Source organism: Streptomyces deccanensis (assembly GCF_022385335.1).
Taxonomy (GTDB): Bacteria; Actinomycetota; Actinomycetes; order Streptomycetales; family Streptomycetaceae; genus Streptomyces; species Streptomyces deccanensis.
The window spans coordinates 9,164,875-9,278,752 of record NZ_CP092431.1 but is presented as its reverse complement, the minus strand read 5'-3'; the positions used below and the strand labels follow the sequence as shown (position 1 = coordinate 9,278,752).

General features: G+C 70.4%; 97 protein-coding genes, 10 pseudogenes and 1 riboswitch (2 of these 108 running past the window's edge). Of the genes and pseudogenes, 63 read left to right on the top strand and 44 right to left on the bottom strand.

The window, feature by feature from the left end:
• A protein-coding gene (locus L3078_RS40830) for an L-idonate 5-dehydrogenase (protein WP_239759259.1) crosses the window boundary here: on the top strand, positions 1–973 show its 3' portion. Its footprint begins 68 nt before the window's first position; 973 of the gene's 1,041 nt are visible here — the last part of the coding sequence; its start codon lies off the left edge, out of view; its stop codon occupies positions 971–973.
• Between the two features lie 117 nt (positions 974–1,090).
• Here L3078_RS40830 and L3078_RS40825 read toward each other — a convergent pair whose 3' ends face one another.
• Positions 1,091–2,110, bottom strand: coding sequence for a Gfo/Idh/MocA family protein (locus L3078_RS40825; RefSeq protein ID WP_239759258.1), 1,020 nt, complete (start codon positions 2,108–2,110; stop codon positions 1,091–1,093).
• 310 nt (positions 2,111–2,420) lie between these two features.
• On the opposite strand from L3078_RS40825, the gene L3078_RS40820 reads away from it, so the two are divergent.
• Positions 2,421–3,086: a DUF6215 domain-containing protein gene (locus tag L3078_RS40820; RefSeq protein WP_239759257.1), complete on the top strand. Its 666-nt coding sequence runs from the start codon at positions 2,421–2,423 to the stop codon at positions 3,084–3,086.
• A 111-nt stretch (positions 3,087–3,197) separates the two neighbouring features.
• On the opposite strand, the pseudogene L3078_RS40815 reads toward L3078_RS40820, so the two are convergent.
• The 3 genes and pseudogenes from L3078_RS40815 to L3078_RS40805 all read right to left on the bottom strand — a co-directional run.
• Positions 3,198–3,401 (bottom strand): annotated as a pseudogene (locus L3078_RS40815) (cation:dicarboxylate symporter family transporter); the annotation flags it as partial.
• Between the two features lie 41 nt (positions 3,402–3,442).
• On the bottom strand, positions 3,443–4,618 hold the full coding sequence (locus L3078_RS40810; protein ID WP_239759256.1) for an FAD-dependent monooxygenase: 1,176 nt from the start codon (positions 4,616–4,618) through the stop codon (positions 3,443–3,445).
• Between the two features lie 326 nt (positions 4,619–4,944).
• The gene (locus tag L3078_RS40805; RefSeq protein ID WP_239760684.1) at positions 4,945–5,805 is read right to left on the bottom strand and encodes an AraC family transcriptional regulator; all 861 of its coding nucleotides are present in this window, start codon (positions 5,803–5,805) and stop codon (positions 4,945–4,947) included.
• 256 nt (positions 5,806–6,061) lie between these two features.
• Here L3078_RS40805 and L3078_RS40800 point away from each other — a divergent pair, with 256 nt between their 5' ends.
• On the top strand, positions 6,062–7,066 hold the full coding sequence (locus tag L3078_RS40800; protein ID WP_239759255.1) for a sugar ABC transporter substrate-binding protein: 1,005 nt from the start codon (positions 6,062–6,064) through the stop codon (positions 7,064–7,066).
• Between the two features lie 88 nt (positions 7,067–7,154).
• Here L3078_RS40800 and L3078_RS40795 read toward each other — a convergent pair whose 3' ends face one another.
• On the bottom strand, positions 7,155–8,150 hold the full coding sequence (locus L3078_RS40795) for a LacI family DNA-binding transcriptional regulator (RefSeq protein WP_239760682.1): 996 nt from the start codon (positions 8,148–8,150) through the stop codon (positions 7,155–7,157).
• Positions 8,151–8,435: 285 nt separating this feature from the next.
• Here L3078_RS40795 and L3078_RS40790 point away from each other — a divergent pair, with 285 nt between their 5' ends.
• From L3078_RS40790 to L3078_RS40780, 3 genes are read left to right on the top strand one after another with little or no spacing between them, the layout of a single operon-like run.
• The gene (locus L3078_RS40790; RefSeq protein WP_239759254.1) at positions 8,436–9,872 is read left to right on the top strand and encodes a sugar porter family MFS transporter; all 1,437 of its coding nucleotides are present in this window, start codon (positions 8,436–8,438) and stop codon (positions 9,870–9,872) included.
• A 25-nt stretch (positions 9,873–9,897) separates the two neighbouring features.
• Complete coding sequence (locus L3078_RS40785) at positions 9,898–10,914, top strand: Gfo/Idh/MocA family oxidoreductase (RefSeq protein WP_239759253.1); 1,017 nt, start codon at positions 9,898–9,900, stop codon at positions 10,912–10,914.
• Positions 10,911–11,783 (top strand): sugar phosphate isomerase/epimerase family protein, encoded by an 873-nt coding sequence (locus tag L3078_RS40780; protein WP_239759252.1) that lies wholly within the window; start codon positions 10,911–10,913, stop codon positions 11,781–11,783. Before L3078_RS40785 ends, L3078_RS40780 begins: the two co-directional genes overlap by 4 nt.
• 3 nt (positions 11,784–11,786) lie before the next feature.
• Here L3078_RS40780 and L3078_RS40775 read toward each other — a convergent pair whose 3' ends face one another.
• Both L3078_RS40775 and L3078_RS40770 read right to left on the bottom strand, forming a co-directional pair.
• The gene (locus L3078_RS40775) at positions 11,787–13,085 is read right to left on the bottom strand and encodes a cytochrome P450 (RefSeq protein WP_239759251.1); all 1,299 of its coding nucleotides are present in this window, start codon (positions 13,083–13,085) and stop codon (positions 11,787–11,789) included.
• A 20-nt stretch (positions 13,086–13,105) separates the two neighbouring features.
• A complete protein-coding gene (locus L3078_RS40770; RefSeq protein ID WP_239759250.1) occupies positions 13,106–14,461 on the bottom strand; it encodes a glutamine synthetase family protein in 1,356 nt (451 codons plus the stop codon).
• 174 nt (positions 14,462–14,635) lie between these two features.
• Between L3078_RS40770 and L3078_RS40765 the strand changes: the two genes are divergently transcribed.
• From L3078_RS40765 to L3078_RS40725, 9 genes are all read left to right on the top strand, one after another.
• Entirely contained in the window at positions 14,636–14,824 is a 189-nt protein-coding gene (locus tag L3078_RS40765; protein WP_239759249.1) for a ferredoxin, read from the top strand.
• Between the two features lie 71 nt (positions 14,825–14,895).
• Positions 14,896–16,074: an NAD(P)/FAD-dependent oxidoreductase gene (locus L3078_RS40760; protein WP_275593236.1), complete on the top strand. Its 1,179-nt coding sequence runs from the start codon at positions 14,896–14,898 to the stop codon at positions 16,072–16,074.
• Between the two features lie 13 nt (positions 16,075–16,087).
• Positions 16,088–16,900 carry an acetoacetate decarboxylase family protein gene (locus L3078_RS40755; protein WP_239759248.1) on the top strand — a complete coding sequence of 271 codons (813 nt, stop codon included), beginning with the start codon at positions 16,088–16,090 and terminating at the stop codon, positions 16,898–16,900.
• A gap of 122 nt (positions 16,901–17,022) precedes the next feature.
• A complete protein-coding gene (locus tag L3078_RS40750) occupies positions 17,023–18,483 on the top strand; it encodes an aldehyde dehydrogenase (RefSeq protein ID WP_239759247.1) in 1,461 nt (486 codons plus the stop codon).
• Positions 18,476–19,399, top strand: coding sequence for a 3,4-dihydroxyphenylacetate 2,3-dioxygenase (locus L3078_RS40745; protein ID WP_239759246.1), 924 nt, complete (start codon positions 18,476–18,478; stop codon positions 19,397–19,399). Before L3078_RS40750 ends, L3078_RS40745 begins: the two co-directional genes overlap by 8 nt.
• Positions 19,392–20,237 (top strand): fumarylacetoacetate hydrolase family protein, encoded by an 846-nt coding sequence (locus L3078_RS40740; RefSeq protein ID WP_239759245.1) that lies wholly within the window; start codon positions 19,392–19,394, stop codon positions 20,235–20,237. The genes L3078_RS40745 and L3078_RS40740 overlap by 8 nt, the downstream gene beginning before the upstream one ends.
• 277 nt (positions 20,238–20,514) lie before the next feature.
• The gene (locus L3078_RS40735) at positions 20,515–21,972 is read left to right on the top strand and encodes an APC family permease (RefSeq protein WP_239759244.1); all 1,458 of its coding nucleotides are present in this window, start codon (positions 20,515–20,517) and stop codon (positions 21,970–21,972) included.
• A 50-nt stretch (positions 21,973–22,022) separates the two neighbouring features.
• Positions 22,023–23,513: an aldehyde dehydrogenase gene (locus L3078_RS40730; protein WP_239759243.1), complete on the top strand. Its 1,491-nt coding sequence runs from the start codon at positions 22,023–22,025 to the stop codon at positions 23,511–23,513.
• A complete protein-coding gene (locus tag L3078_RS40725) occupies positions 23,510–24,232 on the top strand; it encodes a gamma-glutamyl-gamma-aminobutyrate hydrolase family protein (RefSeq protein WP_239759242.1) in 723 nt (240 codons plus the stop codon). The genes L3078_RS40730 and L3078_RS40725 overlap by 4 nt, the downstream gene beginning before the upstream one ends.
• Positions 24,233–24,286: 54 nt before the next feature.
• Here the strand turns inward: L3078_RS40725 and cobN are convergent, their stop codons facing one another.
• Positions 24,287–27,943, bottom strand: a complete 3,657-nt coding sequence (cobN, locus tag L3078_RS40720; RefSeq protein ID WP_239759241.1) for a cobaltochelatase subunit CobN — start codon at positions 27,941–27,943, stop codon at positions 24,287–24,289.
• A gap of 75 nt (positions 27,944–28,018) precedes the next feature.
• Positions 28,019–28,149: riboswitch (cobalamin riboswitch) on the bottom strand.
• 80 nt (positions 28,150–28,229) lie between these two features.
• Here cobN and cobG point away from each other — a divergent pair.
• From cobG to L3078_RS40705, 3 genes are all read left to right on the top strand, one after another.
• Positions 28,230–29,591 (top strand): precorrin-3B synthase, encoded by a 1,362-nt coding sequence (cobG, locus tag L3078_RS40715; protein WP_239760680.1) that lies wholly within the window; start codon positions 28,230–28,232, stop codon positions 29,589–29,591.
• 95 nt (positions 29,592–29,686) lie between these two features.
• Positions 29,687–30,319: a precorrin-8X methylmutase gene (locus tag L3078_RS40710; RefSeq protein WP_239760679.1), complete on the top strand. Its 633-nt coding sequence runs from the start codon at positions 29,687–29,689 to the stop codon at positions 30,317–30,319.
• A complete protein-coding gene (locus L3078_RS40705; RefSeq protein WP_239759240.1) occupies positions 30,316–31,806 on the top strand; it encodes a precorrin-2 C(20)-methyltransferase in 1,491 nt (496 codons plus the stop codon). Before L3078_RS40710 ends, L3078_RS40705 begins: the two co-directional genes overlap by 4 nt.
• Before the next feature lie 130 nt (positions 31,807–31,936).
• Here the strand turns inward: L3078_RS40705 and L3078_RS40700 are convergent, their stop codons facing one another.
• Complete coding sequence (locus tag L3078_RS40700) at positions 31,937–32,683, bottom strand: cobalt-precorrin-6A reductase (RefSeq protein WP_239759239.1); 747 nt, start codon at positions 32,681–32,683, stop codon at positions 31,937–31,939.
• An 18-nt stretch (positions 32,684–32,701) separates the two neighbouring features.
• Here L3078_RS40700 and L3078_RS40695 point away from each other — a divergent pair, with 18 nt between their 5' ends.
• Positions 32,702–33,853, top strand: coding sequence for a cobalt-precorrin-5B (C(1))-methyltransferase (locus L3078_RS40695; RefSeq protein ID WP_239759238.1), 1,152 nt, complete (start codon positions 32,702–32,704; stop codon positions 33,851–33,853).
• Here L3078_RS40695 and L3078_RS40690 read toward each other — a convergent pair.
• From L3078_RS40690 to L3078_RS40665, 6 genes are all read right to left on the bottom strand, one after another.
• Positions 33,850–34,860, bottom strand: a complete 1,011-nt coding sequence (locus L3078_RS40690) for an ABC transporter substrate-binding protein (protein WP_239759237.1) — start codon at positions 34,858–34,860, stop codon at positions 33,850–33,852. The two genes, L3078_RS40695 and L3078_RS40690, sit on opposite strands and share 4 nt — an antisense overlap.
• 13 nt (positions 34,861–34,873) lie before the next feature.
• Positions 34,874–35,668: an ABC transporter ATP-binding protein gene (locus L3078_RS40685; RefSeq protein ID WP_239759236.1), complete on the bottom strand. Its 795-nt coding sequence runs from the start codon at positions 35,666–35,668 to the stop codon at positions 34,874–34,876.
• Positions 35,669–35,670: 2 nt separating this feature from the next.
• Positions 35,671–36,750 (bottom strand): FecCD family ABC transporter permease, encoded by a 1,080-nt coding sequence (locus L3078_RS40680; protein ID WP_468165439.1) that lies wholly within the window; start codon positions 36,748–36,750, stop codon positions 35,671–35,673.
• A 443-nt stretch (positions 36,751–37,193) separates the two neighbouring features.
• Positions 37,194–37,943, bottom strand: coding sequence for a precorrin-4 C(11)-methyltransferase (cobM, locus tag L3078_RS40675; protein WP_239759235.1), 750 nt, complete (start codon positions 37,941–37,943; stop codon positions 37,194–37,196).
• Complete coding sequence (gene cbiE, locus L3078_RS40670) at positions 37,940–39,256, bottom strand: precorrin-6y C5,15-methyltransferase (decarboxylating) subunit CbiE (protein WP_239759234.1); 1,317 nt, start codon at positions 39,254–39,256, stop codon at positions 37,940–37,942. Before cbiE ends, cobM begins: the two co-directional genes overlap by 4 nt.
• Before the next feature lie 179 nt (positions 39,257–39,435).
• Positions 39,436–40,089: a polysaccharide lyase family 7 protein gene (locus L3078_RS40665; RefSeq protein WP_239759233.1), complete on the bottom strand. Its 654-nt coding sequence runs from the start codon at positions 40,087–40,089 to the stop codon at positions 39,436–39,438.
• Positions 40,090–40,314: 225 nt separating this feature from the next.
• Here L3078_RS40665 and L3078_RS40660 point away from each other — a divergent pair, with 225 nt between their 5' ends.
• Entirely contained in the window at positions 40,315–42,651 is a 2,337-nt protein-coding gene (locus L3078_RS40660; RefSeq protein WP_239759232.1) for a glycosyl hydrolase family 95 catalytic domain-containing protein, read from the top strand.
• A 52-nt stretch (positions 42,652–42,703) separates the two neighbouring features.
• Positions 42,704–44,599 (top strand): glycoside hydrolase family 97 protein, encoded by a 1,896-nt coding sequence (locus tag L3078_RS40655; RefSeq protein WP_239759231.1) that lies wholly within the window; start codon positions 42,704–42,706, stop codon positions 44,597–44,599.
• Between the two features lie 48 nt (positions 44,600–44,647).
• On the opposite strand, the gene L3078_RS40650 is transcribed toward L3078_RS40655, so the two are convergent.
• Both L3078_RS40650 and L3078_RS40645 read right to left on the bottom strand, forming a co-directional pair.
• Complete coding sequence (locus L3078_RS40650; protein ID WP_239759230.1) at positions 44,648–46,729, bottom strand: SpoIIE family protein phosphatase; 2,082 nt, start codon at positions 46,727–46,729, stop codon at positions 44,648–44,650.
• A gap of 137 nt (positions 46,730–46,866) precedes the next feature.
• On the bottom strand, positions 46,867–48,606 hold the full coding sequence (locus tag L3078_RS40645; RefSeq protein ID WP_239759229.1) for a VanW family protein: 1,740 nt from the start codon (positions 48,604–48,606) through the stop codon (positions 46,867–46,869).
• 370 nt (positions 48,607–48,976) lie between these two features.
• Here L3078_RS40645 and L3078_RS40640 point away from each other — a divergent pair, with 370 nt between their 5' ends.
• The 3 genes from L3078_RS40640 (at position 48,977) to L3078_RS40630 (ending at position 52,873) form a co-directional block, all read left to right on the top strand.
• A complete protein-coding gene (locus L3078_RS40640; protein WP_239759228.1) occupies positions 48,977–50,401 on the top strand; it encodes a family 2B encapsulin nanocompartment shell protein in 1,425 nt (474 codons plus the stop codon).
• Positions 50,402–50,589: 188 nt separating this feature from the next.
• Complete coding sequence (locus L3078_RS40635) at positions 50,590–51,963, top strand: family 2 encapsulin nanocompartment cargo protein terpene cyclase (RefSeq protein WP_239759227.1); 1,374 nt, start codon at positions 50,590–50,592, stop codon at positions 51,961–51,963.
• A gap of 16 nt (positions 51,964–51,979) precedes the next feature.
• The gene (locus L3078_RS40630) at positions 51,980–52,873 is read left to right on the top strand and encodes a geranyl diphosphate 2-C-methyltransferase (protein WP_239759226.1); all 894 of its coding nucleotides are present in this window, start codon (positions 51,980–51,982) and stop codon (positions 52,871–52,873) included.
• 59 nt (positions 52,874–52,932) lie between these two features.
• On the opposite strand, the gene L3078_RS40625 is transcribed toward L3078_RS40630, so the two are convergent.
• A complete protein-coding gene (locus L3078_RS40625) occupies positions 52,933–53,319 on the bottom strand; it encodes a winged helix-turn-helix transcriptional regulator (protein WP_239759225.1) in 387 nt (128 codons plus the stop codon).
• A 99-nt stretch (positions 53,320–53,418) separates the two neighbouring features.
• On the opposite strand from L3078_RS40625, the gene L3078_RS40620 reads away from it, so the two are divergent.
• Positions 53,419–53,826: a RidA family protein gene (locus L3078_RS40620; RefSeq protein WP_239759224.1), complete on the top strand. Its 408-nt coding sequence runs from the start codon at positions 53,419–53,421 to the stop codon at positions 53,824–53,826.
• A gap of 318 nt (positions 53,827–54,144) precedes the next feature.
• Here the strand turns inward: L3078_RS40620 and L3078_RS40615 are convergent, their stop codons facing one another.
• The gene (locus tag L3078_RS40615; RefSeq protein WP_239759223.1) at positions 54,145–54,642 is read right to left on the bottom strand and encodes a hypothetical protein; all 498 of its coding nucleotides are present in this window, start codon (positions 54,640–54,642) and stop codon (positions 54,145–54,147) included.
• 258 nt (positions 54,643–54,900) lie between these two features.
• Positions 54,901–55,176, bottom strand: a pseudogene (locus tag L3078_RS40610) (thioredoxin domain-containing protein); the annotation flags it as partial.
• Between the two features lie 245 nt (positions 55,177–55,421).
• On the opposite strand from L3078_RS40610, the gene L3078_RS40605 reads away from it, so the two are divergent.
• On the top strand, positions 55,422–55,829 hold the full coding sequence (locus L3078_RS40605) for a CTP synthase (protein ID WP_239759222.1): 408 nt from the start codon (positions 55,422–55,424) through the stop codon (positions 55,827–55,829).
• A 4-nt stretch (positions 55,830–55,833) separates the two neighbouring features.
• Positions 55,834–56,636 (top strand): annotated as a pseudogene (locus tag L3078_RS40600) (PLP-dependent cysteine synthase family protein).
• Positions 56,637–56,669: 33 nt separating this feature from the next.
• Here the strand turns inward: L3078_RS40600 and L3078_RS40595 are convergent.
• The 6 genes from L3078_RS40595 to L3078_RS40570 all read right to left on the bottom strand — a co-directional run bounded on the left by L3078_RS40595 (position 56,670) and on the right by L3078_RS40570 (position 62,150).
• Positions 56,670–57,656 (bottom strand): aldo/keto reductase, encoded by a 987-nt coding sequence (locus L3078_RS40595; RefSeq protein WP_239759221.1) that lies wholly within the window; start codon positions 57,654–57,656, stop codon positions 56,670–56,672.
• 21 nt (positions 57,657–57,677) lie between these two features.
• Positions 57,678–58,640, bottom strand: coding sequence for an amidohydrolase family protein (locus tag L3078_RS40590; RefSeq protein ID WP_239759220.1), 963 nt, complete (start codon positions 58,638–58,640; stop codon positions 57,678–57,680).
• A gap of 56 nt (positions 58,641–58,696) precedes the next feature.
• Positions 58,697–60,283, bottom strand: coding sequence for a Na+/H+ antiporter (locus tag L3078_RS40585; RefSeq protein WP_239759219.1), 1,587 nt, complete (start codon positions 60,281–60,283; stop codon positions 58,697–58,699).
• A 67-nt stretch (positions 60,284–60,350) separates the two neighbouring features.
• Positions 60,351–60,722, bottom strand: coding sequence for a DUF2255 family protein (locus L3078_RS40580; RefSeq protein WP_239759218.1), 372 nt, complete (start codon positions 60,720–60,722; stop codon positions 60,351–60,353).
• 10 nt (positions 60,723–60,732) lie between these two features.
• Positions 60,733–61,749, bottom strand: a complete 1,017-nt coding sequence (locus L3078_RS40575) for a zinc-dependent alcohol dehydrogenase family protein (protein ID WP_239759217.1) — start codon at positions 61,747–61,749, stop codon at positions 60,733–60,735.
• Between the two features lie 68 nt (positions 61,750–61,817).
• Complete coding sequence (locus L3078_RS40570; RefSeq protein ID WP_239759216.1) at positions 61,818–62,150, bottom strand: carboxymuconolactone decarboxylase family protein; 333 nt, start codon at positions 62,148–62,150, stop codon at positions 61,818–61,820.
• A 163-nt stretch (positions 62,151–62,313) separates the two neighbouring features.
• On the opposite strand from L3078_RS40570, the gene L3078_RS40565 reads away from it, so the two are divergent.
• Positions 62,314–63,180, top strand: coding sequence for a helix-turn-helix domain-containing protein (locus tag L3078_RS40565; protein WP_239759215.1), 867 nt, complete (start codon positions 62,314–62,316; stop codon positions 63,178–63,180).
• A gap of 55 nt (positions 63,181–63,235) precedes the next feature.
• Here L3078_RS40565 and L3078_RS40560 read toward each other — a convergent pair whose 3' ends face one another.
• Complete coding sequence (locus tag L3078_RS40560) at positions 63,236–64,105, bottom strand: helix-turn-helix domain-containing protein (RefSeq protein ID WP_239759214.1); 870 nt, start codon at positions 64,103–64,105, stop codon at positions 63,236–63,238.
• Positions 64,106–64,354: 249 nt separating this feature from the next.
• On the opposite strand from L3078_RS40560, the gene L3078_RS40555 reads away from it, so the two are divergent.
• Positions 64,355–64,510, top strand: a complete 156-nt coding sequence (locus L3078_RS40555; RefSeq protein ID WP_239759213.1) for a hypothetical protein — start codon at positions 64,355–64,357, stop codon at positions 64,508–64,510.
• Here the strand turns inward: L3078_RS40555 and L3078_RS40550 are convergent.
• The 7 genes from L3078_RS40550 to L3078_RS40520 all read right to left on the bottom strand — a co-directional run bounded on the left by L3078_RS40550 (position 64,503) and on the right by L3078_RS40520 (position 70,201).
• Positions 64,503–65,201, bottom strand: coding sequence for a type 1 glutamine amidotransferase domain-containing protein (locus L3078_RS40550; RefSeq protein WP_239759212.1), 699 nt, complete (start codon positions 65,199–65,201; stop codon positions 64,503–64,505). The genes L3078_RS40555 and L3078_RS40550 overlap by 8 nt on opposite strands.
• 24 nt (positions 65,202–65,225) lie before the next feature.
• Positions 65,226–65,618 (bottom strand): nuclear transport factor 2 family protein, encoded by a 393-nt coding sequence (locus L3078_RS40545; RefSeq protein ID WP_239759211.1) that lies wholly within the window; start codon positions 65,616–65,618, stop codon positions 65,226–65,228.
• Positions 65,619–65,672: 54 nt separating this feature from the next.
• Positions 65,673–66,272: a flavodoxin family protein gene (locus tag L3078_RS40540; RefSeq protein WP_239759210.1), complete on the bottom strand. Its 600-nt coding sequence runs from the start codon at positions 66,270–66,272 to the stop codon at positions 65,673–65,675.
• Positions 66,273–66,308: 36 nt separating this feature from the next.
• Complete coding sequence (locus L3078_RS40535; protein WP_239759209.1) at positions 66,309–67,220, bottom strand: alpha/beta hydrolase; 912 nt, start codon at positions 67,218–67,220, stop codon at positions 66,309–66,311.
• A gap of 309 nt (positions 67,221–67,529) precedes the next feature.
• Entirely contained in the window at positions 67,530–68,474 is a 945-nt protein-coding gene (locus tag L3078_RS40530) for an RNA-binding protein (RefSeq protein WP_239759208.1), read from the bottom strand.
• Positions 68,475–68,636: 162 nt separating this feature from the next.
• Positions 68,637–69,056, bottom strand: coding sequence for a hypothetical protein (locus tag L3078_RS40525; protein ID WP_239759207.1), 420 nt, complete (start codon positions 69,054–69,056; stop codon positions 68,637–68,639).
• A 317-nt stretch (positions 69,057–69,373) separates the two neighbouring features.
• Positions 69,374–70,201, bottom strand: coding sequence for an SDR family oxidoreductase (locus tag L3078_RS40520; protein ID WP_239759206.1), 828 nt, complete (start codon positions 70,199–70,201; stop codon positions 69,374–69,376).
• Positions 70,202–70,264: 63 nt separating this feature from the next.
• On the opposite strand from L3078_RS40520, the gene L3078_RS40515 reads away from it, so the two are divergent.
• The 3 genes from L3078_RS40515 to L3078_RS40505 all read left to right on the top strand — a co-directional run bounded on the left by L3078_RS40515 (position 70,265) and on the right by L3078_RS40505 (position 73,117).
• Positions 70,265–71,491 carry an acyl-CoA dehydrogenase family protein gene (locus L3078_RS40515; RefSeq protein WP_239759205.1) on the top strand — a complete coding sequence of 409 codons (1,227 nt, stop codon included), beginning with the start codon at positions 70,265–70,267 and terminating at the stop codon, positions 71,489–71,491.
• 144 nt (positions 71,492–71,635) lie between these two features.
• Complete coding sequence (locus tag L3078_RS40510) at positions 71,636–72,130, top strand: MarR family winged helix-turn-helix transcriptional regulator (RefSeq protein ID WP_239759204.1); 495 nt, start codon at positions 71,636–71,638, stop codon at positions 72,128–72,130.
• Positions 72,131–72,220: 90 nt separating this feature from the next.
• Complete coding sequence (locus L3078_RS40505; RefSeq protein ID WP_239759203.1) at positions 72,221–73,117, top strand: short-chain dehydrogenase/reductase; 897 nt, start codon at positions 72,221–72,223, stop codon at positions 73,115–73,117.
• Positions 73,118–73,150: 33 nt separating this feature from the next.
• Here the strand turns inward: L3078_RS40505 and L3078_RS40500 are convergent, their stop codons facing one another.
• Positions 73,151–73,834 (bottom strand): TetR/AcrR family transcriptional regulator, encoded by a 684-nt coding sequence (locus L3078_RS40500; RefSeq protein ID WP_239759202.1) that lies wholly within the window; start codon positions 73,832–73,834, stop codon positions 73,151–73,153.
• Between the two features lie 262 nt (positions 73,835–74,096).
• Here L3078_RS40500 and L3078_RS40495 point away from each other — a divergent pair, with 262 nt between their 5' ends.
• The 3 genes from L3078_RS40495 to L3078_RS40485 all read left to right on the top strand — a co-directional run bounded on the left by L3078_RS40495 (position 74,097) and on the right by L3078_RS40485 (position 77,544).
• Positions 74,097–75,065, top strand: coding sequence for an enoyl-CoA hydratase/isomerase family protein (locus tag L3078_RS40495; RefSeq protein WP_239759201.1), 969 nt, complete (start codon positions 74,097–74,099; stop codon positions 75,063–75,065).
• 7 nt (positions 75,066–75,072) lie between these two features.
• Positions 75,073–75,996, top strand: a complete 924-nt coding sequence (locus tag L3078_RS40490) for an alpha/beta hydrolase (protein WP_239759200.1) — start codon at positions 75,073–75,075, stop codon at positions 75,994–75,996.
• Positions 75,997–76,068: 72 nt separating this feature from the next.
• Positions 76,069–77,544: a class I adenylate-forming enzyme family protein gene (locus tag L3078_RS40485; RefSeq protein ID WP_239759199.1), complete on the top strand. Its 1,476-nt coding sequence runs from the start codon at positions 76,069–76,071 to the stop codon at positions 77,542–77,544.
• An 86-nt stretch (positions 77,545–77,630) separates the two neighbouring features.
• On the opposite strand, the gene L3078_RS40480 is transcribed toward L3078_RS40485, so the two are convergent.
• A complete protein-coding gene (locus tag L3078_RS40480) occupies positions 77,631–78,572 on the bottom strand; it encodes an alpha/beta hydrolase family protein (RefSeq protein WP_239760675.1) in 942 nt (313 codons plus the stop codon).
• A gap of 237 nt (positions 78,573–78,809) precedes the next feature.
• Here L3078_RS40480 and L3078_RS40475 point away from each other — a divergent pair, with 237 nt between their 5' ends.
• A complete protein-coding gene (locus L3078_RS40475) occupies positions 78,810–79,211 on the top strand; it encodes a MerR family transcriptional regulator (protein WP_239759198.1) in 402 nt (133 codons plus the stop codon).
• 163 nt (positions 79,212–79,374) lie between these two features.
• Here L3078_RS40475 and L3078_RS40470 read toward each other — a convergent pair.
• Positions 79,375–79,536, bottom strand: a pseudogene (locus L3078_RS40470) (pirin family protein); the annotation flags it as partial.
• 1,257 nt (positions 79,537–80,793) lie between these two features.
• Between L3078_RS40470 and L3078_RS40460 the strand changes: the two are divergent.
• From L3078_RS40460 to L3078_RS40430, 7 genes and pseudogenes are all read left to right on the top strand, one after another.
• Positions 80,794–80,919: pseudogene (locus tag L3078_RS40460) on the top strand (IS5/IS1182 family transposase); the annotation flags it as partial.
• A gap of 27 nt (positions 80,920–80,946) precedes the next feature.
• Complete coding sequence (locus L3078_RS40455) at positions 80,947–81,174, top strand: hypothetical protein (RefSeq protein ID WP_239759197.1); 228 nt, start codon at positions 80,947–80,949, stop codon at positions 81,172–81,174.
• Between the two features lie 156 nt (positions 81,175–81,330).
• Positions 81,331–81,804 (top strand): annotated as a pseudogene (locus L3078_RS40450) (adenine nucleotide alpha hydrolase family protein); the annotation flags it as partial.
• 43 nt (positions 81,805–81,847) lie between these two features.
• Positions 81,848–82,618 carry a transposase family protein gene (locus L3078_RS40445; RefSeq protein WP_239759196.1) on the top strand — a complete coding sequence of 257 codons (771 nt, stop codon included), beginning with the start codon at positions 81,848–81,850 and terminating at the stop codon, positions 82,616–82,618.
• Between the two features lie 102 nt (positions 82,619–82,720).
• Positions 82,721–83,529 (top strand): IS5 family transposase gene (locus L3078_RS40440; protein ID WP_239759195.1). Its coding sequence is split into 2 segments (ribosomal slippage): positions 82,721–83,068 and positions 83,071–83,529, totalling 807 coding nucleotides; the frame shifts between segments, so codons are not numbered across the junction.
• 1,200 nt (positions 83,530–84,729) lie between these two features.
• Positions 84,730–85,029 carry a hypothetical protein gene (locus L3078_RS40435; protein ID WP_239759194.1) on the top strand — a complete coding sequence of 100 codons (300 nt, stop codon included), beginning with the start codon at positions 84,730–84,732 and terminating at the stop codon, positions 85,027–85,029.
• A gap of 107 nt (positions 85,030–85,136) precedes the next feature.
• A pseudogene (locus L3078_RS40430) lies at positions 85,137–85,229 on the top strand (IS5/IS1182 family transposase); the annotation flags it as partial.
• An 11-nt stretch (positions 85,230–85,240) separates the two neighbouring features.
• Here the strand turns inward: L3078_RS40430 and L3078_RS40425 are convergent.
• A pseudogene (locus tag L3078_RS40425) lies at positions 85,241–85,504 on the bottom strand (transposase); the annotation flags it as partial.
• 261 nt (positions 85,505–85,765) lie between these two features.
• Here L3078_RS40425 and L3078_RS40420 point away from each other — a divergent pair.
• Positions 85,766–86,179 (top strand): annotated as a pseudogene (locus tag L3078_RS40420) (ATP-binding protein); the annotation flags it as partial.
• 67 nt (positions 86,180–86,246) lie between these two features.
• Here the strand turns inward: L3078_RS40420 and L3078_RS40415 are convergent.
• Positions 86,247–88,199, bottom strand: coding sequence for an RICIN domain-containing protein (locus tag L3078_RS40415; protein ID WP_239759193.1), 1,953 nt, complete (start codon positions 88,197–88,199; stop codon positions 86,247–86,249).
• Positions 88,200–88,434: 235 nt separating this feature from the next.
• Between L3078_RS40415 and L3078_RS40410 the strand changes: the two genes are divergently transcribed.
• Positions 88,435–89,013: a hypothetical protein gene (locus L3078_RS40410; RefSeq protein ID WP_239759192.1), complete on the top strand. Its 579-nt coding sequence runs from the start codon at positions 88,435–88,437 to the stop codon at positions 89,011–89,013.
• Positions 89,014–89,086: 73 nt separating this feature from the next.
• Here L3078_RS40410 and L3078_RS40405 read toward each other — a convergent pair whose 3' ends face one another.
• Entirely contained in the window at positions 89,087–89,488 is a 402-nt protein-coding gene (locus tag L3078_RS40405) for a hypothetical protein (RefSeq protein WP_239760772.1), read from the bottom strand.
• On the opposite strand from L3078_RS40405, the gene L3078_RS40400 reads away from it, so the two are divergent.
• The 13 genes from L3078_RS40400 (at position 89,421) to L3078_RS40340 (ending at position 101,537) form a co-directional block, all read left to right on the top strand.
• On the top strand, positions 89,421–89,699 hold the full coding sequence (locus L3078_RS40400) for an RICIN domain-containing protein (RefSeq protein ID WP_239759191.1): 279 nt from the start codon (positions 89,421–89,423) through the stop codon (positions 89,697–89,699). The two genes, L3078_RS40405 and L3078_RS40400, sit on opposite strands and share 68 nt — an antisense overlap.
• A gap of 196 nt (positions 89,700–89,895) precedes the next feature.
• Positions 89,896–90,960, top strand: coding sequence for a sugar ABC transporter substrate-binding protein (locus L3078_RS40395; protein ID WP_239759190.1), 1,065 nt, complete (start codon positions 89,896–89,898; stop codon positions 90,958–90,960).
• 46 nt (positions 90,961–91,006) lie between these two features.
• Positions 91,007–92,572 (top strand): sugar ABC transporter ATP-binding protein, encoded by a 1,566-nt coding sequence (locus L3078_RS40390; protein ID WP_239759189.1) that lies wholly within the window; start codon positions 91,007–91,009, stop codon positions 92,570–92,572.
• Positions 92,565–93,602: an ABC transporter permease gene (locus L3078_RS40385; protein ID WP_239759188.1), complete on the top strand. Its 1,038-nt coding sequence runs from the start codon at positions 92,565–92,567 to the stop codon at positions 93,600–93,602. The genes L3078_RS40390 and L3078_RS40385 overlap by 8 nt, the downstream gene beginning before the upstream one ends.
• A gap of 91 nt (positions 93,603–93,693) precedes the next feature.
• Positions 93,694–95,007, top strand: a complete 1,314-nt coding sequence (locus tag L3078_RS40380; protein ID WP_239759187.1) for an L-fuconate dehydratase — start codon at positions 93,694–93,696, stop codon at positions 95,005–95,007.
• On the top strand, positions 95,000–95,875 hold the full coding sequence (locus tag L3078_RS40375; protein WP_239759186.1) for an amidohydrolase family protein: 876 nt from the start codon (positions 95,000–95,002) through the stop codon (positions 95,873–95,875). Before L3078_RS40380 ends, L3078_RS40375 begins: the two co-directional genes overlap by 8 nt.
• Positions 95,876–95,886: 11 nt before the next feature.
• Positions 95,887–96,324 (top strand): RbsD/FucU family protein, encoded by a 438-nt coding sequence (locus L3078_RS40370; RefSeq protein WP_239759185.1) that lies wholly within the window; start codon positions 95,887–95,889, stop codon positions 96,322–96,324.
• Positions 96,321–97,373: a zinc-dependent alcohol dehydrogenase gene (locus L3078_RS40365; protein WP_239759184.1), complete on the top strand. Its 1,053-nt coding sequence runs from the start codon at positions 96,321–96,323 to the stop codon at positions 97,371–97,373. Before L3078_RS40370 ends, L3078_RS40365 begins: the two co-directional genes overlap by 4 nt.
• Positions 97,370–98,131, top strand: a complete 762-nt coding sequence (locus tag L3078_RS40360) for an SDR family oxidoreductase (RefSeq protein WP_239759183.1) — start codon at positions 97,370–97,372, stop codon at positions 98,129–98,131. The genes L3078_RS40365 and L3078_RS40360 overlap by 4 nt, the downstream gene beginning before the upstream one ends.
• Complete coding sequence (locus L3078_RS40355) at positions 98,128–98,760, top strand: bifunctional 4-hydroxy-2-oxoglutarate aldolase/2-dehydro-3-deoxy-phosphogluconate aldolase (protein WP_239759182.1); 633 nt, start codon at positions 98,128–98,130, stop codon at positions 98,758–98,760. Before L3078_RS40360 ends, L3078_RS40355 begins: the two co-directional genes overlap by 4 nt.
• Complete coding sequence (locus tag L3078_RS40350; protein WP_239759181.1) at positions 98,757–99,794, top strand: sugar kinase; 1,038 nt, start codon at positions 98,757–98,759, stop codon at positions 99,792–99,794. Before L3078_RS40355 ends, L3078_RS40350 begins: the two co-directional genes overlap by 4 nt.
• Before the next feature lie 34 nt (positions 99,795–99,828).
• A complete protein-coding gene (locus L3078_RS40345; protein WP_239759180.1) occupies positions 99,829–100,857 on the top strand; it encodes an aldo/keto reductase in 1,029 nt (342 codons plus the stop codon).
• The gene (locus L3078_RS40340) at positions 100,848–101,537 is read left to right on the top strand and encodes a FadR/GntR family transcriptional regulator (RefSeq protein ID WP_239759179.1); all 690 of its coding nucleotides are present in this window, start codon (positions 100,848–100,850) and stop codon (positions 101,535–101,537) included. Before L3078_RS40345 ends, L3078_RS40340 begins: the two co-directional genes overlap by 10 nt.
• Before the next feature lie 897 nt (positions 101,538–102,434).
• On the opposite strand, the gene L3078_RS40330 is transcribed toward L3078_RS40340, so the two are convergent.
• On the bottom strand, positions 102,435–102,521 hold the full coding sequence (locus tag L3078_RS40330) for a hypothetical protein (protein WP_239760674.1): 87 nt from the start codon (positions 102,519–102,521) through the stop codon (positions 102,435–102,437).
• Positions 102,522–102,596: 75 nt separating this feature from the next.
• The gene (locus L3078_RS40325; RefSeq protein ID WP_239760770.1) at positions 102,597–105,401 is read right to left on the bottom strand and encodes a hypothetical protein; all 2,805 of its coding nucleotides are present in this window, start codon (positions 105,399–105,401) and stop codon (positions 102,597–102,599) included.
• Positions 105,402–105,829: 428 nt separating this feature from the next.
• Between L3078_RS40325 and L3078_RS40320 the strand changes: the two genes are divergently transcribed.
• From L3078_RS40320 to L3078_RS40300, 5 genes are all read left to right on the top strand, one after another.
• On the top strand, positions 105,830–106,837 hold the full coding sequence (locus tag L3078_RS40320) for a LacI family DNA-binding transcriptional regulator (protein ID WP_239759178.1): 1,008 nt from the start codon (positions 105,830–105,832) through the stop codon (positions 106,835–106,837).
• Positions 106,838–107,070: 233 nt separating this feature from the next.
• Complete coding sequence (locus L3078_RS40315) at positions 107,071–107,379, top strand: transposase (RefSeq protein WP_053756971.1); 309 nt, start codon at positions 107,071–107,073, stop codon at positions 107,377–107,379.
• Positions 107,376–108,296 (top strand): IS3 family transposase, encoded by a 921-nt coding sequence (locus L3078_RS40310; RefSeq protein WP_239748969.1) that lies wholly within the window; start codon positions 107,376–107,378, stop codon positions 108,294–108,296. The genes L3078_RS40315 and L3078_RS40310 overlap by 4 nt, the downstream gene beginning before the upstream one ends.
• Positions 108,297–109,486: 1,190 nt before the next feature.
• Positions 109,487–109,786, top strand: coding sequence for an RICIN domain-containing protein (locus L3078_RS40305; RefSeq protein ID WP_239759177.1), 300 nt, complete (start codon positions 109,487–109,489; stop codon positions 109,784–109,786).
• An 88-nt stretch (positions 109,787–109,874) separates the two neighbouring features.
• Positions 109,875–112,763 carry a glycosyl hydrolase family 95 catalytic domain-containing protein gene (locus L3078_RS40300; protein ID WP_239759176.1) on the top strand — a complete coding sequence of 963 codons (2,889 nt, stop codon included), beginning with the start codon at positions 109,875–109,877 and terminating at the stop codon, positions 112,761–112,763.
• A 346-nt stretch (positions 112,764–113,109) separates the two neighbouring features.
• Here L3078_RS40300 and L3078_RS45025 read toward each other — a convergent pair.
• Together L3078_RS45025 and L3078_RS40295 are read right to left on the bottom strand one after the other, a co-directional pair.
• Positions 113,110–113,218, bottom strand: a pseudogene (locus L3078_RS45025) (ATP-binding protein); the annotation flags it as partial.
• 132 nt (positions 113,219–113,350) lie between these two features.
• On the bottom strand, positions 113,351–113,878 hold the 3' portion of the coding sequence (locus L3078_RS40295; RefSeq protein WP_239759175.1) for an AraC family transcriptional regulator. Its footprint extends 381 nt past the window's final position; only the last 528 of its 909 coding nucleotides appear in the window; its start codon lies off the right edge, out of view — the gene reads right to left on this strand; its stop codon occupies positions 113,351–113,353.

Below are 113,878 nucleotides of genomic sequence, written 5' to 3'. Positions count from 1 at the left end.
GCCCGGTGAGATCGAGGTCGCCGTCGCGCTCGGCGGGATCTGCGGGTCCGATCTGCACTACTACCACCGGGGCCGGGTGGGCGACTTCGCGGTGAGCGAGCCCATGGTGCTCGGCCACGAGGTGGTCGGCCATGTCGCCGCCCTCGGCCCCGGGGTCGAGGGGCCGGACGTCCCGGCGGTCGGCGCGCCGGTCGCGATCCATCCGGCGACGCCCTGCGGGGTCTGCCCCGAGTGCGCGCGGGGCACCCGCAACGTCTGCGCCCACACCCGCTATCTGGGCAGCGCGGCCCACACCCCGCATGTGCAGGGCGGCTTCGCGCAGCGCCTCGCCGTGCCCGCCGGTCAGGTGCGGGAGCTGCCCGCCGGGCTCGACCTGCGCCGTGCAGTGCTCGCCGAGCCGCTGGCGGTGGCACTGCACGCCGTGCGCCGGGCGGGCGAGGTACGGGGCAGGCGGGTCCTGGTCACGGGGGCCGGTCCGATCGGCTGTCTGGTCGTGGCCGCGCTGCGGCACGCCGGAGCCGCCGAGGTCGTCGCCGGCGATCTGCACGAGGAGCCGCTGCGGATCGCGTCCGAGGTGGGCGCGACCGCGACCGTACGGGCGGACCGGCCCGACGACCCGAACTGGGCCGGGGTCTTCGATGTGGCCGTGGAGGCGTCCGGCGCGCCCGCCGGGCTGCGCGGCTGTGTGGAGCGGGCGCGGCGGGGCGGCACCGTGGTGATGCTGGGGCTGCTGCCGCCCGGGGAGATCGGGCTGCTCGGCAATGTGGCGGTCACCCGTGAACTGGAACTGCGGGGTTCCTTCCGCTTCGACACCGAGTTCGACGAGGCCCTGTCCCTGCTGGCCCAGGGCCTCCCCGTCGATCCGGTCGTCACGCACACCTTCCCGCTGGAGCGGTCCGTGGCCGCCTTCGAGACCGCCCAGGACCGTACGGTCGCCTCCAAGGTGCTGCTGGATCTGACCGATCGTGCGTGAGTTGACTGTCGTAGGCGGTGATTCAAGGGGTCACCCGAGGACAGACATCACATGACTCCCACGGTGCAGGCGTCGGCGATCGATGGCTCGGTGGCTCGATGGCTCGGGGGCCGGGGGTCAGCGGTAGAGGGCGGGGCGTTCGACGAGTTCCACCTCCGTGCGGACACCCTCGTACTGGGCGCGGACGCCCGCCTCGGAGATCGCCGCGACGGCGTACCCGTCCCAGATGCCGGGCCCGGTGACCTCGCCGCGCCGGGTGGCGTCCACCCAGGCCTGGACCTGTCGGTCGTAGGCGTCCTCGAACCGCTCCAGATAGCTCGGGGTGACCGTGCCACCCCAGCGGCCCGCCGCGTTGACGAGCATGTCGTGCCCTTCGCCGATCCGGGCGGTGCCGTCCTCACAGACGGCCTCGGCCTGCACCTGGTAGCCGTAGCGGGCGCTGAGGAAGATCTCGACGTCGACCACCGCGCCGCCGTCGGTCTCGAAGAGCACGAGCTGCGGGTCGCTCAGGCCCTCGGGGGCGTGCGCGGACGGCCGGGGCCGCAGCACGGTGACGGCGGTGATCTCCTGGCCGAGCAGCCAGCGGGTGACGTCCATCTCGTGGGCCACGGAGTCGTTGATGGCCATGGCGTCGGTGAAACCGGGCGGGGGCGCGGCGTTGCGGTGCCGGTGGTGCAGCAGCAGCGGCCTGCCCAGATCGCCGCTGTCCAGCAGGGCCTTGAGCTTGACGTACTCACGGTCGTAGCGACGCATGAAACCCACCTGCACCCGGCGCCGACCCAACCGCTCCTCCGCCTCCAGCAGCCGCAGCGCGGAGGCGGTGTCGGGGGTCAGGGGCTTCTCGCACAGAACGGGCAGGTCGTGGGCGAACGCGGCGAGCAGAGCCGCCTCGTGCGCGGGGCCCGGGGAGGCGACGAGGACGGCGTCGACGCCCGGCGCGGCCAGTGCCTCGGCGAGGTCGCCGTAGGCCGCGCACCCCTCGACGCCGGCGGCGATCGCCCGGACGCGGTCGGTGTCGGGGTCGACGACGGCGGCCACATGGGCGCCGCTGATCACCTCGGAGATCCGGCGCACGTGATCCGCGCCCATCCGGCCGGTGCCGACGACGGCGACGCCGAGGGAGCCCTGCTGGGTCATACCGGTTCTTCCTTTCGTGGGGCCGCGACGGCGCCCGTCGTCGGCGGGCGCACAGGGTGTCGGTCTCCCCTGGGAAGCCCTTCCTCACGCCTGTGCGGCGGGTTCGCCCGCGAGGGGAGCGGCCCGCGCGGAATTCCGTTTCCCCTCGGACGATCACCGGTTAGGCTCCCCCGGCGCACGTCAGGCGTGTGCACATCAAGGTGGGGGCACGGGGGACATGGTCGACGATTTCGCCGATTCCGGAGCGGGCTCGACAGCGGATCAGGACACGGGGCGGCGAACGGATTCCCGAGGGGGTCCGCCGAAGGAGATGGGGACGGCGGCCCAGGTGGTCTCGGCGGTGGCGACCGTCGGTGTGCTGCTGGGCGGGATGTGGTTGCTGGCGGACCTCCTCGACACGACCCCGGAGAGCGTGGGTCCGGCCGTCTGCTCGTCGTCGGACGACGCCTCTCCGGCGGCCCGGGGCAAGGTCTCGGGCGCACAGCTGTGCACCGCGCTGAACCGCGCCGACCTGCCGAAGCTCCTCGGGACGCCCACCGAGCAGGCGGTGACCGCGTCGGGCAGCGAGAACGAGTCCACCTGGTTCGACGGCACCAAGACCGTCACCCCCGAGGCGAGCGTCGAACTCGACACCTACACCGTGGAGTTGTCGGCGTCGGACGAGGACCTCCCGGTCGCCGAGTCGGTCGGCTATCTGGGGGCGGGGGTCGAGACGAAGACGGTCCTGGGACACGCGGCGGCCCTGTACTCGGGCCAGACCATCTCCATCTCGTTCCGGCTCGACGGCAGTGACGCGCAGTCCGGCCCCGGCGGGGTCGCCCGGCGGCTGCTGGTCGCGACCGACCCGAAGGACAGCGGCGGCACCTTCGAACTCGTCATCTACCGCCAGGACACCCAGATACCCGACGATGAGGCCCTGTTCCGCGTAGCCGAGAAGGTCCTGCCGACACTCCCGGGCTGGAAGCCCGCGACCTGACGCACCGTCGGGCTCCGCCGCGGTCCGGCGGCCTGCGCTCCGCTCACCGACGCCGTCGGGCGGGGGCACACGGACTCGACGCCCGTCCGGGACGACATCGTGGGGACCCTTCACCAGCGGCGCGATCACCGCCTTGATGAGCCGCACGAAGCCGTCGCCCAGTGGCTGGACGGCCGTGCCCACGTCGGGCCAGAGCCGTCCCACGAGAAGCCCGAGGACGAGGGCGAGGCCGATCTGGAGGAACAGTGAGGTGCGCAGCAGACGGGCTGCGCGCCGGGGCTGCGACGGTGACGGGCACTCCGTGCCGTCGCGCACCGGTCGTGTCGGTCTCGAACGGCCGCGCCCCTTCCCCCGGCCTACGCCGACGGCTCCTCGAACGCGTCGACTCCCCAGGCGCCCGCGTGGGGCCCGAACCCGTTCTCGGCGGCCCCCGCCGCCATGCGCGCGTTGCGGGCGTCGGCCTCCGGTCCGTCCGGCAGGTGGTAGTCCTCGCCCGCCCGCGCGGAACCGGCCTGCACCCGCGTGGCGGTGGCCAGTCGGCGGCTGACGTACCGGTCGAGCGCTTCGGGTACGTCGGCGGGTGTCGCGCCGGCGAGGCAGTCCCCGAGCACGGCCGCGTCGACCAGGGCCTGGGCCGCGCCCTGCGCCTGGAAGGGCACCATCGCGTGGGCGCTGTCGCCGAGCAGGGTGATCCGGCCGGTGTTCCAGCGGGCGAGCGGGGCGCGGGTGTGGATGCCGTGGCGCAGGACCGTCCCCGCGCGGCCGAGGACGTCGAGGACCCGGGGGTCCCACCCCTGGAACGCGCGCAGTTGCTCCTCCGGCTCGGCGCGGGCGGTCCACGACTCCGGCGCGGTGTCGATCCCGACGACGCCGACGGCGTTGAGCAGTTCGCCGCGACGGACCCAGTAGTGCACGAAGTGCCGGCCGGGTCCGAGCCAGAGCGCGTACTCCGGCAGGTCCAGATCCGCCACCGTCTCGGCGGGCAGCAGGGCCCGGTAGGCGGCGGTTCCCGAATACAGGGCCGCGTCGGCGCCGAAGAGCCACTGGCGGGCCGCCGACCGTATACCGTCCGCGGCGACGACGAGGTCCGCCCGCAGGCGCTCTTCCCCGGCCGTCGTCACCCACGCCGACCTGTCGTCCTGTCCGATGCCCACGACCCTGGTGTCCAGCCGCACCGAACCGGCCGGAACGGAGTCGGCCAGCGCCCGGTGCAGATCGGCCCGGTGGACCTGAAGGTACGGCGCCCCGAAGGCCTCCTCGGCCTCGCGTCCGAGCGCGTAGTGGCAGATCTCGGTGCCGTCGGACCAGATGCGAAAGCTCAGCCGGGACGGCCGGACGGAGTGGGCGTCGACCGCGTCGAGCAGGCCGAGCCGGCGCAGGACGCGGGTGGCGTTGGGCGCGAGCTGGATGCCCGCGCCGACCTCGGTGAACCGGGGCGCCTGCTCGACGAGCGTCACCTCGCAGCCGGCGCGCCCGAGGCTCAGGGTCGCCGCCAGTCCGCCGATGCCCGCCCCCACGACGATCGCCCTCATGCCCCCACCCCAGGTCGACGTCGTTCCACGCTACCGGCGGACGAGAGGCGGGGGCAGCCGCGCGACGACGCGAAGTCACCGCGCGCGGGTGCTCAGAGGCTCAGAGCGAGGGCCTGCCGTTCAGCTCACGCCTGCTCCGGGCGACGGCGCCCTATGGCCGCCGGTGAGCGGGGCGCGACGCGGCAGATCCGCGCGCCAGGCCCCGCAGGGTACGGCAGACGCGCGTCCCACACCCACGCGGACACAACTGACGCGCGTCCCACGCCCCACGGGCACCGCAGACGCGCGTCCCACGCCCCGCACCGGACATGAGCCGACCGACGACGCTAGCCCCGCTCCACCGGGATCCACAGTTCCGCGTCGGCCTGTGCCGCGTCGGGTGAGAGCCTGGTGCGCAGGATCTCGGGGCCCGGACGGCTCCGGTACGGGTTGGACGGGAACCACTGGGTGAACACGTCCCGCCACAGATGCTGCAGCGCCTGCGGGAAGGGCCCGGAGTTCTCGAACACGGCCCAGGTCCCGGCCGGGACGACCAGCTCGTCCATGTCCTCGGGGGCGGCAACCCGTGTCACCGCCCCGTGGAAGTAGTCGAGTTCCGTGCCCTCGGCCCGGCCCGCGTCGATGTTGTCGCTGATCGAGACGATCCCCTTCGGTTCCTGGTCGGACAGGCTCTCGATGCGGTCGAGCGTCTCCCGTCCGAGGCCCCGGATGAAGTCGGCGATCGCCGGGTTCATCCCCTCGTGCACGAGCGGGACACGGGTCTTCCTCCCCACCACCCGGAACTCCTCCTTCTCCACGATGCGGTATCGCATGCTGCTGCTCCCTTCGACGACGAGGCGGAAGGACATCCGGGGCTGCGACCGCAGACTCGCACCGGTCCGCCGGGCCTCCCCGGGGCCGACGCCGTGCAGGGCGCGGAACGCCCGTGCGAACGCCTCCCCGGAGCCGTAGCCGTAGCGCACCGCGATCTCCAGCAGCGTCCGCTCGTCGGCCAGCACCTCGGCACCGGCCACGGTCAGCCGCCGTCGTCGCACGTACTCCGACAGCGGCATGCCCGCGAGCGCGGAGAAGAGCCGCCGCAGGTGGTACTCCGACGTCACCGCGATCCGCGCCAGGTCCGCCACGTCGATCGGCTGATCGAGATGGCGTTCGATGTGCTCCATGGCCTGGTTGAGCCGCTCCAGCACCCCGGCCTCCTTCCTTTCGACCACCACGCTAGGAAGCGGCCACCCCGCCCCACCCGACATCCTGTGCCCGTTCCGGTCGGGTGGGGACCGCGCCGGTACCGCCGCCCTCGATTTGTTGAGACGTCCTGACATACCCGTTGACATCACCGGGGGACGGCTCCATAGTCATGCCACTAGAGCGCACTAGTCGAGCGCGCTAGTCATCGGGCCCCGGTCCACACACCCACCCTGACCAGCACAGCGAGGTGCGAGGGACATGCACAGACACCATCGAGTCGCCGCTCTGACCGCCACCGTCCTGACCGGCGCCCTGCTCGCCGCCGGCTGCTCCAGCAGCTCCGGCGGCAAGAAGTCCACGGAGAGCGGGGACTCCGCGGCCGAGGGCAGGGCCGACACCCCCCGCATGACCGTGGCCGTGATCACCCACGCCGCCCCCGGCGACACCTTCTGGGACATCGTCCGCAAGGGCGCCCAGGCGGCGGCCGCCAAGGACAACATCGAGCTCGTCTACTCCGCCGACCCCAACGCCGGCAACCAGGCCAACCTGGTGCAGAACGCGATCGACCAGAAGGTCGACGGCATCGCCCTCACCGCCGCCAAGCCCGACGCCATGAAGGACGTCGTCGCCAAGGCCACCGCCGCGGGCATCCCGGTCGTCGGCTTCAACTCCGGCCTCGACGACTGGAAGGAGCTCGGCATGCTGGAGTACTTCGGCCAGGACGAGAACATCGCCGGCCAGGCCTTCGGCGAACGTCTGGACGAGGCGGGCGCCCGGCACGCCCTGTGCGTCATCCAGGAGCAGGGCCAGGTCGCCCTGGAGGCACGGTGCGCCGGGCTGAAGAAGGGCTTCGGCGGGACCACCGACATCCTCTACGTCAACGGCACCGACATGCCCTCCGTGAAGTCGACGATCACCGCCAAGCTCAAGCAGGACTCCTCCATCGACCGGGTGGTCACCCTGGGCGCCCCGATCGCCCTGACCGCCGTGCAGTCGCTCGCCGACGCGTCGAGCAAGGCGAAGCTCGCGACCTTCGACCTCAACAAGGACCTGGTGCGGGCCGTCAAGGACGGCGAGGTCGAGTTCGCCGTCGACCAGCAGCCGTACCTCCAGGGCTACCTCGCCGTCGACGGACTGTGGCTGCACCGGACGAACGGAAACGTCAGCGGCGGCGGCACCGCGCCCGTCCTCACCGGGCCCGCGTTCATCACCCCGGAGAACGTGGACGCCGTGGCCGAGTTCGCGGCGAAGGGCACCCGCTGACCGCCGCGCCCCCACCCCGGTACGACGGCGACGAAGGCGGCCGGCGGCGCGCCCGCGGCGTCGGCCGCTCCCCCGCCGTGGATCACCCCTACCGCGTCGGCGCCCGCCCGCTGGTCCCCCGGACGACGAGCTTCGGCTCCAACACCGCCTCACGCGGCTCCAGTTCCGGCCGCTCCAGCCGTTCCACCGCGAACCGCACCGCGTGCTCGGCCATCAGCACGGCGTCCTGCCGGACGGTGGTCAGACCGATCGGCATGAGGTGGGAGAGGTGGCTGTCGTCGTAGCCGACGACCGACAGATCGCGCGGCACCTCGACCCCGGACCGGGTCAGCGACATCAACAGGCCCATCGCGCTGCGGTCGTTGCCCGCGAGGACCGCCGTCGGCAGGTCCTGCCCCCGGTCGCGTTCGGCGAGCAGCAGCCGGCCGGTCTCGATGCCGGACTCCTCCGTGTGGTCGCCGGGCACCACCCGGGCCTCGGACTCCAGACCGTGCCGGCGCATCGCGGCCCGGTAGGCGCGCCGCCGCTCGGCCGAACCGGGCCCCCGGCCGCCGTCGAGGTGCGCGATCCGCCGGTGTCCCAGCTCGACGAGATGGTCCATCGCCTGCCGTACGCCCTTGCCCTCGGCGGAGTGCACGAAGTCGACGTGGGCCCCCGGGACCCGGCGGCTGACGGAGACGGCGACCGTACGGCGGCCCAGCTCTTCGAGGAACGCGGGCTCGGCGAAGGAGCCGAGCAGGATGAGGGCCTCGCAGCGGTGGCTGAGCAGCGCCTCGACGGCCTTCTCCTCGCTGCGCCCCCGGGTGGCGCCGGAGAGCAGGACCTCGTAGCCGAGGCGTTCGGCCTCGGGGTAGATGCCCTCGATGAGGTTGGTGTGGAAGGTCTGGTGGACCGTGAACATCACGCCGAGCGTGCGGCTGCGGCCGCGTGCCAGCAGCCGGGCCGCGCTGTCGGGCCGGTAGCCGATCTCGTCGGCGACCCGCAGCACCCGCTCCCGCGTCTCCTCGCTCGCCCCCGGCTGGTTGCGGAACACGATCGAGACGAGCGCCCGGGAGACGCCCGCCTTCGCGGCGACGTCCGCCATCGTGGGCCGCTGCTTCCCCGATGCATCCACCTGTGAACCCACCCTCCGTCCGCCGCCCACCTTAGGGCCTGTCCGGGGCGGCCACCTGGGGCGGGCCCTGACCGGGGTCGCGCATTCTTCCGGCGACAGGCTATTGACATGACATTTGGACAGGGGTCATCGTACTCGAACTAGAGCGCGCTAGTAGAGCGCGACAACTTCTACTTCTCGTCGTCCGTCGGCGTGGTCTCTCGGCCACGGCCCGACGGGTACCCGGCGTCCGACCCTCGAACGGTAGGAGCGCGCATGGTTGTCAAGGACGGCACCGCCAAGTACGGCACGACAGGCCCGGGCCCGGTCACGGACGACGCGTCCCCGGCCGTCGCGCGGCGGCTGCGGCTCATCACACTCATCGCCACCTTCGGCGGACTCCTCTTCGGCTACGACACCGGCGTGATCAACGGCGCCCTGCCGTACATGTCCGACGACCTCGGGCTGACGCCCTTCACCGAGGGCATGGTCACCAGTTCGCTGCTCCTGGGCGCGGCCCTGGGCGCGATCACCGGCGGCCGGCTGTCGGACGCGCGCGGGCGGCGCCGGACGATCCTCGTGCTCGCCGTGGTGTTCTTCGTCGGCGCGCTGGGGTGCACGCTGGCGCCGAACACGGCGGTCATGGTGGTCGCCCGCTTCGTGCTCGGCCTCGCGGTGGGCGGCGCGTCGGTGACCGTGCCCGTCTATCTCGCGGAGATCTCCCCCGCCGAACGACGGGGCGCGCTGGTCACCCGTAACGAACTGATGATCGTCACCGGGCAGTTGCTGGCCTTCACCTCCAACGCGGTCATCGCCCGTGTCGGCGGGGAGTCCGGGGAGGTCTGGCGCTGGATGCTGGTGCTCGCGACGCTGCCGGCGGTCGTGCTGTGGTTCGGCATGCTGGTGATGCCCGAGAGTCCGCGCTGGCTGGCCTCCAGGACCCGGTTCGGTGAGGCGCTGGAGGTGCTGCGGCAGGTGCGGTCCCGGCAGCGGGCCGAGGCCGAGCTGAGCGAGGTGTCCGCGCTCGCCGTCCAGGAGGAGCGGGAGAGGCTCGGCGGCTGGCAGGACATGAGGGCCACGCCGTGGGTGCGCAAGCTGATGCTCGTCGGCTTCGGCATCGCGGTCGTGCAGCAGATCACCGGCGTCAACACGATCATGTACTACGGCACCGAGATCCTCACGGACGCCGGTTTCACCTCCGACGGCGCGCTCACCGCGAACATCGCCAACGGGGTCATCTCCGTGCTGGCCACGTTCGTCGGCATCTGGCTGCTGGGCCGGGTCAGTCGCCGCCCGATGCTGATGACCGGTCAGATCGGCACGACGGTCGCCCTGTTGCTGATCGGCGTCTTCTCCCTGACGCTGCCCGCCGGCGACGGCCGGGCGTACGCCGTGCTGGCGATGACGGTCACCTTCCTCGCCTTCCAGCAGGGGGCGATCTCGCCGGTGACCTGGCTGATGCTGTCGGAGATCTTCCCCATGCGGATGCGCGGCTTCGGGATGGGGGTCGCGGCGGTGGTGCTGTGGCTGACCAACTTCCTGATCGGGCTGGTCTTCCCGTCGCTGGTCGACGCGATCGGTGTCTCCAACACCTTCTTCCTTTTCGTGGTGGCCGGTGTCTTCTCGCTCACCTTCGTGAAGCTCTGCGTCCCCGAGACCCGGGGCCGTTCGCTGGAAACCCTCGAAGCCGAACTCCGGTCCCGCTTCTCCTAGTTCACCCCCCTGTGAGGAAACAACCATGACCGTACGTGTAGGTGTCGTCGGCGCCGGCTGGATCGGCAAGGACCACATCCGGCGGCTCACCGAGACCGTCACGGGTGCCCGCGTCACCGCGGTCACCGACATCGACGCCGCCCGCGCCGAGGAGGCGGCGGCCCCGGTCGGGGCGCGGGTGCTGCCCGACGGCGCCGCCCTGATCGCCGCCTCGGACGTGGACGCCGTCCTCGTGACGTCCTGGGGCCCGACGCACGCGGAGCACGTACTGACCGCGATCGCCGCCGGCAAGCCGGTGTTCTGCGAGAAGCCGCTGGCCACGACCGCCGAGGACTGTCTGCGGATCGTCGAGGCCGAGACGGCCCTCGGGCGCCGTCTGGTCCAGGTCGGCTTCATGCGCCGCTACGACGCCGGCTACCGGAGGATGAAGCGGGTCATCGACTCCGGCCGCATCGGCGCACCGCTGATCGTGCACTGCGCCCACCGCAACCCGACGGTCCCGGAGTCGTACACCTCGGCCATGGCCGCGCTGGACACGGCCGTGCACGAGGTGGACGTACTGCGCTGGCTGCTCGACGACGAGATCGTCTCCACGCAGGTGGTCACGCCCCGCCCGACGAGCAGGCGGTTCGCCCATCTCAAGGACCCGCAGATCATGCTCTTCGAGACCGCGAAGGGGGTCCGGATCGATCTGGAGGTCTTCGTCAACTGCCAGTACGGCTACGACATCCAGTGCGAGGCGGTGGGCGAGGAGGGTCTCGTACGGCTGCCCGATCCGGCGACGGTCGGGCTGCGCACCGCCGGACAGCACAGCACGGAGGTGCCGGGCGACTGGGTGGGCCGTTTCGCGGACGCCTTCGACACCGAGTTCCGTGAATGGATCGCGGGCGTCGCCGCCGGCGCGGAGCCCACGGGCCCGTCCGCCTGGGACGGCTACGCCGCCACCGTCATCACCGCGGCGACCTTCGAGGCCCTGGAGTCGGGCCGGATCGTCGCCACCGACCTCAAGCCCCGTCCCCCCTTCTACGGAGGTGCCGCGTGAAGATCGCCCTCGACCCGTACATGTTCCGGGCCCTGCCCATCGACGAGATGGTGCGCACGGTCGCCGAACTCGGCTACCGGTACATCGAGTTGTCGCCGCGCGACGATTTCATGCCGTTCTTCCTGCACCCCCGCGCGGACGACGCGCGCGTCGCGGAACTCAAGAACTCCCTGCGCGCACACGGCGTCCAGCTGTCCTCGGTGCTGCCGCTCTACAAGTGGTCCTCACCGGACGAGACCGAGCGGCAGGCCGCGGTCCGCTACTGGAAGCGGATGATCGAGATCACCGCCGACCTCGAATGCCCGCTGATGAACTCGGAGTTCAACGGCCGTCCCGAACGGGCCGCCGAGAGCGAGGCGGCGTTCTGGCGTTCGCTGGAGGAACTGCTGCCGCTGTTCGAGCGGGAGGGCATCGCCCTGAACCTGGAGGCGCACCCGGACGACTTCTGCGAGGAGAACACCCCGGCCGTCGACCTGGTCCGCGCGATCGACAAGCCCTGGGTGAACTACCTGTACTGCGCCCCGCACTCCTTCCACCTCTCCGGCGCCTCGCAGGTCGGCGCGGACATCGCGGCGATGATGCGGTACGCCGGCGACCGGCTGAAGCACGTGCACATCGCCGACTCCTTCGACCACAAGGGCTCCAGCGGGCTGCGCTACATCCTCAACCCGCCCGGCACGACCGCCCGGATCCACCAGCACCTGGACATCGGCCAGGGCGAGGTGGACTGGGACGCGTTCTTCGGCACCCTGCGCGAGCTGGACTTCGACGGGGTGGCCACCGCCTGCGTCTTCGCCTGGGAGGAGCGGGCGAAGGAGTCGTCCGCGTTCATGCTGGAGCGCATCACCAAGGAGCTGGGGTCCCGCTGACGCTCAGGCCAGGGTCACCTCGACCGGCAGCTTCTTGATGCCGTTGACGAAGTTGGAGCGGACGCGCGGGACGTCACCGACCAGGCGGATGTCGGCGAGGCGCGGGATCAGCTCCTCGAACATGATGCGGATCTCGGTGCGGGCCAGCAGGTTGCCCAGGCACAGGTGAGGGCTGCCCTTGCCGAAGGTGACATGGTCGTTGTCGGCGCGGGCGACGTCGAGGTCGTAGGGATTGCCGAAGACCTCCTCGTCGCGGTTGCCGGAGGCGTACCACATGACGACCTTGTCGCCCTCCTTGATCCGTTTGCCGCCGAGTTCGACGTCACGGGTCGCGGTGCGGCGGAAGTGGTAGACGGGGGACGCCCAGCGCAGGAACTCCTCCGTCGCCACCGGGATCAGGGAGGGGTCCTCCTGGAGGCGGGCGAGCTGCTCCGGGTGCTGGAGCAGGGCCAGCATGGAGTGGGTGATGGTGTGGCGGGTGGTCTCGTTGCCGGCGACGACCAGCAGCAGGAAGTAGTTGTCGAAGTCCTGTGCGGAGAGCGGGACCCCGTCGCGCGGGGTGGTGTTGACCAGCCTGGAGACCAGGTCGGTGCCGTCGCCGCCGCGGCGCTGCCGGGCCAGTTCGCGGCCGTACTCGAAGACTTCGAGGGAGGCGGGCGAGCGGAACGGCAGATGCTTGAACCGCTCGCTCTCCGCGCTGTTCAGCAGGACGTCCGCGTAGTCGGGGTCGGTGTTGCCGATGATGCGGTTGCCCCAGTCGATGAGCTTCTGGTTGTCCTCCGGGGGGACGTCGAGGAGGCGGGCCAGGACGTTGATGGGGAAGTCGGCGGAGACGTCGGCGACGAAGTCGAAGGTGCCCTTGGCGAGGGCCGCGTCGAGGGTGGTGGCGGTCAGGCCGCGCAGGAAGTCGGTGTAGCTGTTGATGACGCTCGCGCCGAACTGGCGCTGGATCACGCTGCGCAGGGCGCGGTGGCGGACGCCGTCCAGTTCGAGGATGGAGGCGCGGGTCCTGATCTGGTCCTCGTCGACCTCCTCCAGGTTGACGAACCTCGTCGAGGTGAAGGTCTCGGCGTCGCGGTCGACGCGGGCGATGTCGACGTGCCGGGTGACCGCCCAGAAGCCGGAGTTGGGGGCCTCCTCCGGCTGCCAGTGGACCGGGTCCTGGTGGCGCAGGGTGTGGAACATGCGCCACGGGGTGACACCGTCGGTGAAGTTGTCGAGGTCGGCGAGGTCCACGTCGTCCAGCGGCATGGGTTCCTGCACGGCCTCGCGCACGGAGGCGGGGCGGGCTGAAGTGGTCATGATGGAGGTGCTCCCAGGCGTCACAGGTGGTAGGCGTACTCGGTGAACTCCCAGTCGGTGACGTGCCGTTGGAAGCGTGCGACCTCGTCGCGCTTGTAGCTGAGGTACGAGGTGGTGAAGGCCTTGCCGAGGATCTCGGTGAGGGCGGTGTCCGCCTCCAGGGCGTCGAGGGCGGCGGCGAGGTTCGCCGGCAGCACGGCCGACCTGGCGGTGTCGTAGCCGTAGCCCTCCAGCGGGGCCGGGGGTTCCTCGCCCGCCCGGACGCCGAGCAGGGCGGCGGCGATCGTGCCCGCGATCAGCAGGTACGGGTTGGCGCCGGCGTCGCCGAGGCGCAGTTCGAGCCGGGCGCCGGAACCGCGCTCGGGCGGGATGCGGACCATGGCGCTGCGGTTGTCCAGGCCCCAGTCGATCAGCCAGGGGGCGAGGGTGTCCGGGCCGAAGCGTTTGTAGGAGTTGACCGTCGGGTTGGCGAGGGCGGCGAGCGCCGGGGCGTGGGCGAGGACCCCGGCGATGGCGTGGCGGGCGGTGTCGGACAGTCCGTGGTGGCCCTCGGGGTCGTCGAAGGCGTTGCGGCCGTGCTCGTCGTCGCAGGACAGGTGGAGGTGGAAGCCGGAGCCGCCCGCGTCGTTGAAGGGTCTGGCCATGAAGGTGGCGAGACGGCCCTCCTTGCGGGCGAGTTCCTTGACGGCGGCCTTGAAGCGGAAGGAGCGGTCGGCGGCGGACAGGGCGTCCGAGTGCGTCAGGTTGATCTCGAACTGGCCGCCGTCGAACTCGTGGTTGCCGTTGGTGACGCCGATGCGCAGGTCGCGGAGGTGGCGCAGGGTGGGCAGCAGATGGTTGTCGGGGTCGGCGCGCAGGCCGGCGGTGTAGACGGCGCCGGTGGTGCCCGAGTAGCGCCGCCAGCCGCTCGGGGAGGCGGGGTCCGCGTCGCAGAGGAAGTACTCGAGTTCGGGGCCGACCACGGGGCGCAGACCCTCGTCGGCGCAGTGGGCGAGCACCGAGCGCAGCAGGTCGCGGGGGGATTCGGGGGCGGGTGCCCCCGTCGCGGGGTCGATGGCCTCGCCGAGGCAGGAGGCGACGCCGGGCTCCCAGGGGAGGGCGACCAGGGTGTCGAGGTCGGGCCGTACGTGGATGTCGGGCAGGCCCGCGTCCAGACCACCGGCCACGGGGACGACGTCGCCCTGGGGCGAGGTGTGGTAGACCGCCCGGCAGAAGGCGAGCCCGTGCTCGCAGGCCGTCGGCAACTGGTCGAGCAGCACGTCCCGGGCCCGGTCGGTACCGATCAGGTCGGGATAGGTCACCCGGACCACGTCGATGCCCTCGGCGGCCAGCCGCTCCTGGTGTTGCCGGACGGCCGGTGTTTCGGATGCGCTCACCGTTGACTCCTCGACGACTGAGGCCGTTTGTTTGATGCCAAACGATAGGAACGGGTGAAGCGGCCCGCAAGGGGCCGGGGCCGAAAAAATTATCCACTCGGACAGGTATTGACCAGGGGTGGCCCGGTTCATATGTTGTTTGGAGTCAAACGAGCTACCCCCGGAGGACCGGCCATGAAGGTCGTCGTCGACATGAACAAGTGCCAGGACCACGGACAGTGCGTCTTCGCCGCCCCCGACGTCTTCCAGCTCGACGCGAACGGGCGGCTGGCCTATGTCAGCGACCCCGACGACGCGCTCCTGGACGAGGTCGAGGAAGCCGCCGACGTCTGCCCGCTCCAGGCCATCCGGATCGAGGGCTGAGCCCCATGACAGGGACGGACACGGTGACGGACGCGGGGCCGGGGACGGTAGCGGACGCGAGGGCGGGCCGCGTGGTCGTCGCCGGCGCTTCCATGGCCGGGCTGCGCGCCGCCGAGCAGCTGCGCGCAGCGGGCTGGACCGGGGCGATCACCCTGGTCGGCGAGGAACCGCACATGCCCTACAACCGGCCTCCGCTCTCCAAGGAGGTGCTGGCCGGGCAGGCGCCCTTCGAGTCGCTGGCCTTCCGGCCGCGCGCGAGCGTGGCCGACGTGGAGTGGCGGCTCGGCACGAAGGTCGTCGCCTCCCGCCTCACCGAGCGGACCGTCGTCCTCGACGACGGGTCGCGGCTGGCGTACGACGGTCTGGTCGTCGCCACCGGTATGCGGCCCCGCCGCCTGTCCTGTCCCGGCCCGCTCGCCGGACGACACACCGTCCGCACCCTCGCCGACGCCCAGGGCCTGCGGGTCGAGCTGACCCGGCCCGGTGTCCGGGTGGTCGTCGTCGGGGCCGGGTTCATCGGCTGCGAGGTGGCCGCCACCGCCGTGGGCCTCGGCGTCGCCGAGGTGACGGTCGTCGATCCGCTGCCGCTGCCCATGGTCGGCCCGCTCGGCGAACTGCTCGGGCACGCCCTGCGGCGACGGCACGAGGAGCGCGGGGTGCGGTTCGCGCTCGGCACGGGTGTCGCCGGGTTCGAGGGCGGGGACCGGGTCACGGGTGTGGCGCTCGACGACGGGACCGTGCTGGCCGCCGACGTGGTCGTGGAGTCGGTGGGCTCGCTCGCCAACGTGGAGTGGCTGGAGGGCAACGGCCTCGACCTGACCGACGGGGTGCTCACCGACGAACAGCTGCGGGTCGGCGGCCACGCGAACGTCGTCGCGGTCGGCGACGTCGCCCGCTTCCCCAACGCCCGCTACGACGGCGTACCCCGCCGGGTCGAGCACTGGTCCATTCCCACGGACACCGCCAAGCACGCCGCGAAGGTCCTCACCGGCGGCGAGCCCGCACCCTTCGCCCCGCTGCCCACCTTCTGGAGCGACCAGCACGACTTCCGGTTGCAGTCCTTCGGCGCGCCCGTCCTCGGCAGGGACGACGTACGGGTCCTGGACGGTGACCCCGACGGCGACGTCCTGGTCGGCTACCACCACGGCGGCCGGCTGGTCGGGGTCGTCGCGCTCGGTGGACCCGCGACCGTCTCCGCCGCCGCCCGCCACCGCGCCGCACTGCTCCGGCAGCCCGCCCTCACCGCGTAAGGACCTCCCGACCATGACCAGTGTCCGTGGATACTTCCACCCCAAGACGGCGAGCGGTGCCTCGTCGCTGATCCCGTCGCCGCCGTGGCACTACTCGGGCGACCTGCTCACCGTCGAGTACCGCACGGATCCGGCGCGGGTGCGTGAACTGCTGCCCGAGCCGCTGGAGTTGGCCGACGAGGACCCCGGTGCGGTCGCGCTGATCTGGGCCGACTGGCAGTCCTGCTCGGCGTCGGGGACGGAGCTGCTGGATCCGGTGCGCTCCCAGTACAAGGAGGCCTTCGCGGTCGTCCGCTGCCGGTACAAGGGGCGGACGTACTCGCGGTGCGTCTACATCTGGGTCGACAAGGACTTCGCGATCGCCCGCGGGCTGCACCAGGGGTATCCGAAGAAGCTCGGGTCCATCCACCAGACGCGGCCCCATCCGTACGGGCCCGCTCCGCGGATCGCGGCCGGGGCCCGGTTCGGGGCGACCCTGGCCGCGGCGGACCGGAGGTTGGCCCAGGCGGTGGTGACGCTGCGGGAGCCGGCGGAGACGAACGGGTTCGTGAACGCGCATCCCATGGCGCATCACCGGTGGCTGCCGTCGATCGAGGCCGGGAAGGGGTTGGCGCTGGACGAGTTGATCGAGACCGGGGCGGCGGCCTTCGAGGGAGGTCAACCGTGGGTTGGTGACGCCGAGTTGGAGTTGTTCGAGGCGCCGACGGAGGAACTGGCGCGGCTGTCGGTCGAGGAGCCGATCGCCGCGTACTACCGGCAGGTGGGGGTCGTTTGGGACGGGGGGCGGCTGCTGGAGTCCGGGACGTCCGAGGCGGCTGCCGGGTGAGGTTCGTGGGCGGCTGCGGGTCGCTCGTGGCTGGTCGCGCCCACGCGGCGGAGCCGCACATCGATACAGCCCCGCGCCCCTGAGTAGGCGCAGTCACCTCCGCTAGAAAGGCACCCTCTGTCATGGATCACAAAATCACCGTCGCCGGCGTTTCCGTCGACACCCGGCACTGGATCGGTGGGCGGCGGGTCGGCTCTGCCGAGACCTTCACCGATGTCTCGCCCATCGACGGGCAGGTGCTCGGCGAGATCGCTCGCGGTGGTGCGGCGGAGGTCGAGGCCGCTGTCGCCGCCGCCCGGGAGGCGTTCCCCGACTGGGCCGCCACCTCCCGCGCCGAGCGCGCCCGCGTCCTGCACGCCATCGCCGACGGGGTCGAGAAGCGGCTCGAAGAGCTGGCGATCGTCGAGACGCACGACAACGGGGCGCTGTTGCGCTCCCACCGGCGCGGCGTCATGCCCCGGGTGGCGCACAACTTCCGGTTCTTCGCCGACTGGCTGCTGACGCTGGAGCACGAGGACTTCGAGACCCGCGGGCACACCAACCACGTGAGCTGGGACCCGGCCGGGCCGTCCGTGCTGATCACACCGTGGAACGCGCCGCTGATGCTGGCCACCTGGAAGGTCGCCCCGGCCCTGGCCGCCGGCAACACGGTCATCCTGAAGCCGGCCGAGTGGACCCCGCTCACCGCGTCGCTGCTGGCGGACATCTCCGCCGAGGCGGGGCTGCCCGCCGGGGTGCTCAACGTCGTCCAGGGGTACGGCTCGGAGATCGGCGACGCGCTCACCTCGCACCCGGACGTCCGGCGGATCAGCTTCACCGGATCGGTACCGACGGCCCGGCGGATCGCCGCGTCGGCGGCACCGAACCTCACCCCGCTCAGCCTCGAACTGGGCGGCAAGTCACCGCTGTTGGTGTTCGCTGACGCCGATCTGGACCTGGCGGTGGACCTCGCGGTGGAGCAGTACGACAACGCCGGGCAGGTCTGCCTGGCCGCGACCCGGTTCCTCGTCGAGGAGTCGGTCGCCGAGGAGTTCACCCGGCGGTTCGTGGAGCGGGCCGGCGCCCTGCGCCAGGGCGACCCCCGGGACGAGTCCACCGACATCGGGCCGAACATCCACCCCCGGCAGCTGGAGAAGATCGACGGGTTCGTGCGGCGGGCCGTCGCGGCGGGGGCCCGGGTGGTCATCGGCGGGCACCCGGGCGAGGGCCAGTACTACGCGCCCACGCTGCTCACCGATGTCGCCCAGGACTCGGAGATCGTGCAGGAGGAGGTCTTCGGGCCGGTGCTGACCCTGCAGACCTTCACCGACGAGGAGGAGGCCGTCCGGCTCGCCAACGACACCCGCTTCGGGCTGGCCGCCACCCTCGCCACCGGTGACCCCGAGCGCGCCGCACGGGTCACCGAACGGCTGGTCGCGGGAACGGTGTGGGTGAACTGCTTCTTCGTACGCGACCTCCAGGCGCCCTTCGGCGGCTCCCGTCAGTCCGGGGTCGGCCGGGAGGGCGGCACCTGGAGCTTCGACTTCTACTGCGACCTGAAGAACACCGTCACCGCACCGAACGGATGGAACAGCCATGGGTGAGATCGTCGGGGCGGGTCTCCTAGCCCACGTCCCCACCATCGTCCTGCCGGAGGCCGACCGGCTGGAGCTCAACGAGGGCAAGGAGATCACCCTCGTCACCGGCCTGCGGGAGCTGCGCCGGGACGTCTTCGACCGTGACGACTACGACACCGTCGTCGTCCTCGACTCGCACTGGGCGACCACCGTCGAGTTCGTCGTCGCCGCACAGGCGCGCCGCGCCGGCCTCTTCACCTCCGAGGAGCTGCCGCGCGGGATGTGCCGGATGCCCTACGACTTCCCCGGCGACCCCGAACTCGCCCTCAACATCGAGAAGTTCGCGGACAAGCACGGCACGTGGATCACCGCGATCGAGGACGAGTACCTGCCCATCTACTACGCCACGATCAACCTCTGGAAGTTCCTGGGCGAGGGGCTGCCCGACAAGCGGTGGGTGACCATCGGGGTCTGCCAGACCGGGGACATGGAGGACCATCTGCGGCTGGGGCGCGCGCTCGCCGACGGCATCGCCGCCACCCCCGGGCGACGGGTGCTGGTCATCGCCTCGGGTGCCCTGTCGCACACCTTCTGGCCGCTGCGCGAGCTGCGCGACCACGAGGCCAGCGATCCGGTCCACATTTTCACCCCGGAGGCCCGCGCGGCCGACGAGGAGCGGATCGCCTGGTTCAAGGAGGGCCGGCACGACAAGGTCCTCGACACCATGGACGAGTTCTGGAAGTTCAAGCCCGAGGCCAAGTTCTTCCACTACCTGATGATGGCGGGCGCGCTGGGCGAGCGGGCCTGTGTCGCCAGGGCCCGGCAGTACGGGGAGTACGAGAACTCCGTCGGTACCGGTCAGGTCCACCTCTGGTTCGACCGCCCCGCCGACGGCTGGACCGGCGGCATCCCTACGACCACCACGGAGCCCACCCATGCCTGAGTACCGCCGCATCCTCCTCGACGGCGCCGCCGTCCAGGTCACCGTCGACGGGGACGAACTCGTCGCCGGGGACGGCCGTCGCGTCAAGACCGAGGAGGCGCACCATCTGCCGCCGGTCGTGCCGTCGAAGGTGGTCGCCGTCCACCTCAACCACCGCAGCCGCGTCGACGAGTTCCGGATCGAACTTCCCGACACGCCCACGTACTTCCACAAGCCGACCTCGTCCCTCAACTCCCACAGGGGCGCGATCGTCCGCCCCGAGGGCTGCAAGTGGCTCAACTACGAGGGCGAGGTCGCCATCGTCATCGGGAGAACGGCGAGGAACATCGCACCGGCCGAGGCGGGCGCGTACATCGCCGGCTACACGATCGCCAACGACTACGGCCTGCACGACTTCCGTGACACCGACGCCGGTTCGATGCTGCGGGTGAAGGGGTCCGACACCCTCTGCCCCCTCGGCCCCGGCCTGGTCACCGACTGGGACTTCCACGGCAAGCGGCTGCGGACGTACGTCAACGGCGAGGTCGTCCAGGACGGCTCGACCGACGAGATGAAATGGGACATGCACTACCTCGTCGCCGACATCGCCCGCACCATCACGCTGTATCCGGGTGACGTGCTGCTGTCCGGCACCCCGGCCAACTCCCGGCCCGTGCGGCCCGGTGATGTCGTCGAGGTGGAGGTGGAGGGTCTCGGCCGACTCACCAACCACATCGTGACCGGGCCCACCGCCGTGCGCACCGACGTCGGCGCGCAGCCCACCGAGTCCGAGGAGGTCCTGTCCACCGCGCTCGGCGGCGACTGGGAGTTCCGCGGCATCCGGCCGCCCCGGCGGTGACGTCGCGACGGGTCCCGAGGAGCCGACGGCCACGCACCCGGCTGGTCTCCGGCGCACTCGACGGTCTCGTCCCGCAGCCGCTCGTCCTCGACGAGCCCCAGGTCATGACCCCGGGCGTCCGACGTCCGGGGCCTTCCGGCGTTCCCGCGCACGCCTGTCGCACCGGCCGAAAATCTTCCCCCGACCCCCTTGCCAAACGGATAGGGCGAGCCCACGATGAGGCAACTCGTTTGGGCCTAAACGAACCCATCCTCCCCGTCCCCGACAGGTGATCCGAGTGGACAGTCAGACGGCGGTCGCCCCGCACAGCTCACAGGAACCATCCACCGCAGGCAGGCTCAAGCCCGATTCCCTCGGCGTCCTGGGCATCCTCTTCTTCGTCCTTTCCGCCCAGGCCCCGCTGACCGGCATCGCCGGAGCCGTCCCCATCGCCGTCGTCATCGGCAACGGGGCCGGCGTCCCCGCCGCGTACCTCGCGGCCGGCGTCGTGATCCTGCTGTTCTCCATCGGCTTCGTCGCCATGGGCCGCCACGTCGTGGACGCCGGCGCCTTCTACACGTACATCGGCAAGGGGCTGGGCCGCTCGGCCGGCTCCGGCAGCGCCGGCGTCGCGCTCTTCGCCTACTGCGCCATCCAGGCCGCGATGTACGGGCTCTACGGCGCCACGGTGAGCGGCCTCGTCGAGCACTACACCGAGGTGCACATCGCCTGGTGGGTGTGGGCGCTGGTCACGATGGTGGTGGTCCAGGTCCTCGGCGCCGCCGGGATCGAGATGGGCGCCAAGGTCCTGGCCGTGTTCGTCCTGGCGGAGTTCAGCGTCCTGATCGCCTTCGCCGTCGTCACCTTCGTCAAGGGCGGCGGCCCCGAGGGGCTGGGCTTCGCCGACAGCTTCTCGCCGGACGCGGCGCTCCAGGGTGCTCCCGGTGTGGCGCTGATGTTCGCCGTGGCGTCGATGTTCGGTTTCGAGGCGACCGCCATCTACGGCGAGGAGGCCCGGGAGCCCAGGAGGACCGTCCCGCGCGCCACCTATCTGTCGGTCGCGGTGGTCACCGGTTTCTTCGCCTTCACCTCGTGGATGCTGGTCTCCGCGCACGGCGCGTCCCGGGCGACGGCCGAGGCGGGCAAGGCGCTGGAGGGCGGCGACGCCGCGGGCTGGGTCTTCGCACCCATCGCGGCGGAGTTCGGCGCCTGGACCGGCGACGTGCTGCCCGTACTGCTGGCCACCTCGCTGTTCGCCGGCATCCTGGCGTTCCACAACTCCGCCAACCGCTATCTGTTCTCCCTGGGCCGCGAGGGCCTGCTGCCGCGCGGGCTGACCTCGCTGAACGGGCGCCACTCCCCCTGGGCGGCCGGCATCGTCCAGACCGTGATCGCGGCGGGCCTGGTCCTACCGTTCGCCCTGCTGGGCAAGGACCCCGTGCTGACGCTGTTCTCCTGGTTCAGCGGTGTGGCCGTCCTCGCGATGATGCTGCTGTACCTCCTGACCTCCGTCTCCGTGGTCGTCTTCTTCCGCCGCTCCCGTGCCGACACCCGGCCCTGGAACACCCTGATCGCACCGGTCCTCGGCGCGCTCGGCATCGCCGGGGCGATCTGGCTGATCATCGAGAACTTCACCACGCTCATCGGCGGCGACGAGACCACCGCCGTATGGCTCCAGCTGACCGTTCCGGCGGTGTTGGTCCTGGGGCTCGTCGTGGCACGGCTGACCCGGGGCGCCCGGACCGCCACGGACTGACCGCCGCAGCCGTCACACCCGCCCACACAAGGTCAAGAAGAGGAGAGCCGATGCCCGCCCCCGCCCACGACACCCTGCTCCGTCGCGCCAAGGAACTGGAGCTGCCCGGCCGGCACCACATCGACGGGGTGGACGAGCCGGGCGGGGGCGCCTCCTTCGCCGTCGTGTCACCCCGAGACGGGCAGGTTCTCGTCGAGGTCGCCGACGCCGGCAGCGCCGAGGTCGACCTCGCCGTGACCGCCGCCCGCCGGGCCTTCGACTCCGGTCCGTGGCCCCGCCTGGCCCCCGCCGACCGGGGCCGCGTCCTCCTCCGCGTCGCCGAACTCCTCGAAGAGCAGCGGGAGAAGCTCGCCCTGACCATCACCCTGGAGATGGGCAAGCCGTACACGGAGGCCCACGACATCGAACTGCGGGCCGCGATCAACACGTTCCGCTGGTACGGGCAGCTGGCCGACAAACTCACCGACGAGTCGCCCCACACCGCCCCCGACGCCCTGGCCCTGGTCACCCGGGAGCCCGCCGGTGTCGTGGGCGCGGTGGTGCCGTGGAACTTCCCTCTCACACTGGCGAGTTGGAAGGTCGCCCCGGCGCTGGCGGCCGGCTGCACGGTGGTCCTGAAGCCGTCCGAGAACTCCCCGCTGTCCGCCCTGCTGCTCGGTCGGATCGCCACCGAGGCGGGACTGCCGCCGGGCGTCCTCAACGTCGTCACCGGTGACGGACCGACGGCCGGACGCGCTCTCGGGCTCCACCCCGGCGTGGACGTGCTGGCGTTCACCGGGTCCACGGCGGTCGGCCGGCACTTCCTGCGCTACGCCGCCGACTCCAACCTCAAACGCGTCTGGCTGGAGCTGGGCGGCAAGTCGCCGAACATCATCCTGCCCGACGCCCCCGACCTGGAGAAGGCCGCCGCCACCGCCGCCTGGGGCATCTTCTTCAACCAGGGCGAGATGTGCACCGCGCCCTCCCGGCTCCTGGTGCACTCCTCCGTCGCCGAACGCGTCACCGAGGCGATCGTGGCCCGCGCCCGGGAACTGCGCGTCGGCGACCCGCTCGACCCGGCCACCGAGATGGGCGCCCTGGTCGGCGAGGCCCACCTGGAGCGCGTACGGGACCACATCGCCGGCGGTCTGACCGAGGGCGCCCGCCTGCGCGTTGGCGGCTCCCGGGCCCACGCCGAGACCGGAGGCAGCTACCTGGAGCCGACCGTCTTCGACCGGGTGGACCCCGGGATGCGGCTGGCCCGCGAGGAGATCTTCGGCCCCGTCCTGTCCGTGCTCACCTTCGACGACCTCGACGAGGCCGTGAGACTCGCCAACGCCACCGAGTACGGCCTCGCCGCCGGCCTGTGGACCTCCGACCTGTCCACCGCCCACCGGGTCTCGCGCGCGCTGAAGGCCGGCACGGTGTGGGTCAACTGCTACGAGGAGGGCGATCTGACCGTCCCGTTCGGCGGGATGAAGCAGTCGGGCAACGGACGCGACAAGTCCGCCCACGCCTTGGAGAAGTACACCGAGCTGAAGACGACCTGGATCCAGTTGTGACCCGACCCACGGGCCGGCCCCGACCACTGATCGCGGTACCCGCCCGTTTCGCCGCCACGACCTCCGCGCTGCGGTACGCCGCCGAGGTCAACGCCCGCGCGCTGATCGAGGCCGTGTGGCGGGCGGGCGGTGAACCCGCGAGCATCCACCCGGCGCCCGACGGCGACGCGGCCGCGCGTCTCGCCCGCTTCGACGGGGTCCTCCTCCCGGGCGGCGGCGACCTCGCCCCGTACCGCTACGGCGCCACCGACACCCACGCCAGCGTCTACGACGTCGACGATGTGCAGGACGCCTTCGACCTCGAAGTCGCCCGCGCCGCCCTGGATTCGGGCATCCCGCTGCTGGCGGTCTGCCGGGGCCTCCAGGTCGTCGACGTAGCCCTCGGCGGCACCCTGGAGCAGGACATGGGCGGCCCGGAACACGAACACCGCCACCTCGTGCACCCGGTGGCGATCCGACGCGGCACCCTGCTGGAGCGGGCCACCGGCGCGCAGAAGGTGGAGGCGTCCTGCTACCACCACCAGCGGGTGGACCGGCTGGGCGAGGGACTGGAGGTCACCGCCCGCGCCGCCGACGGCACGGTGGAGGGGCTGGAACTCCCCGGCTCCCCCGGCTGGTTCACCGCCGTGCAGTGGCACCCCGAGGACACCGCTCACGAGGACCCCGCGCAGCAGGGCCTGTTCGACGCCCTCGTACGGGCCGCCGGGGACCGGTGCTGAACGCGCGCGAGCGGGGGTGCGGGGAGGCGCGAGGCCCCGCACCCCCGCCCGTCGTCAGCTGTCGCCGCCCTCCAGGTCGCCCTCGGTCTCCAGGTACACCTGGCGCAGCCCCTCCAGCACCGCCGGGTCGGGCTTCTCCCACATCCCGCGCGACTCCGCCTCGAGCAGCCGCTCGGCGATGCCGTGCAGCGCCCAGGGGTTGGCCTGCTGCAGGAACTCGCGGTTGGTCTCGTCCAGGACGTACGTCTCGGTGAGCTTGTCGTACATCCAGTCGGCGATCACACCGGTGGTGGCGTCGTAGCCGAACAGGTAGTCGACGGTGGCGGCGAGTTCGAAGGCGCCCTTGTAGCCGTGGCGGCGCATCGCCTCGATCCACTTGGGGTTGACGACGCGGGCCCGGAAGACCCTGGACGTCTCCTCGACGAGGGTGCGGGTGCGGACCGTCTCGGGCCGGGTGGAGTCGCCGATGTACGCCTCGGGGGCCGTGCCGCGCAGCGCGCGGACGGTGGCCACCATGCCTCCGTGGTACTGGAAGTAGTCGTCGGAGTCGGCGATGTCGTGCTCGCGGGTGTCGGTGTTCTTCGCGGCCACCTCGATCCGCTTGTAGGCGGTCTCCATCTCCTCGCGGGCCGGACGGCCGTCCAGCTCCCGGCCGTAGGCGTAGCCGCCCCAGACCGTGTAGACCTCGGCGAGGTCGGCGTCGGTGCGCCAGTCCCGGGAGTCGATCAGCTGGAGCAGGCCCGCGCCGTACGTACCGGGTCGGGAGCCGAAGATCCGGGTGGTGGCCCGGCGTTCGTCGCCGTGCTCGGCGAGGTCCGCCTGGACGTGGGCGCGGACGTGGTTGACCTCGGCCGGCTCGTCGAGCGACGCGGCGAGGCGTACGGCGTCGTCGAGCAGCCCGATGGTGTGCGGGAACGCGTCACGGAAGAAGCCCGAGATGCGCAGGGTGACATCGACCCGGGGACGGCCCAACTCCTCGGCCGGGACGGCCTCCAGGCCGGTCACGCGGCGCGAGGCGTCGTCCCAGACGGGGCGGACGCCGAGCAGGGCCAGCGCCTCCGCCACGTCGTCGCCGGCCGTGCGCATCGCGCTCGTCCCCCACAGCGACAGCCCGACCGACGTGGGCCATTCGCCGTTGTCGGCGCGGTAGCGCTCCAGCAGCGAGTCGGCGAGGGCCTGGCCGGTCTCCCAGGCGAGGCGGGAGGGGACGGCCTTGGGGTCGACGGAGTAGAAGTTCCGGCCGGTCGGCAGGACGTTGACCAGGCCCCGGAGCGGGGAGCCCGAGGGGCCGGCGGGGACGAAGCCGCCGTTCAGGGCGTGGACGGTGTGGCCGAGTTCGGCGGTGGTCGCCGCGAGCCGGGGCACGACCTCGCGGGCGGCGAACTCCAGGATGGCGGCGACCTGTTCACCGCGCTCGGCGGGGACGTTCGCCGCCACGACCGTGGGGACGGCGGCCGGGTCCCAGCCCGCGTCCTCCATCGCCTGCACCAGCGCGCGGGCCTTGTCCTCCGCCTCGTCGGCGGTCGTGCGGGTCGCGGCGGACTCGTCGAGGCCGAGGGCCTCGCGCAGGCCGGGCAGGGCCTGGGTGCCGCCCCAGATCTGGCGGGCGCGGAGGATGGCGAGGACGAGGTTGACGCGGTCGGCGTCCGCCGGGGGGTTGCCGAGGACGTGCAGACCGTCGCGGATCTGGGCGTCCTTGACCTCGCAGAGCCAGCCGTCGACGTGCAGCAGGAAGTCGTCGAAGCCGTCGTCCTCCGGGCGGTCGTCCAGACCGAGGTCGTGGTCGAGCTTGGCGGCCTGGATGAGGGTCCAGATCTGGGCGCGGATCGCGGGCAGCTTCGCCGGGTCCATGGAGGAGATCTGGGCGTACTCGTCGAGGAGTTGCTCCAGGCGCGCGATGTCGCCGTAGGAGTCGGCGCGGGCCATCGGCGGCACGAGGTGGTCGACGAGGGTGGCGTGCACGCGGCGCTTGGCCTGGGTGCCCTCGCCCGGGTCGTTGACCAGGAACGGGTAGACCAGCGGCAGGTCGCCGAGGGCGGCGTCGGGGCCGCACGCGGCGGACAGGCCGGCGTTCTTGCCGGGGAGCCACTCCAGGTTGCCGTGCTTGCCGAGGTGGATCATCGCGTCGGCGCCGAAGCCGCCGTCCTCGGCGCGGGCCGCGATCCAGCGGTAGGCGGCCAGGTAGTGGTGGGAGGGCGGGAGGTCCGGGTCGTGGTAGATCGCGATCGGGTTCTCGCCGAAGCCGCGCGGCGGCTGGATGAGGATCAGCAGGTTGCCGAAGCGCAGTGCCGCGAGGACGATGTCGCCCTCCGGGTTGGCGCTGCGGTCGACGAACATCTCGCCGGGCGGCGGGCCCCAGTGCTCCTCGACGGACGTGCGCAGTTCCTCGGGGAGTTCGGCGTACCAGCGGCGGTAGTCGGCCGCCGGGATCCGGACCGGGTTGCGAGCCAACTGCTCCTCGGTCAGCCAGTCCTGGTCGTGACCGCCGGCCTCGATCAGCGCGCGGATCAGCTCGTCGCCGTCGCCGGAGGCCAGACCCGGCACCTCGGCGTCCGTCCCGAAGTCGTAGCCCTCCCCGCGCAGTCGGCGCAGCAGGGCGACCGCGCTGGCGGGGGTGTCCAGGCCGACCGCGTTGCCGATGCGGGAGTGCTTGGTCGGGTAGGCGGAGAGGACGAGCGCGAGGCGCTTGTCCGCGTTGGCGATGTGGCGCAGGCGCGCGTGGCGTACGGCGATCCCGGCGACGCGGGCGGCGCGCTCGGGGTCGGCGACGTAGGCCGGGAGTCCGTCCTCGTCGATCTCCTTGAAGGAGAACGGGACGGTGATCAGGCGGCCGTCGAACTCGGGGACGGCGATCTGGCTGGCCGCGTCGAGCGGGGACACGCCCTCGTCGTTCTCCTCCCAGGCGGCGCGCGAGCCGGTCAGGCACAGGGCCTGGAGGATCGGCACGTCGAGGCCGGTGAGGGCGCCAGCGTCCCAGGACTCGTCGTCGCCGCCGGCCGACGCCTCGGCGGGCTTGGTGCCGCCTGCGGCGAGGACGGTGGTGACGATGGCGTCGGCGGCGCGGAGTTCCTCGATCAGCTCGGGCTCGGGGGCCCGCAGGGAGGCCACGTACAGCGGGAGCGCGCGGGCGCCCTTGTCCTCGATCGCCTCGCACAGGGCGCCCACGAAGGCGGTGTTGCCGCTCATGTGGTGGGCCCGGTAGTAGAGCACGGCGATGGTCGGGCCGTCGGCGGTGTCGCGGGCGGTGCGCTCCAGTGGGCCCCAGGAGGGCGCGGGCGCGGGCGCGTCGAAGCCGTGGCCGGTGAGCAGGACCGTGTCGGAGAGGAAGCGGGCCAGCTGCTCCAGGTTGGCGGGGCCGCCGTGGGCGAGGTAGGCGTGGGCCTCGGCGGCGATGCCGACCGGGACGGTGGAGGCGGCCATCAGCTGGGCGTCGGGCGCCTGTTCACCGGTGAGGACGACGACCGGGCGGCCGTCGGCGAGCAGCAGGTCGAGGCCGTCCTGCCAGGCGCGGATGCCACCGAGGAGGCGTACGACGACCAGGTCGGTGCCGTCGAGGAGCGCCGGGAGGTCCTCCAGCGCGAGGCGCGAGGGGTTGGCGAAGCGGTAGGGGACCGGGCCGGCGGCCGCGCGGGCGCTGAGCAGGTCGGTGTCGGAGGTCGACAGGAGCAGGATGCGGGGCTGCGCGGAGCGCTCCCCGGACGATGGCTGCATGCGGCTGCTGGCCTTCCTCGGGGTCCGCGCCCCGGGCGGTGTCGAATCGAAAGTCTCCCCTGCTCGGGCGGGCCGAGGGGTACGGGGAAGGGAGTTCCTGACTCGCCCGACCCTCCTGGGACGGGCTCACAGTGGCGGGACCGCGCCGGACTCACACCGGGCTTCCTCCCCTGTCGCCGTGGTGGCGTCGATGGACCGGATGATCCACCGAGCAGCATAGTAAGGGTCGCCTCAAAAGGAAGGCTGCCCCAAAAGGGCGGAGGATACGTCCGATGTGCCGGTGGGTATGCTCGCCGCCATGTCCACGCCTCCCCTGCGTTCATCGTCCCAGGCCACAGCGGTCACACGGGACCGTGGCGACGCCTGCCCGGGGACACTGCGGCTGCATGCGGCGGACGACGGGGCACTGGCCCGGGTCCGGGTGCCCGGTGGTGTGCTGACCGTCCGCCAGGCCGAGGCGCTCGCCGAGGCGGCGCGACGGCTCGGGGACGGTGATCTTCACCTCACTTCCCGGGGCAATGTGCAGCTGCGGGGGCTGCCCGAGGGCTGCGGGGGCGAGCTGGCCGAAGCGCTGGACGCGGCGGGGCTGTTGCCGTCCGCCGGGCACGAGCGGGTGCGCAACATCGTCGCCTCGCCCCTGTCCGGTCTCGACGGACGCGGTCTGCGCGACGTACGGCCCTGGCTGACCGCCCTGGACACCGCGCTGTGCGCGAGCGAGGCGGCGCGGCGCTTGTCGGGCCGGTTCCTGTTCGCGCTCGACGACGGGCGGGGGGACGTGGCCGCGCTGGACGCCGATGTGACCGTCCGGGCGACCGGGGGCGACGGCGCGCTGCTGAGCCTGGGGACGGCCGGCGAGAGCCTGTCGGTCCCCGGTGAGCACGCGGCCCGGGCCGCGCTCGCCGCCGCCGAGACCTTCCTGGAGGCGGCGCGGCAGAGCGGGGCGCGGGTCTGGCGTGTGACCGAACTCCCCTCCCAGGACGCGCTGCTCCACGAGGTCCGGAACCGGCTGACGGCCGTCGGCGTCGACACCGCGATCCGGGTCGGCGACGGGAGCGGGACGACCGCGGCCGGACCCGACGGCCCATCGGCCGCGACCGACGGCCCGCCCCCCGGACCCGACGGCCCGCCGCCGGGAGTTGTCGGCGACGCCCTCTCCGTACACGTCCCGCTCGGTCGCCTCACCCCGCTCCAGTGGCGGGAGTTGACCGCACTGGCGGCCACCGCTTCCTCCCGTGAGCTGCGGCTGACCCCCTGGCGCGGAGTCGTCGTCCCCGTACCGGGTCTGGACGAGGAGCGGGCGACCGACGCGCTCGCCCGGCTCTCGGTGACCGGCCTCGTCACCGATCCCGCCTCCCCCTGGCTGCGCGTCGGCGCCTGCATCGGACGCCCCGGCTGCGCCAAGTCCCTGGCGGACGTACGGGCGGACGCGACCGAGACTCTGGAGGCGGCGGGCCGCGCCGGGCTCCCCCTGTACTGGTCCGGCTGCGAACGCCGCTGCGGCCACCCCCGGGGTGAACACGTCGACGTGGTGGCGGTGGGGGGCGGCGGCTACGAGCTGTCCCGCACGGCTCCCGGTCAGGCCCCGCGCACCGCGTCCATGGCCGACCCCGGGCAACTCGCCGACGCCCTGACGGCGATCACCTCATGAGCACCACGAACGACACCCGCACGAACGACACCCGCACGCACGATCCCCGCACGAACGCCCCCCGTACGACGACCGAGAGCAGCGAGAAGACCACCGTGACCACCTACGACTACGAGAAGGACGGCCCGGCGATCTACCGGCAGTCCTTCGCCACCATCCGCGCGGAGGCGGACCTCGCGGCCCTGCCCGCCGATGTCAGCCAGGTCGCGGTCCGGATGATCCACGCCTGCGGAATGGTCGACCTGGTACGGGACTTGACGTACACGCCCGACGTGGTGGCCCGCGCCCGCGAGGCCCTGCGGGCCGGGGCGCCCATCTTCACCGACGTCAAGATGGTGGCCAGCGGGGTGACCCGCAAGCGGCTGCCCGCCGACAACGACGTGCTGTGCACGCTCTCCGACCCGGCCGTCCCCGCGCTGGCGGCGAAGCTGGGCACCACGCGCAGCGCCGCCGCGCTGGAGCTGTGGCGGGACCGTCTGGAGGGCTCGGTGGTGGCCGTGGGCAACGCGCCCACCGCGCTCTTCCGGCTGCTGGAGATGATCGACGAGGGCGCGCCCCGGCCCGCCGCCGTCATCGGTGTGCCGGTCGGCTTCGTCGGCGCCGCCGAGTCCAAGGACGCGCTGGCGGAGCACCCGTCGGGCCTGGAGCACCTCGTCGTACGCGGCCGTCGCGGCGGGAGCGCCATCGCCGCCGCCGCGCTCAACGCGATCGCGAGTGAGGAAGAGTGAGCGGCAAGCTGTACGGGGTGGGGCTCGGCCCCGGTGACCCGTCCCTGATGACCGTGCGGGCCGTCGAGGTGATCTCCGAGGCGGACGTGATCGCGTATCACTGCGCCCGGCACGGCCGTTCCATCGCCCGCTCGATCGCGGCGAAGCATCTGCGCGCCGACCACATCGAGGAACGGCTGATGTATCCGCTGACGACGGAGACCACCGACCACCCCGGCGGTTACAAGGGTGCGATGGAGGACTTCTACGCGGAGGCGTCGGCCCGGCTCGCGGCACATCTCGACGCCGGGCGCACGGTCGCGGTCCTCGCCGAGGGCGACCCGATGTTCTACGGCTCCTACATGCACATGCACAAGCGGCTGGTCGACCGCTACGACACCGAGGTGATCCCCGGTGTCACGTCCGTGTCGGCGGCGGCGGCCCGGCTCGGCACCCCGCTCGCCGAGGGCGAGGAGGTGCTGACGATCCTGCCGGGCACCCTGCCGGAGGAGGAGCTGACCGCGCGGCTCGCCGCGACCGACGTGGCCGTGGTGATGAAGCTGGGGCGCACCTTCACCAAGGTGCGGAGCGCGCTGGGGAGTTCGGGGCGGCTCGGTGAGGCCCGCTATGTGGAGCGGGCCACCATGGCCGGGGAGCGGCTCGCCGAACTGGCGGACGTGGACCCGGAGTCGGTGCCGTACTTCTCGGTGGCCGTGCTGCCCAGCCAGGTCGACGTCGAGCGGCCCGAGGCGCGGGAGCGGGGCGAGGTCGTGGTCGTGGGGACCGGGCCCGCCGGTCCGCTGTGGCTGACGCCCGAGACGCGGGGCGCGCTCGCCGCCGCCGACGACCTCGTCGGCTACACCACGTACCTGGAACGGGTGCCGCGCCGGGCGGGTCAGGTGCGGCACGGCTCGGACAACCGGGTCGAGTCGGAGCGTGCCGAGTTCGCCCTCGACCTGGCCCGGCGCGGGCGGCGGGTCGCGGTGGTCTCCGGGGGCGACCCGGGGGTCTTCGCCATGGCGACGGCCGTGCTGGAGGTCGCCGCGCAGGAGGAGTACGCGGACGTGCCGGTGCGGGTGCTGCCGGGGGTGACCGCCGCCAACGCGGCCGCCGCCCGCGCGGGCGCCCCGCTCGGCCACGACTACGCCACGATCTCCCTCTCCGACCGGCTCAAGCCGTGGGAGGTCATCGCCGAGCGGCTGCGCGCGGCGGCCTCGGCGGACCTGGTGCTCGCCCTCTACAACCCCGGGTCGCACAGCCGGACCTGGCAGGTGGGCAAGGCGCGCGAGCTGCTCCTCGAACACCGGGCACCGGACACGCCGGTCGTGGTCGCGCGGGACGTGGGCGGCTCCGGTGAGCGCGTACGGATCGTACGGCTGGCCGAGCTGGACCCGGCCGAGGTCGACATGCGCACGATCCTGCTGGTCGGCTCCTCGCAGACCCGGACGGTCCGGCGCGGGGACGGCGAGGAGATCGTCTGGACGCCGCGCCGGTATCCGGAGGCGTGAGCGGGACGAGGGCGTGCGGCGGACGGGCGTGAGCGGCGCGGGAGCGCGTGCGACGAGCGGGCGTCAGCGGGGCGGGAGCGCCTGCGGCGGACGGGCGTCAGCGGGACGGTGCGCGTGCCGCGCACCGGCGTCAGTGGGCGTGGAGGCGCTCGCGCACCCACCGGGTCGCCGCCGCCGGGTCCGTCACCACGGGGACGTCGTCGGGCACGGGCGGCCGGCGCACCACGACCACCGGCAGCCCCGCCTCCCGCGCGGCGGTCAGCTTGGGCGCGGTCGCCGCTCCCCCGCTGTCCTTCGTGACGACGACGTCGACGCGGTGGCGGCTCAGCAGGTCCCGCTCCCCGTCGAGGGTGAACGGGCCCCGGTCGAGCAGCACCTCCATCCGGGCCGGGTGCGGGGCCTCGGGGGCGTCGACGGACCGGACGAGGAACCACAGGTCGTCCAGGGCGGCGAACGCGGCCAGGCCCATGCGCCCGGTGGTGAGGAACACGCGCCGCCCGAGCGTGGGCAGCAACCGCGCGGCCTCCTCCAGTGAACCGACGTCGTGCCAGTCGTCACCGGCGGCCGGCACCCAGCCGGGCCGGCGCAGCGCGAGCAGGGGAACATGGGTCATGGCGGCCGCCCGTGCCGCGTGGAAACTCATGGTCCCGGCGAAAGGATGCGTGGCGTCGATGAACGCGTCCACCCCGTGCTCGCGCAGCCAGGCCGCCAGTCCCTCGGCCCCGCCGAAGCCGCCGACGCGGACCTCGCCCGGGGGCAGCCGGGGGCTGGCGACCCGTCCGGCGAGGGAGCTGGTCAGGCGGACGCCCGGGGTGGCGTGCAGCAGTTCGGCCAGACGGCGGGCCTCCGTGGTTCCGCCGAGAATCAGTACGTGCATGGGAGTCCGGGTCCGTTCATGAGCGGTGACGAGAAGCAGGGTGCCGACGGGGGCGGCGGCGCGGCGAAGGGCGGTCGCGCGGCCCAACTCAAGCACACCGGTCTGCGGCACGGCTGGACGACCGGTGCCTGCGCGACGGCGGCCACGACGGCCGCGTACACCGCGCTGCTGACGGGCGAGTTCCCGGACCCGGTGACGATCACCCTGCCGAAGGGGCAGACCCCGGCGTTCGCGCTCGCGGCCGAGGAGCTGACCGGCGACAGCGCGATGGCGGGGATCGTGAAGGACGCGGGTGACGACCCGGACGTCACGCACGGCGCGCTGGTCCGGGCCACGGTACGGCTGCTGCCCGCCGGGTCGGGGGTGGTCTTCCGGGCGGGCCCCGGGGTCGGCACGATCACCCGTCCTGGTCTGCCCCTGCCCGTCGGGGAACCCGCCGTGAACCCGGTGCCCCGGCAGATGATGCGGGACCACGTCGCCGAGGTCGCCGCCCGGCACGGCGGTACCGGCGACGTCGAGATCACCGTCTCGGTGGACCACGGCGAGGAGATCGCCCGCTCCACCTGGAACCCCCGCCTCGGCATCCTCGGCGGTCTGTCCATCCTCGGCACCACCGGGATCGTCGTCCCGTACTCCTGCTCGGCGTGGATCGACTCCATCCGGCGGGGCGTGGACGTGGCACGGGCGGCCGGGCGCACGCATGTCGCCGGGTGCACGGGGTCGACGTCGGAGCGGACGGTCGTCGCCGAGTACGCGCTGCCGGAGGACGCGCTGCTGGACATGGGCGACTTCGCGGGCGCGGTCCTGAAGTACGTGCGCCGCCACCCGGTGGAGCGGCTGACCATCTGCGGCGGCTTCGCCAAGCTCTCCAAGCTCGCCGCCGGCCATCTCGACCTGCACTCCGCCCGCTCCCAGGTCGACAAGGGCTTCCTCGCGGACCTGGCCCGGCGCGGCGGCGCGGACGAGGCCCTGGCCGCCGAGGTGGCGGGTGCCAACACCGGGCTCGCCGCGCTCCAGTTGTGCGCGGCGGCCGGGGTGCCGCTCGGCGACCTGGTGGCGGAGACGGCCCGCGACGAGGCGCTGGCCGTGCTGCGGGGCGCGCCCGTCGCGGTCGACGTCATCTGCATCGATCGGGCGGGCACGGTGGTGGGCCGTAGTACGGTCCGCTAGCTCTTGGCGGTGACCGTCCGCAGGTAGTCGGCGAGGCGGGCGACGGCCGAGGGGTTGCGGGGGCTCTCGACCAGGTCGACGTAGTCGAGGACGAAGATCCGCTTGTGCCTGATCGCGGAGACGTCGCGCAGCGGGGCGTAGGAGAGCAGGAACTTCTTCTTCTGTTCGGCGGTGACGTCCCCGTAGTCGCAGATCACGATGACGTCGGGGTCGCGCTGGACGACGCTCTCCCAGCCGACGGTGGTCCAGGAGTCCTCGACGTCGTGCATGACGTTGACGCCGCCGGCCTCGGTGATGATCTGCTCGGGGGCGGCGTAGCGGCCGGAGGTGAAGGGCTGGTCCTGGCCGCTGTCGTAGAGGAAGACCTTGGGGCTCTTCTCCGGTGCCCGGCTCCTGACGTCGGCGATCCGCTTCTTGAAGTCGGCGATCAGCGTGGCCGCCCGCTGCTCGACGCCGAACAGCTTTCCGAGGTTGGTGAGGTCGGTGTAGAGCGCGTCGAGGGGCGGCATGATGCCGCGCGAGGTCTCGGTCCGGCCGTTGCGGCAGGACTCGGTGAGGATGTACGAGGGGACGCCGAGCTTTTTCAGGGCGTCCGGGGTGAAGCCGGCGTCCTCGCGGAAGCCGTAGTTCCAGCCGGCGAAGACGAGGTCGGCCCTGGCGTCGAGGACGTTCTCCTTGGTCAGCTGGTCCTTCGACAGCCACTTCACCCTGTCGTAGCCGTCCTTCCAGGGCACCCCGCTCAGATCGCCCTTGTCGTCGGGCATGGCGAACCCCGCCATCCGGTCCTCCAGGCCGAGGGCGAACATCAGCTCGGTGATCCCGACGTCGTTGGTGACGACGCGTTCGGGGACCTTGTCGAAGGTGATCTTCCGGCCGCAGTTGGTGAGCGTGACCAGCTGGTCGGACGACCTGGACTTGGCGTCCCCGGCCGATTCGACGTTCGCGCCGCATCCGGTGGCGGTGACGGTCGCGGCGAGGCAGAGGGCGGCGGCGAGCAGCTTGCGCATGGGCGTGGGTTCCTCAGGTGGTGGGTGAGGGGAGCGGGGTGGGCGGGGCGGCCGGGAGCAGGTCGAACAGGAGTTGGACGGCGCCGGTCTCCGGGTGGCGTACGGGATGGGCGCGGACCCCGAACACCTCGGCCAGCAGCACGGGCCGGAGGACGTCGTCCGGCGGGCCCGAGGCGACGATCCGGCCGCCCGCGATCACATACAGGACGTCGCAGTGCGCGGCGGCGAGGTTGAGGTCGTGCAGGGCGGCGAGCACGGTGACGCCGCTGTCGCGGACGAGGGACAGCACGTCCAACTGGTGGGCGATGTCGAGATGGTTGGTGGGTTCGTCGAGAACGAGCACGCGGGGCCGCTGGGCCAGGGCGCGGGCCAGCAGGACGCGCTGCTTCTCACCGCCGGACAGGGCCAGGAACCCCCGGTCGGCGAGATGGTCCACGCCCGTGCAGCTCATGGCCCGCGCGCAGATCTCCGTGTCGGAGGCGGCCGTCCGCTCCCGGTGCGGCAGCCGGCCCATCGCGACGACCTCGGCCACGGTGAAGTCGAACTCCGCGGACGACTCCTGCGGCAGCGCGGCCAGCAGCCGGGCGGCGGCCCGGGACTCCATGGCGTGCGCGTCCTCGCCGTCCAGCCGTACCGCGCCGGCGGCCGGACGCAGCGCCCGGTACACACAGCGCAGCAGCGTCGACTTGCCGCTGCCGTTGGGCCCGACGAGTCCGACGAACGCGCCGCTCGCGACGGTGAGCCGGATGTCGTCGACCAATCGGGCCCCGGTGGCCTCGACGGTGACCCCTTCGATGTCGAGTCGCATGGTCAGCGGCCTCCGAACGCGTAGCCGCCGCGCCGCATCAGCAACAGGAAGGCGGGCACGCCCACCACGGCGGTGATGACTCCGACGGGCAGTTCGGCGGGGGCGAGCAGCAGCCGGGACAGTACGTCCGCCCACACCAGCAGCACGGCGCCGACGAGCGGGGCCACGGCCAGCACCCGGCGGTGGTCGGCGCCGACCAGCATCCGTACGACGTGCGGCACCATCAGTCCGACGAAGCCGATGGCTCCGCTGACCGCGACGACGGTCCCGGTCACGGCGGCGGTGACGAGGAACAGTTCCCGGCGCAGCCGCTCGGGCCGGACACCGAGCGCGGCCGAGGTCTCGTCGCCCATGGCGAGGGCGTTGAGCGACTCGGCCCGCCGCCGCAGCCACGCCCAGCCCGCCGCGACGGTCACGGCGACGAGCGGCACCTGGGTCCAGGTCGCCCCGCCGAGACTGCCCAGCAGCCACATCAGCGCCGACCGGGCCGCCTCGCCCCGGGCGGCGCCGAACACCATGACCGTGGTGACCGCTTCGAAGCCGTACGCCAGTGCCGTGCCGGTGAGGACGAGCCGCAGCGGGGTCAGTCCGTGCGGTGAGCGGGCCACCGCGTACACCAGGGCCATCGCGGCGAGGGCCGAGAGGAACGCGGACGCGGACAGTGCCCAGACGCCGAGGCCGGCGAACGCGCCGAGCAGGATCACGGCGTTGGCGCCGACAGCCGCGCCGGAGGAGATCCCCAGCACGAACGGGTCGCCGAGCGCGTTGCGCACGATCGCCTGGACGGCCACGCCGACGGCCGCGAGTCCGGCGCCGACGGTCGCGCCCAGCACGACGCGGGGCAGCCGGATCTCCCAGACGATCGTGTACGAGGCGGCGTCGGCGGCGTGCACGGTGCCGCCGGTGAGGCCGGCCCACAAAAAGCGGAGGACGTCCGGCCAGGCGATGCCGGCGGCGCCGAGGCCCGTGCCGGCGATCAGTGACAGCACGAGGAGGAGCGCGAGGCCGAGGACGAGCGGGGGCAGGGGTGTACGGCTCGGGGTTCGGCGGGATGTGGGGCTGCGGGTGGGGCTGCGGCGCACGGTCGGGGCGGTCCTTCACCTCGGGCCGCCTGGTCGGACGTCGGTCAGGAGCAGCCCGTACGGCATGCCCGCCGTGCGGTCCCCTCTCGCAGTCCACGGCGAGCGTTCAACGGGTCGCACCACCCACGGGCGATCGGGCTCGCACGACGGGGCCGTCTCGGCCGTCGCACACACCGTTGCGGGTCAGCGCCGGGTTCACACCGGACTTTCCCCGCGGGAGGCGAGGGGAGCGTAACAAATGGGGGGTGCGTTGTCGGGTGCGGGTGAGTGGGGGCTGGTCGCGCAGTTCCCCGCGCCCCTGAAAAGCACGGGCTGCGCCCCGTGCTTTTCAGGCCCGCAGGGCCGTGGTCTTTCAGGCCCGCAGGGCCTGGTCTTTTAGGGGCGCGGGGAACTGCGCGAGAAGCCCCACTCACCCGCACCCGACAACGCACCCCACCCGCCCCTCAACACCCGTGCCGATCCCGCTCGGACGAGTACAGGTGGCTGTCCCGGAACTGCCGCGCACCCAACGTGCGGCCGACCATGATGACAGCCGTACGCAGTACACCCGCCGCCTTCACCTGATCGGCGATCTCGTCCAGAGACCCCCGGATGATCAGCTCCTCGGGCCGCGAGGCATACGCCACGACCGCGGCGGGGCAGTCGGCGCCGTAGTGCGGGAGGAGTTCCTCGACCACACGGTCGACGTACCGCGCGGCGAGGTGGAGCACGATCAGCGCCCCACTGCGCCCGAGCGTGGCGAGGTCCTCGCCGTCCGGCATGGCCGTGGCCTGCTGGGCGATCCGCGTGAGGATGACGGTCTGCCCGACCGTCGGCACGGTCAGCTCCCGCTTCAGCGCGGCCGCGGCCGCCGCGAAGGCCGGTACCCCCGGCACCACCTCGTACGGCACTCCCGCCGCGTCCAGCCGCCGCATCTGCTCGGCGACCGCGCTGAACACGGAGGGGTCCCCGGAGTGCAGCCGGGCCACGTCGTGGCCCTCCTCGTGCGCGCGGACCAACTCGGCGGTGATCCGGTCGAGATCGAGCTGCGCGGTGTCCACGAGCCGCGCGTCCGGCGGGCATTCGGCGAGCAGTTCGCGGGGGACGAGGCTGCCCGCGTACAGGCAGACCTGGCAGGCGGCGAGGGTGCGGGCGCCGCGGACCGTGATCAGGTCGGCGGCACCGGGGCCGGCGCCGATGAAGTACACGGTCATCTGTCTGCTCCCGGAGCGGTGTCGAGGGGGTCGCCGATGTGGCGGGGGTCGCCGGTGGTCTTCCGTACGGCCCACTGGGTCACCGGCATCGCCTGCCGCCAGCCGGTGAAGCCGCCCACGGGGACGGCCTGCGCCACCGCCAGCCGGATCAGTTCGCCGCCGTGGCGGCGGTGGGCGGCGGCGAGCACCGCGTCGGACTCCAGTGTCACCGTGTTGGCGACCAGCCGGCCGCCGACCGGTAGCGCGTCCCAGCATCGGTCGAGCAGGCCGGGCACGGTGAGGCCGCCGCCGATGAACACGGCATCCGGGGGCGGCAGTTCGGGGCATGCGGCGAGTTCGGTCAGTGCGGCGGGCGCGGCTCCGGTGACGACCCGGAGGCCGGGGACGCCGAGGCGGTCGGCGTTGCGGGTGATGCGGTCGGCCCGTACCGGGTCGCGTTCGACCGTGACCGCCCGGCAGGAGGGGTGCGTGCGCATCCATTCGATCGCTATGGAGCCGGAGCCTCCGCCGACGTCCCAGAGCAGTTCGCCGGGCGCCGGGGCGAGCGCGGCCAGGGTGGCGGCGCGGACGTACCGCTTGGTGAGCTGCCCGTCGTGCTCGTACGCCTCGTCCGGGAGGCCGGGGACGGCGCCGAGCCGCAGCGCGTCGGGGGCTCGTCGGCACTCGACGGCGACGATGTTGAGGGGGTCGCCGGGCGGGTCGGTCCGTGCCGTCCAGGCGTCGGCGGTGGTGGCGTCGGTCGTGTGTTCCTTCTCGCCGCCGAGCTGTTCCAGGACGCGCAGCCGGCTCGGGCCGAAGCCGCGGTCGCGAAGCAGGGCGGCGACCTCGGCGGGTGTGCCGGCGTCCGCGCTGAGCACGAGGAGCCGGCGGCCCTCGTGCAGGGCGGCGGCGAGGCGGGCGGTGGGTCTGCCGACGAGGGTGACGACCTCGGTGTCCTCCAGCGGCCAGCCGAGGCGGGCGGCGGCGTAGGAGACGGAGGAGGGGTGCGGCAGGACGCGCAGCCGGTCGCCGGCCTCCTCGGCGAGGGCCCGGCCGATGCCGTAGAACATGGGGTCGCCGCTGGCCAGGACGGCGATGCGGCGGCCGGTGTGGGCGGCGAGGAGCGCGGGGACGGCGGGGCGCAGGGGCGAGGGCCAGGCGATCCGCTCGCCCGCGCACTCCGGGGGCAGCAGGTCGAGTTGGCGGGGCCCGCCGATCAGGACCTCGGCGTCGCGCAGGGCCGCCCGGGAGGCGTCGGGGACGCCCGGCCAGCCGTCGGCGCCGATCCCGACGACGGTGACGGCGTACGGCGGTCCTGGTGGGGCGGGGGTCACTGCGCGGTACCTCGGTGGTTCGGGGGCGGTGCTCGGGGGCTGCTCCCGTCGGACGGCAGGCGGCTCCCGGGGGCGACAGACGCGCACTCTACTGGGCGGTGACCTGCGCGGCCGTGCCCGGGTGGGGTGCGCGTCCGCCGGACCGTCCCCCGCCCCGTACGGTCCGGCGGTGGGCGCGGTCAGCGCCTCCAGTAGGTGATGTCGCGGAAGCGGGCCTCGGCGCGGCCGGAGCCGTGGTGGTAGACGCCGTTCTTGAAGTAGCGGGTGGCGGGGCCCCGGTCGGCGACGGTGAGGACGAGGGAGTCGTCGAGGTAGACCTTGATGGTGCCGGTCCCGCTGCTCGCCTGGTGGGCGATCTTCACGTTGAACCAGGTGTCGTAGGCATTGGTCTTGAGGACCGTGCCGTCGTAGCGGCGCACGGTCCCGCCGCCGGTGTCGTACACGTTGAGCATGATGTCGGTGGCCGGGGTGCCGGAGGGGCGCCGGGTGCGCAGGGTCTGGACGAAGGACGCGCCGTCGGTGCCGGCCGGGAGGTAGACGTCGGCGTCCCACATGTGGTCGCCGGTGCTGTAGTCGTTCTTCCAGCGCATCTCGGTGCGGGGGTCGGTGGAGCTGCCCTCCTCGAACGGCTCGTCGGTGGCGTACACCCACATGCGGTGGACGCCTCCGGTGAAGCTGTGGCGGTCGCTCAGGTCGAGGTTCCAGGGCTTCTGCCAGCTGTGGGTGAACGAGGTCCGTGTCCAGCCGTCGGTCGGATCGGCGGCCGGGGCGGCGGCGACCGTGCCGCCGGCCAGCAGGCCGGCTCCCGCTCGCAGGACCGTGCGTCTCTTCATCGGAATGTCCTCCCGCACAGGAAACATCGGATGGGTGAAAACGTCTGGACCATGTTGCCAGAGTGAGCATGGAGGCCGATCCGCACGATAAACAGCCTATTTTCAGCCCGCGTTGCGCGGGAACTCGCCACCGTCCCGACCATTGACAGGTACACGAGCCCTGCCTAGGTTCGCCGATACACCCGATGTATCAATGATCCGATCCGTCAGGTCTGGAGGACGACGATGACCTCGCAGTCGGCGAACGACTCACCCCTGCCCCGCCGTTCCGTGCTCGGCACGGCCCTGGGCGGAGCGGCGGTGGCGGCCCTGCCCGGGACGGCCCACGCCGGACCGTCCTTACCGTCGGCGGCACCGTCCGCCCGCACCGAAGCGGTGGCCGCGGGGGCACGACGCCCCTGGAGACTCCGCGACACCATGACCACCGACCGTTCCTGGGAGCGGTTCCTGCGCGGCCAGGACCTCCGCTGGAGCAGACTGCCCACGCGCTGGTACGAGGGCCCGTTCCTCGGCGACGGGCTGCTCGGCAGCATGATCTACCAGGAGCCGGGCGCCAACCGGATCCGCTTCACCGTGCAGCACGGCCGTGTCCAGGACCACCGGCCCGAGTTCGGCAGCGGCTGGGGCACCTGCCGACTGCCCGTCGGGCACCTCACCCTCGACCCGGTCGGCACCATCACGGCCGTCGACTGGCGGCTGAGCCTGTGGAACGCCGAGCTCACCGGCACCGTCACCACCACCGCCGGCACCCTCACCCTCTCCGCCCTCGTCCACGACGAGGTGCTGGCCACCCGGGTCACGGCCGAGGGCGACGAACGGGTCGTGTGGACCTTCCACCCCGAGGAGGCCGTCAGCCCCCGGAAGATCAGCGAGGCGCCGCCCGCCGGGTACACCCCCAACCCGCCCTGGACGACCCGGACGCGCGACGACGGCACCGAGCAGGTGCTCCAGCCCCTGTTCACCGGCCAGACCGCCACCGCCTACCGGCGCGACGGCGACGAACTGCTGCTCGGCGTCGGCCACAGCTCCCCCTCCGAGACCGCCGCCGAGGCCGACTCGCTACGGCTGCTGCGGCGTGCCCGGTCCTACGACGCGCTCCGCCGACGACACCGGCGCTGGTGGCACGCCTTCTACCCGAAGAGCTTCGTGTCGTTCCCCGACCAGCGGCTGCAGAGCTTCCACTGGATCCAGCTCTACAAGGTCGCCTCCGCCAGCCGCGCGGGCGGCCCCGTCATGGCGACCTCGGGCCCCTGGCTGGAGCCGACGCCGTGGCCCGCGGTGTGGTGGAACCTCAACATCCAGCTGGAGTACTGGCTCGTCCACGGCTCCAACCACCTGGAGCTCGACTCGCTCGCCACCACCGTGCGGCAGAGCCAGGAACAGCTGATCGCCAACGTGCCCGCCGCCTACCGCGCGGACAGCTCCGGCGTCGGCCGCAGCTCCGACATGTTCGCCAACCGGGGTGTGGGCCGACCGGGCCAGGCCACCGAGGTCGGCAACCTCACCTGGGCGTTGCACAACGTCTGGCTGACCTACCGCCACTCCATGGACGAGTCCCTGCTGCGCGACACCGTCTTCCCGGTGCTGCGCCGGGCGATCAACTATTACCTGCACTTCCTCACCCCCGGCAGCGACGGCAAGCTGCATCTGCCGAGCACGCTCTCCCCCGAGTACCCGGTGGTGCCGCCGCAGGACACCAACTACGACCTGGCCCTCATCCGCTGGGGCTGCCGGACGCTCATCGAGTCCGCCGAACTGCTCGGCGTCGACGACGAGTTGCTCCCGCGCTGGCAGGAGGTGCTGACCCGGCTCACGCCGTACCCGGTCGACGCCGACGGCTTCATGATCGGCGCCGACACCCCGTACGCCCAGTCCCACCGGCACTACTCGCATCTGCTGATGATCTATCCGCTGTACCTCGTCAACTGGGAGCAGCCGGAGAACCGCGAGCTGATCACGAAGTCGGTGGCCCACTGGCACGCGCTGCCGAGCGCGCACCGCGGCTACAGCTACACCGGCGCCGCCTCGATGTACGCGATGACCGGCGACGGCGACACCGCGCTCGGCTATCTGCGGAAGTTCTTCGACCCGAGCACCCGTTACCCCTGCCAGGCCAACACCCACTACACCGAGGCCGGTCCGGTCATCGAGACGCCGCTGTCCGCCTCGCAGTCGCTGCACGACATGTTCTGCCAGAGCTGGGACGGAGTGATCCGGGTCTTCCCGGCCGTCCCGACCGCCTGGGCGGACGTCACCCTGCACGACTTCCGCACCCAGGGCGCCTTCCTGGTCAGCGCCGTCCGCAAGGGCGGGACGACCCGCTTCATCCGGATCAGGAGCCTGGCCGGCGAGCCGCTGAGGCTCCGGCACGGGCTCTCCGGCCGGCTCACCGTGCTCCTCGACGACGGCACCCCGGCCCGCACCCAGGACCTGGGCGACGGCACCCTCGGCATCGAGCTGCCCAAGGGCCGCGAGGTGCTGGTCCACTCCGGGGCCCGGCCCGACCTGGTCGTCGCGCCGGTCGACATCAGCGCGCCGGGCGCGGCCTGGGGACTGCCGTAGGCGCCGCACCACCGACCCGTCGCTCGTCCGCACGCACCACAGGAAGGTTTCCATGGCTGTTCCGATCAGGACCGCGGTCGCCGGGCTCTGCGCCGGGCTGGTGGCCACCCTTCTCACGACCGTGCCCGCACGGGCCGAGCCGCACGACCGCGCCTGGTCGGTGTCCGCCTCGGCCTCCGCGCACGCGCCCCGCGCGCGGGTGTCCCTGGACGCGGACACCGGCGCCCTGAGTCTCACGGTGTCCCGCGGCGGCCGTATCGTCGTCGAACCGTCACCCGTCGGCATCGTCACCGAACAGGCCGATCTGTCCCAGGGGTTGCGGTTCCTGCGCCGCGGGGACCGGGTGATCGACGAGCGGTACCGCACGAAGGCCGGCAAGCGGCTGGAACGCCGGGTGCGGATGCACGAGAGCCGGCTGTCGTTCGCGACCGCCGCCGGTGCCCGGCTCGATCTCGTCGTCCGCGCCGCCGCCGACGGCGTCGCCTACCGGTACGTGCTGCCCGCCGGCCACGGCGACGTGCTCGGCGAGACCTCAGCGTTCCACCTGCCGGCGAACGCCGACGCCTGGCTCGGCGCCTACCGGGCCGACAACGAGGGGCAGTTCGTCCATTACACGGCCGCGGGCGCGCCCACCGGCGCGTACTCGGACCAGGCCCTGTTCCGCACCGACGGCGGCTACACCCTGCTCGCCGAGTCCGACCTCACCGGCGCCTACTCCGGCGCCCGGCTCATCCACGAACAGGGCAGCGGCGCCTACCGGATCAAGCTCGCCGACGACCGGGTGACGACCGACGGCCCGCTCGCGACCCCCTGGCGTGCCCTGGTCACCGGCGACCTCGCCACCGTCACCCGCTCCACCTTCACCGACGACCTCGCCCCCGCCTCCAAGGTCCGCGACCCTTCCTGGATCCGGCCCGGCACGGCCCTGTGGACCTGGCTGGCCGGTGGGCGACCGGCCGGACAGAGCCTCACCGCGCAGAAGGCCTACGTCGACTACGCGGCCGAACGCGGCTGGCCGTACGAGGCGGTCGACGCGGGCTGGTACTTCCGGCCGGACGCCTGGGACACCACCGACCCCGACTGGCCGACCAACAGCTGGATGCCCGACCTCGTGGAGTACGCGCGGGCCAAGGGCGTCGGCATCATCGTCTGGATCCATCAGCGGGACCTCGACACGGCCGAGGAACGTGCCCGGTGGCTGCCCACCCTGGAACGCTGGGGCGTCAAGGGCGTCAAGATCGACTTCATGGACTCGGAGGCGCAGGCCACGCTGAAGTGGTACGACGCGATCCTCCCGGAGACCGCCGCCCACCACCTCCTGGTCAACTTCCACGGCTCCACGATCCCCAAGGGCATCCAGCGCACCTGGCCGCACGTCATGACCCTGGAGGGCGTCGCGGGCGAGGAGAAGCGCACCAACACCGCCGCCCACCTCACCACCCTGCCGTTCACCCGCAACGTCATCGGCTCCATGGACTTCACGCCCGGCGCCTTCCAGCGCGTCGGGCTGCGCCCCAACTCCGACGCGGCCGAGGTCGGCCTCGCCGTCGCCTACGAGTCGGGCCTGCAGATGTTCGCCGGCACCCCCGAGTCGTACGACGCCCGTCCGCTCGCCCGGGCCTACTTCGACCAGGTCCCCGCCGCCTGGGACGACACCCGGCTTCTCGCCGGACAGCCCGGCCGGGAGGCGGTGCTCGCGCGGCGCAGCGGCGACCGCTGGTTCCTGGGCGGCGTGTACGCCGGCGCGGCCCGCACCGCCGAGGTACCGCTGTCCCTCGGGCCGGGCCGCTGGCTGGTCGAGACGGTCCGGGACGGCGCCGACGGTCTCGTCCAGGACCGTCAGGTGCGCCGCGGCGGCGACACGCTCACGGTGGACGTCGTCGCGAACGGCGGCTTCGCCGCCCTCACCTGCCCGTGGCGCCCGGGACTCACCACGTGCCACCGCTGACCGCGCCCCGACCCCACGCCGGCGGCTCCGTGCCGCCGGCGTGGGGTCTCAGGCGTCCGGTGGGCACCGGCCCACGCGGCGGGCGAGGAGCAGCGCCACATCGTCGCTGCGCTCGCGGTCCAGGGCGCCGAGGAGCATGTCGCAGGTCTGCTCCAGGGGAAGCCGGGCGTCGTCCAGCAGTCCGAGCAGGCGCCGCAGCCCTGCCCCGACGGGTGTCGCGCGGCTCTCCACCAGGCCGTCCGTGAACAGGACGAGCAGCGCTCCCTCGGGGAGTTCCCGTTCCTCGACGGTGAACGGCACGCCCCCCACCCCGAGCGGCACCCCGCCGGCGACGTCGAGGAGTTCGGCTCCGCCCTCCGGGCCGACCAGGGCCGGGGGCAGGTGGCCCGCGCGGGAGAGTTCGCACCGGCCGTGCCGGGGGTCGCAGACGACGTAGAGGCAGGTGGCCAGGGTGTCGGAGTCGCCGAGGGAGGTGGCGAGGTCGTCGAGGTGGTGCAGCAGCTCGGCGGGCGGCAGGTCGAGCCGGGCGAGGGCGCGGGTGGCCGTGCGGAGCTGGCCCATGATCGCCGCTGCGTGCACACCCTTGCCCATCACGTCACCGACGACGAGTCCGACCTTGCCGTCCTTGAGCGGCAGGACGTCGAACCAGTCCCCGCCCACCTCGCTGACGGCGGGCACATAGCGGGAGGCGACCTCGATGCCGCCGTGCTGCGGTGGCTGCTGGGACAGCAGGCTGCGCTGGAGGGTGAGCGCGATGTCGCGCTCGCGGCCGTACAGGCGGGCGTTGTCGATGCAGATGGCGGCGCGCGCGGCCAGTTCGCCGGCGAGGGTGAGGTCCTGGTCGTCGAAGGGCCGGGGGCCGGCCGTGCGGTACAGGCTGAGTGTGCCCAGGACCTCGCCGCGCGCGATCAGCGGAGCCACCAGACAGGAGTGGACACCGGCGCGCCGCAGGGCCCGCGCCGCGGTCTCGTCCCGGGCGATGTGCCGGATCGCCGCGTCGTCGACGTGCTCCAGGAGGATCGTCCGCGCCTCGCGTACGGACCGGGTGACCAGCCGGGACGAGCTGTACTGGGCGGGCTCCCCGACCGGGTCCAGGGCCTCGAGCGCGTCGGTGGGGCGGTTCGCCTTGAGGGCGAGCGCCCAGAAGTCGAGGGAGCCGTCCGTCCGGGGCGCGGCCGTGCCGCCGGGGTTGACCACCGCGTCCAGGACGTCGACGGCCGCGACGTCGGCGAGCTCGGGAACGGCCACGTCGGCGAGTTCCTGTGCCGTCCGGCGCAGGTCGAGCGTGGTGCCGATGCGGACGCCGGCGTCGGCGATCACCGCCAGGCGTTCGCGGGCCTTCGCGACCTCGCTCGTCGCCCGCTGCCGCTCGGAGATGTCGATGATCGCCATCGCCAGGCCCAGGACCCGCCCGTTGGCGTCCTGGATCCGGTGGTACGACTCCGAATAGGCGTGATCCTCGCCGTCGGCGGCCGTCCTGCCGACCGTCTGCTGGTCCAGCAGCGGCTCGCCGGTCCGCAGGACCCGCCGCATGCGTGACTCGATGGCCTCGACGTCGAGCGCGGGCAGCACCTCGCCGACGCGGCGGCCCAGCACGGCCGCCTCGGGGACGCCGTTGATGCGTTCCAGTGACGGGTTGACCCGCACCCACCGCAGATCCGTGTCGAAGACCGCGATGCCGACGGGTGACTGGCTGACCAGGAGTTGCGAGAGGGCCAGGTCCCGCTCCACATCGCGCACGGTGTCGGCGTCGGTGCCCAGGCCGAGGGCGTGGATGTCGCCACGGGCGTCGCGCAGCTGCATCGTGCGGAACTCCACCCGGCGGGTGGCGCCGTCCTTGTGCCGCACCGGGAAGACGCCGGCCCAGCGGGCGCCCGTACGCACACGGTCGAACAGCTCGTGCGCCAGTGACCGGTGATCGGGGTCCACCAGCAGCGCGCCGGCGTCCTGCCCCAGCGCTTCGGCCGCGCTGAAGCCGAGCAGGGCCTCGGCCTCAGGGCTCCACAGCACGATCCGGCCGTCGCTGCCGAGGACGAGGGCGGCCACCCGCAGCACATCCAGCAGCCCACCCGGCGCGGCGGTGACGCGGTCCTGCCCACCGCTCCCGCTCCGGGTCTCTTCCTCAGGCATACCGGGGCTCCTTCCGGCGGCGCACAGGGGTGCGCTCACCCCGTCCGCCGGTCCCTGTCAGTCTTACCTCCCTCGACGGGAGACCGCACGCCCGCACGGGACGACGCGGGACGGCGCGGGCGCGTGCCGGGCCCCGCCTATTGCTTGTCGGGGCGGTCGTCGTCGGCTTTCTCGGGGGTTTCGCAGGTGATCTCGTCGCGTGGGGTGTAGTGGGTGCGGAAGGGCTCCCGCTTCACCACCTTGCCGTCGTCGTGGAAGACCCGTTCGACGGTGACGTCGAAGCCTTCGAGCGGGGTCTGCGGCACACACTTCTCGTCGGTGCTGACCTTCTTCGCCGGTGGCTTCACATCGGTCCGGGGTCCCTTCACCGAGGTGATCTCGTCGTACTTCCGGGTGCCGAGGAAGGTGACGGTCACCGAGGTGTCGGTGGCCTCGGCCTGGATGTAGAGGGCCTTGCCGGAGTCGTTGGTGAACCTGAGGTCGAGGCTGCCCCAGGCGACCGTCGCCTCTCGGCCCTCCGGGTACCGCTCGATGTAGAAGGAGTGGGCGCCGTGCTCCACCGGCTTGACCCCGGCGAAGTACATCGCGTTGAACATGGTCGTGGCCACGGCGGAGACCCCACCGCCGGCCGCCTTGGTGAACTGGTCGTCGAGGATCATGACGCCCTCGACGAAACCGTTGGCCTCGGTGCGCTGCCCCACGGTGCGGTTGAAGCTCCAGGTCTCGTCGGGCCTGACGAGGGAGCCGTTGATGAGTTCGGCGGCCCGACCGATGTTCTTCGTGCGGTACGGGGCCGGTTCGAACTTGACGGTGAAGGACGACATCTTCTCCGTCAGCCCCAGCCGTGCCGCGTTCTCCCGGGTCACCTCGGGCTCGACGTGTCGTACGGCCACTTCGCCGGTGCGGGCCGCGCCCGTCTCGGTGAGCAGCGGCAGCACGGCGCCGCTCAGCGCCTCGTCGGTGACCTGTGCGCCGGGCCGGGCGTCGTCGGCCACCACGACACGGTCGCCGTCCAGCCGCAGGCGGGCGTCCTCGGCCGTGGCGGTGACGTCCGCCAGGGGGCCGGCCACCTCGGGGGCGGAGCGCAGGCCCTTGCCGTCCAGCTTCGGGACCAGCCTGCCGGAGTCGTCCGGCCGCATCGTCAGGTGCTCGCCCACGACGGCCGGGCCGATGGTGAACCGGCTGCCGCCCGTGGTGAGGGTGACGGGCGCCGACATGGCCGGCCGCGCGAACTCGCGCACCGCCCGCCGCACCTCCGCCGCCTCCACCCTGGGCTCGGTCATGTGGGTGGGCAGTGCGGTGACCGTGTCCCCCGTGGTGTGCGGGAAGGAGGTCCGCAGGGTGTCGACGGCGGCGTCCACGTCCAGCGCGTAGCCCCGGTGCGGAGCGACCTGCTCGACCCGACCGTCCTCGAAGGTCACGGCCCCGTCGCGGACCCGCTGGTCGAGGGTCTTCGCCAGTTTCCCGAGAGCGGCGCGGGTCTTCCCCTCGTCCAGGCGTACGACCGGCTCGATGGCACCCCCGGAACGGAAGAGCCCGCCGATCAGCCCGACAGGGTCGGAGGCCGTGCGCGCCGCCCGGTCGACGGTCCGCTCGACGTCGAAGGCGAGTCCGGCCTGCCGCGGGTCGACGGTCCCTTCGCGGTCGCCGACCTTCACGGCCAGTTCCCGCGAGCCGGCCGCCGCCAGGTGGTCGTCCAGCTTGCGGACGGCTTCCGCGCGGCTGAGGCCCCCGATGTCCACCCCGCGCACCGTCGTACCCGCCTCGATCTCACCCCCCAGGACGAGCAGACCGGCCAGGTACAGACCGCCGAGACCGACGGTCAGCGCACCGCCCGCCAGGGCGAGGGGCGGCACGGAGGCTATTCGAGGGCGCATGGGTCTCCCGGACCGGGGATCGGCGTGGCGGTGCGTTCGACACGCACCGCCACGGACGGGGCAAGCACCTCAAGCTACCCATAACGCGCGACCAGCTCATATGTCGCAGATCACTCGCGTTTCCGCACAAAACGGAACCGGGAGGCAGAGCGATGCCCCGTCGCGGACCGATAAACCGCATCGCGCCGATTGTCACCGCTTCGAGGTAAGCATCTCGTCCGCCCGCTCGATGGGGCCGGTCCGGGGGCTAGGTTTCTGCAGGTGGACGGATTCCCCGTGATCCTTCTCGCCCGTTGCCCACCCCTCCCTGTCTCCCGGTCGGCGCACCCGTGTGCGCCGGACGACCCGTCGCACAAGGAGAAAGCCCCCGATGTCCGTCGACAGCGTCCCGGAAGCGCGGACCGCACCCGACACGCCTCAGCAGCCCCAGCAGTCCCTGAGCACCGCCGCCGCCCGCAACCTCGCCACCACCACGAAGTCCGCCCCGCAGATGCAGGAGATCACCTCCCGCTGGCTGCTGCGGATGCTGCCCTGGGTCGAGGCCGGAGGCGGGGCCTACCGGGTCAACCGACGGCTGCGCCACACCCTGGGCGACGGGCGCGTCGAGTTCGTCCAGGAGGGCGCCACGGTCCAGGTGATCCCCCGGGAACTCGGTGAGCTGGCCCCGCTGCGCGGGTTCGAGGACACGGACGTCCTCACCGCCCTCGCCGGCCGCTGCGCGCAGCGCGACTTCGCGGCGGGCGAGGTCCTCGTCGAGCGCGGCAGCCCCGCCGACCGGATCCATCTGATCGCCCACGGCCGGGTCCACCGGACCTCCGAGGGCAAGTACGGCGGGGAGGTCGCCGTCGCGGTGCTCGCGGACGGCGACCACTTCGGCGAGGAGGCGTTGTCGAACCCCGACGCCCGCCACGACTGCACGGTCACCGCCGAGACCGCCGGCACCCTCCTCACCCTCTCCCGTGCCGACTTCGCCGCCGTCCAGGCCGCCGCGCCCCAACTCCGGGCGCACGTCGAGGCGTTCGGCTCCCGCACCCGGCAGCGGCAGAACAAGCACGGCGAGGCCGAGATCGCCCTGTCGGCCGGCCATGTCGGCGAGGCCGACCTGCCGGGCACCTTCGTCGACTACGAACTGCGCCCGCGCGAGTACGAACTCTCCGTCGCGCAGACCGTTCTGCGCGTCCACACCCGGGTGTCCGACCTCTACAACGGCCCGATGAACCAGAGCCAGGAGCAACTCAGGCTCACCATCGAGGCCTTGCGTGAACGCCAGGAACACGAGCTGATCAACAACCGCGAGTTCGGGCTGCTGCACAACGCCGACTTCAAGCAGCGCATCCAACCCCGCTCGGGCCCGCCGACCCCGGACGACATGGACGATCTCCTCTGCCGTCGGCGGGGCACCAAGCTCTTCCTCGCCCACCCCAGGACCATCGCCGCCATCGGACGCGGCTTCAACGCCTGCGGCCTCCACCCCGACCACGTCGACCTCGGCGGGCAGACCGTCCCCGCCTGGCGCGGGGTGCCCATCCTGCCCTGCGACAAGATCCCGATCAGCCCGGAGCAGACCAGCTCCATCATCGCGATGCGCACGGGCGAGAAGAACCAGGGCGTCATCGGCCTGCGGCAGACGGGACTGCCGGACGAGTACGAGGAGGGTCTCTCCGTGCGGTTCATGGGCATCGACGCGAAGGCGATCACCTCCTACCTCGTCAGCACCTACTACTCCGCCGCCGTGCTCCTGCCCGACGCCCTCGGCGTGATGGAGAACGTGCAGATCGCGGCCAGACCGCGTTGAGGCCCTGATCACGCCCTGATCGCGGCGGGTCAGCGCCCGACCCGCCCCGCCGAACACACGCACGCACCTGCCTCGCACGCGCGTAGGCACGCATGGACGCACGCACTTACGCACGCATGGACACGTGCATCCCCGCGTGCGCGCACCACGGAGCACCCACCCCACCGCAGCACAGCAAGGAGCCGTCGATGCCCGACTCCGGGCCCCTCGGATCATCACCCCCCGAGCAGCGGCCGACACCGCCCACAGCCGTGCCGGACGCCCCCGCACCGGTGGTCGCGGACCCTACCCCTACGGTCACGCCGATCCCCGCCGGCTTTCTGGCGTCACTGCATCCCCCGGTGACGATCCCGGGCCCGCCACCAGCACAGCCACCGCCCCCGCCCACGGCCCCGTCCCCGCTGCCGTCCCCGGCGCCCGTCACCGCCGTACCGGACGCGCCCGACACGACGGCAGCCGACTCCGCGCTCCGGGCGATCCTGCGCGGACCGACCGGACCGGGTACGGCCTCGCTCGCCGTGGCCTCCCGTCTGAACCCCCCGCTCCCGGGTCCGGCGTCCCCGGCGTCCGCTCCGTCCGCCGAGGGGCGAGCGGTCCCCGGCCTCTACCACCATCCGATTCCGGAGCCCGACCCCGTACGCGTCGAGGAGGTGAGCCGCCGCATCAAGCGCTGGGCCGAGGACGAGGTCCAGCTCTATCCCGAGGAGTGGGAGGGGCAGTTCGACGGTTTCTCCGTCGGCCGCTACATGGTCGCCTGCCACCCCGACGCCCCGACGGTCGACCATCTGATGCTCGCCACACGGCTGATGGTCGCGGAGAACGCGGTGGACGACTGCTACTGCGAGGACCACGGCGGGTCACCCGTCGGCCTCGGCGGGCGCCTCCTCCTCGCGCACACCGCGCTCGACCACTGCCACACCACCGGGGAGTACGCGCCGGCGTGGCGGGAGTCCCTCGCCTCGGACGCCCCGCGCCGGGCGTACGACAGCGCGATGGAGTACTTCGTCCGCGCGACGACGCCGTCCCAGGCCGACCGCTACCGGCACGACATGGCCCGGCTGCACATGGGGTACCTCGCCGAGGCCGCCTGGGCGCAGACCGGTCACGTCCCGGAGGTGTGGGAGTACCTGGCGATGCGCCAGTTCAACAACTTCCGCCCCTGCCCCACGATCACCGACAGCGTCGGCGGCTACGAGCTGCCCGCGGACCTGCACGCCCGGCCGGACATGCAGCGGGTCATCGCCCTGGCCGGCAACGCGACCACCATCGTCAACGACCTCTACTCGTACACCAAGGAACTCGACAGCCCCGGCCACCACCTGAACCTTCCGGTGGTGCTCGCGGAACGCGAGCAGCTCTCCGAGCGCGACGCCTATCTGAAGGCCGTCGAGATCCACAACGAACTGCAGCACGCCTTCGAGGCCGCCGCGACCGAGCTCGCGCAGGCCTGTCCCCTGCCCACCGTGCTGCGCTTCCTGCGGGGCGTGGCCGCCTGGGTCGACGGCAACCACGACTGGCACCGCACCAATACCTTCCGCTACAGCCTGCCCGATTTCTGGTAGAGAACGGATATTTTCCATGACCACTGAAACGACCGCCCCCGCCACGGCCACCGCTGCGACCACCCCGAAGATCCCGGCCCCGGCATCGCCGTACCAGGAGGACATCGCCCGCTACTGGAACAACGAGGCACGACCCGTCAACCTCCGCCTCGGCGACGTGGACGGGCTCTACCACCACCACTACGGCATCGGCGCCGTGGACCACGCCGCGCTCGGCGACCCGGCCGACAGCGCGTACGAGAAGAAGCTGATCGCGGAGCTGCACCGGCTGGAGTCGGCGCAGGCGGAGTTCCTGCTGGACCACCTCGGCTCCGTCGGCCCCGACGACACCCTCGTCGACGCCGGTTGCGGGCGCGGCGGGTCCATGATCATGGCCCACCAGCGCTTCGGGTCCAAGGTCGAGGGCGTCACCCTGTCCGCCACGCAGGCCGACTTCGGCAACAGGCGCGCGCGAGAACTGCGCGTGGACGACCACGTCCGCTCCCGCGTGTGCAACATGCTCGACACCCCCTTCGACAAGGGCAGCATCGCGGCGTCGTGGAACAACGAGTCGACCATGTACGTCGACCTCCACGACCTGTTCGCCGAGCACTCCCGCTTCCTGAAGGCGGGCGGGCGGTACGTGACCATCACCGGTTGCTGGAACCCCCGTTACGGGCAGCCGTCGAAGTGGGTCTCCCAGATCAACGCCCACTTCGAGTGCAACATCCACTCCCGTCGCGAGTATCTGCGGGCCATGGCCGACAACCGGCTGGTGCCGCACACCATCGTCGACCTCACCGCGGAGACGCTGCCCTACTGGGAGCTGCGGGCCACGTCCTCGCTGGTCACCGGGATCGAGGAGGCGTTCATCGAGTCGTACCGGGACGGCTCCTTCCAGTACGTCCTGATCGCGGCCGACCGCGTCTGACCCCGACCTCGCGGGGCCGGGCGGCACACCATGCCCGTCCCGGCCCCGTGGCTTCGGCGTCAGGTCGTATCGAAGCGGTGGCGGGCGGTCTCGATGGCGCCCAGATAGCGGTGGGTCCAGTCGCACATGGCGTCGACGGTCGCGCGCAGGGCCCGGCCCGGCTCGGTGAGCGTGTACTCGACGCGTGGCGGCACGGTCGGATACACGGTGCGCTCGACCAGGCCGTTGCGCTCCAGCAGGCGCAGGTTCTGCGTGAGCATCTTGTGGCTGATGCCCTCGATCTCGCCCCGCAGCTCGGTGAAGCGCAGGGTGCGCTCGCCCACCGCCTCGATGATCAACAGGGCCCACTTGTTGGCGATGTCCGTGAAGATCTCCCGCGCGAGGGAATCCGCCCGCCTCACATCGGCTTCGTCCTTGGCCGAGCCCTCGACCTGCTTGGTCACCATCGGGTTCCCCAGTCACCAGAAAGTGCGTTCTTCCATGTCAGCGCTCACTCTCCTACGGTTTCCGAGTAACCACAAGAGAGCACGAGGAGCTGTATCCCCATGGCCATCACCCTGCTGAACCCCGACGGACTGCCGAAGACCGACATCTACCGGCAGGTGGCGATCGCATCCGGTACGAGAACCGTCTTCATCGCCGGCCAGGTCGCCTGGGACGCCGACGGCGTCACGGTCGGCGAGGGCGACCTGGCCGCCCAGGTCGAGCGCTGCTACCTCAACGTCGGCACCGCCCTGGCCGGCGCGGGCGGATCGTTCGAAGACGTCGCGAAGCTGACCGTCTACGTCGTCGACTGGACGCCCGACAAGATGCCCCTGCTCTTGGACGGCATCTCCCGGGCAGCCGCGAAGCTCGGCGTCACCGCAACACCACCGGCCACACTGATCGGCGTGGCGGCACTGGACGTACCCGAGCATCTGGTCGAGATCGAGGCCACGGCGATCCTCGACTGAAGGGGGCGCCGGCTGCGGCGTGCTGCGCGGTGACGACCTCGCGTAACGCTGACCGGTACGAGTGGCGTGGGCAAGACACGGCTGCTGGTGGAGGCGGCCCGCGCGTTACCGGGCGGGGCCCGGCTGCCGAACCTAACGCCCGTGCGCGATCCGGCGATGGTCACGGACACGGCGGCGGGGCACTGGAGGTGACCGATCAGGGCACCCGCCCGGCCCTGGAGCTGCTGACGGCTCATAAGCCGGGGCACAAGCGACGGCGCCCCGGCCGAGGGCGGAGCCGACGTCGCCGCTCAACAACTCACTTCGTGAGCGGGAGAATCAGACGAGGTCGGCGTGCTTGTGCATGACGCACATGTAATGCCGGTCGCGGTGTGGAACGTGGTTGTCCCGGCCCGGGAGGCTGAAGACCGCGCACACGCCGGCGGGCCGGGTGAGGATGCTCGACTGCTGCCCGAACGTGAGGACGCCGTTGACGTCGTGCCCGCAGCCCGCGTCGTCGAGGGCCGTGATGAGTTCCTCGCGCTGGACCGTGGCCTCGTAGGTCGTCGATGCGGGCAGGACGAGCGGGGGGAGTTTGGTGGTGGAGCCGGGCTGGAGGTCGATGCAGAGGCCGCTGACCCGCCGCCGGGTGACGTCCAGCCTCAGTCCGTCCCAGGAGTAGGGGTAGCCGTCGATGTCGGGCCCCTTCATGACGATGGCCGGGTGCGGACGCCCCGGCCCAAGGAGGTCCTCGGCCTCGGCCAAGGGCATCCCGCAGTGCAGCGGCCCGATCCGGCCGGTACGGGCGAAGTCGACGAGCACGTCCATCAAGGTCACGACAGCGACTGTGGCACTCCCGGGCCCCTCTGCGCACTCCGATAAACCTCCACAGAGCGACACCACGCCCTGAGCCGCAGTCCTACCCGCTGACTGCGCCACCGCCCGATCCCCACCTCGTCGGCAGCGACGTCCTGCGGCGCGACATGGCCGGGCTCCATGGTGCATCGGCGTGTGTAAGTCGCTCAGCTTGTCTCTTGACCTCTGCGCGCTTGTGTCTGCGGGTGCTTCCCCGTAGACCGCGGCTTCTGATCACGCGGAAGGGAGAGCTGATCGCGCACCCATTCGGGCTCTCACCTCTGCCGCTCCTGTCGGGTCGCGCCAGATGTCGACCCAGTGCGACTGGCGGGCGCCGCGGCCCATCCGGATGCGCAGTCGTACGCAGTACTTGCACCCCGGCCGCCAGAAGACGACCGGTCGGCCGTCGTCCACGCTGCGGCGTTGTGCCTCCTGCGCACCGATCGACCTCGGGAAGATCAGAGGTGAGTTCAGGCCGGCGAGCGCGAGGAACACCAGCAGAAGTGCGGCGGCCGCGAGGACACCGACACGGGCCCATGGGTTCTTACGGCGATTGTCAATCGCGGCATCGAGCGCTGCAGTTCGGTGCGTACAGCGATGAGTGGCCTGGCAAGCGCTGGGAGTTGCTGCCCCACGGCCCCTTCATCGGCTACGGCCACGACGGTGCCCAGGAAGTTGCCACCCATGGTCATAAGTATCTCTGATAGTGGAACGATGATTTCTCGTTGGACTAATAACTGCGGGCTGCGCACGATGAGTTCATGGAGAGCACCGACGAGACGCATACAGCGAAGGTGGCACTCGTGGGCGACCGTTCGCCGCACGTGCGGTCCCACACGCGGACAGCCGTCCTGCTGGACAGCCTGCGGCGACGCGACAAATTCGCCTTGGACGCCTACTGGGTACCGACCGAGGAGGCGCACGCCACCACGCTGGACCGGTTAGACGCCATCTGGCTGCTGCCCGGCAGCCCGTACCGCAGCGGGACCGGCGCGCTCGGCGTGGGCGCGATCATGGAGCGCCACCACTGCGGGTACGGCACGCTCTTCCCACCCGAACTCGCCGTTGACGACGGAGGGTGCCATCCGATGGTGCGGGCCTTCGCCCACGCCGCTGTCGCACACGCTGCGGGCCGGGCCACCGTGCCTGCCGCAACCGGCAGAGGGTAGGGCGATGCGACCAGGAACGCTGGCCGCGATCGGCAACACGCCGCTCGTGGAACTGCGGCACCTCGCGCCCTCGACCGGTGCCCGGGTGCTGGTGAAGCTCGAATACCTCAACCCGACTGGCGCCATGAAGGACCGGCTGGCGTTGGCGATGGTCGAGGGAGCCGAACGTGACGGCAGGCTCGTCCCGGGGATGACGGTCGTCGAGTACACCGGCGGCAGCACCGGCCCGGGGCTCGCGCTGGTCTGCGCGGTCAAGGGGTACCGGCTCAAGATCGTCACGTCGGCCTGCTTCAGCGACGAGCCGCGGCGGCTGATGCGGGCACTCGGCGCCGACGTGGAGGTGCTCGACGCCGCCGTCGCACCCGGTACGGTCACGCCGACCGACGTCGACGCGATGCGCGCCCGCGCGGCAGACCTCGCCCGACAACCCGGCCACTACTTCTCGGTGTGGCCGCAGCGATCCGTCGGCGCGACCCGCGCCCCCGAATCGTCGGCCTGGAGCCGGCCGGATCGCCCGGTATCACCGCCGGCACCCGGGGCGTCTTCGCGATGCAGGGCTGGAGCGGCTTCGCCCCACCGCTGTTCGACATGGACGCCGTCGACGCGGTCGACCTCATCAGCGACGACGACGCGTTTGCGACAACGTCCCGCCTGGCCGAGGAGGAAGGCATCTTCACCGGCGTCTCAGGCGGCGCCAACGTGTACGGGGCGCTGCGCCTCGCGGCCCGACTGCCGCGCGAGGCAGCCGTCGTCACGCTGGCACCCGACTCCGGCTACAAGTACCTGAGCAGCGGCCTCTTCGGGTAAGCCATCCAGCAGCGAGGCCGGCGTGCGCGTCCCCTACTTGTCCAGCAGCGACATGTGGTGCTCGTTGTAGCGGTCTCCCTTGACCCCGATCCGTCCCGCGAGTTCGTTGAGGTCCGACAGGTCGTCTGCGGAGAGTGGAACGCGTGTGGCGCCGGCGTTCTCCTCGATGCGGGTGGTGCGCCGGGTTCCGGGGATGGGCACGATCGATGGGTGCTGGGCGAGCAGCCAGGCGAGGGCCACCTGCCCCGGTGTGGCGTCCTTCGCCTGCGCGAGGGTGGCGACGTGCTCGACCAGTGCCTGGTTCGCCGCACGGTTCTCGGCAGTGAACCGCGGGATGGTGGTGCGTACGTCGTCGGAGGCGAACGGTGTCGAGGCGTCCACCGCCCCTGTCAGGAACCCCTTGCCCAGCGGGCTGAAGGGCACGAATCCGATGCCGAGTGCCGTGCACGTCGGCAGTACCTCGGGCTCGGGGTCCCGGGTCCACAGCGAGTACTCGCTCTGCACCGCTGTCACCGGGTGGACGGCGTGGGCGCGCCGGATGGTCTGCGCACTGGCCTCGGAGAGCCCGAAGCAGCGGACCTTGCCCTCCTGTACGAGTTCGCCCACCGTGCCCGCGACGTCCTCGATGGGCACGTCCGGGTCGACGCGATGCTGGTAGAACAGGTCGAGCCTCTCGACCCCGAGCCGTTCGAGGGAGGCCGTCGCGACGGAGCGGATCTGCTCGGGTCGGCTGTTCAGTCCGACGGACGCACCGTTCTCGATGCGGAAGCCGAACTTGGTGGCGATGACCACCTGGTCACGTACCGGGGCCAGGGCCTCTCCGACAAGTTCCTCGTTGACGTAGGGGCCGTACACCTCCGCGGTGTCGAAGAACGTGACCCCCAGATCGACGGCTCCACGGAGCACGGCGATCATGTCGCTCCGGTCGCCGGGATTGGGACCGTAGCTCTGGGACATGCCCATGGCGCCGAGGCCGATGGCGGAGACCCGCAGGTCGCGTCCGAGGCTGCGCGTGTGCATTTCTTCCTCCTTGTGCATGTTTCAGTGGGGCGGGATCTGCGGGAACAGGCGCAAGGCGTTGGCTGTCGTGAGTGAGCGCCATGTGGCACCTTCGGCCGGCGGGTCGGCCGCGTCGATCGCCGCGATGTGGGCGTCGGCAAGGGGCGGCGGAGTCCAGCAGTAGTCGCTGCCGAAGAGCACGCGTTCCGGATCGACGAGCTTCAGCAGTGCGGGGACCTGGCGAGGGAACGCCGTGCCCGCCATGTCGTAGTACAGGCCCTGTAGTTGCCGCACCGCGTCCTGGGCGGGGAGCGTCCCCGGGGGCAGGAACAGCCGCATGAACTCGTCGATGCGGTCGGCCAGGACGGGAACCGCGCCACCGCAGTGGGGCACGATCACCCGCAGCCCGGGATGACGGGTCAGGACGCCCGCCATCACCAGGTCCGTGACGGTGCGGGCCGTGTCGAAGATGTACTCGACCATCGGACGCGGCCTGCCCAGAGCGGACTGCTCCCAGCACACGGGGGAGGTGGGATGCAGGAAGACGACGGCCTTGCGGCGGTCCAGCTCCGCGAACACCGGCTCCAGGCGGGCGTCGCCCAGGTACACACCGTCGGTGTGCGTCAGCAACGCCACGCCGTCGGCGCCCAGTTGGTCGAAGGCGAAGGTGATCTCCTCCAACGCGCCGTCCACGTCCGGCAGTGGAAGCGACACGAAGGTGCCGAAGCGGCCGCGGTGGTCGCGTGCCAGTTCGGCGGTGTACTCGTTGACGCGCCGGGCGAGGAGGCGGGCCGCCTTGTCGTCGCCGAAGTGCACGCCGGGAGAGGACAGGGAGAGCATCGCGGTCTCGATGCCGTTGCGGTCCATCAGCTCCAGATGGTCGCGCACGGACCACGACGGCCAGCCGCCCATGCCGTCGGGATGGGCGTGGCCCGCCGCGGTCGCCTGCTCGACGTAGAAGTCGGGCAGGTGGTGGGCGTGGACGTCGATGAGGCCGGAGGTCATGGCGGCGGGCTTCCTTCTGGTGGGCGTGCGACGTGGCGGCCAGGTGGTTGCTGCCTCTACTCCGCCTGCTCGCCTCCGGCCAGCCGGACTTCTTCGGCGTCCAGGGCGGCCTGGAGTCGGCGGAGCACGGTGTCGTCGATCCGCGCCTCGTCCCTCAGACGGACGACGGCCGCGCGTTTGGTGGAGATGAGGGCGAGGCGGAGGTCCGTGTAGTGGCGGTTGTGGAGCAGGGCGGGATCGTCGTCCGTGCCCGCGCCCCTGGCTCGTACGGTCGCCAGATTGGCCTCGTACTCCTGACGCAGCCACTCCATGACCTTGGGGGTGGTGCCCAGTTCGGCCGCGAGCCGGGGCAGCGCCTCGATGGCTTCCTCGGTCGCCGTGGTCTCGGCGAGGATCTGCTCCTCGTCGACGGAGGTGTCGCGAGGCAGTCGGGCCCAGCGCACCACGGCCGGCAGCAGCAGACCCTGCACCACGAGGGTCACCACGATGACGCCGGAGGTGACGAAGACGATGAAGTCCCGGTCGGGGAAGGGCGTTCCGGAGTCGAGGGCCTCGGGCACCGACAGGGCCACGGCCAGGGACACCGCGCCCCGGAACCCCGCGAGCCCGCTGACCACCCGTGCCCGGTCGCTCATCCTGCGCGAGCGCTGCTCGGGACGCCGGTCGACCGCGCGGATCAGGTAGGCGGAGGAGAACAGGAACGCGAACCGTACCGCGACGAGGACCGCGCTGACCGCCCCGATCGCGACGAGGGCGTCCTGGAGGTCGGTCCTGCTCAGGTGGTGCAGCGCGTACTGCAGTTCCACTCCCACCAGGACGAACAGGGCGCCGTTGATGATGAACGTGGCCAACGGCCAGAAGGCCAGTGCCTGGCGGCGGTGCTCGGCCCGGATGAGACTGGGCGCCACCTGGGCCATGATCAGGCCGCTCACCACGACCGCGAGGACGCCGGAGGCGTGGATCAACTCGGCCAGCAGATACGCCGTGAACGGCGCGAGGATCATGACCAGATTGCCGAGCAGGGGATCGTCCAGTCGGCGGCGCAGGTTCATGTTGACCCAGGCGACCACGACGCCGACCGCGGCCCCACCGCCGTACGCCAGCAGGAACAGCCCGCCCACGTGCGGAAGGGTGAGGTGCTCCTCCCCCACGGTGATACCGACCGCCAGACCGAAGATCACCAGTGCGGTGCCGTCGTTGACGAGGCTCTCCGCGCGCAGGACCGTGATCTGACGGCGGGGCAGGGAACCCGCCAGTGCGCTCACCGCTGTGGCGTCGGTGGGCGCGACAGCCGCGCCCAGGGCCCACGCCGGTCCCCACGGCAACCCGAGCGCGTGCCCGGCGACCGCGACCGCCCCCGCGGTGAGGATCACCAGCACGGTGCTGAGCAGGACGATGCCACGCAGGTTCGTCCGGATCTCCCGCATCGACGTGGTCAGGCTCTCCCAGTACAGCAGGACGGGGAGGAAGAGCAACAACACCACTTCGGGCGGGAGTTGGGTCTGGCGGACGGCCGGGACGAGTCCGATGAGGGCGCCCAGGACCAGGAGGACGACAGGCGGGGCGACGCGGAAGCGCTGTCCCAGGAAGTTGCCCGCCAGCACCGCCGCCCCCAGGACGACGACGAGTTCGAGACCGATCATGACGCTTACTCCGGTGCGGGGCCGGCCGGCGGTGACGGCTCAGCCGAATCGGCGGGGGTCTTCCGGGTCATCTGGGCAGCAGCCGCAGCGTCGTGCCACGCGCCGCCACCATGGGATCGACGTACGCCCCGCCGAAACGGCCGTACTTGCTCCGGTACGCCGCGTCGACGCGGTCGTTGATCCCCAGGTCCGGCACCTCGGCGAACGTGACGTCCCTGTCGACCCCGCCCGAGCGGACATGGCCCGCGTGGGTCGCGACGGCGGTACGCCACCAGCCGCCCGCCGCGCCGCGGAAGGAGCGGACGTACAGGTCGTCGCCGTCGCGGACCACCCAGATCGGCACCGGTGCGCGCAGTGTGCCGTCACGCCGGAGCGGGGCCATCTCCAGTTCGTCCGCCTCGGCGATGCGCTCGAGCTCGTCGCCTGTCCAGGGATTCATGGCAGCCACCTCACGGACGCAGCAGCGTCTTGATGGCGCGGCGCTCGTCCATCGCCTGGTAACCCTCGGCTGCCTGGTCCAGGGACAGGGTGAGGTCGAAGACCTTGCCCGGGTCGATACGACCGTCGAAGACGCGGTCGATCAGGTCGGGAAGGTAGGCCCGCACCGGAGCGGGGCCACCGCGCAGGCCGACGTGGGAGAAGAAGAGTTCCTGGCCGTCGATCTGCGTACCGTGCGGGAAGCCGACGAAGCCGACGTTGCCGCCCGGGCGCGCGGCCCGCAGGCCCTGGCGCATCGACTCCTGCGTGCCGACGCACTCGAGGACGGAGTCGGCGCCCACACCGTCCGTCAGCTCCTTGACGCGGGCGACACCTTCCTCACCCCGCTCGGTGACGATGTCGGTGGCGCCGAACTCCAGGGCCAGCTTCTGCCGGGACTCGTGCCGGCTCATGGCGATGATCCGCTCGGCGCCCAGCTCCTTCGCGGCGATGACCCCGGACAGACCCACCGCGCCGTCACCGACGACCACGGCCGTCGAACCGGGCCTGACCTCGGCGGCCCTGGCGGCGTACCAGCCGGTGCCCATGACGTCGGACAGGGTCAGCAGGCTCGGGATCAGCTCCTCGTCCGGCTGCTCCGGGGTGGCGACCAAAGTGCCGTCGGCGAGCGGGATGCGGACGTACTCGGCCTGGGCGCCGTTCACCCACTGCGCGTGCCGGCAGGAGGTCTGGTAGCCGGCCCGGCAGTTGGGGCAGGTGTTGTCGGACGCCACGAAGGAACCGATGACGAACTGCCCGGGCCTGACGGTCGATACGTCGCTGCCGACCTCCTCGACGACGCCGACGTACTCGTGGCCGATCGGCTGTGGCCCGGCGACCGGCAGGACGCCCCGGTAGCTCCACAGGTCGGAGCCGCAGACGCAGGCGGCGACGGTGCGGACGACCGCGTCCGTCGGAGCCATGACGGTCGGCTCGGGGGCGTTCTCCACCCGGATGTCACCCGGCGCGTGGATGATGGTTGCTCGCATCGTGCCTTTCCAGCTCTCTTCGTGTCTGTCGTGCCGTCGAGCGGGTGCGTGGGCGCGTCCCTCAGGCGTCAGCCCGACTGCTCCGTCTTCTCCACGATCTCCTTGAGCTGTGTCATCGCGGTCATGGCGTTCGGCCATCCGGTGTAGAAGGCCAGATGGGTGATGACCTCGATCAGCTCGTCCTTGGTGACACCGTTCTCCAGGGCCTTGCCGAGGTGGAAGTCGAGTTGGTCGGTCCGGTACAGGGAGGCCAGCGCGGTGACGGTGACGAGGCTGCGATCGCGCGGAGACAGGCCCGGCCGCTCCCAGATGTCGCCGAAGAGGACGGTGTCGGTCACCTCGGCGAGTTTGGGGGCGAATTCCTGGATGGCAGGCGGCGCGAACTTCTTCCGTTCCGACATGAGGTGGTGCTCCTGCGTGGATTCGGGTGGGGGGTGTGCGAGGCACCGAATTTGTCACTTTCCCGGGAACCCGCAAAGGGGAGAATTCCATTCGGGTAAACGCTTATCCAGGGGAGAAATCCTTACCCCCCTCCCGGCGGCCGGGTGCTGCCACACTGGCGACATGACCGGCTACGCGCGACCGAACGAGCTGGGAGAATTCCTCAAGGCGCGGAGGGCCGAATTGACCCCGCGCACCGTGGGTCTGCCCGACACCGGTGGCCGACGTGTGCCCGGGTTGCGCAGGGAGGAGGTCGCCCTGCTCGCCACCATCAGCGCCGACTACTACACACGGCTGGAACAGGGCCGCATTCAGCCGTCCACGTCAGTGCTGGCCAGGCTCGCCCATGTCCTGCACCTGTCCGATCACCAGCGGGACCACCTGTTCGAGCTGGCGGCGGAAGGCACCCGCGCGTCGCGCCGTCGACCGGCGCAGAGGGCTCACCCGCAGCTCAGACGCCTTCTGGACGAGCTGGCCACGACCCCCGCACTCGTCATCGGCCGACACCTGGACATCCTCGCCTGGAACCCTCTGGCAGCCGCTGTGCTCACCGACTTCGACAGGATCCCCGCGAAGCAGCGCAACTACGCGCGGCTGATGTTCACCGACCCCGCCTTCCGGGAGCTCTGCCTCGACTGGAGGACCAACGCCCGGACCTGTGTGACCCAGCTGCGCCTGGAGGCCGCACGGCACTCCGGCGACACCGAACTTGCCGCACTCGTCGGCGAGTTGTCGGTGGCCGACGCCGATTTCCGGCAATGGTGGGCAGGCCGCCAGATGAACGGCCTGCGGATGGGCACGAAGCGGCTGCGCCACCCGGTCGCCGGTGACCTCACCCTGGACTGGGACAGCCTGACGTGCGCCGCCGACCCCGCACAGAAACTGCTGATCGCCACCGCCGAACCCGGGACCCCGTCGCATGACGCGCTTGTCCTCCTGGCGTCGTGGATCACCGATCCGGACCAGCCGGCCCAGGACGCGTCAGCCTGAATCCGCGCGCGGTGCGTTCGGGGCCGACCGTAGGGGCCCGACCTTGGGAGAAGGCTCAGGTAGCCGCGTCGGACGCCGTCGGTTCTTGATCGGCGGTCCAGGACGCCAGCAGGCGCAGCCCGTCGTGGGAGGGGGTGCCGGGTTCGGCGTTCCACACGATGATGTGCTGGTCCGGGTCCGTGCCGCAGGTGAGCGTGTTCCAGTCGAGCGTCAACTCGCCCACCACCGGGTGACGCAGCTTCTTGACGCCCTTGCCCCGCACGGCGACATCGTGTTCGGTCCACCACTGCCGGAACTGCGCGTCACGGGCGGAGAGTTCCTCGACCAGCGCGGTCAGCGGCTGGTCGTCGGGGTAGCGTGCGCTCTCCATGCGCAGTTGGGCGATGGCCAGCCGGGTGACCTCTTCCCAGTCGACGTACAGCTCGCGCATCCAGGGTTCGGTGAACAGCAGCCGGACGAATACCCTCTCCTGCTCGGAGTAGCGTCCGAAGTCGGTCCACAGGGCGGCGGCGAGCTGGTTCCAGCCGAGGATGTCGGTGCACCGCCCGATGACGAAGGCCGGGGAGGCGCTGAGGTCGTCGAGCATGCGCTGCAGCTGCGGGTCGACCTGCTGGCGCTCGCGGTACGCGGACGGACGCACCCTCTCCTTCGCCGCGAGGTCGAAGAGATAGGCCCGCTGGGCGTCGTTCAGTTGCAGCGCCTGGGCGATCTCGTCGAGGAGGGGGGCCGATGCCTGGAGCCGACCCTGTTCGATCCGGGTGTAGTACTCGGTGCTGATCGCGGCGAGGAGTGCCACCTCCTCACGGCGCAGCCCCTTCACACGCCGTCGCTGCCCGCCCCGGAGGCCGACATCGGAGGGGGTGAGCTCAGCGCGGCGCGCCTTGAGGAACGCACCCAGTTCGTTCAGATGAGGGTTGCGGTTCATGGCTTTCAGCCTGGCACAGACGCGGCATCTTGTGGGGGGTACGGATTCCTCCCCTGGCTGATCGGCCAGAGGGCGACGTTCCTCTTGAGGCCGTGGTCCAGCCTGCAATGTCCGGTGGCCCCGGTGCACGCGCGTGCACCGGGCCGAGTCCGGGCCCCGTCGGCTCCTGGATGGCGCCGTCACCATCTCGGCGGTTCCCCGGATCTCGATGGCGGTGTGGGGGTTGGCGACACGGTGCGGAGCGGGGGCATGATCGACAAACGACGGGCAGCGAAGACCAGGGACGGGCTGCGACGTCCTCGGCGGCATCTGGCCGACGACCGGGGCGAGGGCGCGATGTACTGGCCGCGCTCGTTCGCCGAGGCTGCCGGATCAGGACCGCGCTTGCGTCAGCCCGTCAGCTGAGTGCTTTGACCAGTTCCTGGGCGAGAGGGACGGCCGAGTAGGGGTTCTGGCCGGTGTAGAGGGTGCGGTCGACCTGGACGTGCGGGGTGAAGGGGTCGGCCTCCCGGTAGTCGGCCTTGAGTTCGCCCACGAGGCGGTCCTGGAGCAGCCACTTCGCGCGGTCCGCGAGACCGTTCTGCTTCTCCTCGGCATTGGAGAGGCCGGTCATGCGGTAGCCGGAGAAGGGGGACGTGCCGTCGGGGCCGATCGTCGCGAGCAACGCCGCAGGTCCATGGCAGACCAGGGAGACCGGCTTGCCGGAGGCGAGCCAGTCGGTGAGCAGCCTGCCGGAGGCGGCGTCGTCGGGCAGGTCCTCCATGGGACCCCAGCCGCCGGGATAGAAGACGGCCACGTAGTCGTCGATGTCCACGTCCTCGATACGCATCGGATGCGCCAGCTCGGTGGCCTCCCTCAGCGCGGTCCGCATGCGCTCGGCGCCTTCCTCGCCGCCGTTGAAGTCGGGGGTGAGGCTGAGGGCGTCAGCCGTGGGCGGCACTCCGCCCGGTGTCGCGGCCGCGATCTCGTATCCGGCCTCCTTGAAGACCTGGTACGGGCCGAGGGCCTCCTCGGCCCAGAAGCCGGCCGGCTGGCGGGTGCCGTCGGCCAGCGTCCAGTGGTCGGACGCGGTGATCACGAAGAGGATCTTCGCCATGGGGAGCTCCTGATGAGGGGAGGATCAGCCCTTGAGGGCTTCCTGGAGGACGTGGCTGTCGGCGATCTGGCGCATCCGTACGGCCTGGCCGTCGCGGACGGTCCACAGGTGCAGGAAGCGCACGTCGGCCGTGTTCCCGGTCTTCGTCTCCGCGTGGTAGCGGCCGTAGACGAAGACGTGGCCTTCGTCGTCCGCGTAGAACTCCTCGGGCACCGCGCCGAAGGACTCGTAGTTCGGCATCGTCCTGCCGAAGAAGTCCGTGGCCACGCTGTCCCAGCCGTGGTAGACACCGCTGTTCGGGAAGCCGGGGGTGATGTCCCAGACGAAGTCCGCGGCCATCACCTCCTTGGTGACCTCGGGTGCCATTCGGGACTCGTAGACCCGCCGGATGAGGGCGAGGCTGGGGGAATCGGACAAGGCGTACTCCTTGCGGGGCGTGGATGAAGCGGAAAGCGGCGAAGGTTCCTGTGATCAGGCAGCGAGGGCGGCCAGCCCCGCGCGGAAGATCGCGGCCTGGCGTGCGACGCGCGCGCCGAGGTGCTCCGCGGTGGCGATGTCCGACGTGTGGACCGCCTCGGGGCCGGCGTCGGTCGGGCTCTGCGCACCGGCGCCCAGGAAGAAGCCCAGCCGGTTGATGTCGTCCTCGCTGCCCTTGGTGGAGTCCCATCCCGGCAGCAGACCCAGACTGATCCAATGCATGCCGTGCTGGGCAGCGAGGGTGGCGAAGTAGCCCAGCGTGGACGACTTGTCGCCGCTCTTCGCACCGGAGTTGGTGAAGCCCGCGGCGAGCTTGTCCACCCACGCGTGCGGGAACCACCGCTTGCTGCTGGCCTGGGCGAAGGCGTGGAAGGCGGCGGAGGCGGTGCCCATGTACGTGGCGGCGCCGAAGATGATCGCGTCGGCGGCGTCCAGCTGGGCCCACTGCTCGTCGGTGATGGTGTCGACGGAGATCGAGACGACCTCGGCGCCGGCTTCAGCGGCACCACGCGCCACGGCTTCGGCGATGACGGCCGTATGGCCGTAGCCCGAATGAAAGGCGACGGCGACGATGGGCCGACCGGGATGGGACATGGTGGTGGTTCTCCTTGAATGATTTCCTCGGCGGGCCTAAAGAACGGCGAAGAACTTCACCATCTTGGTGATCGCCTGATCCATGTACTCGGGAACGTCGTACAGGGCGATGTGCGTCGCACCGTCGACCACGAACAGTTCCTTCGGGCCGTTGGAAAGCTCGTACGCCTGGTCGCTGAAAACCTTCGTGTCCGCCTTGCTTCCCGCGATGAGAAGCAGCGGCTGGGTCAGCAGTTCCGGGATCTGGTCGAACGCCGAGAAGGCGTACATCTTGTCCATGCTGGTCAGCAGGAAACGGCCCTTGGAATTCGGATGCCGGCCACGAGGAGTCCGGTAGTAGTCGTATCCCTCACGCAGGAGGTCCGGCGTGTTGTCGTCGATCTCCTCCAGCGTCTCCGGGACGAAGGGAGCGTAGGCGGGTGCTGCTCCTCGCGCCTCCGCCGTGCGCTGCTGGGCGACGATCTCCAGGGTCTTGATCTGCTCGGCCACCGGGGACATGTGCCCCAGGAAGCCCCGCGAACCCTCCCCCATCGGGGCCGCGCTGACGGTGGCGACCGCCTTGAAGCGGCGTTCGGTCTGCGCCACGCTGATCGCGTAGCCGCCGCCGGCGCAGATACCGAAGACGCCCATCCGCTCGGTGTCGACGTACGGGAGGGTGGTGAGGAAGTCCGCCGCGCAGCGGGCGTCCTCCACTCTGGCCGTCGGGTCTTCCAGCAGACGCGGTTCGCCGCCGCTTTCTCCCTGGTAAGTGGAGTCGTAGACCACGGTGACAAATCCCTGGGCAGCCAGCCGCTTCGCGTACTGGCCGATGGTCTGCTCCTTCACGCCACCGGCCGGGTGAATTCCGACCAGAGCCGGGTACTTCTTTTCTTCGTCGAAGTCGTCTGGCAGGTGCAGGTGGCCCGCGATTTCTATTTCTTTGTTCCTGAATGAAACGGACTCGACCATGGGACCTGTCCCCTTTTTCGCCCCTGTTCCGCCGATTGGCGGTCCGCACACCATGATTCGCCGGTGTCGAGGTGATGTCCACACGCCATGGGGGGAAGAAAACGTCCCCTGGATATGAATGACCGGGCAGACGCTCGCAGCGCGTTATCGCCGCCGTTCAGAGTCTGTTCTGAGGTGGTGCCGGCGGCGCCGGCGGGACCAGTTCAGCGCGTGGCGGGTGCGTCGACGTGGGGTGGCCCGTTGCCAGGAGTCGCCGGATTGCGACTTCGGCGCACAGCGTCTGCAGGCTCGCCCGGCGCGCGAGCCGGGTCACCACCGGGCGCGCAGTACGCCGTCGCTGTCCGGGAGAGCAGCACAGAACAGCGGGTGGTGTTCGGCGAGGGGCAGGGCGCAGGCGGCGCGGGCATCGGCCACGTGGGCGCTGAGCGCCTGGTAGTCGGTGTCGTCGACGATCGCGTGGCTGATCGTCCCGTCCTGCGCCTCCCAGACGAAGATGATGGACTCCTCCGGGGGCAATGCGGCGAGGACGGCGCCGACGTCCGGGGTCAGGTCGGGCCAGACGGTCAGCAGGGCGCGCGGGCCGAGACCGGCGCGCACGGTGTCGAGGTTCTCCGGTGTGATGCGGTGCCAGCGTGCGGCGTTGCGAACGTGGCTTTCCTCAAGGAGCAAGGCATGCCGTGAGGCCAGCGCGGAGTGCACGCGTATCCAGAAGTGCTCGTCCGCCGGCTCCGTCACTTCCGCTTCGTCGGCCTCGGCCGCATAGGGCGAGGCAGTGAGCGGTTCCGGGAAGAGGCCGAGTTCCCGCGTACGGGCCACGGCGTCCGCACAGGGCCGGTCACTGCCCACGTACACGTACTGGTCCCACCCGACATGCACGGTGAACGAATCCCCCACCTCCAGTCGGCACCAAGCGCCTTGGTCGCGGAGCATGGCCCGGACCAGTTCCAGGGCGACCGGAAGAGGGACCTCGGCCCCGTCGTGGTAGCCGGTGAGGTCGGGCGGGAAGAGCCCGCCGAGGCCGTGCCCCTCAGCCGGCGGCTCCCCACCGAAGTGGACGAAGCCGGTGACCGCGGGCTCGCGGATCTCCAGCCGGTCGATGTCCGATGCCTCCGCGAAGGCGGCGACCGCCGCCAGGTACGCCGCTTCGACAGGCCCATGGTCGCTGACCGTGCTTTCGACCCCGGTGTAGTGGCCGTGCTCGTCGCGGTCGGCGGGGTCGTATTTGGTGATCCGGTGGACGAAGGCCGGCGGCACGCTACTCCTCGGACGGGGCGGAAGGAGAGCCCAGCTTAGATACCGGTCCCGATTCCATATGCCGGGGGAAGGCGCCTCGGTCGCGGCGGCGATTCCAGCGACGCGTTGAAGTGCCTCCTGGTGGACGTCCGCGGTGCCTGACCCTACCGCCGACGAAAATTCCTAGGCACAGCCCCCCGGTTCATCCTCGGTCGGTACGAATTGCATCGTGGGCATCCCGGCGGCGTCGAAATTGGCGGTATCCGGACCGATCAGTGTCATGTAGCCGGCGAGCCTCTGGCTTGCTTGTGAGCGCGGCTCCCCCTTGACCTGCTCAGCGCCGAGGAACACGGAGTCCAAGACCCACCAACGGCCACCGAACTTCACCCACTTGATCCCACAATGCGTATAGATGTCGTACGGGTACGGCTTGTGCTGCTCGGGATCTGCCGGCCCTTTCTGCCACTTGCCCTCGACGACGGTACGGGCGGGCAGGGTTGGGCCGGAGGAGTCGTCACCCCGCTCGTCGAACGGTGACGAGCACCCTGAGAGCAGCAAACCGGCACTCAGAAGCAAGACTGCGAAATGGCGCGATACCTTCATGAATCTCAGACGCTACAGGTGCGTGTTCCGTTCAACCCCTGCGGGGCAAACGCCAAGCTCAGGGCTCGGGGGGCGAGGCCGATCGGTGAGTGCGGGCGGGGCAGTTCGACTTCCGACCATGCACCGGCGGTTCGTGAACCGCCGCTCGGGACAGCGCGGCCTCCGCCCCGGGGCACCGGAAGCACCGTCTCCCCGCCCACCAACCAGTCCTCCACCGCGGTGTCCGGGACACGCGCGTCTGCCGACGACCCGCATCAAGTCCAGGTCGTTTCGCCGACCAAGGAGACAGGGCCCCCACGCCTCGAACCCGAGGAGGATCAGGCCGGATCGACGAATATGTCGAGCGCGAGGTCGCCCTCGAAGCCGGCCGGGCTGTAGACGGACAGGTCGGTGACGCCTTCGGCGAGCAGCACCTCGTCGTCGATGAACAGGTTGGCGGTGCACTCGCGCGCGTCACGCGTGAGGACGGCGTACGCGGCGTCGGCCATGATCTGCGGGCTGCGGGCCTGTCCGGCGCCGCCGACCACGTTGCGCACGGCGGCGGTGTCGATCAGGGTTCGGGGCCACAGCGAGTTGGCGGCGATGCCGTCGGTGGCGAGTTCCTCGGCGAGGCCGATGGTGCACAGGCTCATGCCGTACTTCGACAGCGTGTAGCCGAGATGCTTGCCCACCCAGTGCGGCGCGAGGTTCAGCGGTGGCGAGAGGGTGAGGATGTGCGGGTTGTCCGCTTCCCGCAGGTGCGGGATCGCGGCCCTGCTCAGCAGGAACGTGCCCCGCGTGTTGATGTCCTGCATCAGGTCGTAGCGCTTCATCTCCAGCCGCTCCGACGACGACAGGTCGATCGCACTGGCGTTGTTCACCACGATGTCGATGCCACCGAAGGCGCTGACGGCGGCGTCGACGGCGGTGTGCACGTCGTCCTCGTTGCGGACGTCGCCGACGACGGCCAGCCCCTTGCCGCCCGCGCGCTGGACCTCCTCGATGGCGGTGTGGACCGTGCCTTCGAGCTTGGGGTGCGGTACGGCGGTCTTGGCGAGCATCACGACGTTCGCCCCGTCGCGGGCCGCGCGCAGGGCGATGGCGAGTCCGATGCCTCGGCTGCCTCCCGACATCAGAACGGTCTTGCCCGTCAGCGTCCGTGTCATGGTCGAACCTCCAAAGTCGATTGGTGAACTAATAATACGCGGTACGAATGATATGGTCCGCGCATGACTTCCACTCCCGTACGCCAGAGCGACCGGCTCTACCACGAGCTCCTCGCCCCCAAAGAGACCCAGTCCGTACGCGCCGCCGTGCGCCGCGTCGCGGAGCGAGAGGTGGCTCCGCACGCCGCGGCGATCGCGAACGGCGACGAGCGCACCGACGGTTTCCCCCGCCAGGTGTTCGACGCACTCGCGTCGGCCGAGGTCCTCCGGATCCCCTTCCCCGTCGAGGTCGGCGGCGACGGCCTGATCCACCCGGCCGCCGCCACCGCCGCGGCGATCGAGGAACTGGCCTACTACTCCAGCAGCGTCGCGGCCGTCTTCGACGTGCACTGCATCCTGGCGGGCAACGCCCTGCGGCAGGGCACCGAGGAGCAGCGGCAGCGCTGGCTGCCCAGGGTCGCGCAGGGTTCGGTGGTCGGCGCGTTCGCCACCACCGAGCCGGACGCCTCCAGCGACCTGTCTCCGCAGGCCGTTCGGACCGAGGCCGTACGCACCCAGGCCGGCTGGGTGCTGAACGGCCACAAGCGGTGGATCTCCAACTCGCCCGTGGCCGGGTTCGTGGTGGTACTCGCCCGCACCGGCGAGCGGCTGAGCATGTTCATCGTCGACACGGCGCTGCCGGGCGTTCACGTCGGTCTCGCCGACCGCAAGATGGGCAACCGTGGCCAGCTCACCGCGGACATCCACTTCAAGGACGTCCACCTGTCCGACGACTACCTCCTCGGCGGCACCGAGGGACACGGGCTGCGCCACGCGCTGTCCACACTGACGTACGGCCGGATCGGCATCGCGTCCGCCGGGGTCGGCATGGCGCAGGCCGCCTTCGACCACACCGTGGCCCACCTGTCGACGCGACACGCCTTCGGCAGGCCGGTGGCCGCCAACCAGCACTGGCAGTTCCTGCTCGCCGAGCGGGCCACCGAGATCGACAACGCCCGCACCCTCGTCACCAAGGCCGCCCTGCGCCTGGACGCCGGCGATCCGTCCCCGGAACCCGAGGCCGCGATGGCGAAGTACTACGCCACGAAGCTGTCGGTGGACATGGCGCGCGACGCCGTCCAGGCATTCGGAGGCCTCGGCTTCGCCCGCGAACTGGGCGCCGACGGCAGCCCCGGACCCGTCGAGGCGATCTACCGGGACAGCAAGATCGGCGAGATCTACGAGGGCACCAACGAGATACAGAAGTGGGTCATCGCCCGGCAGATCTTCGGCCGGACCATCACCGGTTGAGAGCGACGCCCACGGAGCGACGACCGCCGCCGGCGTACGGGCCCCGCCCCGCGCACCGAAATCGCCGCCCGGTCAGGCCACCCCGGGCCTTCTCGTACGATGGACGCGGACCGTACGCAGAACCAACCATGGGCGGGATAAACGATGTCCGAGGCTCCGCTGGTACCGGGGACAGTGGCCGAACACACCATCTGCCTGCTGGTCAAGCTCGGGCAGGTGGCCTTCAGGATCGCCGAGGACGGCATCAGCGGTACCGGCCTGCGGGTGCGCCACTACAGCGTCCTCCAGGCCCTGGCCGACAACGGTGCCATGCCGCAGCTGGCGCTCGGCTCGTTCCTGCGCATCGACCCGGCGACGATGGTGACGAGCCTCGACGACCTGGAGCGGGCCGGTTACGCCGAGCGGACACGCGATCCGCAGGACCGGCGTCGCTACGCCGTGGACATCACCGACGAGGGGCGCGAGGTCCTGGCCGTCCTCAACCGCACGCTCGCGGGCCTCGACCACGACATCCTCGCCGACCTGGGCTCCCCCGAACGGCACACGCTGCACACCCTGCTGTGCAGCCTCGCCGAGAGCCCCGCTCTCACCGCCATGTTCGACGCCGTACGCGAGCAGAGCGGCGCGAAAAGGGCCTGACAGGCATCCGCTCCAGCCCCCCGTAACCGAACGGCAGACAGGTGCGACAAGTCTCTTGTGCTCCATCGATAACGAAGTTATGTTTCCGCCATGAAACGTGACTTGCTGGGCAGGAAGCTGGTTGTCACCGGAGCGGCACGCGGCATCGGCGAGAAGGTGGCCCGCCTGGCCGCCGCCCGAGGGGCCCGGGTGACCGTGATCGGTCTCGAAGCCGACCGGTTGCGCGCCCTCGCCGACGAGCTGGGTCCCACCGCTTCGTGGCGTGAGGCCGACGTACGCGACGGGGCCGCCCTACGGTCGGCGATCGACGAGGCCGCCGAGGTCATGGGCGGCATCGACCTCGTCGTCGCCAACGCCGGCGTCGTGGCGTACGGGACGGTGCGGCAGACGGACGAGGCATCGTTCGAGCGGGTGCTGGACATCAACCTGAACGGTGTGTTCCGCACCCTGAAGTACGCGACGCCGCATCTGGAGCGCAGCCGGGGCCACGTGCTGGTCGTCGCGTCCGCGCTGTCGTTCATGCCGCTGGCCGCGATGGCCTCCTACGGCGCGAGCAAGGCCGGGGCCGAATTGCTCGCCCTGACCTACCGGCAGGAGGTGGCCCACCTCGGGGTCACGGTCGGCGTGGTCCACCCCTCCTGGATCGACACGGACCTCGTGCGCGGCGCCGAGGCGGACCTCCCCTCGTTCCAGGATCTGCGCACGCGGCTGCCCTATCCGGGCAATGTCACCACGAGCGCAGACCGGGCGGCCGCCGCGATCGTCGACGGACTCGTACGCCGGCGCAGCCGCGTGTACGTCCCGCGCGCGGTCGTCGTGGCCAACTGGGCCAAGGCGCTGCTGAATTCACCGCCGGCCTGGCCCTGGGCGAGGCGTTTCGCGGCCCGGGCGGTTCCGTCCCTCGAACGGGAGGTCGCGGCGCTGGGGAGGCACGACCAGCTCACGCCGGGCACGGATGCCCCTGCCGAAGAGCCCAGGGCGTCCTAGCCGCGACGGGGCAGAGCCCAGCCACCCGGCATTTCAGCCGCCTTGAACGATCGAGTCGTACAGGCGCACGCCGGCCGCGTGGGAGGCCTCGGCACGTTCCCGCCGGTCGCCCAGTCCGACACAGAAGTTCACACCCAGCGGCAGGAGCACCTGGGCCACGGCGTCGTCGAACTCCGCGAAGTGCTCAGCCAGTTCGAGGGTGATGTAACCATGCACGTAACTCCACAGCTGGGCGGCGATGGCTTCGGGTTCCTGTCGCTCGACCCTGCCCAATCGCACCAGCCGTTCGCACGCCGCGGTGACATGAGCGTGGGCTTCCTGAAAGGCCGGGGAACGCCCGCTCAGGCGACGGTCCGTGTCCGGCAGAGGCCGGTACGTCGCCCGGGTGGACAGTCCGAACATCAGGTCGTAGAGGTGCGGGTTCTCACGGGCCTGCCGACGGCAGGTCAGAGCCATGGCGAAGAGATCCGCGATCGGGTCCTCCGTCACCGGCACCCGGGCGAACGCCGCGCCGAGTTCCCTGAACCCGTGGTCGGCGACAGCGCTCATCAGCTCGGGGATCCCGCCGAAGTGGCTGTAGACCACCATCGTCGACAGTCCGCTCGCGGAAGCCACCGCGCGCGCCTTCAAGGCCGACGGACCCTGTTCGGCCAGCAAGCCGATGGCCGCCCGCACAAGTCGTTCCGGTGCGTCCTCGACCTTCGCCCGCCCTGCCATGTCCCGTACCCCTCCACCGTTGACACATCGGAAATAACTTGGTTATGTAATTCTTCACGGCAATAGTACACATCTCATGTGACGTGCCTCTTCGGACACCCGCGTCCGCCTTCGGGCACGTCATCACGCGCTGGTCCAGTCTCCTGCCGCCCATGCGCACCCAGCACGTCGGGGCGGACCCGACCTCATCGCTGCGACACGCATCCGCGGCCGTCCGCACGCACTGTCCCATCCCCATGAACTCAGCACGGGAGCAGAACTCATGCCATACAAAGACAAGGGCCGTCTGACGATCGAAGATCGGGGGGCCGTCCTGATCGTCCGGGTGGACGGCGGCCCGCTCCAGGAGTTCGGCCTCGACATCGCCCAGCAGTTGGACAGGCTGGTGGCACGAGCCGACCGTGATCCGAACATCCGTGCCGTCGTCTTCACCGGGGCGCATCCCGAGCGGTTCGTCAGCCATGCCGCGGTCCGGTGGCTGCAGGAAGAGGGCGCCGCGAGTCCCACGGTCGGCCGGCGCGCCGCCTCAGCCGTCGTCCGCATGGCCAAGCACGTGGACCGGTCCCGCCTCCTCGGGCCCGTGATGCGCAGGACCCCGATGCGCGGGGCACTGCAGCTGGAACGTCTGCACAGGAGCTTCCTGCGGATGAACGCCAGCGGTGTGCTCTACGTCGCCGCCCTCAACGGTTCCGCCCTCGGCCTCGGCGCGGAGTTCGCCTGGGCGTGCGACCTGCGGGTCATGGCCGACGGAGACTTCTTCATCGGGCAGCCGGAGATCCTCCTCGGCATCATCCCGGGCGGCGGCGGCACCCAGCGGCTGACCCGCCTGATCGGCACCCACCGGTCCCTGGCCGCGATCCTCGAAGGCAAGCCGTTCACGCCCGAGGAGGCCCTCGCCAACGGCGCGGTGGACAAGGTCGTTCCGCAGGACAAGGTGGTCGCGCAGGCGGTCGATCTCGCCGAGCACTTCGGGAAGCGGTCGAAGGGGTCGGTCGCGGCCGCCAAGAGGTCGGTGTATTTCGGCGGCTCGATGTCCCTGGAGGACGGCCTGCACGTCGAACGCGCCGAGTTCTTCGTCCAGATCATGTCGAAGGAAGGCCAGGAACTGATGCTCGACTACCAGGCCACCACCGCCGCCACCGGCGAACTCCCGCTCTACACACCGGGCACCTACGCTCGGGCTCTCGCCTCGGGCAGTGTGCCGGGCCGTCGCCCGACGAGCGGGCGGTGATCCGACGATGACCACGCAGCAGTCCTTCACCCGGCACGACATCACGTTCCCTTCCGGCGACAGCAGATGCGCCGGATGGCTCTACCTCCCCACAGGCGTCACGTCTCCGCCCGTCGTCGTCCTCGGGCACGGCCTCGGCGCCGTCCGCGAGATGCGCCTGGACGCCTTCGCCGAGCGCTTCGCACAGGCCGGCATCGCCGCGGTGGCCTTCACCTACCGGCACTTCGGCGACAGCGGCGGCCACCCGCGCCAGCTCCTGTCGATCAAGCGTCAGCTCGCCGACTGGGACGCCGCCCTCGCCTACGTCAAGACGCGCACGGACGTCGACCGGACGCGTATCGCCGTGTGGGGCAGCTCGTTCGGCGGCGGCCATGCCATCACCGTCGCCTCCCGCCATCCCGAACTGCGCGCGGCCGTGGCGCAGTGCCCGTTCACCGACGGTCTCGCCGCGGCGCTCGCGCTGGGCCCCGCCGCCTCGCTCAAGGTCCTCCCCGTGGTGGCCCGCGATCTGGCGGCGCGAGGTCGTGGGAAGCCGCCCGTCATGGTTCCGATCGCCGCCGCCCCCGGCGCAACGGCGCTCATGAACGCTCCGGACGCCCTGCCCGGATACCAGGCGCTCCAGCCCCCGGGAACGACGTTCCGCAACGAGGTGGCGGCCAGGGTCATCCCGACCATCCTCACCTACCGGCCCGGGCGCGCGGCCAAGAAGATCGCCTTCCCGATCCTCTTCTGTGTCAGCGACACCGACTCCGTCACGCCTCCCGCCCAGACCCTCCGCTACGCGCGCACCGCGCCCAGAGGGGAGACCAAGAGGTACGACGCCGGCCACTTCGACTTCTACACCGGCGAGACCTTCGAGGTGCTGGTGCGCGACCAGATCGAGTTCCTCACCCGCCAACTGGACCCGGCGGCCGCCGCGTCGGCTGCGTGACCGGACGGCGTCACACCGAGGCACCGCATCACACCGAGACACACCGAGACACCGAGACAGGGACGCCCCGCCATGAACTTCGCATCTCTGCCCGACCGCCGCGCGGCCCTCGACCCCGACGGGGCCGCGGTCTCGGACGGCCGTCAGGCGCTCACCAACGTCCAGTTGCTGCGTCGCGTCCAGGCGGCGGCACGTCAGCTCCAGGACCTCGGGATCGGCCCCGGCGACGTCGTGGCCCTCAAGCTGACCAACCGCGTCGAGTTCGTGCTCCTGCTGTTCGCCGCCTGGCGGCTCGGCGCCACCATCACGCCGGTCAACCCGAGCATGACCGACGTCGAAGTGGCCCGACAGCTCAAGGACTCCGGCGCACGCCTGCTGGTGGGCGAGGACGGTGAGGCCGCCGCAGTGGACGGGACCGCCGTCCTCGCCGTCGGCGAACTGCGGGAGGGTGGCGCGGCGGAGCCGGGCGAGGCCCCCCTTCCGGACCCGTCCGCGCTGGCCCTGCTCATCTACACCAGCGGCACGACCGGGGTGCCCAAAGGGGTGATGCTCGACCACGCCAACATCGACGCCATGGCGGACATGGGGCGTCGGGCGCTGGAGGTCGGGCCGGCCGACCGGTGCCTGCTGATCCTGCCGCTCTTCCACGTCAACGGCATCGTGGTCAGCACCCTCATACCGTTGCTGGCCGGCGCGAGTGTCGCCATCGCCGACCGGTTCCGTCCTGAGACCTTCTTCGACGTCGTCGAGCGCGAGCGCCCCACCTTCTTCAGCGCCGTCCCGACGATCTACACGATGCTCGCGGCGCTCCCGGACACCGTCCGGCCCGACACCTCGTCGCTCCGCTTCGGAGTCTGCGGCGCGGCACCCGCCTCCGCCGAGCTGCTGACCCGGTTCGAGGCCCGTTACGGGTTCCCGCTCGTGGAGGGGTACGGGCTGTCCGAGGGGACCTGCGCGTCCACCATCAATCCTGTCGCGGGCCCTCGACGCGCGGGAACCGTGGGACTGCCCTTCCCCGGCCAGGAGATCCGGATCGTCGACCCCGGCGGCAGCGAGGTGCCGCCGGGCGTGGACGGAGAGGTCGTCGTGCGGGGCCCCAACGTCATGCGGGGCTATCTCGGACGCCCGGAGGAAACAGCGAAAGTCATCGTCGACGGCTGGCTGCACACCGGCGACGTGGGCCGGGTCGACGCCGACGGCTACCTGACCCTGGTAGGACGTTCCAAGGACATGATCATCCGGGGTGGGGAGAACATCTATCCCAAGGAGATCGAGGACGTCCTCGTCGGTTACCCGTCGGTGCTCGAGGCCGCCGTCATCGGCGTCCCCGACGAGAAATGGGGAGAGGTCGTCGTCGCCTACGTCCAGCCGCGACCGGGTGGGCACGTCGATCCGTCGGCTCTGCAGGCCCTCTGCGCCCGCAGCCTCACCGGCTTCAAGCGCCCGACCGCGTTCTTCGTGGTGGAGGCCATCGCGAAGAACGCAGTCGGCAAGATCGACAAGGTCGCGCTGCGCGCCGCCCACGCGGAGGTCGCCGCGCGGTCCTGACCTTGATGGGTGTGCACTGTGGGCCGCTTCCCGGGGCGCGGCCTCAGTGCCATCTGGTGCGGCCGGGTCCGGCGTCGGGGTGGTGGTTACTTCGACTCCAGTCGGCCCAGCGGGTGGGAGTCGCCGGTGAGCGCGACTTGCGCGGTTTCCCAGTCGGTGTGGTCGATGCCGGTGACGTGGCGGAGGTAGGCGAGGGTGACTTGCCGGACGAGGGCGACGCGGCCGGGTTGTTCGTCGGTGGTCTCGGCTGCCTCGTAGCCCGCGATGCCGCCGAGGGAGTGCCGGCCGCCGTAGACCGTCAGCAGGCTCTTGCCGCCGGGGCTGAGGGTGTACGGGTCGGTCGTCCAGGACGGTCCCCGGGTGGAGAGCGGGAGTTCGTCCTTGTCCCCGGCGACGACGAGTCCGGGCGCGGTGATGTGGGAGAAGTCCTGGCCGAGCAGCCAGGGAGCGTTCTCGAGGGCGAAGGGGGTCAATTCGTCGCCGCCCCTGCCGGCGGTGGCCAGTTGGACGCTGCCCATGACCCGGCGGTCGGACATGTCCTGCGCGATGCCAGTCATCGGATCCATGACACGCAGGCCGACGAGGACACCCGCGGTCTGGCCGCCGAAGGAATGCCCCGCCGCGACGATGCGGCTGCGGTCCACCCGGCCGGCGAGGGCGGGTACGGACGCCTCCAGGTGATCGAGTTCGTCGAGGATCTGCTTCATGTCCTGCACGCGGTAGCGCCACAGGTGGGGCCTGCGGGGGTCGTCGGCGGGGAGACCGTAGCGCCGGGAGTCGAGGTGTGTGGCCTGGATCACTACGAAACCATGGGACGCCCAATGGTCGACCAGCGGCGCGTAGCCGTCCAGATGCGAACCGAATCCGTGCGCGAACACCACGATCGGCAGCTTCGTACCGGTGACGGGTGCGGAAACGCGCACGGGCAGATCCTCGCCGCGATACGGCGCGGGAAGCACGACCGGCTTGACCGACACGGTCGGGGTGAACGGGGGGTCCGTGAGGCCGGTCATCTGGCTCGCGGTCATGCGCGCGTCCTCCTTGCGTTCGGGCTTCGTGCGCCGGGAGACGGCCGGGGAATCGAACCCGGAGACGAACCGGTGGACGTACCGGTGGACGTACCGGTGGACGTACCGGTGGACGTACCGGTGGACGTACCGGTGGACGTACCGGGCGAGCCTTTCGGTGAGGCGCACGTCGGTTACGCTAAAACCTGACGTTGACGTCAGAGGCAAGTCGCCTGACGGAGTCGCCCAGGAGACGAGATGCGCGTCGGAGAACTCGCCGCCCGGACCGGCGTCAGCGTCCGGGCCCTGCGCTACTACGAGGAGCAGCACCTGCTCAGCGCCGAGCGCAGTTCCAGCGGCCAGCGCCACTACCCCGAGAGCGCGGTCGACCGGGTCCAGCTCATCCAGCAGCTCTACGCCGCCGGGCTGTCCAGCAGGACCATCGCCGAGCTCCTGCCGTGCGTCATCGACGCCCGAGCCACACCCGCCCTGCTCGAGCGGCTGACGACAGAGCGCGGTCACGTCGACCAGCGCATCACCGAACTCCTGCACGCCCGGGACCGGCTCGATGCGGTCATCTCCGCCGCCACCGGCAACATGCTCACGGGCACGTCTTGCGGACGGGAGGCCGAAGTCCAGATCCAGCGCGACGGAGGCTGAGGGGGCGTCGTTTCGGCCGGGAGGGCAGACACGGTGCTGTCGGCGTCAGCCGCTCGTCGACGCGCTCCTGCCCGCGCCACCGACACCACCGTACGGCGCCGCGTATGGCCAGGTCACCGACGAGCGGGGGTTGAGAGTCGCCCACCTCGCCGTTTCCTGCAGCTCAGCGCACCCTCCCTCGCGGCTTCAACGGCAGAGGCGGCAGCTCCGGCGCAGGCAGCGGGGCACCCTCGTACCCCTTCACCTCGCCGAAACGGGTCCCTTCCATCCAGTCCTGGCGGGCCTGTGCGATTTCTTCCTGGGACCGGCCGACCCAGTTCCCGAACGCAGCTGACCGTGCGCGCGTCTTCGCAGGTCAGTAGCGATCTGATTGTCTGGCGGTCAGCAGTTATGGGTTCGGTTGTACTGAAGCTTTGGATGGGGTCGGTTTTTTCAGGAACTGCGCATCCGCGGTCGCGGTGATCGAGGTGTCCGAATCTGCACAAAGTCCGGTACCGGACGGCGGGTGGGAAGCAGGTGGAGGAGCGGGGATCGCGACACAGGATGCGGCTGTCGAGCGGTGCGGAGGTCTACAACGCGACGAGACGGCCGCCCTGAGCGTCTTCCGGGGTCTCCAACGGATCGTGGCGGGTAGGGGTAAGGAACGACTACCGACCGGTGTCGGTTCGGATCATTACGGCCGAGCAGGTACACGTTCAGGAGTATGTGCCGTACGTGCCGCCTGTGAGCCTTTTCAGCGTTGGCTCTCCAGGGTGAGGACGGCTTGGGCGATGGCGGTCATCCGGTTGCGACTGATACGGCATCTGCGGAAGATCTGCCAGGGCTTCAGCCGGGTCATGCCGCGTTCGACTGGTTCCCATTAGCTTTCTGTGAATCGTTTAACGGGGTCGCTCTCAGCATGGGTCGCGATGGCTCGAATCCGGCAGTCGAACAGGTCTCGGAGAGCTTCGTGAGCGGCCTCGCGATCCTGCTGGGTGTTCCGCGCGAGGAGCAGTCGGGCCCCCGCTTCAACCTCAGACCATGCCAGACGGCTGCGTCGGTTTTCGGCGCGTCTTACGTCGCAGCGGAGGAAGCCAGCTCCTGCTGATAGGCCGGCGGAGAGGAGGGCGAGCAGCGCTGCAGGGACACGGAGCCCCGACGAAGCAAGTCCCGCAGCTCCTGCGAGCCCGGCGAGGACTGCGGCCGGAAATCCGAGTGCAATGTCTGTCACACCCCAAATGACCACGCGTTTGTGGGCAGCGCGTTCCAGACGCTGCGCTTCGATTAGCAGGCGTTCTGCTTCGGCCCGAACAGGCGTCACCTGCCCCTGTGAGTTGTCTTGATGGTACGTGTCGTCTTCTGCCATGGATTTGAGGGTCGCATCGAGGCGTTCGGGCGAGGGCAAGGATCACCGTGCTAGGAGAGGAAGATCGTTCCTTAGCGCTAATGGCTGCGCGGGAAGGGTGCCCGAGCACCGAGCGTTCTCAGCGCGGCCACTGATCGGGGGAGGCCGACTGCATCGAGGTGAGGGCCGCAAAGCACAGAGCCCTCGTACCGTTGGGGGAGGCATTCGAAGTCCCAACCTGTCAGCACAGAAGCCTCGTTGGTCCCCCTTCCTGCCCCACTCGACCTCCCGCATGCCCTCGTCGAGTGGGTCACGATGCTCATCGTCACCCGTGAGGGTGACCGGCGGCGCGAACTCCCGCCGCATCAGCGGGCGCCCGCCGCTCGGCCAAGCACCGCCAACACGGTGTGAATGTCCAGGTCGTCACCGACCCGCCCCGAGACCGGGGCGGCCGACGGTCCGCCGCCGTGCCGCGACGGCGTACGCCACACACCCACCGCCGATCTCGCCGCGCTCTGGCAGTCCCTGCGCCGCTACCGGGCCCGCCGCCCGCCCGTCCTGGAGCAGCTCGGCGGGCGGCTGCTGCTGATGACCGGCACATCCCCGCCGCCCGAACCGCACAGCTGGCCGACCGTCTGACCGGCGCCCGCTTGGAGATCCTGCCCCGCACCACGCACACCCTGCCCGCCTCGCTACCGGGCCGCACCCCGATGTCCGCTTCCCGAAGGACCCGTCATTTCCGAACGTCCCGCTTTCCGAGCCATTTCACTAGGCGCTGGAGTGCAGTCCAGCGCCATGCTCGCCCTGTCAGCCGAAGGCATTCTCCCGAAGGTCGACTACGCGATCTTCGCCGACACCGGCTGGGAACCGGCGGCCGTCTACGTTCACCTGGACCGCCTGGAACACGAGATAGCCGAGCCCGCGGGAATTCCCTTTCTACGCGTCTGCTCAGGCAACATCCGCGAGGACGCCCTCAACCCGGATCACCGTTTCGCTTCCATGCCTCTGCATGTCCTCAACAAGGACGGCAGACCCGGTATGACCAGGCGCCAGTGCACCGGGGAATACAAGATAAAGCCGATCAAGAAGAAGGTCCGGGAACTCCTCGGTCACCCTTACCCGCAGCGCATCCCGAAGAGTACATTCGTCGAGCAGTGGGTGGGTATCTCCACGGATGAGTTCCACCGGGCCAAGGACACCGACGTCCATTACATGCGCAACCGGCATCCGCTCATCGAGCTGGGCTGGTCCCGCACGGAATGCGTCCGCTAAAGCCCGTTGCAGAAGGCCGTGATCAGGGCATTTTCCTTGTATGCGTGGGGTGTTGAGGGCTGATCCGTTGTGGGTGGAGACGTTCACGGGGCTGCGGATGACGCAGTTCGAGCGGTTGCTGAAGGCGGTGCGGGAGCGAGGTGGCGATGGGCCGCGGATCGGCCGGCCGTGGTGTCTGCCGCTTGCCGAGCGGGTGCTGGTGGTAGCGGTCTACTACCGGACGAACCTCACCATGCGGCAGCTCGCGCCGCTGTTCGGCATCTCGCCGGCGACGGTGTGCAGGGTCATCCGGCGGCTCGGACCCCTCCTCGCGATCGCGCCGACCTCGCGTCCGGCCGATGCCGCGGACCGGTTGTGGATCGTCGACGGCACGCTTGTGCCGGTCCGCGACCGCAAGGTCGGCGCCTCAAGCCGCAACTACCGGTTCTCCGTGAACGTGCAGGTCATCATCGATGCCGACACCCGCTTGGTCGTGGCGACGGCCCGTCCGGCTCCGGGCAACAAGGCCGACGCCCATGTCTGGCGGAACTCCGGCCTGCCGGAGCAGTGTCGGGGAGTCACGGTGCTCGGCGACGGCGCCTACATCAATACCGGGCTGGTCGTCCCGCACCGCAAACGACCCGGCCGGGCGCTGCTGGCTGGTGAGGAAGCCGACAACGCGGAGCATCGCCGTGTCCGTGCGCGGGTCGAGCATGCGATCGGCCGACTGAAGAACTACAAGGCCCTTCGTGACTGCCGACAGCACGGCGATGGCCTCCATCACGCCGTCCAAGCGGTCGCGCACATGCACAACCTCGCCCTGTCCGCGTGATCAGCACAGCCGTAGACGGGCCCTGACCTGCAAACTCACGGTCTTCTGCAACGCGCTTTAGACGTCATTTCAGTTGGCGTGATCTTGCGGCGGTCTGGGGTGATGACTGCTGCGCTTGTCGAGCGGATGGCGCCGGAAGAGTTGTGGACGTTGTTCCAGCGGGTGGTGCCGCCGGCACCGGTTCGCCCGCAGGGTGGAGGGCACCGCCGGCGAGGGGACCGCGAGGCGCTGGCCGCGATCGTCTTCGTGGCCACCTCGGGCTGCACCTGGAACCGACTGCCGCCGGGCTTCGGGCTGTCGGGGGTCACCGCCTTCCGGCGGTTCACCGAGTGGACAGAAGCCAGGGTGTGGGCCAAGCTGCACCGCCTGGTCCTGGACGAACTCGGTGCCCGGGGTGGCCTTGACTGGTCGCGGTGCGCAATCGACTCCGTCAGCGTCCGTGCCCTCAAAGGGGGCAGCTGACGGGACCGAATCCGACCGACCGCGGCAAAAGGGGATCGAAAATCCACCTCATCGTGGACCGCCAGGGCCTGCCTCTGTCGGTCGGCATCTCCGCCGCCAACCTTCACGACAGCCAGGCACTCATCCCGCTGGTCCGCGGTATTCCGCCCATCCGTTCCCGACGCGGACCCCGACGCCGGCGGCCCGGCAAGCTGCATGGCGACAAGGGATACGACTACCGCTACCTGCGGCAATGGCTCGCTTCCCGCGGCATCCCGCACCGTCTCGCCCGCAAGGGCGTCGAGTCGTCCCAACGCCTGGGCCGGCACCGCTGGGTCGTGGAGCGGACCGTGTCCTGGCTGTCTGGCTGCCGACGCCTCCACCGCCGCTACGAGCGCAAGCCGGAACACTTCCTCGCGTTCACCGCCATCGCCGCCACCCTCATATGTCACCGCAGACTCACCAAGTGAAATGACGTCTAAGGAGAGGTAGACCACTCCCACGTGCCCGGGGTGGAACTGCTGGAGCGTCGCCGCCGCCAAAGGTACGCCGCCGCCGGGTGAGCTTTTCAGCGAGACCTGACATTTTTTAGCAAGAACTGTCTCTATCTGGGCTGCCGACCTTGCTGAAGTCACCCTTGCCGTAAATCTGGCCGACTCAGGCCGATCATGAAAACCTTAAGTCACACGCTCACAGCCCTGCAGAACCAAGGTCAAGTAGGCCAACAGGCATGAAGATTATATCGACTCGGCATGGGCTTGATTGGCCGAAAATCTATCTATTCGATAGCTGGGCTGCACTCGTAGGATCCGCGCAATTGACCTCAGCCAGGACTTCTGGAGCCCTGACGGTTAGACAAGGGGGCACGTGAAGCGAGCAATTACCTAAATCGGTGTGACGGTCGCCGCCGTTGCGGGCACGACCATGGGGCTCACATCATCCGCGTCGGCGGCACAGGTATGTACCACGATAACGGGAAGTGAGGGCGCCTGCCGATATGCAAGAGCTGGGTTTGGGAGGGAAAGCACTACGACGGGAAGTGGTGGTTGAATGGGGTAGCCACGCTGCCGTCGTATAGCTACCTGCAACGCTTTGCGGACGGCACAGTCTACAACTCTGCGTACTCAGGCAGCTATAACGATCGCGACGCCGTGCACTTCCGGGTCTGCAGCAGCCTTTCTGGTGGGTGCACTTCCTGGTGGTAACCTGCCCAGCACTGCCGCCAGTTCGATGATGCAGCCCCTGGTGGATACCGTTCGAAATCCAATCTGTCAGAGCTGTATCGTGATGTCAGCCCACTGAAAATCTCAGCGAGACATGACACCTTTCAGCGGGAATTGGCACCGCTTTCGATTGGGTTCAAATCCAGGGGTTGGCGTCGATCGACGGTGTCTCGCCGTGGTTGATGATCGGATTGAGATAGGCATCGCACTCCTCGAACGCTCGAATTTCGGCAGGGTCAAGCGTTGGGTTTGGCCTAGATCAGTGGAGGAACAATGAGAACGAAGATGCGGGCGGCAGTTGCCTTGGCCGCTGCGGCAGTCAGCTGTGCTGGCACGCTCACATTGAGCCCAACTGCTCAAGCCTCGACACCAACTCCTGCGGCGGTCATGGGCGGATGCGGCACGTGGACCCCCTGCGGGGAAGTCACGAACCTCACGCCCTGGGGGATGTACATCACCACCACCCTCGGGACGGGAACGTCGGGCTACTGCGACGTGTGGAACAAGGATGGCGGCTCCACCCCTTCGTGGTGGCACGCGCCGTGTAACCAGCTGTACCTAGCACCGGGCGACCACTACGGGGGCGGGAACATCGACGTTGACGCTTTCACGTTCAACAACCGGGGCCACTACATGACCTTCTCCACCCGGGCCTGGCACGGGGCGGGGGTCTGGACCAAGATTACGAACCTGCAGGATGCAAAGTGCGACGACCGGAACGGCGTTCCGGAGTGCTGGATCAGCTGAATAGTCCCGAAGGTGCAATAGGGCCGACCCTCAAAGACGGCTAACACAAAGAGGTGGATCGGCCCTGATCGCCGTGTCCGAGGCGGCAGTTGTGCGTTCGGTTGGGGGTGGGGACGTCGCCATGGATCGTGTCTGATGAGTTGTGGGACTGCCTGGAGCCGTTGTTGCCGCAGCGTGAGCGGCGCTTTCGCTATCCGGGGCTTAACAGTGGCTAACACAATGAGCTGATTTGTCGGTGGCTGATGAGGCAGCAGGCGAGTTCGAAAAACGCTTCGTGGATGTCGGCCCGCCGTTCCCATCGGATCCGCAGGCGTCGAAATCCGTGTAGCCAGGCGGAAGGTCCGCTCGACCACCCACCGATAGGTGCCCAGGCCGGTGCCTGTCGTGTGCCTCGGCTGGCGATGTCGGGCACGATGCCGCGGGCACGGACCTGGGCGCGGTAGATGTCGTGGGCGTAACCACGGTCGGCGAACAGCGAGTCGGGCTGCGCCGTCGTGCTGCCATCGGATGCATCCCAGACGCAGGCGCGCGATCTCATTGCCGCGCTGACCGGAGAACAACCAGGTCAGAGTGATGGCCCAAAGCAACTCGACGAGGTAGACCAAGCCGGCTCTGCTGTGCGGCATGTCGGCGGCCTCAAGGTTGAGGCCGGCCCTCTTCGCTTCCAACACCGTCGCGTCGCTGACCTCGAAGCCCAAATCACCGCTCCAGGAATGATGCCGTGATGACGTCTGTCCTCGGCGCAGAGGGCATCTACATCGGCCGCGATGTCCACGCCGAGGCATCGTTCGTCTTCGACCCCTTCGCCCTGTACAGCGAGGTCGAGGGGTTCACCAACCCGAACCTGCTGCTCGCCGGGGTGATCGGTCAGGGCAAGAGCGCCCTCGCCAAGAGCTTCGCCCTGCGCTCGGTGGCCTTCGGATACCGGGTCCACGTCCCGTGCGACCCGAAGGGCGAGTGGACGCCGATGGCGGAATCCCTCGGCGGCCGGTCCGTCGCTCTCGGCCCCGGCCTGCCCGGTCGGCTGAACCCCCTGGACGCGGCCCCGCGCCCGGAAAGCGTGGCGGAGGCCGACTGGGCCGGCGAGATCCGCGAACGGCGCCTGATGTTGCTCGGCTCCCTGGCCCGAACCGTTCTGGGCCGGGACCTACCAAAGGTCAGGCGGGGCACCGAGGGCGCCACTTCGGACGCACGCTGTCGCCCGTTCCCCGGGATCGTCAGACGGCGACGATCTGCCATTGCTGACGCGTCAGTGACGCGTACGGCTGCTGCTCGATCTTCGCCCCGTCGACGGTGCTGCCTTCGTCGACGGCGAGGCAGAGCCCGCTGTAGCGGTTGATGAGGAAGTAGTAGCCGTCGCCGGTGGGGGTGACGGCCCATTGCTGCTGGGGGGCGCCGGCGTCCGACCAGATGTCGACGTAGCCACCGTCGTCGCGGGAGAGTGCGCCGACCTCCATGAGCTTGCCGCTGCCCGCACCCTTGATCTTGTAGTAGCCGTCGCCGGTGTTGGCGAAGGTCCATTTCTGGTTCGCCGCGTTGAGCCACGGCCACTGGAGGATGCGGGTGTCGTTCGCGGTGCCTCCGCCCTCCACGTCGGCGACCTTGCCGCTGTTGCGGTTGACCAGCCGGTAGACGGTGGCATTGCCGGGGAGCGTCGTGGACACCAGTGCCGGCTTGGCCGTCCGGCCGCCGATGTGGACGCCGCCGACGTTGGCGTAGCCGCCGGTGGCCGCGGTGGCCCGGATCCGTACGAAGCCCACGTTCCGGGCGGGCCATTCGGCCACCTTGGTGGCGCGGTTGCCGGCCCAGGTGCCGGTGGCGACCTGGGTGAAGTTCGTGCCGTCGGTGCTGGTGGAGATGGTGTACGAGGTGATGTCGCCGTCGGTGGAGTCGTTGCGGTTCCACTGCTTGGGCAGGTACTCCAGGGTGGAGACGTTGCTCCAGACCCCGCCCAGGTCGATGGTGATCGAGTGCGGCAGGGCCGAGGAGAGTCCCCAGGTCGACCAGCAGGTCTCGTATCCCTTGTCGCTCAGCCCGTCTATGGCGTTGAGCGGTCCCTCGCCGGTGCGGAAGCCGGTCGCGTAGGCGCTGACGGGGGTCACGGGGTGTTCGGCGCGCAGCATCTGGGTCGGCAGCGCCGGCCGGGAGGTGTTGGGGCTCCATGCCGCGCCGACTTCGGCGAGCCGGTTGACGATGTTGGTGTCCAGCTTGCCGTTGCGGTTGGGCGGGCAGTTGAGGATGAACGAGGTGTACTTCGGCTCCAGATCCGCCAGGTGGGACAGGATCGCGTCCTTGCTCATCAGGCCCTCGGTGGGCGTGGAGGGATGCCAGAACCAGCCGTTGCTGATCGTCTGCCCCTGCGTGGCGGCGTAGGTGTTCCCGGCCGGGGCGGAGACACCCAGCGGCTCCTCGAAGTAGATCGCGTCGCCGAGGAACGGCACCGACAGCGCACCGTGGTCGATCATGACGATGTCCGGCTGGAGCGACTTCACGTGCTCCCGGATGCGTTGGTAGGAGAGGGCCTGCTGCCCCATCTGCCACGCGTACCCGTCGGTGATGAACAGGTCGATGGTGCCGTAGTTGGTGAGCAGTTCGGTGATCTGGCCCAGGATGAAGGTCATGTCGGCGGGCTGGATGGCGTCCGTTGTCTCGAGACCGGACACCCCGTGCCGGCTCTCCCACGCCTCGACACCGAAGGTGCGGTCCCAGATCGAGTAATAGAGGCCGACCTTCAGCCCCCTCGCCCGGAAGGCGTCGCAGTACGCCTTCACCACGTCCTGCTTGTAGGAGCTGTTCGCGACGTTCTGGGTGCCGTAGGCGCTCGGCCACAGCGCGAAGCCGTCATGGTGCTTGGTCGTCAGGATGCCGTAGCTCATCTTCGCCGCTGCCGCGGCCGCCGCCCACTGGGCACAGTCCACGGCTGTGGGCGCGAACAGAGCGGGGCTCTGACTCGGGGCGGCCCACTCCTCGTTGGTGAACGTGCCCAGGCTGAAGTGGTTGAACATGCCGAACCGCATGTTCACCAGGTTGCTGAGATTGGTCTGGGCGTCCGCGGCTGCCGCCCGCGTGAGCAGAGGCGACAACGCGGGGAGCACGGGCAGCGCGGTGGTGGCCACAGCGGCCCCCGCCGCACCCAGCAGCGTGCGGCGGGACAGTCTTCCTGACGACATGGGCGTACTCCAGGTTGAGGGGACTCCGGCATGCCGGAGCGAACCGGTCGGGGTGACCGTCGGAGAGGTTCGGTCTGGGGCTGGGAATCTCCCGGAGCCTCAAAGTGCCGAATGTTACGCATGAAGTTCAGTGATGTGACGGCTCCATGTCAACCTGTTGAAGGGATGTAAGTGCCTTCATCTGTAATAAATGGCGCACGATTTGCGAGTTAAATTGCTTATGACTGTTTCAGACATGCCATGTCTTATCGAGGCGCACTCGCGACTCAAGAGATCCCATGACAGGGGCGATCAGCACGCGACCAGCCTCGTCGTCGTACGGCGCCCGCGGCTTTTCGCCCCCTCACGCACCGACGGCGAGTACGGGCACATGCTGCACTTCAACAACGGAGGCTTCCCCGGCAAGGCATGGACCGGCGGCGCCGACTGGCTCCTGTATCCCCTGCTCGAGTACTACCAGGTCACCGGCGACGCAGACTTCTTCAACAACAAGCTCGGTCCTGCCCTGATCGAACTCGGCCTGGAACAGGGCAGTGGCCAGGGCGTGCAACGCTGGAGCGCCCTGTTCGCCAAGTCGTCGCCCGACTACACCATCAACAGTGACGGTGCGCTCGTCGAGTGGTCCTGGGCCGGTCTGACCGCCGCTACGACCACCGGCACGTCCAGCACCTGTACGGCGCGTGGCCGCTGCACGAGATCAACCCCGAAACAAGCCCGACCCGGTCAATACGCCCGCAAGCCCCGGATCTGCGCGGTGACCAGAACTACTCCGCCCACGGCAGCCTGCACCGGGCCCCGGCCCGCGCCCGCCTGAAGGACGGCCCCGGCGTCTACAACGACTTGCTGAAGATCACGGCAGGAACATGGTGTGGCGGTCCCTGATGACCTCACACGAGCCAGGCCTGGCCATCTACAACTGCGACGCCGCCAACGCCCTCCCCGGCGTCCTCGGCGAAGCCCTGGTATACAGCCGCCCGGGCGTCCTGGAGATCTTCCCCGCCCTCCCCGACCAGCTGAACAAGGGAACCAATCGAGGGTGTACGCGGCCGCAACCGCATCACCGTCCAGTCACTGACCTGGGACACGACGGTCCGCACTGCCACCGTCAAGCTCACCTCGGACATCGGCCAGGACATCACCTTCATCTGCCGGCGCGGCATCACCTCCGTCGCCACCTCCGCCACGGTCACCACGTCGTCCCTCGGCGACCACGCCAGGGTCGTGTCACTGACCGCCGGAACCAGCACCACCCTCACGATCGGTTCCACCTCCAACGGCGCCTCGATCATCCAGTGGGCACCGCCTGTCCCATGCCAGGAGCGGCAAGGTGTTGGAGTCGGCGCCCCCACTCAGTGGTGGAAGCTCGTCCCTGCGTCCAACGGCTACTACCGCCTCGCCAACGCACAGAGCGGCCCGCGCGCGGACGTGCAGAGCGGATCCGCAGCGGGAGCACCAAGGTCTCCGCGCAAGCATCAACCCATCACAGATCCACATCATTGATGGGATGGATCTACGCGCGAGAGAACGTAACGACGGGCGACCTGGATCGCGAGTCTCACTTTTCCAGCAAGTTTCCACCTCGCTCTAGACAACGCCACGAAACGCGACCTATAAACATCCCATCTCCCCTGCTGCGACACACAGCCGTCGCACCGGTGTCACAGCCCCGCTACGGGACCAGCACAAGGAAGTGCCCATGAGACTCAGAACCGCACTCAGCTCCACCGCCTCCGTCGTCTGCGCGCTGACGCTCCTCAGCGCCTGCGGCAGCGGCTCCACCACCACGTCGTCGTCGGGTGACAAGCCGCTCGTGGGCGTCGACTACCCGCGGTCCGACACGGACTTCTGGAACTCGTACATCAAGTACACGCCGGAGTTCGCCAAGGAGCTGGGCCTGGATCTGAAGACCACCAACTCGCAGAACGACGTCGCCAAGCTGACCGCCAACGCGCAGACGTTCATCAGCCAGGGCGTCAAGGGCCTGGCGATGGCCCCGCAGGACACCGCCGCCATCGCCCCGACGCTGGCGCAGCTGGAGGCGAAGAAGATCCCGGTCGTCACCGTGGACACCCGTCCCGACAGCGGCAAGGTCTACATGGTCGTGCGCGCCGACAACCGCGCGTACGGCGAGAAGGCGTGCCAGTACCTGGGCACGAAGCTGGGCGGCAAGGGCAAGGTCGTCATGCTGCAGGGCGGCCTGGACTCCATCAACGGCCGTGACCGCACCGAGGCGTTCAACGACTGCATGAAGAAGGACTACCCGGACATCACCGTGTTCGGCGAGGCCACCAACTGGGACGGCGCGGTGGCCGCGCAGAAGCTCCAGACCCGGCTGACCCAGCACCCGGACATCAAGGGTGTCTACATGCAGTCCAGCTTCGCGCTGTCCGGGACGCTGCAGGTGCTCAAGCAGAAGGGTCTGCTGGTGGACCCGAAGGACAAGAAGCACGTCTTCGTCGTCTCCAACGACGGCATCCCCGAGGAACTCAAGTCCATCGCCGCGGGGAAGATCGACGCCACCGTCTCCCAGCCGGCCGACCTCTACGCCAAGTACGCCCTGTACTACCTGAAGGCCGCGATCGCCGGGAAGACCTTCAAGCCCGGCAAGACCGACCACGACAGCACCATCATCCAGGTCCGCGACGGCCTGCTGGAGGACCAGCTGTCCGCCCCGCTCGTGACAGCCGACGGCGGCACCTACGGCGGCGTGCCCAGCGTCAAGAGCGACGACACGTCCCTGTGGGGCAACAACCTCGGCTGACCTGCCTCTGTACCACCCAACGGCTAACCATCACAAGGCGGTTGAGATGAGCGACGGGGAGCGAACAGTCACTCCCGCGCCCGCCCCGGCGGACGACGGGCGGGCCTCGGCAGCCCCGCCCGTCGTCGAGGCGACGGGCATAGTCAGACGATTCGGTCCGACGGTGGCGTTGAACGGCGCCCGTATCACGATCAGGCCCGGCGAGACCCATGCGCTCGTGGGCCGCAACGGGGCCGGCAAGTCGACGCTGGTCTCCGTCCTGACGGGGCTGCACGCCCCCGACGAGGGAACGGTCGCCTTCGGCGGCGCCCCCGCACCACGACTGAGCGACCGCGACGCCTGGCGACAGCGCGTGGCCTGCGTCTACCAGAAGTCGACGATCATTCCCACGCTGACCGTCGCCGAGAATCTCTTCCTGAACCGGCACCACCACGGACGTAACCGGCTGATCAGCTGGACCGGCGTGCGCCGCCGGGCTCAGGAACTCCTTTCGACCTGGTCGGTGGACGTCGACCCGCAGACACCCGCCGGTGACCTGAGCGTCGAGCAGCGGCAGTTCGTGGAGATCGCCCGGGCACTGTCCTTCGGGGCACGGTTCATCATCCTCGACGAGCCCACCGCACAGCTCGACGCCGCGGCGATCGACCGACTCTTCGAACGCATCCGCGACCTGCAACGCCAGGGCGTGACCTTCCTGTTCATCAGCCACCATCTGCAGGAGGTGTACGAGATCTGCGACATGGTGACGGTGTTCCGGGACGCGGCGCACATCGTGACCGCCCCGGTGGCGCAGTTGCCGCGCACCGAGCTGGTCGCCGCGATGACCGGCGAGGCGGCGGCCGACCGCCGGCAGGAACGCGCCAGCAGCATGGACCGCAGCGCCGCACCCGCGCTGGCCGTGCACGCCCTGGGGGACGAGGGCACATACGACGACGTCTCCTTCCAGGTGGGTGCCGGCGAGATCGTCGGCCTCGCGGGAGCCGCGGCCAGCGGTCGCACCGAGGTCGCCGAGACCGTCGTCGGACTGCGCGCCGCGGCCACCGGCGACGTGCGGATCGCCGGCCACCGGCCGCAGCCAGGTAGCGTCCCCGCCGCGCTCGCCGCGGGTGCCGGGTTCGTACCCCAGGACCGACATCACCAGGGCTACGTCCCCGACATGTCGATCGCCGACAACGCCACTCTGTCCGTACCGAAGCGGCTCGGCAGGAACGGCTTCCTCAGCCGCGGCCGCAGGGACCGGCTGGCCGGGGGCATGATCGAGAATCTGGCCATCAAGTCGCCGGGACCCGAACTGCCCGTCTCCGCCCTCTCGGGCGGCAACCAGCAGAAGGTCGTCATGGCCCGCGCCCTGGCCGACGATCCGAAGCTGCTGGTCCTGATCAACCCGACCGCCGGCGTCGACGTGCGGTCCAAGGAGTTCCTCCTCGGCAAGGTCGAGGAGACCGCCGAGTCCGGCACCGGAGTGCTCATCGCCTCCGACGAACTCGACGACCTGCGTATGTGCGACCGGGTCCTGGTGATGTTCCAGGGCCGAGTGACTTCGGAGCTCGCCCGCGGCTGGCACGACCACGACCTCGTGGCCGCGATGGAAGGAGTGGACCTCAATGCCTGAAACCGTCCTCGCGGACACCGTCGCCAAGGCCGCGGAACCCGAGCGGAAGCGGACCGTGCTGCTCGGCGGCCGGATCCCCCTGGCCCGGCTGCGCGACCTCGCGCTCGTCCCCGCGATCATCGCCATCGCGATCGTCGGACAGATCGTCAACCCGGTCTTCCTCCAGGCCGACAACCTCATCAACGTCCTGCAGACGATGTCCGAGATCGCCCTGCTGGTCCTCGCCCAGACGATGGTCCTGATCGTCAAGAAGATGGACCTCTCACTGGAGTCCACCATGGGCCTCGCGCCCGGTGTCGCGGCCTGGCTGACCATCGGCAGCGCCGGACACGGTCTCGGCCTGCTGCCGGGCGCCTGGTCGGTCCCGGTCACACTCGCCGTGGGCGTGCTCGTGGGGGTGATCAACGCCCTGCTGATCATCCGCTTCGGCCTCAACGGCTTCATCGTCACCCTCGGCATGCTGATCGTGCTGCGCGGTGTCCTCACCGGTATCTCCGGCGGCCAGACCTTCTTCCAGTTGCCGGAGTCGATGCTCTACCTCGGCACCGCCCAGTGGCTGGGGATGCCCGCCTCCATCTGGCTCTGCCTCATCCTGTTCGGCGTCGCCATCGTGGTCCTCGGCTGGACCAGCTTCGGCCGCTCGCTCTACGCCATCGGCGGCAACGTCGACGCCGCCAAGGCCGCCGGCATCCGCACCGACCGGGTGCTGTGGATCGTCATCGTCACCGGCAGCCTGCTCGCCGCCCTCGCCGGACTGCTGCTGTCCGGGCGGCTCGCGTCCGTCGCCTCCGCGCAGGGCAACGGCTACATCTTCACCGTCTTCGCCGCCGCCGTGATCGGCGGGATCAGCCTCAACGGCGGCAAGGGCACCATGTTCGGGGCCTTCAGCGGCATCCTGTTGCTCTTCATGATCCAGAACGTCCTCACCCTCGCCGGCGTGCCCGCGCAGTGGATCGGAGCCCTCAACGGCCTGATCATCCTGGTCGCCCTGACCATCTCCCGCATCACCGGCGGCAAGGTCCAGGAGTGACCCGGGCGGCCGCGCAGGCCGCCTGATCCATGCCGCGTTCACGTCTCGCCGCAAGGGGACCCTTCCCCCAGCCCTCACTGGAGTCGCCGCCATGTCCTCATCTGCCCGCATCATCGCCCTCGACGTCCTGGACGTGCGGTTCCCCACCTCCGAACACCTCGACGGCTCGGACGCCATGAACCCCGAGCCCGACTACTCGGCCGCCTACGTCGTCCTGCGCACCGACGCCGGCGACGGGCTGGAGGGCCATGCCCTGGCCTTCACCACCGGACGCGGCAACGACGCCCAGGCCGCCGCCATCGCCACCCTCGCCCCCCATGTCGTCGGTCTGTCCGTCGAAGAGGTCTGCGGCGACCTCGGCGCGTTCTCCCGCTCCCTGGTCCACGACCCCCAACTGCGCTGGCTCGGCCCGGAGAAGGGCGCCATCCACATGGCCACCGGAGCCGTCGTCAACGCCGCCTGGGACCTCGCCGCCAAGCGGGCGGGCAAGCCCGTCTGGCGGTTCCTCGCGGAGATGTCCCCGGCGGACCTGGTCGCCCAGGTCGACTTCCGCTGGCTCAGCGACGCCCTCACCCCCGAAGAGGCGCTCGACATCCTGAAGCGCGCCGAACCGGATCGCGAGGAGCGCATCGGTCGTCTCCTCGACCAGGGTTACCCGGCCTACACCACCACCCCCGGCTGGCTCGGCTACTCCGACGAGAAGCTGTCCCGCCTCGCCCGCGAGGCGGTGGCCGACGGCTTCACCCAGATCAAGCTGAAGGTCGGCGCGGACCTGGAGGACGACGTCCGCCGTATGCGCACCGCCCGCGAGACCGTCGGCGACTCCATCCGCATCGCCGTCGACGCCAACCAGAGATGGGACGTCCAGCCCGCCATCGACTGGATGCGCGAGCTGGCCCCGTACGACCCGTACTGGATCGAGGAGCCCACCTCCCCCGACGACATCCTCGGGCACGCCACCGTCCGCCGGGCCGTCGCCCCCATCAAGGTGGCCACCGGCGAGCACATCGCCAACCGTGTCGTCTTCAAGCAGCTCCTCCAGGCCGGCGCGGTGGACATCGTGCAGATCGACTCGGCCCGCGTGGGCGGCGTCAACGAGAACATCGCCATCCTGCTGCTCGCCGCGAAGTTCGGCGTGCCGGTCTGCCCGCACGCCGGCGGGGTCGGCCTGTGCGAGATGGTCCAGCACCTGTCGATGTTCGACTACATCGCCGTCTCCGGCACGACCGAGGACCGCGTCATCGAATACGTCGACCACCTGCACGAGCACTTCGTCGACCCGGTACGCATCGCCGACGGCCACTACCTCGCACCGACCCGCCCCGGGCTGAGCGCGCAGATGCATGCCGAGTCTGTGAAGGAGTACCTCTACCCCGACGGTCCCGTCTGGTCCGCCCGTGTCTGAGCTGCTGCCCCTGGTCGACGCCCACCACCACGTGTGGGACCTCGACCGGCGACCTCAGCCCTGGCTCGACGAACCGGGCCACGAACCGATCCGCCGCAGCTTCGGCGTCGACGACCTGCGACGGGCCGTGACCCGGCCCGTCGCCGGACGGTGCCTGACGAGCACGGTGGCCGTCCAGTGCGTTGCCTCCGTGCCCGAGACGACCGAGCTGCTGGACCTCGCCGGCCAGGACCCGCTGATCGGCGCGGTCGTCGGCTGGGCAGACCTCACCGCGCCCGGGATCGGGGAAGTACTCGACGGACTGCTCTCCCGGCCTTCGGGCCGGTACCTGCGGGCCCTGCGCCACGTCGTGCAGGGGGAGCCAGATCCGGAGTGGCTGCAGCAGCCGGCTGTCGAGCGGGGCCTGCGCGCCGTTCAGGAAAGGGACCTCGGCTACGACGTGCTCATCCGCAGCCACCAGTTCCCGCAGGCGATCCGCCTCGCCCAGCGCTTCCCCGACCTCCCCCTGGTCCTGGACCACGCGGGGAAGCCACCCGTCGCCCACCCCACGCTCTCCGACTGGGTACGCACCGTGCACGTGCTGGCCGGCTACCCGCAGGTGCGGTGCAAGGTCTCCGGCCTCATCACCGAGGCCGACTGGGGCAAGTGGACCGTCGACGACATCCGCCCGGTCTGGGACACCCTGCTGACCGCCTTCGGCCCTCAGCGGCTGATGTTCGGCTCCGACTGGCCCGTCTGCGTCCTCGCCGGCGGCTGGGACCGCTGGGCCGCCACCGTCGAGGAACTGCTGGACACCTGCTCCGCGCACGAGAAGCAGGCGATTCTCCACGACACGGCGAGCGCCTTCTACCGACTGGCCGACACATAGGGAGAGAGTCCGTGCTGCTGACCGAACTGATCCACCCCGGCATCCTCGAAGCGCTCGCGGGAGCCGGCCACGGCGCCCGCGTCCTGCTCGCCGACGGCCACTACCCCGCCAGTACCGCCACCGGAGATCGGGCCAGAACCGTCCACCTCAACCTGGCGCCGGGCCTGCTGGACGTCACCACCGTGCTCGAGGTGCTGCTGCGCGCCCTGCCCGTGGAGTCGGCCCAGGTGATGGTGCCGCCCGAGGGCGAACCCGAGCCGGCCGCCATCGCCGAGTACCGCTCGATGCTGGCACCGGCCCCGGTCGACACGCTCGGCCGCTTCGAGTTCTACGACGCCGCCCGCTCCCCCGACCTGGCGCTGGCGATCGTCACCGCCGACACCCGCACCTACGCCAACCTGCTGCTGACCATCGGCGTCCGCGCTGAAGGGACCCTGACCTCACGATGACACTCGCCGTCCGTTACACCTCGGCCCGCACCCTGGACACCGCGCCCGCCCGCACTGTGGAACCGGGCCCCGGCCAGGTGGAGCTCGCCCCCGCCTACGTCGGCATCTGCGGCACCGACCTGCACATCTTCCACGGCGACATGGACGCCCGCGTCAGCACACCGGCCGTCCTCGGGCACGAGATGTCCGGCCGCGTCGTCCGCGTCGGGCCCGGAGTGGAGGGCTGGCAGCCCGGCGACGCCGTCACCGTGATGCCCCTGCGCTGGGACGACACCTGCCCGGCCTGCCGGGCGGGCCACCAGCACATCTGCCAGCACCTGGACTTCATCGGCATCGACTCCCCCGGCGCCATGCAACAGCGCTGGACCGTGCCCGCCTCCACCCTGGTCCGGCTCCCCGAATCCGTTCCTCTGGACCAGGCCGCCCTCGTCGAGCCCACTGCGGTCGCCGTGCACGACGTGCGGCGCGCCGCCGTCAGCGAGGGGGAGAAGGTCGTCGTGGTCGGCGGCGGCCCCGTCGGCATCCTCATTGCCCTGGTCGCGCGGGCCGCCGGCGCCGAGGTGCGGGTGGTGGAACTCAACGCCCACCGCCGCCTGCTCGCCGAGGAGCAGGGACTGACGACCTGGGACCCGGCCGTCACCGATGTGACCGACCGGGTCGCGGAGTGGACCGCGGACGCGGGCGCCGATGTGGCCTTCGAGGTCTCCGGGGCCGCCGGTGGTGTGGCCACGGCCGTCGACGTCCTCGGCGTGCGCGGACGGCTCTGCCTGGTCGCCATTCACCCCCGGCCCCGCGAGATCAACCTGCACCGCTTCTTCTGGCGTGAACTCACCCTCGTCGGGGCCCGGTTGTACGACCGCTCCGACTTCGAACGCGCGGTGGCGCTGGTGGCGGACGGCACCGTCCCCGCCCAGCGCCTGATCACCAGGATCGTGCCCATGGGCGAGGCACCTGCCGCCTTCGAGGCCCTGGAGAGCGGCGGCGACGTGATGAAGATCCTCGTCGACTGCACCGACGACACCTACAAAGCTCAGGGAGCCGACGCATGACCGCCTTCGACCTCACCGGGAAACTCGCCGTGGTCACCGGGGCCCGGCGCGGTATCGGCCGGGCCATGGCCCGCGCGCTCGCCGAGGCCGGAGCGGACGTCATCGGGGTGAGCGCCTCGCTGGAGACCTCCGGCAGCGGCGTGGAGAAGGACGTCACCGCCGCTGGCCGCACCTTCGAGGCGATCCGTACCGACTTCGCCGATCCCGACGCCGTACGGGCCCTCGGCGAGGACCTCGCCGGACGCGAACGGCCGGTGGACATCCTGGTCAACAACGCGGGCACGATCCGCCGCACACCGGCAGCCCAGCACAGCGACGCCGACTGGGAGCTGGTGCTCCAGGTCAACCTCAACGCTCAGTTCGCCCTCACCCGGGCCGTCGGCGCCGCAATGGTCGCCCGCGGCCACGGCAAGGTCATCTTCACCGCCTCGCTGCTCAGCTACCAGGGCGGCATCACCGTGCCCGGCTACACCGCCGCCAAGCACGGCATCGCCGGCCTCACCAAGGCACTGGCCAACGAATGGGCCTCGCACGGCGTCAACGTCAACGCCATCGCGCCCGGCTACATCGCCACCGACAACACCCAGGCCCTCCAGGACGACCCCGCCCGCAGCAAGGCCATCCTGGAGCGCATCCCCGCCGGACGCTGGGGCACCGCCGGCGACCTCGCGGGTGCCACCGTCTTTCTCGCTTCCCCTGCCGCCGACTACATCCACGGCACCGTCCTGCCCGTCGACGGCGGCTGGCTCGGCCGATGACCAGCCACGACGTGACAGCCGTCCTGGCGGGAGCACGTCTTGTGCCCGTCCTCACCGTGCCGTCCGTCGCGGGTGCCGGCCCCTTGGCCGACGCGCTCGCGGCGGGCGGCGCCCGCTGTGCCGAGATCACCTTGCGCACTCCCGGCGCCGAGCGCGTGGTGAAGGCGATGGCGGCACACGGCGGCCTGGCCGTCGGCGCGGGCACCGTCCTCACCGCCGAGCAGGCCGAGCGGGCCGTGGCGGCCGGCGCCCGCTTCCTCGTCTCGCCCGGCTTCGACGACGAAGTCATCACCAAGGCAGGTGAGTTGGGGGTGCCGGTGGTGCCCGGCGTGGCAAGTGCGACGGAGCTGATGCGTGCGCTGAAGGCAGGCGTGGACACGGTCAAGCTGTTCCCCGCCGAGCCGCTCGGCGGTCTTGGGATGCTCCGCGCGCTGGCGGCTGCCTTCCCCCAGGCGCGGTTCGTGCCGACCGGCGGCATCGATGTCGGCCGGCTGCCCGCCTACCTCGCCCACCCGTCAGTGCTCGCCGTGGGCGGGAGCTGGATCGCCACCCCCGGCCATCTGGAACGCGGCGAGTACGAGGAGATCCGCCGGCTGACTGCCGAGGCAGTGAGGAGGAGCGCGCCGTGACCGACGTGGTCGCCCTGGGAGAGGTGATGCTGCGCTTCGATCCCGGTGAGGGCAGGATCCGCACCGCTCGCAGCTTCCAGGTGTGGGAAGGCGGTGGCGAGTACAACGTCGTACGCGGACTGCGACGCTGCTTCGGACATCGCACCGCCGTGGTCACGGCGCTGGCCGACAACGCGGTCGGCCGCCTGGTCGAGGACCTGGTGCTGCAGGGCGGCGTCGAGACCTCGCTGATCCGCTGGGTGCCCGACGACGGCATCGGCCGCGGCTCTCGCAACGGCCTGAACTTCGTCGAGCGCGGTTACGGCATACGCGGCGCCCTGGGGGTGAGCGACCGTGCGAACACCGCCGTCTCCCAGCTGCGCAAGGGGGATGTCGACTGGGAGGCGGTCTTCGGAGGCGGGGTGCGGTGGTTCCACACCGGTGGCATCTTCGCCGGACTGTCCGACACCACCGCCGACGTCGCCGACGAGGCCATGGCCGCCGCCCGCCGCCACGGCGTCACCGTCTCCTACGACCCCAACTACCGCCCCAGCCTGTGGGCCGGACGGGGCGGCGCGGAGCGGGCCCGCGAGAGCGACCTGCGGCTCGCCCGGCATGCCGACGTCGTCGTGGGCGCCCTGGGCCTGGCGGGCAGCCGTCCCGGCGCCGTGCGCCTGACGGAGGAGGAGGTGCCCGACGCGCTCGCCGCGGTCGCCGCACTGCTGCCGGAGGCGAAGGTACTGGCCACGACGCTGCGGGCGGTGCCCTCGGCCGGGATCAACGACTGGTCCTCGGCCGCCTGGTCGGCCGACACCGGCCTGGTCACCGGGCCGCGGATGCCCGGCCTGCACGTCCTGGACCGCATCGGCTCCGGCGACGCATTCGCCGCGGGCCTCATTCATGGACTGCTCACCGGCGCCGGCCTGGAACGCGCACTCGCCTACGGCACCGCCCACGGCGCCCTCACCATGACCACCCCCGGAGACGTCTCCATGGCCACCCTCGCCGAGGTCGAGGCACTCCTCGCGGGCTCCACGGCCCACGTCCGACGCTGACCCCCACGCCGATCCGCATCCCCAGGAGCACGCCTTGCACCGCCGAAAGATCCGCCCCACCGGCGTCGAACTCACCGAGCTCGGCTTCGGCGCCTCCGTCATCGGCAACCTCTACCGCACCACGCCGGCCGAGGACGCCGCCGCCGCACTCGACGCCGCCTGGGACGCCGGTATCCGCTACTTCGACACCGCACCCCACTACGGCCTCGGCCTGTCCGAACGCCGGCTGGGGGCCGCCCTGCGCCACCGGCCCCGCGACGAGTACGTCGTCTCCTCCAAGGTGGGCCGCCTCCTCGTCCCCAACGAGCATCCGGCCGGCGTCGACACCGAGGGCTTCGTCGTCCACGACGACCTGCGCAGACAGTGGGACTTCAGCCGCGACGGCGTCCTGCGCTCCATCGAGGACACCCTCACCCGCACCGGCCTGGACCGCCTCGACGTCGTCTACCTCCACGACCCGGACGACCACTGGCAGCAGGCCGCCGACGAAGCCATGCCCGCCCTCGCCGACCTGCGCGATCAGGGCGTGATCGGCGCCATCGGCGCCGGGATGAACCAGTCCGCCATGCTCGCTCGCTTCCTGCGCGAGAGCGCCGCCGACGTGGTGATGCTCGCAGGCCGCTACACGCTCCTCGACCAGTCCGCCCTGGACGATGTCCTGCCCGCCGCCGACGAGCACGGCAAGAGCGTGGTCGCTGTCGGCGTCTTCAACTCCGGCCTGCTCTCCCGCGACCGGCCCGCCGACGGCATGAAGTACGACTACCACGACGCCCCACCCGAACTCGTCGCCCGCGCCCGCGCCATCGCCGACGTCTGCGAGGCTTACGGCACCACCCTGCCGGCGGCCGCCATCGCCTTTCCCCTCACCCACCCCGCGGTCGTCAACGTCACTCTCGGCATGCGCAACGCCGAGCAGGTCACACGCAACGCACGACTACACTGGACCCCCGTCCCCGGAGCCCTGTGGGACGACCTGCGCACCCGAGGACTCCTCAGGGACGACGTGCCCGGCGCAGCAGGCATCCGCGGTCCGGCCGCAGGACGGAGCCCACAATGTCCCTGACCGACAAGGCGATCGCGCAGATCCGCGAACTCATCGCCTCAGGAGCGCTGCCTCCCGGCGCCAAACTGCCCCCGGAGCCGGAGCTGGCCGCCCAGCTCGGGCTCTCCCGCAACCTCGCCCGCGAAGCGGTGAAGGCGCTCTCCGTGGCACGCGTGCTGGAGGTAAGGCGCGGCGACGGCACCTACGTCACCAGCCTGCAGCCGAGCCTGCTCCTCGAAGGCCTCGGCGGAGCGGTGGAACTGCTGCAGGGCGATCCCGGGGCCGTACTGGACCTCATGGAGGTCCGGCGCCTTCTGGAGCCCGCTGCCACCGCGCTGGCCGCCACACGGCTGTCGGACGACGGCCTGGCCGAGGTGAAACGGCATCTGGACGCCATGCGGGAAGCGAGCGAGGACGTGGAGCGGCTCAACGCCCACGACATGGCCTTCCACCGCGCCATCGTCGACGTCACCGGCAACGAAACGCTGATCAGCGTGCTCGAGGGCATATCGGGCCGCACCCTACGAGCCCGGATCTGGCGCGGCCTGGTGGACACCCGCGCGGCGGGACGCACCCTGGCGGAGCACGAGGCGATCTACGCGGCCCTGGCCGCTCGGAACGTCTCACTGACCCATGCCGCCGCGCTGCTGCACGTCAGCAACACCGAGCAATGGCTGCGCGAGCACCTGAAGTCCGCATAGACCCTGCATGCTGCCGCCACACGCCACTGACACACCCACCAGCGGGCGAGGGCCGGAATGACGCCTCGCCGTCCGGCGATGACTCACCGCCGCCGACGCCCCGACTGCCGGCCCAGTTGTGTCGCTCGGCGGAACTGGCCATGGGTGCCAAAGCCGGCGTTGTTGATGAGACTGGTGACGGTGATCCCGCGCCGGGCGATCTCCGTCGCCAGAGCCTCTCCAGCGGCGGGGTGATGCCGTGCTGCGCGGACAGTTCGGCGGCCAGTGCCGCCTCCAGCCGGTCGGCCCGTCGAGCGACAAGCACGAGGTTCGAGCGCGCTCGGCGAGCCGCCGGGCGAACTCCGCGCCCAGGCCCGACTCGCACCGGTGATCAGTGTGGTCTGGGTGCGGTAGTCGATCGCGGTCATCGGTTCTCGGGGTCGCGGCGGCTCTTGAGCAGCCCGCCTTCCCCCTCCCCTTTCTGTCGAGCGGTCGTGCGGGCGCAGGCTGTGGCGTGGGCGGCCCGCAGGGAGGGATTGTCGATCGTGCCCAGGGCGTTCTTGGGAAGGGTGTCGAGCACGACGTACGACGTCGGCCGCTCGTAGCCGCTGGGGTGGCGCCCAGTCCTTGGGGTAGATGTTCTCGCCGCCGCGGATGATCATGTCCTTCGACCGTCCGACGAGGAACAGGTAGCCGCCCGCGTCGAGATGGCCGACGCCGCCCGTGTGCGACCAGCCGTCCACGATCGTCCTCGCCGTCCCCTCCGGCCGACCGAGGGAGCCGCGCATGACGTTGGGGCCGCACACGACGACCTCGCCGTGCTGGGATCGAAACGGTCGGCGATGGCGATACTGGCGCCCACGAACAGCGGGATGAGAACGCTGATGACGATCGCGTTGACGTGGAAGAGCGGCAGGATCAGCAGACACCGGTCGTCCGGCCCCAATCCAGCGCCTCGCACCCCGTCGCCGCTGTCGCGTCGAGGTTGGAGTGGTCGAGCATCACTCCCTCCGGCACGCCCGTGGTCCCGCTGGTGTAGATCGGCTGGCTCGTCCCGCGGGACGAGCCAGCCTTGCGCGTCTATGGGGTCACGGTCAGCCCGGGCGTCATGTCGGCGCTCGCGTTGGTGAGCTTCCTGGAGCCGGTGGCGCCGTCGGAGCTGACGAAGCGCAGCTCGTGGTTGGTGCCCCCCGCGTTGCAGATGGCGAGCAGGAGCGTGGACTGATTGGCCGCGTAGGCGCTCTGGACGAAGGAGGTGATGTCGACGGTGATGTCGCGGCCGTCGATGGCGTTGCCCTGGTGGGTGCCGCCGCCCTCGGGGATGAGGGTCGAACCGAGGGTGAAGGTGGCCGACTTCGCGACGGAGGAGGTCGTGGCGTTGAAGCTCGGCCGGTTCTGCCAGGTCATCGTGTCGACCGGGCAGGACGCGCTGCCGCCGGTGCAGGTGGTGTCGCTGACGGCTTGCACGAGGAGCTGGTCGGTGTCGGTCGACGGCACCGTCGCATAGCGGTGGCCGACGTAGGTGAGATGGAGTGTCGCCTGGCTCGGTGATCTGGTGAGGCTGCCCAGGGGGAACCGGACGTAGGAGAGCTTTCCGTCTCCGGATCCGGTGGTGTACTGCTCGCCCATCAGGCCGGCGCCGGTGTTGCGGGTGATGAGGGTCAGGTCCGAGGAGTTGTTCGCGGTCTGGTCGCCGGTCCACGCACCCACCCAGGTGTCACCGTTGGTGGGGGCGCCGGCCTTGACGTTCTGGGTCTGGCCGCCGGCGTCCGTGTAGGTGGTGGTCAGCGTGCCGATGCCGCTCGTCGTCAGCGGGAGCTGGCTGGTGTATTCGACGAGCTGGCCCGCGACATAGGTGTTGTTCAGCGTGGCATTCGTGACCCCGGTGATCGTGCCGCCCGTGTTCGGTTTCGAGAACCACACGTTGTCGAGCTTGGCGGTGCCGATCGGGGTCCTGGCGTACGAGTACGTGGTGCCCGACCCGTCGGGGTTGGGGGCGTACCCGTAGTTCGCCTGCTGGTCGGCGGTGATGGTCTGGGGGGTTCCGTTGCCGCCGTTGATGCTGATCGGTCCCGATGCGTACCGGGAGTTGTCGATCGAGCTGTTCTTCACCACGATGCTCTGGATGCGCGGGTAGGTGTTGCTGTTGTTCATCGCGAGGATGCCGCCGGCCGGGGCCGACAGGGAGTTGAAGTTGTCGAACGTGTAGTTGGTGAGCTTGTATCCGTTCGTCTGGTAGCCGATCCGGATCGCGTTGCCCGCATTGACTGTCCAGTTCAACGTGTTACTGACGGATATGTTCTTTGAGTCCTCGTTGTCCCACTCGTTGGCGTTGAACCCGAGCTCGTCGGTGACGGTGTCGTAGGCGCCCACCGCGTTGACATAGCCCTGGACATCGGCGCTGGAGGTGCCGAGCTTGAAGTTGTTCCACACGCCGGAAGCCAGCGGGGTGAACCCGTTGCTGGGGTTGTAGTGGCCGGAGGCGAACGCGTCGTCGTTGCCGAGGGTGAAGACGCCGTTGGCCGTGATGTCCTGCCCACTCGCGAAGTCCGTGCCGTCCACCCACGGCTGGCGGTAGGGGGTGAGGGCCTTGATGTTGTTGAACGTCACCCTGTGGGCGCTGTGGGTCTCGTAGTTCCACTGCTTCGCGTTGCGCTCGTAGGTGTCGTTGAACGTGATGTCCGACGAGTGCATGACCATGACACCGCCCTGGTGCTGGCTGCGGTAGGCGTCGTGCAGGTCACCGCTGTTGACGGCGTTGTAGTTCGCCACGCCGTTGGCGTCGAACATGCCGCGGCCGTCGATCTCGATGTTGCTCGAGTTGATGATTCCGATCGCCGGCTCGAACGCCTCCATGTACGCCTGGATGCGGTTCTTCAGCAGGGCCCCTTCGTCAGTGTAGATCCGCAGCTTGCCGCCCTTGAGCTTGCTGCCGTCCACACCGTTGACCAACAGACCGGACCATATGTACGTGCCGTTGGGGAAGTAGAGCGTGTTGAGCGCCGTGGGGTTGGCTTTGATCGTCGCGATGGCGGCCTGCAGGGCGTAGGTGCTGTCGTTGGCGGCCATCACCCGCTGGTTCGGGTACCGCACATTGACGCTGCCGGCGCTCACCAGGCTCCCGGCCGAGGTCTTCTGGCCGGCGGGGATGGCGGTGCCGTTGATGGTCCGGCCAGCCATGGAACTCGTCGTCGCGGCGGGAGCCTTCTGAGCCGCGCTGTTCGGGTTCGCAGCGAGGTAGTTCGCGGCGAACTGCTGGAAGTTGAGGACACCGGTCTGCATGTTGACGCCGGAACCGTCCGGTGCGCTCGTGGCGTCCGGACGCTGCCCGGGGTTTTCCAGAGGGTCGTTGACGACCGCGAGGTAGGGCTGTCCCGCGGCGTTGGTCGAGTCGCCGTTGACTATCACGATCGCTTGGTTCAACCCTGCGGCGGCTGACATCTGGAACGTCAGGGTGTGCTTGTCCGTGCTCACCGTGACGCTGCTGGACGGGTAGTAGCGCGCCGGGTAGACGTTCACCGTGTTGATCGTGGTGCTGGGCAGCGTGATCGTGATCGTCGGTGTGCGGGAGTCCGACGCGAAGCGCGCGATGTCGAAGTTGTGGCCGTTCTGGGTGTACTGGACAGCCTGAACCGTCGTGCCGGCGACTTGCACTCGGTACTTGGTGGACGCCACGTCCGGGGACGTCGTGGTACCGCCTCCCACACCCGTCGGTGCGTACGTGTGGACGGTGGTGGCGGCCTGTGCGGGCACAGCGCCCGTGAGCATGAGGCTCGCCACGGTGATGGTGGCGCCGGCAAGGGCCGCGATGATGCGGTGCACGCGCGATCTGCGTCGCGCCGGGGCGGGATTCGGGGCGGCGTCGTCGCCGGCCGGTCTGATCATGCCTGTCCCTCCTCAGGACGAGACCTTTCCAGGTCTGTTCAGGCGCTCCCCGTCTGGAGACGGCACGGAGCAGGTGCGCTGCCGGGCTGCGGCCGTTGGCGCTGTCGCGACTGAGAGGACCACCACGACGCCCCGAGGACAGCCTGGCGCCGAGGTGACATCGGTGTGTGTCGCGCGGTGGCCGCGACGACTCCTCGTCTTTGACCGATCCAAGTGCTCGGCGTGGCCGGGATGTTAATGCGGCATTTCCGGGCCCGTCAACGCCTCACCGTCGTTCAGAACGAATTCCGCGTGTGACATGCGGCGTTCTCGCCGAGTGCCCGGCAACCGCGGTTCGCGACCTCCGGCGAAGTCGAAGTCTTGCTCTGTTGCGACAGGCCGACCTACGCTGAGTCTGTACGTGGATCGATACATGTTGTGGGGTGCGCATGGTGACGATGGCAGAGGTCGCCTCTCGGGCAGGAGTCGCCAAGCAGACCGTGTCCAACGTGGTGTCCGGCAAGAAGGTGCGGCCGGAGACCCTGGCGAAGGTGAACGCGGCGATAAACGAACTCGGCTACAAGCCGAACCTGGTGGCGCGCTCACTGAGAACCGGCAGCACGTCGACTGTGGGACTGTTCGTGCCGTCGGTGGCCAACCCGTTCTACTCCGAGGTGGTCGAAGAGGTCGAGAACGTGCTGGTCGGTCGCGGATACAACCTGCTGCTGGCCACGACACGCGACGACCCCGGCTACACCCGGACCCATTTGGAGAACCTCGCCGCGCGCTCGGTGGACGCACTGCTGGTCGCCGGGGACAAGGGCGTCATACAGCAGCTCCCGATGCTCGCCGAGGCCGCCTTCCCGGTCGCGCTGTTCGCCTGGGAGGGAGACCCGCCGACCACGTTGCCGGTGGTGTCCATCGACTACGAGCACGCCGGGTTCCTAGCCGGGCGCCACCTGAGGGAGCTCGGCCACCAGACCGTCGCGGTGATCGCCGATCTCCCCTCGCACGCGCCGCGCGTGCGCGGGTTGCGCCGGGCATTCGCCGACGACGGTCTGACCATCGACGACCGCAAGGTGTTCCCCTGCACCAGAGACGACGCCGTCGGCGGGTTCGCCGCGGCCCGTGCGGCGCTTGAGGCGGACCCGCGATTGACGGCGATCTTCGCCACCCACGACATCCTGGCCGTCGGCGCAGTCGAGGCGGTGGTCCGGTCCGGGCAGCGCGTCCCCGGCGACGTCAGCGTCGTCGGCTTCGACGACATCGCCCAGGTCGTACAGATCCAGCCAGCGCTGACCACGATCACCTTCCCGAAGCGGGAGATGGCCCAGCAGGCCGTCGAGCTGCTGCTGCGCGCCGTCGACTCCGGCCGGCCACCGACCAACGTCATATCACTGCTGCGCCCGACCCTGACCATCCGCGACAGCAGCGCCCCGCCCCGGGCTACCGGATAACACCTGGCCTGCTCGACCTGCACCCCCATGCGCTGCCGGCACGGGCCTGCCCGCCGGTTTCCCGCCACCACTACCAGTCACGACAGGAGGCACCTCCACGTGGGCCGGGCGGGCTTCGACGTCACCGATGGCCCAGGCTGGTCGGTCACCCCTGAGTGCGGGCCTGAGGTTCCCCCGAGATGCGGGGAAAGGTGACAGCAGGTCAGATGGGTCTCATGAGAGGAGCCCAGACGATGCCTGCCCCGAGGAAGTACCCGCTGGAGTTGCGTGAGCGTGCGGTGCGGATGTATCGGACCGCCGAGCCGAAGCCGGTGATCCGCCGCATGGCTGAGGAGCTCGGCGTGCATCACGAAGCCCTGCGGAACTGGATCCGGCAGGCCGAGGCCGACGCCGGCGAGCGGGATGACCTGCTCACCACCGAAGAGAAGAACGAGCTCGTCCAGCTGCGGCGCGAGGTGCGGGACCTGCGCCGGGCGAACGAGGTCCTGCGGACGGCCTCGGCTTTTTTCGCCGCGCAGCTCGACCCGACCCGGCCCAGGTGACCGCACTCCTAGACGAGCACCCGCACCTGGGGGTCGAGCCCGTACTGCGGGAACTGCACATCCCCTCCTCCACCTACTACCGCTGGCGCCAGGCTGAGAAGGACCCCTGCGAACGGATCCGCCAGGACACCGAGCTGACCGGGCAGATCCGACGGATCCACCAGGACTCCGGCGGGATCTACGGATCGCCCAGGATCCATGCCGTCCTGAAGCGCGAGGGCGTCCACGTCGGCCGCAAGCGGGTCGAGCGGCTCATGCGCCAGGCCGGCCTGGCCGGGATCAGCCCCCGCAGGAGCAAGGGCTTCACCCGCCGCGACCCAGACGCCGACCTCGCCCCTGACCTGGTGCAACGCGACTTCACCGCACTCGCGCCGAACCGGTTGTGGGTCACCGACCTGACCATGATTCCCACCCTGGAGGGGCCACTGTGGCTGTCGGCGATCCGCGACGCCTTCTCCCGCAGAGTCGTGGCCTGGGAGACCTCCGCCCGCGCGGACGCCGACCTGGTCCTCACCTCGCTCGAGTACGCACTGGCCAGCCGCGAGGTCGCCCCTGGCGAACTCGTCCACCATGCCGATCACGGCACGCAATACACGTCTATCAAGCTCACAACCCGCCTGGTCAGAGCAGGTGTTCAAGCGTCCATGGGCTCGGTCGGCGACTCCTTCGACAATGCCCTGGCGGAGAACCTGTGGATGCTGATCAAGACCGAGTGCATCCGCGGACGGACCTTCGACACCAGAGCCGAGGCGAACCTCGCGCTCTTCGAGTACATCGACGGCTTCTATAACCCCCGCCGCATCCAGAAGCGCCTCGGCTACCTCAGCCCCATCGAGTTCGAGGAGAAGCACTACGCCGACCAGGCAGCGGCCGAACAAGTGAACCTGAAACCACGTCAACCCGCCCTGACCTGCTAGTCAGCCACTCCCGCGCAGCGGGGGAACCTCAGCCAAGGGGCGCTCGTCGAGTCCGCCCAGGCCCGCCGGCGGGCCGTGAAGGCGCCCGCCAGGTCCAGGTGGCCTTCGGTGGCAGCCGGGTCGGATCGGTGGGGCCACGACCAGCCGGCGGGCCTGCGGGTACTGATGCCGGACGGCAACGAACAGAACCTGCAGCGAACGTGAATCAGCCCACCTGAGACCCGATGCCGGAGCACGGGCGGGCGGATCTTCGAGCGGATGCGGCCGCTGGCCATCCTGACGGCCTAGCTGGCTGTGCGGCGACAGCCTAGCAATACATCCCATGACTAAGGAAGGTGCGGTCGACACCAGTATCACCCATGGTGACATCTACACAGCTAAAAGCCATCATCAGGAAATATGCGCGCCCAGCATGGACACAACCCCTCCGTTGACTCTTAAATCCATCCCATGTTCGCTTCCTGTTGTGGCGCAGGGGACCTGTGCCGACCCATGACGACAGGTGGATGCCGTGTTCTCAAACAGACGCCGTGGCCCTCGGTCCGGAACAGCCGAGCACCGGCCTGGCTCCTTCCGGGCGGCTGGTCGGTTTCCGTCACCCTGGCCTGCGGCATGCCGTTCCGCGCGGTCAACGCCCTGTTCATCATCCGGTTCGGCCTCAACGGCTTCCGTGGCGTCCGCGCAGGGCAACGGTTACGTCCTCACCGGGTTGGTCGCGGCCGTCATCGGCGGAATCCGCCTCATCAGCGGCTAGGGATCCATCTCGGGGCGTTCACCGACCTCCTGCCTCTCCGCATGGGTTAGAACCTCGTTCCCTCGGTGGTGTCGCTGCCCAGTGGATCGGGGCCCTGAATGGCGGGATCATCCTCATCGCCCTGGCACTGTCCCGGGTCACGGGAGGCAAGGTCTTGGAGTAGGGCCGCCTGTCCGGCGGATCAGACGGGCTCCGCAAGACAGCCCGCCCCGCACCCGCGCCGATCCGGGTGGCGGTAGGTAGGCATGCCCCGCGCTCACGCGCACATCACCCCCGGCACCTCCCCGTACAGCCCAGCAGACAAAGGAGTTCGCGTAATGGACCACTCCCTCCATCGGACGCTTCCTCCCCTCCGCAGCACTGACGATTACCGAGCCGTCTACTACGGTGCGCCGACGCTGGAGAAGGTCATCTGCAACCCCCTGGGCATCCATGCATGCGCTCAAGGTCGAGCTCACCGCCGGGCAGTGGTTCAGTCGCCCGCCACCGGACGCTCCTGGTCAGCCCCAGGGGTTCCGGCCAAACCGCCCCACTCGACCGATGGCACGACACCACCGGCAACAACCAGTGGTGCAAGCTCGCCGACGTAGGCGGCAGCTACCACCGCCTCGTCAACGCCCGCAATGAAACCTGGTGCGCGGACGTGGACAGCGGGTCGATGACCGTCGGCGCCCGTGTCATCCCATGGCCCGCCGGCACCAACACGAACCAGGAGTGGCAGATCGTCGGCCTGTGAAGGCATGACGAAGCCGAGAACACCCCTGCCGCACACGAATCCGACCCCGCACCCCGCACCCCGCACAGCAGACGAAGGAGTTTGCGTCATGGACCTCTCCCTGGACCGCAGGCGTTTCCTGACCGCCGCAGCACTGACCGCCGGAGCGGCCGCCCTTCCCGGCGGCTTCCTTTCGGGTAAGGCCTCGGCCGCCGTACCACCGCAGATCACCGTCCCCAGCCGCGGAATCTACGACACCTCCCCCGCCTCCTCCTGGACCGACGGCTTCCTCACCGGCAACGGCGAGTACGGCGCCATCCTCCATGGGGCGGCCACCCTGGAGAAGGTTGTCTTCAACTACCACCGCCTGGTGCTCCCGAACGGCACCCGCAGCGTGAAGCCGCCCGTTCTCTCCGGCCGCCTGGAGGGCGTACGGGACAAGGCGCTGGCAGGAAACTACGCCGGTGCCAACAGCGACTTCGCCTCAGGATGGTCACTGCGCTGGACGCAGACCTACCACCCAGCGTACGAACTGCGCATCAGCACCCCCGGTATGACCACCGTCAACGACTACGGCCGGGTCAACGACTTCCGTACCGGCGAGGTCAGCTCCAGCTGGACCGACCAGTACGGCACCTGGACCCGCAGGGCCTTCGTCTCCCGCGCCGACAACGTGATCGTCCACGAGCTGACCCCCGCGCCCGGCCGCACCGTCGACACCACGCTCAGCGTCAACACGGCGCTCGACGGGCTGCCCGGCAGTCTGAGCTTCACCACCCGCGCCACCACGAGCAACGGCTCCGGTTATCTGAACCTGCGCGGCACCTACCCCGCCGGACAGGGCGCCTTCGGCTACGAGGGCGTCACCCGCGTCGTCGCCACGGGGTCCGGCTCCTCCGTCAGCGCCAGTGGTTCCACCATCGTCGTGGCCAAGGCAACCAAGGTGATCCTGCTGACCAAGCTGGACCGTTACGAGTCCTCCACCGCGTGGAACTCCGAGCCGTTGCACGCCGAGCTGGCCGGGCTGGGCACCGATTACACGGCGCTGCGGTCGGCGCACTCCGCCCTCCACACCGAGCTGTACGACCGTTCCCGCCTCGACCTGAACGTCTCCGACGCCGACCGCAAGCTCTCCGTCAGCGAGCTGATAGCCCGCCAGAACGCCAACCGGAGCGTCATCGATCTTGCCCTTCTGGAGCGCCTCTACGACTCGGGCCGTTACCTCTTCATCAGCTCCAGCGGCGTACTCCCGCCTCGTCTCACCGGCATCTGGACGGGCGCGTGGAACGGCGCCTGGGCCGATGACTTCACCACCGACGCCAACATCAACCTCCAGGTCGCCGGCAGCAACATCCTCGACCTCACCGACGTCATGGAGGGCTACTTCGACCTGATCCTCGACCAGCTCGACGACTGGCGCACCAATGCCACCAACCTCTACGGCGCCCGTGGCTTCCTCGCCCCCTCCCGCACTGACGGCGAGTACGGCCACATGCTCCACTTCAACAACGGCTCCTTCCCCGGCCAGTGTTGGACCGGTGGCGCCGACTGGCTGCTCTACCCCATGTTGGAGTACTACGAGGTCACCGGCGACAGCGACTTCTACCGCACCAAGCTGGCCCCCGCCCTGATGGAACTGGCCCTGTTCTACGAGGACTTCCTCACCCGCACCGACGCCAACGGCAAGGCCGTCTTCGTGCCGTCCTTCTCCATGGAGAACTCCCCCGGCAACACCGGCGTGTGCCTGTCGATCAACGCAACCGGCGACATCATGGCCGGCAAGCACGCCCTGCAGGCCGCCATCGACGCCGCCAACACCCTCGGCGTCGAGCAGGGCAGCGGCCAGGGCGTCGCCCGCTGGACCGCGCTCCTGCAGAAGATCCCCGACTACCGCATCAACAGCGACAACGCGCTCGCCGAATGGTCCTGGCCCACGTTGAGCGACCGCTACGACCACCGGCATATCCAGCACCTGTACGGCGCCTGGCCGCTGCACGAGATCAACCCCGAGGAGGAACCCGCACTCGTCCGCCCTGCGCTCAAGGCGCTCGAGAAGCGCGGCGACCAGAACGTCTCCGCCCATGGCAGTCTCCACCGCGCCCTCGCCGGCGCCCGGCTCAAGGACGGCGCGAAGGTCTACGACAACCTCAAGAAGATCATCGGCAACAACATGGTGTTCAAGTCGATGATGACGTCCCACAACCCGAACCTCGACATCTACAACGCTGACGCCGCCCACGCCTTCCCGGGCGTACTCGCCGAAGCCCTGCTCTACACCCGCCCCGGTGTCCTGGAGATCCTGCCGGCCCTTCCCGACCAACTCGCCAAGGGCGCCATCACTGGTGTGCGGGCCCGCGGCCGGATCCGGATCCACACCTTCGACTGGGACCTGTCCGCCCGCACCGCCGCCCTCTCCGTCACCTCCGCCGTCGACCAGACCATCACCCTCATAAGCCGCCGCGGCCTGACGTCCGTGGACACCACGGCGAGCGTCGCCTCCTCCCCCCTGGGCACCCACGCGCGCAAGATCACGCTCACCGCCGGGCAGCGCACGGACATCACCGTCTCTCTGCTGACCGGCTGGTTCAAGCTCGTCAACCGACGCAGCGGCAAGGCCTTGGACGTCCAGGGGGGCGGCACGGCCAACGGCGCGAAGATCATCCAGTACGCCTCGTCGAGCGCCACCAACCAGCAGTGGCAGTTCCTACCCAACGCCGACGGCTCCTTCCGTTTGCTCGCCCGCCACAGCGGCAAGGTCCTTGACAGCCCCGGCGGGTCCAACCAGGGCACCCAGCTGGTCCAGTGGCAGGACGCGGGCGGCGACAACCAGTGGTGGAAGCTCGTCGACGCGGGCGGCGGCTACCACCGCCTCGTCAACGCACGCAACGACACGTGGTGCGCGGACGTGGAAAGCGGGTCGATGACCGACGGCGCGCGCGTCATCCAATGGCCCATCGGCACCGGCACGAACCAGGAATGGCAGATCATCGGCCTGTGAAGCATATGAACTCGCCACATCGAACACCATGGTGAGTCGCATACAGAGAGGGAGCACGGGGCCGTCTCCCTCGGTCCACGGTGTCAACGCGAACATGTCGATGACATCGCCGAGAAGCTGCGAGGAGGCACGTACCTCATTTCGAGAACGAGCAGGTCCTGGAGATTCGGCGGCGTCTCGACGGCCGGCGGAGCCGCCGTCAATCAGTGGATAGCATTGAACCAGTTCAATCAGGCCTGGACGATCCAGTGACAAAATGATCGGACGCCACCGAAGCAGTGGTGGAGAGGCCGGCGGCTCTGCTTTGCGGCCTCTCCACCGCGCGGCCTTCGGACCAATGCCCCGGTCAGCTCGGCAGCGGTCGCTCCGCCCGGATCGTCTTGCCCGGGGGACTGTCGGCTGCCCCAGCGCTCAGCGAGCTGGGCTACGAGCAGCAGTCCGCGTCCGCCCTCGTCGCACGTGTCGAAGCCTGTCTTGCCGTCGAGATGCTGTTCGACGTACTTCATTCCTCCCTCTGGCCGACTGCTCCGAGGATCGGGCTCACGGCACGAGACACTGTCATCCACAAGTGGTTGTCCGACGTCTGCTCACTGGTGTACCTGGTGGGTCTGACGAAAGGCGCCGGGGGTCACGCCGGTGTGGCGGGCGAAAAACTTGCCGAAGTTGGTGGGTTCGGGAAAGCCGAGGCGGCGGGCGATGGTCGCCACTGGCTCGTCGGTGTGGGCGAGCAGACGCCGACCCTCCAGGGCCACGCGGCCGTCGATGACGTGTTTCACGGGTTGTCCGGTGGCGGCCATGCAGGCGCGGGTGAGCGTCTTGACGGTGTATCCGAGGCTGTGCGCGTAGTCGGCGGCACGACGGGTGGTGGCGTAGGAGCGCTCCAACTCGGCGCGGAACCGGGTGTAGACCTCGCCGCCTGCGTGCGGGTCACCGCTGCCCTCGGGGTGAGGCAGCCGGTCGATCTGCAACAGCACGGTGGCCAGCAGGAGTTGAAGGATCTCCGCCGAGACCGTCTGCTCCGGACGGTCGTACTCGGCCCGCAGTTGGCCCAGCAGGGTGGACAGCACCGCGTACGCGGGACGCGTGCCCAGCTGCCAGCAAGCCGAGCCGTACCA

What these genes read in the sequence shown, in the direction of transcription:
- L3078_RS40825 (WP_239759258.1), bottom strand. Translation starts at nt 2,110, where the DNA reads ATGACCCAGCAGGGCTCCCTCGGCGTCGCCGTCGTCGGCACCGGCCGG.
- L3078_RS40820 (WP_239759257.1), top strand. Translation starts at nt 2,421, where the DNA reads ATGGGGACGGCGGCCCAGGTGGTCTCGGCGGTGGCGACCGTCGGTGTG.
- L3078_RS40810 (WP_239759256.1), bottom strand. Translation starts at nt 4,618, where the DNA reads ATGAGGGCGATCGTCGTGGGGGCGGGCATCGGCGGACTGGCGGCGACC.
- L3078_RS40800 (WP_239759255.1), top strand. Translation starts at nt 6,062, where the DNA reads ATGCACAGACACCATCGAGTCGCCGCTCTGACCGCCACCGTCCTGACC.
- L3078_RS40795 (WP_239760682.1), bottom strand. Translation starts at nt 8,150, where the DNA reads ATGGCGGACGTCGCCGCGAAGGCGGGCGTCTCCCGGGCGCTCGTCTCG.
- L3078_RS40790 (WP_239759254.1), top strand. Translation starts at nt 8,436, where the DNA reads ATGGTTGTCAAGGACGGCACCGCCAAGTACGGCACGACAGGCCCGGGC.
- L3078_RS40785 (WP_239759253.1), top strand. Translation starts at nt 9,898, where the DNA reads ATGACCGTACGTGTAGGTGTCGTCGGCGCCGGCTGGATCGGCAAGGAC.
- L3078_RS40775 (WP_239759251.1), bottom strand. Translation starts at nt 13,085, where the DNA reads ATGACCACTTCAGCCCGCCCCGCCTCCGTGCGCGAGGCCGTGCAGGAA.
- L3078_RS40765 (WP_239759249.1), top strand. Translation starts at nt 14,636, where the DNA reads ATGAAGGTCGTCGTCGACATGAACAAGTGCCAGGACCACGGACAGTGC.
- L3078_RS40755 (WP_239759248.1), top strand. Translation starts at nt 16,088, where the DNA reads ATGACCAGTGTCCGTGGATACTTCCACCCCAAGACGGCGAGCGGTGCC.
- L3078_RS40750 (WP_239759247.1), top strand. Translation starts at nt 17,023, where the DNA reads ATGGATCACAAAATCACCGTCGCCGGCGTTTCCGTCGACACCCGGCAC.
- L3078_RS40745 (WP_239759246.1), top strand. Translation starts at nt 18,476, where the DNA reads ATGGGTGAGATCGTCGGGGCGGGTCTCCTAGCCCACGTCCCCACCATC.
- L3078_RS40740 (WP_239759245.1), top strand. Translation starts at nt 19,392, where the DNA reads ATGCCTGAGTACCGCCGCATCCTCCTCGACGGCGCCGCCGTCCAGGTC.
- L3078_RS40730 (WP_239759243.1), top strand. Translation starts at nt 22,023, where the DNA reads ATGCCCGCCCCCGCCCACGACACCCTGCTCCGTCGCGCCAAGGAACTG.
- cobN (WP_239759241.1), bottom strand. Translation starts at nt 27,943, where the DNA reads ATGCAGCCATCGTCCGGGGAGCGCTCCGCGCAGCCCCGCATCCTGCTC.
- cobG (WP_239760680.1), top strand. Translation starts at nt 28,230, where the DNA reads ATGCTCGCCGCCATGTCCACGCCTCCCCTGCGTTCATCGTCCCAGGCC.
- L3078_RS40700 (WP_239759239.1), bottom strand. Translation starts at nt 32,683, where the DNA reads ATGCACGTACTGATTCTCGGCGGAACCACGGAGGCCCGCCGTCTGGCC.
- L3078_RS40695 (WP_239759238.1), top strand. Translation starts at nt 32,702, where the DNA reads ATGAGCGGTGACGAGAAGCAGGGTGCCGACGGGGGCGGCGGCGCGGCG.
- L3078_RS40690 (WP_239759237.1), bottom strand. Translation starts at nt 34,860, where the DNA reads ATGCGCAAGCTGCTCGCCGCCGCCCTCTGCCTCGCCGCGACCGTCACC.
- L3078_RS40685 (WP_239759236.1), bottom strand. Translation starts at nt 35,668, where the DNA reads ATGCGACTCGACATCGAAGGGGTCACCGTCGAGGCCACCGGGGCCCGA.
- cobM (WP_239759235.1), bottom strand. Translation starts at nt 37,943, where the DNA reads ATGACCGTGTACTTCATCGGCGCCGGCCCCGGTGCCGCCGACCTGATC.
- L3078_RS40665 (WP_239759233.1), bottom strand. Translation starts at nt 40,089, where the DNA reads ATGAAGAGACGCACGGTCCTGCGAGCGGGAGCCGGCCTGCTGGCCGGC.
- L3078_RS40660 (WP_239759232.1), top strand. Translation starts at nt 40,315, where the DNA reads ATGACCTCGCAGTCGGCGAACGACTCACCCCTGCCCCGCCGTTCCGTG.
- L3078_RS40655 (WP_239759231.1), top strand. Translation starts at nt 42,704, where the DNA reads ATGGCTGTTCCGATCAGGACCGCGGTCGCCGGGCTCTGCGCCGGGCTG.
- L3078_RS40650 (WP_239759230.1), bottom strand. Translation starts at nt 46,729, where the DNA reads ATGCCTGAGGAAGAGACCCGGAGCGGGAGCGGTGGGCAGGACCGCGTC.
- L3078_RS40645 (WP_239759229.1), bottom strand. Translation starts at nt 48,606, where the DNA reads ATGCGCCCTCGAATAGCCTCCGTGCCGCCCCTCGCCCTGGCGGGCGGT.
- L3078_RS40640 (WP_239759228.1), top strand. Translation starts at nt 48,977, where the DNA reads ATGTCCGTCGACAGCGTCCCGGAAGCGCGGACCGCACCCGACACGCCT.
- L3078_RS40635 (WP_239759227.1), top strand. Translation starts at nt 50,590, where the DNA reads ATGCCCGACTCCGGGCCCCTCGGATCATCACCCCCCGAGCAGCGGCCG.
- L3078_RS40630 (WP_239759226.1), top strand. Translation starts at nt 51,980, where the DNA reads ATGACCACTGAAACGACCGCCCCCGCCACGGCCACCGCTGCGACCACC.
- L3078_RS40625 (WP_239759225.1), bottom strand. Translation starts at nt 53,319, where the DNA reads ATGGTGACCAAGCAGGTCGAGGGCTCGGCCAAGGACGAAGCCGATGTG.
- L3078_RS40620 (WP_239759224.1), top strand. Translation starts at nt 53,419, where the DNA reads ATGGCCATCACCCTGCTGAACCCCGACGGACTGCCGAAGACCGACATC.
- L3078_RS40605 (WP_239759222.1), top strand. Translation starts at nt 55,422, where the DNA reads ATGGAGAGCACCGACGAGACGCATACAGCGAAGGTGGCACTCGTGGGC.
- L3078_RS40595 (WP_239759221.1), bottom strand. Translation starts at nt 57,656, where the DNA reads ATGCACACGCGCAGCCTCGGACGCGACCTGCGGGTCTCCGCCATCGGC.
- L3078_RS40590 (WP_239759220.1), bottom strand. Translation starts at nt 58,640, where the DNA reads ATGACCTCCGGCCTCATCGACGTCCACGCCCACCACCTGCCCGACTTC.
- L3078_RS40585 (WP_239759219.1), bottom strand. Translation starts at nt 60,283, where the DNA reads ATGATCGGTCTCGAACTCGTCGTCGTCCTGGGGGCGGCGGTGCTGGCG.
- L3078_RS40580 (WP_239759218.1), bottom strand. Translation starts at nt 60,722, where the DNA reads ATGAATCCCTGGACAGGCGACGAGCTCGAGCGCATCGCCGAGGCGGAC.
- L3078_RS40575 (WP_239759217.1), bottom strand. Translation starts at nt 61,749, where the DNA reads ATGCGAGCAACCATCATCCACGCGCCGGGTGACATCCGGGTGGAGAAC.
- L3078_RS40570 (WP_239759216.1), bottom strand. Translation starts at nt 62,150, where the DNA reads ATGTCGGAACGGAAGAAGTTCGCGCCGCCTGCCATCCAGGAATTCGCC.
- L3078_RS40565 (WP_239759215.1), top strand. Translation starts at nt 62,314, where the DNA reads ATGACCGGCTACGCGCGACCGAACGAGCTGGGAGAATTCCTCAAGGCG.
- L3078_RS40560 (WP_239759214.1), bottom strand. Translation starts at nt 64,105, where the DNA reads ATGAACCGCAACCCTCATCTGAACGAACTGGGTGCGTTCCTCAAGGCG.
- L3078_RS40555 (WP_239759213.1), top strand. Translation starts at nt 64,355, where the DNA reads ATGATCGACAAACGACGGGCAGCGAAGACCAGGGACGGGCTGCGACGT.
- L3078_RS40550 (WP_239759212.1), bottom strand. Translation starts at nt 65,201, where the DNA reads ATGGCGAAGATCCTCTTCGTGATCACCGCGTCCGACCACTGGACGCTG.
- L3078_RS40540 (WP_239759210.1), bottom strand. Translation starts at nt 66,272, where the DNA reads ATGTCCCATCCCGGTCGGCCCATCGTCGCCGTCGCCTTTCATTCGGGC.
- L3078_RS40535 (WP_239759209.1), bottom strand. Translation starts at nt 67,220, where the DNA reads ATGGTCGAGTCCGTTTCATTCAGGAACAAAGAAATAGAAATCGCGGGC.
- L3078_RS40525 (WP_239759207.1), bottom strand. Translation starts at nt 69,056, where the DNA reads ATGAAGGTATCGCGCCATTTCGCAGTCTTGCTTCTGAGTGCCGGTTTG.
- L3078_RS40520 (WP_239759206.1), bottom strand. Translation starts at nt 70,201, where the DNA reads ATGACACGGACGCTGACGGGCAAGACCGTTCTGATGTCGGGAGGCAGC.
- L3078_RS40515 (WP_239759205.1), top strand. Translation starts at nt 70,265, where the DNA reads ATGACTTCCACTCCCGTACGCCAGAGCGACCGGCTCTACCACGAGCTC.
- L3078_RS40510 (WP_239759204.1), top strand. Translation starts at nt 71,636, where the DNA reads ATGTCCGAGGCTCCGCTGGTACCGGGGACAGTGGCCGAACACACCATC.
- L3078_RS40505 (WP_239759203.1), top strand. Translation starts at nt 72,221, where the DNA reads ATGAAACGTGACTTGCTGGGCAGGAAGCTGGTTGTCACCGGAGCGGCA.
- L3078_RS40500 (WP_239759202.1), bottom strand. Translation starts at nt 73,834, where the DNA reads ATGGCAGGGCGGGCGAAGGTCGAGGACGCACCGGAACGACTTGTGCGG.
- L3078_RS40495 (WP_239759201.1), top strand. Translation starts at nt 74,097, where the DNA reads ATGCCATACAAAGACAAGGGCCGTCTGACGATCGAAGATCGGGGGGCC.
- L3078_RS40490 (WP_239759200.1), top strand. Translation starts at nt 75,073, where the DNA reads ATGACCACGCAGCAGTCCTTCACCCGGCACGACATCACGTTCCCTTCC.
- L3078_RS40485 (WP_239759199.1), top strand. Translation starts at nt 76,069, where the DNA reads ATGAACTTCGCATCTCTGCCCGACCGCCGCGCGGCCCTCGACCCCGAC.
- L3078_RS40480 (WP_239760675.1), bottom strand. Translation starts at nt 78,572, where the DNA reads ATGACCGCGAGCCAGATGACCGGCCTCACGGACCCCCCGTTCACCCCG.
- L3078_RS40475 (WP_239759198.1), top strand. Translation starts at nt 78,810, where the DNA reads ATGCGCGTCGGAGAACTCGCCGCCCGGACCGGCGTCAGCGTCCGGGCC.
- L3078_RS40455 (WP_239759197.1), top strand. Translation starts at nt 80,947, where the DNA reads ATGTCCAGGTCGTCACCGACCCGCCCCGAGACCGGGGCGGCCGACGGT.
- L3078_RS40445 (WP_239759196.1), top strand. Translation starts at nt 81,848, where the DNA reads ATGCGTGGGGTGTTGAGGGCTGATCCGTTGTGGGTGGAGACGTTCACG.
- L3078_RS40435 (WP_239759194.1), top strand. Translation starts at nt 84,730, where the DNA reads ATGTACATCACCACCACCCTCGGGACGGGAACGTCGGGCTACTGCGAC.
- L3078_RS40415 (WP_239759193.1), bottom strand. Translation starts at nt 88,199, where the DNA reads ATGTCGTCAGGAAGACTGTCCCGCCGCACGCTGCTGGGTGCGGCGGGG.
- L3078_RS40410 (WP_239759192.1), top strand. Translation starts at nt 88,435, where the DNA reads ATGCCATGTCTTATCGAGGCGCACTCGCGACTCAAGAGATCCCATGAC.
- L3078_RS40405 (WP_239760772.1), bottom strand. Translation starts at nt 89,488, where the DNA reads ATGATCGAGGCGCCGTTGGAGGTGGAACCGATCGTGAGGGTGGTGCTG.
- L3078_RS40395 (WP_239759190.1), top strand. Translation starts at nt 89,896, where the DNA reads ATGAGACTCAGAACCGCACTCAGCTCCACCGCCTCCGTCGTCTGCGCG.
- L3078_RS40390 (WP_239759189.1), top strand. Translation starts at nt 91,007, where the DNA reads ATGAGCGACGGGGAGCGAACAGTCACTCCCGCGCCCGCCCCGGCGGAC.
- L3078_RS40385 (WP_239759188.1), top strand. Translation starts at nt 92,565, where the DNA reads ATGCCTGAAACCGTCCTCGCGGACACCGTCGCCAAGGCCGCGGAACCC.
- L3078_RS40380 (WP_239759187.1), top strand. Translation starts at nt 93,694, where the DNA reads ATGTCCTCATCTGCCCGCATCATCGCCCTCGACGTCCTGGACGTGCGG.
- L3078_RS40365 (WP_239759184.1), top strand. Translation starts at nt 96,321, where the DNA reads ATGACACTCGCCGTCCGTTACACCTCGGCCCGCACCCTGGACACCGCG.
- L3078_RS40360 (WP_239759183.1), top strand. Translation starts at nt 97,370, where the DNA reads ATGACCGCCTTCGACCTCACCGGGAAACTCGCCGTGGTCACCGGGGCC.
- L3078_RS40355 (WP_239759182.1), top strand. Translation starts at nt 98,128, where the DNA reads ATGACCAGCCACGACGTGACAGCCGTCCTGGCGGGAGCACGTCTTGTG.
- L3078_RS40340 (WP_239759179.1), top strand. Translation starts at nt 100,848, where the DNA reads ATGTCCCTGACCGACAAGGCGATCGCGCAGATCCGCGAACTCATCGCC.
- L3078_RS40325 (WP_239760770.1), bottom strand. Translation starts at nt 105,401, where the DNA reads ATGATCAGACCGGCCGGCGACGACGCCGCCCCGAATCCCGCCCCGGCG.
- L3078_RS40320 (WP_239759178.1), top strand. Translation starts at nt 105,830, where the DNA reads ATGGTGACGATGGCAGAGGTCGCCTCTCGGGCAGGAGTCGCCAAGCAG.
- L3078_RS40315 (WP_053756971.1), top strand. Translation starts at nt 107,071, where the DNA reads ATGCCTGCCCCGAGGAAGTACCCGCTGGAGTTGCGTGAGCGTGCGGTG.
- L3078_RS40305 (WP_239759177.1), top strand. Translation starts at nt 109,487, where the DNA reads ATGCGCTCAAGGTCGAGCTCACCGCCGGGCAGTGGTTCAGTCGCCCGC.
- L3078_RS40300 (WP_239759176.1), top strand. Translation starts at nt 109,875, where the DNA reads ATGGACCTCTCCCTGGACCGCAGGCGTTTCCTGACCGCCGCAGCACTG.